The 115,343-nt window shown below is 54.5% G+C and carries 105 protein-coding genes, 1 tRNA gene and 7 pseudogenes (1 of these 113 running past the window's edge); 52 read left to right on the top strand and 61 right to left on the bottom strand.

Going from position 1 to position 115,343, the window contains the following annotated elements:
- The 11 genes from ACMWL8_RS16075 to ACMWL8_RS16025 all read right to left on the bottom strand — a co-directional run.
- Positions 1-272, bottom strand: the 5' end (the start) of a protein-coding gene (locus ACMWL8_RS16075; RefSeq protein ID WP_045260757.1) for an SDR family oxidoreductase. It extends 523 nt beyond the left edge of the window; 272 of the gene's 795 nt are visible here — the first part of the coding sequence; it begins with the start codon at positions 270-272; its stop codon lies beyond the left edge, outside the window.
- A complete protein-coding gene (locus tag ACMWL8_RS16070; RefSeq protein WP_045260758.1) occupies positions 256-1,026 on the bottom strand; it encodes an alpha/beta fold hydrolase in 771 nt (256 codons plus the stop codon). The genes ACMWL8_RS16075 and ACMWL8_RS16070 overlap by 17 nt, the downstream gene beginning before the upstream one ends.
- Positions 1,027-1,035: 9 nt before the next feature.
- The gene (locus ACMWL8_RS16065) at positions 1,036-1,566 is read right to left on the bottom strand and encodes a cupin domain-containing protein (RefSeq protein WP_017382915.1); all 531 of its coding nucleotides are present in this window, start codon (positions 1,564-1,566) and stop codon (positions 1,036-1,038) included.
- A gap of 10 nt (positions 1,567-1,576) precedes the next feature.
- A complete protein-coding gene (locus ACMWL8_RS16060) occupies positions 1,577-2,833 on the bottom strand; it encodes an MFS transporter (protein ID WP_045260759.1) in 1,257 nt (418 codons plus the stop codon).
- A gap of 25 nt (positions 2,834-2,858) precedes the next feature.
- A complete protein-coding gene (locus ACMWL8_RS16055) occupies positions 2,859-4,046 on the bottom strand; it encodes an NAD(P)/FAD-dependent oxidoreductase (RefSeq protein WP_045260760.1) in 1,188 nt (395 codons plus the stop codon).
- Complete coding sequence (locus ACMWL8_RS16050; RefSeq protein WP_045260761.1) at positions 4,043-4,969, bottom strand: VOC family protein; 927 nt, start codon at positions 4,967-4,969, stop codon at positions 4,043-4,045. Before ACMWL8_RS16050 ends, ACMWL8_RS16055 begins: the two co-directional genes overlap by 4 nt.
- Before the next feature lie 78 nt (positions 4,970-5,047).
- Positions 5,048-5,836 carry an IclR family transcriptional regulator gene (locus tag ACMWL8_RS16045; protein WP_028014350.1) on the bottom strand — a complete coding sequence of 263 codons (789 nt, stop codon included), beginning with the start codon at positions 5,834-5,836 and terminating at the stop codon, positions 5,048-5,050.
- Positions 5,837-5,848: 12 nt separating this feature from the next.
- Entirely contained in the window at positions 5,849-6,598 is a 750-nt protein-coding gene (locus ACMWL8_RS16040; protein ID WP_045260762.1) for an SDR family oxidoreductase, read from the bottom strand.
- Complete coding sequence (locus tag ACMWL8_RS16035; protein ID WP_028014352.1) at positions 6,598-7,620, bottom strand: aromatic ring-hydroxylating oxygenase subunit alpha; 1,023 nt, start codon at positions 7,618-7,620, stop codon at positions 6,598-6,600. The genes ACMWL8_RS16040 and ACMWL8_RS16035 overlap by 1 nt, the downstream gene beginning before the upstream one ends.
- A 10-nt stretch (positions 7,621-7,630) precedes the next feature.
- Positions 7,631-7,939 carry a recombinase-like helix-turn-helix domain-containing protein gene (locus ACMWL8_RS16030; protein ID WP_028014353.1) on the bottom strand — a complete coding sequence of 103 codons (309 nt, stop codon included), beginning with the start codon at positions 7,937-7,939 and terminating at the stop codon, positions 7,631-7,633.
- On the bottom strand, positions 7,936-8,259 hold the full coding sequence (locus ACMWL8_RS16025; RefSeq protein ID WP_003860044.1) for a Rieske (2Fe-2S) protein: 324 nt from the start codon (positions 8,257-8,259) through the stop codon (positions 7,936-7,938). Before ACMWL8_RS16025 ends, ACMWL8_RS16030 begins: the two co-directional genes overlap by 4 nt.
- Before the next feature lie 414 nt (positions 8,260-8,673).
- Between ACMWL8_RS16025 and ACMWL8_RS16020 the strand changes: the two genes are divergently transcribed.
- A complete protein-coding gene (locus tag ACMWL8_RS16020) occupies positions 8,674-9,885 on the top strand; it encodes an MFS transporter (protein ID WP_045260763.1) in 1,212 nt (403 codons plus the stop codon).
- A gap of 3 nt (positions 9,886-9,888) precedes the next feature.
- Here ACMWL8_RS16020 and speB read toward each other — a convergent pair whose 3' ends face one another.
- The 3 genes from speB to yqgB form a co-directional block, all read right to left on the bottom strand.
- Positions 9,889-10,809, bottom strand: coding sequence for an agmatinase (speB, locus tag ACMWL8_RS16015; protein WP_017382921.1), 921 nt, complete (start codon positions 10,807-10,809; stop codon positions 9,889-9,891).
- Positions 10,810-11,018: 209 nt separating this feature from the next.
- Positions 11,019-12,995: a biosynthetic arginine decarboxylase gene (gene speA / locus ACMWL8_RS16010; protein ID WP_045629995.1), complete on the bottom strand. Its 1,977-nt coding sequence runs from the start codon at positions 12,993-12,995 to the stop codon at positions 11,019-11,021.
- A gap of 8 nt (positions 12,996-13,003) precedes the next feature.
- Complete coding sequence (gene yqgB, locus ACMWL8_RS16005; RefSeq protein WP_127312443.1) at positions 13,004-13,135, bottom strand: acid stress response protein YqgB; 132 nt, start codon at positions 13,133-13,135, stop codon at positions 13,004-13,006.
- A gap of 189 nt (positions 13,136-13,324) precedes the next feature.
- Between yqgB and ACMWL8_RS16000 the strand changes: the two genes are divergently transcribed.
- The 5 genes from ACMWL8_RS16000 to gmtX all read left to right on the top strand — a co-directional run bounded on the left by ACMWL8_RS16000 (position 13,325) and on the right by gmtX (position 19,888).
- Positions 13,325-13,612, top strand: a complete 288-nt coding sequence (locus tag ACMWL8_RS16000) for a hypothetical protein (protein ID WP_045260764.1) — start codon at positions 13,325-13,327, stop codon at positions 13,610-13,612.
- A gap of 186 nt (positions 13,613-13,798) precedes the next feature.
- A complete protein-coding gene (gene metK / locus ACMWL8_RS15995) occupies positions 13,799-14,953 on the top strand; it encodes a methionine adenosyltransferase (protein ID WP_041908329.1) in 1,155 nt (384 codons plus the stop codon).
- 161 nt (positions 14,954-15,114) lie between these two features.
- Positions 15,115-16,572 (top strand): gamma-mobile-trio recombinase GmtY, encoded by a 1,458-nt coding sequence (gene gmtY, locus ACMWL8_RS15990; RefSeq protein ID WP_414751604.1) that lies wholly within the window; start codon positions 15,115-15,117, stop codon positions 16,570-16,572.
- Positions 16,572-19,211 (top strand): integrase family protein, encoded by a 2,640-nt coding sequence (locus ACMWL8_RS15985; RefSeq protein ID WP_063614131.1) that lies wholly within the window; start codon positions 16,572-16,574, stop codon positions 19,209-19,211. The genes gmtY and ACMWL8_RS15985 overlap by 1 nt, the downstream gene beginning before the upstream one ends.
- On the top strand, positions 19,211-19,888 hold the full coding sequence (gene gmtX, locus ACMWL8_RS15980; protein WP_014833216.1) for a gamma-mobile-trio protein GmtX: 678 nt from the start codon (positions 19,211-19,213) through the stop codon (positions 19,886-19,888). The genes ACMWL8_RS15985 and gmtX overlap by 1 nt, the downstream gene beginning before the upstream one ends.
- A 34-nt stretch (positions 19,889-19,922) precedes the next feature.
- Here the strand turns inward: gmtX and ACMWL8_RS15975 are convergent, their stop codons facing one another.
- The 10 genes and pseudogenes from ACMWL8_RS15975 to ACMWL8_RS15930 all read right to left on the bottom strand — a co-directional run bounded on the left by ACMWL8_RS15975 (position 19,923) and on the right by ACMWL8_RS15930 (position 34,077).
- Positions 19,923-20,219: a helix-turn-helix domain-containing protein gene (locus ACMWL8_RS15975; protein WP_071891924.1), complete on the bottom strand. Its 297-nt coding sequence runs from the start codon at positions 20,217-20,219 to the stop codon at positions 19,923-19,925.
- A gap of 731 nt (positions 20,220-20,950) precedes the next feature.
- Positions 20,951-21,292 carry a DUF6527 family protein gene (locus ACMWL8_RS15970; protein ID WP_028018537.1) on the bottom strand — a complete coding sequence of 114 codons (342 nt, stop codon included), beginning with the start codon at positions 21,290-21,292 and terminating at the stop codon, positions 20,951-20,953.
- Positions 21,292-22,662 (bottom strand): ThiF family adenylyltransferase, encoded by a 1,371-nt coding sequence (locus ACMWL8_RS15965; protein WP_028018536.1) that lies wholly within the window; start codon positions 22,660-22,662, stop codon positions 21,292-21,294. Before ACMWL8_RS15965 ends, ACMWL8_RS15970 begins: the two co-directional genes overlap by 1 nt.
- Complete coding sequence (locus ACMWL8_RS15960; RefSeq protein ID WP_028018535.1) at positions 22,659-23,747, bottom strand: multiubiquitin domain-containing protein; 1,089 nt, start codon at positions 23,745-23,747, stop codon at positions 22,659-22,661. The genes ACMWL8_RS15965 and ACMWL8_RS15960 overlap by 4 nt, the downstream gene beginning before the upstream one ends.
- A gap of 131 nt (positions 23,748-23,878) precedes the next feature.
- Positions 23,879-24,427 carry a winged helix-turn-helix domain-containing protein gene (locus ACMWL8_RS15955; RefSeq protein WP_001567865.1) on the bottom strand — a complete coding sequence of 183 codons (549 nt, stop codon included), beginning with the start codon at positions 24,425-24,427 and terminating at the stop codon, positions 23,879-23,881.
- 38 nt (positions 24,428-24,465) lie between these two features.
- Positions 24,466-25,572 (bottom strand): hypothetical protein, encoded by a 1,107-nt coding sequence (locus ACMWL8_RS15950; RefSeq protein WP_001567866.1) that lies wholly within the window; start codon positions 25,570-25,572, stop codon positions 24,466-24,468.
- A gap of 645 nt (positions 25,573-26,217) precedes the next feature.
- Positions 26,218-27,486, bottom strand: a complete 1,269-nt coding sequence (locus ACMWL8_RS15945) for an ISL3-like element ISKpn25 family transposase (RefSeq protein ID WP_028018533.1) — start codon at positions 27,484-27,486, stop codon at positions 26,218-26,220.
- A 4-nt stretch (positions 27,487-27,490) separates the two neighbouring features.
- Complete coding sequence (locus ACMWL8_RS15940) at positions 27,491-30,748, bottom strand: type I restriction endonuclease subunit R (RefSeq protein ID WP_028018532.1); 3,258 nt, start codon at positions 30,746-30,748, stop codon at positions 27,491-27,493.
- Positions 30,749-31,564, bottom strand: a pseudogene (locus tag ACMWL8_RS15935) (restriction endonuclease subunit S); the annotation flags it as partial.
- A 485-nt stretch (positions 31,565-32,049) separates the two neighbouring features.
- Entirely contained in the window at positions 32,050-34,077 is a 2,028-nt protein-coding gene (locus ACMWL8_RS15930; RefSeq protein WP_028018376.1) for a type I restriction-modification system subunit M, read from the bottom strand.
- A 593-nt stretch (positions 34,078-34,670) separates the two neighbouring features.
- Between ACMWL8_RS15930 and galP the strand changes: the two genes are divergently transcribed.
- The 7 genes from galP (at position 34,671) to ruvX (ending at position 40,227) form a co-directional block, all read left to right on the top strand.
- Complete coding sequence (gene galP, locus ACMWL8_RS15925; protein WP_045260765.1) at positions 34,671-36,068, top strand: galactose/proton symporter; 1,398 nt, start codon at positions 34,671-34,673, stop codon at positions 36,066-36,068.
- A 58-nt stretch (positions 36,069-36,126) separates the two neighbouring features.
- Positions 36,127-36,624, top strand: a complete 498-nt coding sequence (locus ACMWL8_RS15920) for a SprT family zinc-dependent metalloprotease (protein WP_045260766.1) — start codon at positions 36,127-36,129, stop codon at positions 36,622-36,624.
- A gap of 94 nt (positions 36,625-36,718) precedes the next feature.
- Positions 36,719-37,426: a deoxyribonuclease I gene (gene endA / locus ACMWL8_RS15915; RefSeq protein ID WP_028014365.1), complete on the top strand. Its 708-nt coding sequence runs from the start codon at positions 36,719-36,721 to the stop codon at positions 37,424-37,426.
- A 51-nt stretch (positions 37,427-37,477) separates the two neighbouring features.
- Complete coding sequence (gene rsmE / locus ACMWL8_RS15910) at positions 37,478-38,209, top strand: 16S rRNA (uracil(1498)-N(3))-methyltransferase (RefSeq protein WP_041908327.1); 732 nt, start codon at positions 37,478-37,480, stop codon at positions 38,207-38,209.
- A 19-nt stretch (positions 38,210-38,228) separates the two neighbouring features.
- Positions 38,229-39,176 (top strand): glutathione synthase, encoded by a 948-nt coding sequence (gene gshB, locus ACMWL8_RS15905; protein WP_033146605.1) that lies wholly within the window; start codon positions 38,229-38,231, stop codon positions 39,174-39,176.
- Between the two features lie 74 nt (positions 39,177-39,250).
- Positions 39,251-39,811 (top strand): YqgE/AlgH family protein, encoded by a 561-nt coding sequence (locus ACMWL8_RS15900; RefSeq protein ID WP_028014368.1) that lies wholly within the window; start codon positions 39,251-39,253, stop codon positions 39,809-39,811.
- Positions 39,811-40,227 carry a Holliday junction resolvase RuvX gene (gene ruvX, locus ACMWL8_RS15895; RefSeq protein ID WP_021242076.1) on the top strand — a complete coding sequence of 139 codons (417 nt, stop codon included), beginning with the start codon at positions 39,811-39,813 and terminating at the stop codon, positions 40,225-40,227. The genes ACMWL8_RS15900 and ruvX overlap by 1 nt, the downstream gene beginning before the upstream one ends.
- Before the next feature lie 9 nt (positions 40,228-40,236).
- Here ruvX and ACMWL8_RS15890 read toward each other — a convergent pair whose 3' ends face one another.
- On the bottom strand, positions 40,237-41,217 hold the full coding sequence (locus tag ACMWL8_RS15890) for a type IV pilus twitching motility protein PilT (RefSeq protein ID WP_045260767.1): 981 nt from the start codon (positions 41,215-41,217) through the stop codon (positions 40,237-40,239).
- Between the two features lie 17 nt (positions 41,218-41,234).
- Here ACMWL8_RS15890 and ACMWL8_RS15885 point away from each other — a divergent pair, with 17 nt between their 5' ends.
- The 6 genes from ACMWL8_RS15885 (at position 41,235) to ACMWL8_RS15860 (ending at position 44,951) form a co-directional block, all read left to right on the top strand.
- Positions 41,235-41,936, top strand: a complete 702-nt coding sequence (locus ACMWL8_RS15885) for a YggS family pyridoxal phosphate-dependent enzyme (RefSeq protein ID WP_028014370.1) — start codon at positions 41,235-41,237, stop codon at positions 41,934-41,936.
- Positions 41,937-41,957: 21 nt separating this feature from the next.
- Positions 41,958-42,524, top strand: coding sequence for a YggT family protein (locus ACMWL8_RS15880; RefSeq protein WP_045260768.1), 567 nt, complete (start codon positions 41,958-41,960; stop codon positions 42,522-42,524).
- The gene (gene yggU, locus ACMWL8_RS15875) at positions 42,521-42,817 is read left to right on the top strand and encodes a DUF167 family protein YggU (protein ID WP_014885193.1); all 297 of its coding nucleotides are present in this window, start codon (positions 42,521-42,523) and stop codon (positions 42,815-42,817) included. The genes ACMWL8_RS15880 and yggU overlap by 4 nt, the downstream gene beginning before the upstream one ends.
- Before the next feature lie 3 nt (positions 42,818-42,820).
- Positions 42,821-43,414: an XTP/dITP diphosphatase gene (locus ACMWL8_RS15870; RefSeq protein ID WP_045260769.1), complete on the top strand. Its 594-nt coding sequence runs from the start codon at positions 42,821-42,823 to the stop codon at positions 43,412-43,414.
- On the top strand, positions 43,407-44,549 hold the full coding sequence (gene hemW, locus ACMWL8_RS15865; protein WP_045260770.1) for a radical SAM family heme chaperone HemW: 1,143 nt from the start codon (positions 43,407-43,409) through the stop codon (positions 44,547-44,549). Before ACMWL8_RS15870 ends, hemW begins: the two co-directional genes overlap by 8 nt.
- A 63-nt stretch (positions 44,550-44,612) precedes the next feature.
- On the top strand, positions 44,613-44,951 hold the full coding sequence (locus ACMWL8_RS15860) for an endonuclease domain-containing protein (RefSeq protein ID WP_028014373.1): 339 nt from the start codon (positions 44,613-44,615) through the stop codon (positions 44,949-44,951).
- An 82-nt stretch (positions 44,952-45,033) separates the two neighbouring features.
- Here the strand turns inward: ACMWL8_RS15860 and ACMWL8_RS15855 are convergent, their stop codons facing one another.
- From ACMWL8_RS15855 to trmB, 3 genes are read right to left on the bottom strand one after another with little or no spacing between them, the layout of a single operon-like run.
- A complete protein-coding gene (locus tag ACMWL8_RS15855) occupies positions 45,034-45,750 on the bottom strand; it encodes a DUF2884 domain-containing protein (protein WP_045260771.1) in 717 nt (238 codons plus the stop codon).
- 57 nt (positions 45,751-45,807) lie between these two features.
- On the bottom strand, positions 45,808-46,134 hold the full coding sequence (locus tag ACMWL8_RS15850; RefSeq protein ID WP_028014375.1) for a YggL family protein: 327 nt from the start codon (positions 46,132-46,134) through the stop codon (positions 45,808-45,810).
- Positions 46,134-46,853: a tRNA (guanosine(46)-N7)-methyltransferase TrmB gene (gene trmB, locus ACMWL8_RS15845; protein WP_028014376.1), complete on the bottom strand. Its 720-nt coding sequence runs from the start codon at positions 46,851-46,853 to the stop codon at positions 46,134-46,136. Before trmB ends, ACMWL8_RS15850 begins: the two co-directional genes overlap by 1 nt.
- 144 nt (positions 46,854-46,997) lie before the next feature.
- On the opposite strand from trmB, the gene mutY reads away from it, so the two are divergent.
- From mutY to ACMWL8_RS15825, 4 genes are all read left to right on the top strand, one after another.
- Complete coding sequence (gene mutY / locus ACMWL8_RS15840; RefSeq protein WP_200891422.1) at positions 46,998-48,050, top strand: A/G-specific adenine glycosylase; 1,053 nt, start codon at positions 46,998-47,000, stop codon at positions 48,048-48,050.
- Between the two features lie 26 nt (positions 48,051-48,076).
- Positions 48,077-48,349: an oxidative damage protection protein gene (locus tag ACMWL8_RS15835; protein WP_003862425.1), complete on the top strand. Its 273-nt coding sequence runs from the start codon at positions 48,077-48,079 to the stop codon at positions 48,347-48,349.
- 56 nt (positions 48,350-48,405) lie between these two features.
- On the top strand, positions 48,406-49,482 hold the full coding sequence (gene mltC, locus ACMWL8_RS15830; RefSeq protein ID WP_045260773.1) for a membrane-bound lytic murein transglycosylase MltC: 1,077 nt from the start codon (positions 48,406-48,408) through the stop codon (positions 49,480-49,482).
- Positions 49,483-49,750: 268 nt separating this feature from the next.
- The gene (locus ACMWL8_RS15825; RefSeq protein WP_041908317.1) at positions 49,751-51,007 is read left to right on the top strand and encodes a nucleoside permease; all 1,257 of its coding nucleotides are present in this window, start codon (positions 49,751-49,753) and stop codon (positions 51,005-51,007) included.
- An 80-nt stretch (positions 51,008-51,087) separates the two neighbouring features.
- Here the strand turns inward: ACMWL8_RS15825 and citG are convergent, their stop codons facing one another.
- From citG to ACMWL8_RS15785, 8 genes are read right to left on the bottom strand one after another with little or no spacing between them, the layout of a single operon-like run.
- Complete coding sequence (citG, locus tag ACMWL8_RS15820; RefSeq protein WP_045260774.1) at positions 51,088-51,891, bottom strand: triphosphoribosyl-dephospho-CoA synthase CitG; 804 nt, start codon at positions 51,889-51,891, stop codon at positions 51,088-51,090.
- Positions 51,869-52,408 carry a citrate lyase holo-[acyl-carrier protein] synthase gene (gene citX, locus ACMWL8_RS15815; protein WP_045260775.1) on the bottom strand — a complete coding sequence of 180 codons (540 nt, stop codon included), beginning with the start codon at positions 52,406-52,408 and terminating at the stop codon, positions 51,869-51,871. Before citX ends, citG begins: the two co-directional genes overlap by 23 nt.
- Positions 52,405-53,928: a citrate lyase subunit alpha gene (gene citF, locus ACMWL8_RS15810; protein WP_241276715.1), complete on the bottom strand. Its 1,524-nt coding sequence runs from the start codon at positions 53,926-53,928 to the stop codon at positions 52,405-52,407. The genes citX and citF overlap by 4 nt, the downstream gene beginning before the upstream one ends.
- 10 nt (positions 53,929-53,938) lie before the next feature.
- On the bottom strand, positions 53,939-54,814 hold the full coding sequence (citE, locus tag ACMWL8_RS15805; protein ID WP_028014383.1) for a citrate (pro-3S)-lyase subunit beta: 876 nt from the start codon (positions 54,812-54,814) through the stop codon (positions 53,939-53,941).
- On the bottom strand, positions 54,811-55,104 hold the full coding sequence (gene citD, locus ACMWL8_RS15800) for a citrate lyase acyl carrier protein (RefSeq protein ID WP_028014384.1): 294 nt from the start codon (positions 55,102-55,104) through the stop codon (positions 54,811-54,813). Before citD ends, citE begins: the two co-directional genes overlap by 4 nt.
- 16 nt (positions 55,105-55,120) lie before the next feature.
- A complete protein-coding gene (gene citC, locus ACMWL8_RS15795; RefSeq protein WP_028014385.1) occupies positions 55,121-56,143 on the bottom strand; it encodes a [citrate (pro-3S)-lyase] ligase in 1,023 nt (340 codons plus the stop codon).
- 10 nt (positions 56,144-56,153) lie between these two features.
- Positions 56,154-57,017, bottom strand: coding sequence for a fumarylacetoacetate hydrolase family protein (locus ACMWL8_RS15790; protein WP_028014386.1), 864 nt, complete (start codon positions 57,015-57,017; stop codon positions 56,154-56,156).
- 17 nt (positions 57,018-57,034) lie between these two features.
- Positions 57,035-58,396 carry a 2-hydroxycarboxylate transporter family protein gene (locus ACMWL8_RS15785; RefSeq protein ID WP_045260777.1) on the bottom strand — a complete coding sequence of 454 codons (1,362 nt, stop codon included), beginning with the start codon at positions 58,394-58,396 and terminating at the stop codon, positions 57,035-57,037.
- Between the two features lie 345 nt (positions 58,397-58,741).
- On the opposite strand from ACMWL8_RS15785, the gene ACMWL8_RS15780 reads away from it, so the two are divergent.
- Together ACMWL8_RS15780 and ACMWL8_RS15775 are read left to right on the top strand one after the other, a co-directional pair.
- Positions 58,742-60,367: a sensor histidine kinase gene (locus tag ACMWL8_RS15780; protein ID WP_045260778.1), complete on the top strand. Its 1,626-nt coding sequence runs from the start codon at positions 58,742-58,744 to the stop codon at positions 60,365-60,367.
- Entirely contained in the window at positions 60,357-61,049 is a 693-nt protein-coding gene (locus ACMWL8_RS15775; RefSeq protein ID WP_045260779.1) for a response regulator, read from the top strand. Before ACMWL8_RS15780 ends, ACMWL8_RS15775 begins: the two co-directional genes overlap by 11 nt.
- A 43-nt stretch (positions 61,050-61,092) precedes the next feature.
- Here the strand turns inward: ACMWL8_RS15775 and ACMWL8_RS15770 are convergent, their stop codons facing one another.
- Complete coding sequence (locus ACMWL8_RS15770) at positions 61,093-63,231, bottom strand: ornithine decarboxylase (protein ID WP_045260798.1); 2,139 nt, start codon at positions 63,229-63,231, stop codon at positions 61,093-61,095.
- Between the two features lie 181 nt (positions 63,232-63,412).
- On the opposite strand from ACMWL8_RS15770, the gene ACMWL8_RS15765 reads away from it, so the two are divergent.
- The 3 genes from ACMWL8_RS15765 to ACMWL8_RS15755 all read left to right on the top strand — a co-directional run bounded on the left by ACMWL8_RS15765 (position 63,413) and on the right by ACMWL8_RS15755 (position 65,636).
- Positions 63,413-64,126, top strand: a complete 714-nt coding sequence (locus tag ACMWL8_RS15765) for a DUF554 domain-containing protein (protein WP_045260780.1) — start codon at positions 63,413-63,415, stop codon at positions 64,124-64,126.
- A gap of 95 nt (positions 64,127-64,221) precedes the next feature.
- Positions 64,222-64,297, top strand: a tRNA-Phe gene (locus ACMWL8_RS15760).
- A gap of 520 nt (positions 64,298-64,817) precedes the next feature.
- Positions 64,818-65,636: a DUF4225 domain-containing protein gene (locus ACMWL8_RS15755; protein ID WP_045260781.1), complete on the top strand. Its 819-nt coding sequence runs from the start codon at positions 64,818-64,820 to the stop codon at positions 65,634-65,636.
- On the opposite strand, the gene ACMWL8_RS15750 is transcribed toward ACMWL8_RS15755, so the two are convergent.
- The 3 genes from ACMWL8_RS15750 to ACMWL8_RS15740 all read right to left on the bottom strand — a co-directional run bounded on the left by ACMWL8_RS15750 (position 65,614) and on the right by ACMWL8_RS15740 (position 68,758).
- Positions 65,614-65,940: a hypothetical protein gene (locus ACMWL8_RS15750; RefSeq protein ID WP_023298582.1), complete on the bottom strand. Its 327-nt coding sequence runs from the start codon at positions 65,938-65,940 to the stop codon at positions 65,614-65,616. The two genes, ACMWL8_RS15755 and ACMWL8_RS15750, sit on opposite strands and share 23 nt — an antisense overlap.
- Positions 65,941-66,341: 401 nt before the next feature.
- On the bottom strand, positions 66,342-68,129 hold the full coding sequence (locus tag ACMWL8_RS15745) for a hybrid sensor histidine kinase/response regulator (protein WP_041908173.1): 1,788 nt from the start codon (positions 68,127-68,129) through the stop codon (positions 66,342-66,344).
- Positions 68,126-68,758 carry a LuxR C-terminal-related transcriptional regulator gene (locus ACMWL8_RS15740; RefSeq protein ID WP_414751603.1) on the bottom strand — a complete coding sequence of 211 codons (633 nt, stop codon included), beginning with the start codon at positions 68,756-68,758 and terminating at the stop codon, positions 68,126-68,128. The genes ACMWL8_RS15745 and ACMWL8_RS15740 overlap by 4 nt, the downstream gene beginning before the upstream one ends.
- Before the next feature lie 175 nt (positions 68,759-68,933).
- Here ACMWL8_RS15740 and ACMWL8_RS15735 point away from each other — a divergent pair, with 175 nt between their 5' ends.
- Positions 68,934-69,248, top strand: coding sequence for a lipoprotein (locus ACMWL8_RS15735; RefSeq protein ID WP_028014394.1), 315 nt, complete (start codon positions 68,934-68,936; stop codon positions 69,246-69,248).
- Positions 69,249-69,362: 114 nt separating this feature from the next.
- The gene (locus tag ACMWL8_RS15730; RefSeq protein WP_045260783.1) at positions 69,363-72,395 is read left to right on the top strand and encodes an autotransporter domain-containing protein; all 3,033 of its coding nucleotides are present in this window, start codon (positions 69,363-69,365) and stop codon (positions 72,393-72,395) included.
- Positions 72,396-72,456: 61 nt separating this feature from the next.
- Here the strand turns inward: ACMWL8_RS15730 and ACMWL8_RS15725 are convergent, their stop codons facing one another.
- A complete protein-coding gene (locus ACMWL8_RS15725; RefSeq protein WP_045260784.1) occupies positions 72,457-72,984 on the bottom strand; it encodes a helix-turn-helix domain-containing protein in 528 nt (175 codons plus the stop codon).
- Between the two features lie 279 nt (positions 72,985-73,263).
- Here ACMWL8_RS15725 and ACMWL8_RS15720 point away from each other — a divergent pair, with 279 nt between their 5' ends.
- The 5 genes from ACMWL8_RS15720 to pgaD all read left to right on the top strand — a co-directional run bounded on the left by ACMWL8_RS15720 (position 73,264) and on the right by pgaD (position 79,797).
- Positions 73,264-73,527 (top strand): hypothetical protein, encoded by a 264-nt coding sequence (locus tag ACMWL8_RS15720; protein WP_131678074.1) that lies wholly within the window; start codon positions 73,264-73,266, stop codon positions 73,525-73,527.
- Positions 73,528-73,657: 130 nt separating this feature from the next.
- Positions 73,658-76,096, top strand: a complete 2,439-nt coding sequence (gene pgaA, locus ACMWL8_RS15715; RefSeq protein ID WP_045260785.1) for a poly-beta-1,6 N-acetyl-D-glucosamine export porin PgaA — start codon at positions 73,658-73,660, stop codon at positions 76,094-76,096.
- An 8-nt stretch (positions 76,097-76,104) separates the two neighbouring features.
- Positions 76,105-78,042, top strand: coding sequence for a poly-beta-1,6-N-acetyl-D-glucosamine N-deacetylase PgaB (gene pgaB, locus ACMWL8_RS15710; RefSeq protein WP_045260786.1), 1,938 nt, complete (start codon positions 76,105-76,107; stop codon positions 78,040-78,042).
- On the top strand, positions 78,035-79,366 hold the full coding sequence (pgaC, locus tag ACMWL8_RS15705; protein WP_028014399.1) for a poly-beta-1,6-N-acetyl-D-glucosamine synthase: 1,332 nt from the start codon (positions 78,035-78,037) through the stop codon (positions 79,364-79,366). The genes pgaB and pgaC overlap by 8 nt, the downstream gene beginning before the upstream one ends.
- The gene (pgaD, locus tag ACMWL8_RS15700; protein WP_045260787.1) at positions 79,363-79,797 is read left to right on the top strand and encodes a poly-beta-1,6-N-acetyl-D-glucosamine biosynthesis protein PgaD; all 435 of its coding nucleotides are present in this window, start codon (positions 79,363-79,365) and stop codon (positions 79,795-79,797) included. Before pgaC ends, pgaD begins: the two co-directional genes overlap by 4 nt.
- A gap of 54 nt (positions 79,798-79,851) precedes the next feature.
- On the opposite strand, the gene gss is transcribed toward pgaD, so the two are convergent.
- From gss to ACMWL8_RS15670, 6 genes are all read right to left on the bottom strand, one after another.
- On the bottom strand, positions 79,852-81,714 hold the full coding sequence (gene gss / locus ACMWL8_RS15695) for a bifunctional glutathionylspermidine amidase/synthase (RefSeq protein ID WP_045260788.1): 1,863 nt from the start codon (positions 81,712-81,714) through the stop codon (positions 79,852-79,854).
- Between the two features lie 116 nt (positions 81,715-81,830).
- Positions 81,831-82,802 (bottom strand): ABC transporter ATP-binding protein, encoded by a 972-nt coding sequence (locus ACMWL8_RS15690; protein WP_045260789.1) that lies wholly within the window; start codon positions 82,800-82,802, stop codon positions 81,831-81,833.
- Positions 82,799-83,773, bottom strand: a complete 975-nt coding sequence (locus tag ACMWL8_RS15685; protein WP_045260790.1) for an ABC transporter ATP-binding protein — start codon at positions 83,771-83,773, stop codon at positions 82,799-82,801. The genes ACMWL8_RS15690 and ACMWL8_RS15685 overlap by 4 nt, the downstream gene beginning before the upstream one ends.
- Positions 83,766-84,611 carry an ABC transporter permease gene (locus ACMWL8_RS15680; protein ID WP_028014404.1) on the bottom strand — a complete coding sequence of 282 codons (846 nt, stop codon included), beginning with the start codon at positions 84,609-84,611 and terminating at the stop codon, positions 83,766-83,768. The genes ACMWL8_RS15685 and ACMWL8_RS15680 overlap by 8 nt, the downstream gene beginning before the upstream one ends.
- A gap of 5 nt (positions 84,612-84,616) precedes the next feature.
- Positions 84,617-85,570 (bottom strand): ABC transporter permease, encoded by a 954-nt coding sequence (locus ACMWL8_RS15675; RefSeq protein ID WP_082071011.1) that lies wholly within the window; start codon positions 85,568-85,570, stop codon positions 84,617-84,619.
- A gap of 44 nt (positions 85,571-85,614) precedes the next feature.
- Positions 85,615-87,204 (bottom strand): ABC transporter substrate-binding protein, encoded by a 1,590-nt coding sequence (locus ACMWL8_RS15670; protein WP_045260792.1) that lies wholly within the window; start codon positions 87,202-87,204, stop codon positions 85,615-85,617.
- 245 nt (positions 87,205-87,449) lie between these two features.
- On the opposite strand from ACMWL8_RS15670, the gene yghU reads away from it, so the two are divergent.
- Positions 87,450-88,316, top strand: a complete 867-nt coding sequence (gene yghU / locus ACMWL8_RS15665) for a glutathione-dependent disulfide-bond oxidoreductase (protein ID WP_028014407.1) — start codon at positions 87,450-87,452, stop codon at positions 88,314-88,316.
- A 158-nt stretch (positions 88,317-88,474) separates the two neighbouring features.
- Positions 88,475-88,807 (top strand): YMGG-like glycine zipper-containing protein, encoded by a 333-nt coding sequence (locus ACMWL8_RS15660; RefSeq protein WP_041908148.1) that lies wholly within the window; start codon positions 88,475-88,477, stop codon positions 88,805-88,807.
- Positions 88,808-88,856: 49 nt separating this feature from the next.
- On the opposite strand, the gene ACMWL8_RS15655 is transcribed toward ACMWL8_RS15660, so the two are convergent.
- Complete coding sequence (locus tag ACMWL8_RS15655) at positions 88,857-90,404, bottom strand: methyl-accepting chemotaxis protein (protein WP_045260793.1); 1,548 nt, start codon at positions 90,402-90,404, stop codon at positions 88,857-88,859.
- A 219-nt stretch (positions 90,405-90,623) separates the two neighbouring features.
- On the opposite strand from ACMWL8_RS15655, the gene ACMWL8_RS15650 reads away from it, so the two are divergent.
- Entirely contained in the window at positions 90,624-91,664 is a 1,041-nt protein-coding gene (locus tag ACMWL8_RS15650; protein WP_028014410.1) for an aldo/keto reductase, read from the top strand.
- Between the two features lie 69 nt (positions 91,665-91,733).
- On the opposite strand, the gene ACMWL8_RS15645 is transcribed toward ACMWL8_RS15650, so the two are convergent.
- Positions 91,734-92,222, bottom strand: a complete 489-nt coding sequence (locus ACMWL8_RS15645; protein ID WP_003862473.1) for a TIGR00645 family protein — start codon at positions 92,220-92,222, stop codon at positions 91,734-91,736.
- A gap of 81 nt (positions 92,223-92,303) precedes the next feature.
- Positions 92,304-92,807 carry an ESA_00282 family adhesion-associated protein gene (locus ACMWL8_RS15640; RefSeq protein WP_041908140.1) on the bottom strand — a complete coding sequence of 168 codons (504 nt, stop codon included), beginning with the start codon at positions 92,805-92,807 and terminating at the stop codon, positions 92,304-92,306.
- 103 nt (positions 92,808-92,910) lie between these two features.
- Here ACMWL8_RS15640 and ACMWL8_RS15635 point away from each other — a divergent pair.
- Together ACMWL8_RS15635 and ACMWL8_RS15630 are read left to right on the top strand one after the other, a co-directional pair.
- Positions 92,911-93,314 (top strand): annotated as a pseudogene (locus tag ACMWL8_RS15635) (hypothetical protein).
- A complete protein-coding gene (locus tag ACMWL8_RS15630; RefSeq protein WP_375151355.1) occupies positions 93,310-93,774 on the top strand; it encodes a cytoplasmic protein in 465 nt (154 codons plus the stop codon). The pseudogene ACMWL8_RS15635 and the gene ACMWL8_RS15630 overlap by 5 nt, the downstream one beginning before the upstream one ends.
- Positions 93,775-93,816: 42 nt before the next feature.
- Here the strand turns inward: ACMWL8_RS15630 and exbD are convergent, their stop codons facing one another.
- Both exbD and exbB read right to left on the bottom strand, forming a co-directional pair.
- Positions 93,817-94,242: a TonB system transport protein ExbD gene (gene exbD / locus ACMWL8_RS15625; RefSeq protein WP_032643392.1), complete on the bottom strand. Its 426-nt coding sequence runs from the start codon at positions 94,240-94,242 to the stop codon at positions 93,817-93,819.
- A gap of 4 nt (positions 94,243-94,246) precedes the next feature.
- Entirely contained in the window at positions 94,247-94,978 is a 732-nt protein-coding gene (exbB, locus tag ACMWL8_RS15620; RefSeq protein WP_028014417.1) for a tol-pal system-associated acyl-CoA thioesterase, read from the bottom strand.
- Positions 94,979-95,229: 251 nt separating this feature from the next.
- Between exbB and metC the strand changes: the two genes are divergently transcribed.
- Positions 95,230-96,417 carry a cystathionine beta-lyase gene (metC, locus tag ACMWL8_RS15615; RefSeq protein ID WP_045260795.1) on the top strand — a complete coding sequence of 396 codons (1,188 nt, stop codon included), beginning with the start codon at positions 95,230-95,232 and terminating at the stop codon, positions 96,415-96,417.
- Between the two features lie 143 nt (positions 96,418-96,560).
- Positions 96,561-97,220 carry a DedA family general envelope maintenance protein YghB gene (yghB, locus tag ACMWL8_RS15610; RefSeq protein ID WP_028014419.1) on the top strand — a complete coding sequence of 220 codons (660 nt, stop codon included), beginning with the start codon at positions 96,561-96,563 and terminating at the stop codon, positions 97,218-97,220.
- 45 nt (positions 97,221-97,265) lie between these two features.
- On the opposite strand, the gene ACMWL8_RS15605 is transcribed toward yghB, so the two are convergent.
- Positions 97,266-98,165, bottom strand: coding sequence for an AraC family transcriptional regulator (locus ACMWL8_RS15605; RefSeq protein WP_045260796.1), 900 nt, complete (start codon positions 98,163-98,165; stop codon positions 97,266-97,268).
- A gap of 195 nt (positions 98,166-98,360) precedes the next feature.
- On the opposite strand from ACMWL8_RS15605, the gene yqhD reads away from it, so the two are divergent.
- Positions 98,361-99,524, top strand: a complete 1,164-nt coding sequence (gene yqhD / locus ACMWL8_RS15600; RefSeq protein ID WP_045260797.1) for an alcohol dehydrogenase — start codon at positions 98,361-98,363, stop codon at positions 99,522-99,524.
- Between the two features lie 105 nt (positions 99,525-99,629).
- The gene (gene dkgA / locus ACMWL8_RS15595; RefSeq protein WP_021242117.1) at positions 99,630-100,457 is read left to right on the top strand and encodes a 2,5-didehydrogluconate reductase DkgA; all 828 of its coding nucleotides are present in this window, start codon (positions 99,630-99,632) and stop codon (positions 100,455-100,457) included.
- A gap of 73 nt (positions 100,458-100,530) precedes the next feature.
- On the opposite strand, the pseudogene ACMWL8_RS15590 reads toward dkgA, so the two are convergent.
- From ACMWL8_RS15590 to ACMWL8_RS15580, 3 genes and pseudogenes are all read right to left on the bottom strand, one after another.
- Positions 100,531-101,538: pseudogene (locus ACMWL8_RS15590) on the bottom strand (radical SAM protein); the annotation flags it as partial.
- 114 nt (positions 101,539-101,652) lie between these two features.
- Positions 101,653-101,982: a hypothetical protein gene (locus ACMWL8_RS15585; RefSeq protein WP_000140246.1), complete on the bottom strand. Its 330-nt coding sequence runs from the start codon at positions 101,980-101,982 to the stop codon at positions 101,653-101,655.
- A gap of 204 nt (positions 101,983-102,186) precedes the next feature.
- Complete coding sequence (locus ACMWL8_RS15580; RefSeq protein ID WP_021242119.1) at positions 102,187-105,462, bottom strand: P-loop NTPase fold protein; 3,276 nt, start codon at positions 105,460-105,462, stop codon at positions 102,187-102,189.
- An 858-nt stretch (positions 105,463-106,320) separates the two neighbouring features.
- On the opposite strand from ACMWL8_RS15580, the gene ACMWL8_RS15575 reads away from it, so the two are divergent.
- The 6 genes from ACMWL8_RS15575 (at position 106,321) to fghA (ending at position 110,727) form a co-directional block, all read left to right on the top strand.
- Positions 106,321-106,617 (top strand): helix-turn-helix transcriptional regulator, encoded by a 297-nt coding sequence (locus ACMWL8_RS15575; RefSeq protein WP_017384073.1) that lies wholly within the window; start codon positions 106,321-106,323, stop codon positions 106,615-106,617.
- A gap of 536 nt (positions 106,618-107,153) precedes the next feature.
- A protein-coding gene (locus tag ACMWL8_RS15570) for an IS1 family transposase (RefSeq protein ID WP_223479951.1) occupies positions 107,154-107,851 on the top strand; the annotation gives its coding sequence in 2 pieces (ribosomal slippage) (positions 107,154-107,403 and positions 107,403-107,851; 699 coding nt in all).
- Positions 107,852-107,964: 113 nt separating this feature from the next.
- Entirely contained in the window at positions 107,965-108,240 is a 276-nt protein-coding gene (frmR, locus tag ACMWL8_RS15565; RefSeq protein ID WP_017384071.1) for a formaldehyde-responsive transcriptional repressor FrmR, read from the top strand.
- 34 nt (positions 108,241-108,274) lie between these two features.
- Positions 108,275-109,384, top strand: coding sequence for an S-(hydroxymethyl)glutathione dehydrogenase (gene frmA / locus ACMWL8_RS15560; RefSeq protein WP_017384070.1), 1,110 nt, complete (start codon positions 108,275-108,277; stop codon positions 109,382-109,384).
- Between the two features lie 43 nt (positions 109,385-109,427).
- On the top strand, positions 109,428-109,826 hold the full coding sequence (locus tag ACMWL8_RS15555; RefSeq protein ID WP_012561111.1) for a VOC family protein: 399 nt from the start codon (positions 109,428-109,430) through the stop codon (positions 109,824-109,826).
- A gap of 64 nt (positions 109,827-109,890) precedes the next feature.
- Positions 109,891-110,727 (top strand): S-formylglutathione hydrolase, encoded by an 837-nt coding sequence (fghA, locus tag ACMWL8_RS15550; protein ID WP_012561110.1) that lies wholly within the window; start codon positions 109,891-109,893, stop codon positions 110,725-110,727.
- A 27-nt stretch (positions 110,728-110,754) separates the two neighbouring features.
- Here the strand turns inward: fghA and ACMWL8_RS15545 are convergent.
- The 5 genes and pseudogenes from ACMWL8_RS15545 to ACMWL8_RS15525 form a co-directional block, all read right to left on the bottom strand.
- Positions 110,755-110,907 (bottom strand): annotated as a pseudogene (locus ACMWL8_RS15545) (resolvase); the annotation flags it as partial.
- A gap of 16 nt (positions 110,908-110,923) precedes the next feature.
- A pseudogene (locus ACMWL8_RS15540) lies at positions 110,924-111,817 on the bottom strand (IS3 family transposase); the annotation flags it as partial.
- 12 nt (positions 111,818-111,829) lie between these two features.
- Positions 111,830-112,981: an IS30 family transposase gene (locus ACMWL8_RS15535; protein WP_045261367.1), complete on the bottom strand. Its 1,152-nt coding sequence runs from the start codon at positions 112,979-112,981 to the stop codon at positions 111,830-111,832.
- A gap of 64 nt (positions 112,982-113,045) precedes the next feature.
- A pseudogene (locus ACMWL8_RS15530) lies at positions 113,046-113,294 on the bottom strand (transposase); the annotation flags it as partial.
- Between the two features lie 62 nt (positions 113,295-113,356).
- A pseudogene (locus ACMWL8_RS15525) lies at positions 113,357-113,494 on the bottom strand (IS5/IS1182 family transposase); the annotation flags it as partial.
- A gap of 153 nt (positions 113,495-113,647) precedes the next feature.
- On the opposite strand from ACMWL8_RS15525, the gene rclA reads away from it, so the two are divergent.
- Positions 113,648-114,973, top strand: coding sequence for a reactive chlorine resistance oxidoreductase RclA (gene rclA / locus ACMWL8_RS15520; RefSeq protein WP_007896426.1), 1,326 nt, complete (start codon positions 113,648-113,650; stop codon positions 114,971-114,973).
- 177 nt (positions 114,974-115,150) lie between these two features.
- The coding region (locus tag ACMWL8_RS15515; RefSeq protein WP_001396889.1) for an IS1 family transposase at positions 115,151-115,343 on the top strand (193 nt) is incomplete at its 3' end.

The following is a 115,343-nucleotide window of genomic DNA, read 5'->3' as shown; positions in this document are numbered from 1 at the left end:
ATCAGCATATCCGCCGCGCCAAAGCGCGCCTGCACAGCATCCGCGAAGGCCTGCACCTCGTCGGCGCTCAGCACATCGCAGCGGTATGAGAAAATTTCCCCGTCAGGATAGTCGTTTTGCAGCGTCGCATGGGCGCTGGCGAGACGGTCAGGATCGCGGCCGCAGAAGGCGACTTTTGCCCCTTCGCCCAGCAGCAGGCGCAGCGTTTCAAAGCCAATGCCGGACGAACCGCCGGTAACGACCGCTACGCGGCCGTCAATGTGTGCATTCATCGCGCACCTCTTCGTTAATGCGTAAAAGCTGTTGATTAAAAAACGCGTCGTTATCGAGATAGCTCGCGTGCCCGGCCTGCGGAATTGCGGTAAACGGCATGCCGTAGCGCAGCGCCAGCCCCTGTACCAGCTCGGGCTGCGTGATCGCGTCCTGCTCGCCGCACCAGACTTCAAATTGTCCGGCGTAACGCTTAAGCCAGCCGTGAATGTCATCATGCGCCAGCATCCACGCGGCAGCGAGGTAGCCTTCGGGGCGCAGCCTGCGCATGCCCGCCGCGACGGTGGCGATATCTTCTGCACGCGCGCCGGGGCGCAGCAGCTTCGCGGCGCGGGTCTGGGCGAGGATGTCGCCACCGAGCGCCATCTGCTGCTCGCGATTACGCCAGACCTGCTCTCGCTGCTCCGGCGCGGCATTACCGTAGCCCTGCGCGGCGTCCGCCAGCACCAGATGAATGACGCGTTCAGGGAACTTCGCCGCAAACGCGCTGGCCACCAGCGCCCCCAGGGAATGGCCCACCAGTACCGCCTGCCAGACGCCTGCGCGGTCGAGCATCGCCGCCAGCGCGTCGGCGTAATCTCCGGCGTTCGCCCGCTCAACCGCCAGCATCGGGCTTTCGCCGTAACCGGGCATGTCCCACGCCAGCACGCGAAAACCGTTCAGCGTCATCTGCTTATGCCAGGACGCAGCGCCAGAGCTGATCCCGTGCAGCAGCATCAGCGGGATGCCGCTTCCCTGTTCACGAAAAGCCGTCATGTCGCCCCCTTAGTTCCGCTTCACTTTTGAGAGCGGATGATCGGAGGGATAGGTCGGGATTTCCGGCTTGTTGGTTCCCAGCATGACGCACATCAGCGCCTCTTCTTCCCCGTGGTTAAACAGGCCGCGATAGATGCCCGGCGGGACGGAGATCAGGTCACGCTCGCGCAGCACGGTTTCGGTGTAGTTGTCGCCGTCCTGGATCATCAGCGTGATCTGCCCTTTGAGCATGAAGAACACCTCCTCCACGTCGTCGTGCAGGTGCAGCGGCCCTTCGCACTTCGACGGCAGCACCATGGTGGAGAAGGTAAAATGGTCCGCCTGCACGGTGTTGGTGTCGTTCGCCACGCCCGTTGCCCCGGTGCCGATGTAGCGCATCTGCGCCCGGCGGTATTTCGGGTCAAAATCGGCCTGGAACTTCAGCGCGTTCCAGTCGTATTTACGGCCTTCGAAGCGCGCGATGCGCGACTCGACCCACTCTTCCATCGTCAGGTGGTCAGGTTTGATGCCTGTTTTGTTGGTTACGGTTGAATCAGTCATGACACTCTCCTCAGTAACGTCTCAGCAGCGGCAGTAACAGGACGCAGCCCACCGCCGCCATCACCGCCAGAAAAATCAGCCCGGAATCCATGCTGTGGGTGAAAGCGATCAGCGCGCCCATCACCGCTGGCGACAGCGCGCCCGCAAAGTTTCCCAGCCCGTTGAAAATGCCGCCCGCCGTGGCGCTCACCCGGGGATGGGTGGCTTTCGCCAGCAGGGCGAAAATGTTGGGGGCGCCGGTGCCCCACATAAAGGTGCTGAAGCTCATCGCCGCGATGATGGCAAGCGGGGTGTCGAGGTGCATCACCGCCGCCAGGCCTACCGCCGCCCCCGCCATCGAGATAAAGCAGGCCGCCGCGCGCTTATCGACCCGGTCAGAGAGCCACGCGCCAATCACCTCTCCCGCCAGCATGGCGATGAACGGCATCGACGACAGCCAGCCCGCGTGCTCCAGGTGGATGCCTTTGCCCTTAATTAAGTAGCCAGGCAGCCAGCCGTTGATGCCCCACAGGTAGGTCAGGAACGCGATGTTAAAGATGCAGATGATCCAGAAGTGCGGGCTAACAAACAGCTCGCGCCGCGCCGCGCGCCGCTCGTCCCGGGACGCCTGCGAGGTGCCGGGTTTTGCTTCCAGACGGATCCCGCGCAGGCCAACGCGCACAAAGATAAGCACCGGCACGGTCAGCATTGCCATCACAAAGAAGGTGCTCTGCCAGCCGAAGGTGTTCAGCAGCCAGAGGGAGAGCGGGAAGCCAATCGCCGCCCCTACCGGCGTGCCCAGCAGCCACAGCATGGTGGCGCGCGCCTGTAAATGCTGCGGGAAGTTGTGGCGCACGATGGCGAAAGCCAGCGGGAACAGCGGCCCTTCCGCCACGCCCAGAAGGATGCGCAGGACGATCATCAGCGTGTAGTTATGGGTAAAACCCATCGCCACCATCAGCACGCACCAGATCGCCATCATCCCGGTGAGCAGGCGCAGCGGCGCGATTTTGTCGCCTAAACCGCTCAAAAATACCGACGAAAAGCCGTAGCTCAGCAGGAAGGCGCTCATCAGAATGCCGAGGCGCGTGGTGTCAAAATCGATGCCCATCGCCTGCTGGAAATGGGTGTCGGAAAAGAGCGCCGCGATGCTGATTTTGTCGAAAAAGGCCAGCAGCACGCAGGCCAGCAGCGACAGCGGGATGGCCCAGCGCACCGCTTTTTCAGGCGTGCGGGTTCCCTCACCGCTCGCCTCGACGGGCGCGGTGTTGGTCTCTAATGTGGTCATGTCTCCCCCTACAGGTGCGGGTTAGCTATCGCAGTGACATCAGTGAAAAAGCCGGATCGGCGAGCGGTACGTCCGACAGGTCCCGCCCAGCCGCCATCCAGCGCTTCGCCAGCTTGACGGTGCGCGCATCGTTGAACGCCACCAGCTGCGTTAGCCGACCGTTGTCGTCCAGCGAGAAGTACAGCGCCTCTTCACGCACTATCGTTCGGCTGCCCGGCTGCGGAATGCCGAGGATCTGGATGTTGTGCTGATATTGATCCGACCACAGCCACGGCGCGTCGTCGTAGCCTGGCGCATCGGGGTTAAGCATCGCTTTCGCCGTCGCCACCGCCTGATTCTGGGCGAAGGCCCAGGACTGAATGCACAGGCCGTAGTGATGGTGCTGCGCCACGTCGCCGGCGGCAAAGATGAACGGATCGGACGTGCGTCCCTGGGCGTCCACCACGATCCCCCGCTCGGTGCGAAGTCCCGCATCGCGCGCCAGCTCCAGATTGAGATCGACGCCGATCCCCACCACCACCGCATCAAAGGTTTCACGCTGACCGTCGCAGTGGATGACCGGCAGGCCATTATTATCCTCCAGCTCCAGCGCGCCGCAGCCGGTACGGATATCTACCCCCTGTTCGCGATGGATGGCTTCTAAGCGCTGCGACACCTCGCCGCTCACCGAGCGCATGCACAGCGCGGGCTGCTGCTCGAACAGCGTGACCGCCACGCCGCTTTTGCGCGCGGAAGCGGCAATCTCAAGGCCGATCCAGCCGCCGCCGACAATCGCCAGTTTTTTACTTTCCGCCAGGCGCGCCTTCAGGCGCTGCGCGTCCTGCCAGTGGCGCAGAGTGTAGACCTGCGGGTCCGCCGCCCACGCCTGCGAAGGCAGGCGCGCCCGCCCGCCGGGGGCCATTAAAAGAATGTTGTAACTAAGATGTTCGCCGTTGCTCAAACGCACGGTTTTCGCTTCGCGATCGACTGATTCAGCACGCAGCGGGCGGTACCAGGTCAGGTTCAACGCCTGCTGTGCTTCTTCGCTAAACAGCCGCGGGAGCGCCGCGTCCGGCTCCAGCAGAGACGCTTTCGACAGCGGCGGACGTTCGTAGAAATCCCACTCCTCTTCCGCCACTACGCAGATCTCGCCGTCGAAGCCCTCGTCGCGCAGGGTTTTCGCCGCCCAGCCGCCCGCCTGACCGCCACCGATAATGACAATGCGCGACGTCATACCGCCTCCGGCTTTTTCTGCTGACGGCGGGTGTCGTGGTCAATCCCACCTTCTACCGCCCATTCGGTAAAGGAGACCAGGGAGTGCTCCAGCTCGCGCGGCTGCCAGTTTTCCGTCAGATAGTCGTCGTTGGTGTAATACTCAAACGCGCCGCCGGTCGGGCTATTGACGTACCAGAAGTACGCCGACGACACCGGATGGCGGCCCGGCCCGATAAAGGTGCTCCATTCATTTTTATTCATCGCGATACCGCCGCCGATCACCTCGTGGATGTCGCGCACGGTGAAGGCCACGTGGTTGAGGCCGCGCTTGCGGTTCGGCAGCTGCAGCAGGAACAGGTTGTGATGTCCGCCGCGCGCCCCGCAGCGCAGGAACACGGCGCGGTTGATGTAGCGGTCCGAAACCTGGAAGCCGAGCACCTCGCGGTAGAATTTCTCCACCGCCGCCAGCTCTTCTACGAAGAACACCACGTGCCCGACGTTGATCGGCTGCGCGCGATCGTAAACCGGGCTGGGCGTGTCGATGCGGCGGGCGTCGCCCCACTGGTTGATCGGCTCAACGTTCAGCTCAACGTCGGTCTGCTGGCTGACCTGCACACGCAGGGCCATGCCGTTCGGATCGAGGCATTCCAGCGCGTCCCCCACTTCGCGGAAGCCGGGCTGCTGCGCAAGCTTCGGGCGCAGCGCGTCAAGATCGGACTGGCTGGCAACCGCCCAGGTCATGCGGCGCAAGGTGTTGCCCGCTTCAAACGCCGGCGGCAGGTCGGGGCTGTCGATGGGGTTCAGCTCCACGCGCGCGCCGCTCAGGGTGGTAAAACGCTGGCCGCTGGCATCGCCCGTCAGGCCAAAATCACGCATAAATTTGGCGCAGTGCGTCAGGTCTTCCACGCCAAATTCCAGCTTTTCAATTCCGGTTACACTCATCGTTCGTTGCCTCATCTGGCCCAAATTGGGCGTAAAACATGCCCGACGCAGTCAAGCGCCTGACGTTAACTCACTGATTTAGCTGGCCTGTGACAAATACCCTAAGAAGCCAGAAATTTTATCCGCCGCGAGGCGAACCTCGTTTTGCAGCCGCTCACGGTCGGTCTGCGGGATCTCTTCCGACGGCACCAGAATGCTGACCACCGCCGCCACGCGTCCGCTTCGGTCATACACCGGGTAGACGATGGAGGAGATGCCGTGGCGGAAGAAGGATTCGCCGATGACAAACCCGCGGGCTTTGTCCTGTTGCACCATCTGCCACAGGGCCTCGCGGTCGTGAAGCTGCCCCGGCGTGTTGCCCGGCAGGCGCTCGTGCGGGAACAACTGTTCGAAATCGGCGCGGGAAATATCGGTCAGCAACATGCGGCCCAGCGAGGTGCAGTGCACCGGCAGGCGGGTGCCAATGCTGACCTGATTGATGCGCGACCCGGCGGCGCTGACGCGGGCGATGTAGATAATGTCGCGCCCGTCGCGGATCGCCAGATGGCTGCTGCACTGGCTCACGTCGCGCAGCTGCTCGATCACCGGCTGGCCGACCTGCGCCACGTCCAGCGAGGCGATGTACTCAAAGCCGAGACGCAGCACGTTCATGCCCAGCGAAAAGGTATTGGTGCGCGCGTTGCGCTCCAGAAAGCCCATGTACTCCAGCGTCTGCACCACGCGATAGGCGGTCGCCTTCGGCATATCCACCAGCCGGTGCAGCTCGGCAAAGGTCAGATCGCGATGCTGCTCGCCAAAGGCCAACAGCAGCTGTAAACCGCGCTCCAGCCCCGGCACCAGATACTTCACTTCCTGATCGTTTGCCATAATCGCTACACCTTAGTTAAAGACAAAACCGCCGTTGACCGGGATCAGCTGCCCGGTGATAAACCGCGACAGATCGCTTAACAGCCAGACCACGCTGCCGGTGACGTCTTCCGCCTGCTGCGCGCCGGTTAACGCGCGGCCATTTTCGTAGAGCTGATGGCGCTCGGCCGGAACATATTCGGTCGCCTCGACGCGGGTTAACCCCGGCGCGATGGCATTAATGCGTATACGCTTTTCACCCAGTTCGCGCGCCATTGAGCGGGTCATGGCAATCACGGCGCCCTTGCTGGCGACGTAGGCCATCAGGCGCGGCGCGCCCCACAGCGCGGTGTCGGACGCAACGTTCACGATACCCGCGCCCTCGCGCAGCAGCGGCACCGCGGCGCGCGTCACCAGCCAGGTGCCTTTGACGTTAACGCTCATCACCCGATCCCAGAGATCCGGATCGTAATCGAGCATATTTTTGCCGCCGACGCCCGTCGCCATCGCCGCGTTGTTCACCAGGCCATCGATCTGACCCCGCTCGCCAATCGCGCTGAACACCTGCTCAATGGACTGTGGATCGGCCAGATCGATAACGTGCGGTTCGATCGCATAGCCCCGCTCGCTCAGGGCGTGGGCGCTTTCGGCCAGCTCGCCCTTGAGGATGTCGCATATCACCACCGCTGCGCCCTGCTCCGCGCAGGCTTTGGCAAAGTGAAAGCCCAGCCCGCGCGCGGCGCCGGTTATAACGATGCGCTTGCCGCTCAGCAGCCCGTTCATCAGGCGGCTCCCTGCTGTTCTTCGCGCATCGCCAGCTGCTCTTTGGCGGCCTTTTGCATCATGCGGCGCAGGCGCGAGAGGCCGACGTCGTGCTGATACAGGTATTCATGGTCGCGGGCGTTTGGCGCCAGGCTTTCCAGCACCACGCGGTCCTGCTCCAGCACTTCCCAGTGCAGTTTTTCCAGACGGTTGCGGTACATGAAGCGCCACATGTCGCGCTGCCAGCCCTGCACCCGGCGAATGCGCCAGAAGAAGACGCGGCAGTTGTCGTTATCTTCCGGCACCACCATGCCGACGATAAAGAAGTGGCCGCCCGGCCCGAAACGCTTCTTGTACGGAATGGAGAGGCGCATCCAGCAGGTGCCGCTGTTGCCCAGCTCCACCCAGTCAAAGTTGACGCCGCTCTGCCCTTTCTTCTCGAAGATAAAGCCGGTTTTGGTCGGCTGGAGCACCATGTCGGCCTTGCGATCCCCTTCCGCCATTGAGTGCGACGAGGAGTGCAGATAGGTGCCGTGCATCGGGTCCATCACGTTTTCCAGCGCGTACTGGTAATTGCATTTCCACGCGGCGGTGCAGAGGAAGTTGCTGAAGCTGTCCGTATCGGCGAGCTCGTCCGGGAAGGTCAGCTCGTCCGGCTGCTGGTCTGCGGTGACGCCAAACCACAGGAAGATTGCGCCGTGCGCCTCCTGCACGTTGTAGCTGCGCACGCACTGCTGGCCGACCAGCGGGCATTTGTCCACGGCGGGCACGTCTTTCACCTCGCCGTTGCCCGCGACCTCCACGCCGTGATACCAGCAGGCAATGCGGTCGCCAAGGTTCCAGCCCATCGACAGGCGTGCGCCGCGGTGCGGACAGCGGTCCTCCAGCGCCTGCACCTGGCCGTCTTTGTTGCGCCAGACCACAATCTGTTCGCCCAGGCGGGTAATGCCCACCGGTGCAGACTGCACCTCCCAGCTCGCCAGCACCGGATACCAGAGGCCGCGCAGACCTTTATCGAGATAGTGTTGTACGGTAGTCGTCATCGTGTTGCCCTCAGTAGCCGTTAACCTGTAAGAATGCCTGGAAGCTGGCCTCGCTCCACGGCTCGCCCTGCTGATCGTGCATGCGCACCGCGTTCAGCCCGTTCACCAGCTCCGGTAAAGTTTCAACTCCCTGCTCGAAGAGATCTTCCAGCGTGGCGATGAGGTTCACTTCCCAGCTTTCCGGCTCGCGGCTGCGGGTCTGCCAGATAAGGTTCTGGTAATCACCCGGCTTATGGATCGCACCGTTACCGCCCTCAGCCGGTGGGGCAAACTGACGGCTTTCCGGCAGCGCCGGGTTGTAGTTCAGGGTGTCGCTCATGCCACGGTCTCCTCGACGAAGGTAATCTGAATCTGGTTTTCAAAAACCCGAACCGGGTAGCGGTTGAGGTTGCGCCCGCCGGGGCCGTGCAGGCACTGACCGGTTTTGACGTCGAATACCGCCTCGTGCAGCGGGCATTCCACCTTGCCGTCTTCCACGAAGCCCTGGCTCAGCAGGGCATAGGCGTGGGGGCATACGTCTTCCAGCGCGTAATATTCACCGTCAATCAAATACACGCCGATCTCTTTACCGTCGACGTTGCCGCTAAAAGGGAAATCTTCCTGTACTTGTTCTGCGTCACATACGCCTATCCAGCTCATCACGATCCTCCAGGCTTTTGTTTCATATATGAAACTCTGTTTCTTATTTAATACGGTCAATATAAAAGCGATGAATGTTTCGTCAAGCCGCAATGTGACGAATTTGTTAATCAAATGGCAATTAATTAACTAAGTGTGCAAAGGATCACGAAAAAATGCAGCGATATGAAATTTTCATTATTTCGGTGTGAAAGAATACGATTTATCGATGACCTTAAATTTCAATAAACAGTGATTGACTTCTTTTCTTTTTGTTCCTTAAAAATAAAAGAAGTGAAAAACATGGTGTTTCACCTGTGAAACTTAATTTTATTTTTTCTTTAATAAACAATGAGTTTCACAGGTGAACCATTTTACCCACGTGACAATCACGCGCATAAAAATAGAAATAAGCGAAAACATAAGGCAGGCGTTATGACGGCAAGATGGCAAGGCACAGTGGCATTGTTATTACTGATTATTATTTCCTACGTTGACCGGGTGAATATTTCTGTAATGATTTTAAACCCGGAATTTGCTCAGCATTTTCAGCTAAATGAAAACAGAATGTTACAGGGAATGCTTATGACCTGTTTTCTGCTGGGTTATGGATTTTCAGCTTTATTATTAACTCCGGTTATTGAAAGCAAACTCCATTATCGACAGGGATTATTGAGCAGCATAGCGATGTGGGCAGCGGTATGCGCCATTTCCCCGCTGCTCGGATCGCTGATGGGCATGCTCGTCACGCGCACGATCCTGGGGATCGCTGAGGGGCCGCTCTTTTCGCTGAAAACGCGCTTCATCAGCGATCACTTTAGCGCGCAGGAGATCGGCAAACCCAACGCCGTGACCGCGCTGGGGGTCTCGCTCGGGCTGGCCGTGGGCTTTCCGCTGGTAACGTGGCTGATGGCGCATCTCGGCTGGGCCGGATCGTTTTATGCCCTGGCGGTACTGAACCTGGTGCTGGGCGGCGGCCTTGTCTGGCGCTTCCTGCCCGCGCCGCGGGGTGCGGAGAAAATCAAAAAACCGGGCTTCGCAGAGACGTTTTCGCTTGCCTGGCAGACGCCGCTGCTCGGGTGGATCCTGCTGGTGGAGATTGCCACCCTGAGCTATCTCTGGGGGAGCAGCGCCTGGCTGCCCGCGTGGCTGCGCGACGAGCATCATTTCTCGCTGCACGCCACGGGCATGCTTGCGGCCATTCCCTTCCTGCTGAGTCTGGGCTCGAAGTTCCTCGGCGGGGTGCTGCTCGACAAAATGCGCCCGGAACAGGCGCCAATGCTGTTTGTGGTGGGCGGCGCGCTGACGGCGCTGTCCGTGGTCGCGCTGATGCTCAGCCATCAGCCTGCCTTGCTGGCGCTGTTTATGCTCTCGGCGAATATCTTCTGGGGGCTACAGGGGGCGGCTATTCCGGCGGTGATCCAGCATCACGCCGCGCGGGAAGCGGTGGGCAGCGCTTACGGTATTATCAACGGGATCGGCAATATCTGCGCGGCGTTTATTCCGCTGCTGATGGGGATGGTAATGAGGTCGGTAGGGTCGGTTAGCTCAGGCTTTTCGGTGCTGGTCGTCTCGCAGGTAATCACCCTGCTTGCCGGGGGAATGTTGCTGCTGCGCATGCGTCGCGCAGCAGCAATCAGCGCGTAAGGCTTATTCGCCTTTTTTCGCGGCCTGGATGTAGAGCATTTCCAGCGCCAGGGTCGCCGCGGCAAGCGCGGTGATTTCGGACTGGTCATAGGCTGGCGCCACTTCTACCACGTCCATCCCAACGATGTTCAGATCCTTCAGGCCACGCACCAGCTTGATGGCGCGGTCTGACGTCAGGCCGCCAATCACCGGCGTACCAGTACCCGGTGCAAACGCCGGATCCAGGCAGTCGATATCGAAGGTCAGGTATACAGGCATATCGCCGACGATCTGCTTAACCTGAGCCAGAATATCGTCCACGCCGCGATCGTTCACCTGGCCGGCGTCCAGCACGGTGAAACCGTTGTCTTTGTCGAACTCGGTACGGATGCCGATCTGCACGGAGTGGTTCGGATCGATCAGGCCTTCTTTCGGCGCGGTGTAGAACATGGTGCCGTGGTCGAACTCGCAGCCGTTCGCGTAAGTGTCGGTATGCGCATCGAAGTGCACCAGCGCCATTTTACCGAAGTGCTTCGCGTGGGCGCGCAGCAGCGGCAGAGTGACGAAGTGGTCACCGCCGAAGGAGAGCATGCGCTTGCCGGCCGCCAGCAGCTTCTCGGCGTGCGCCTGCAGCTTTTCGCTCATCTCACGCGCGTCGCCGAAGGCGTACACCAGGTCACCGCAGTCCACCACGTTCAGGCGCTCGCGCATGTCGAAGTTCCACGGGAAGCGGTTGTGCTCCCAGGCCAGGTTGGTGGAAACCTGACGGATTGCCGCCGGGCCGTGACGTCCACCCGCACGACCGGAGGTTGCCATGTCGAACGGCACGCCGGTGATCACCCAGTCCGCATCGCTGTCGTACGGCTGGAAGTTCATTGGAAGGCGTAAAAAACCAAACGCGTTAGATACCAGAGAGTTATCGTACTGATGACCTAAAGTGCTCATGTCCTGACCTCTTTTAACGTCGATACATTAAAAACAGATGAAAAAAATCCCCTCCGCGTCGTTAAACCCGACGAGGAAGGGATTGATTCGTAAATCGCATATTGGGGCGAATTATCGCCGGTAATTCATACGGGTTCAAGTGAGTATAGGGCATTGTGCGGTCTGATGCCCTCACCCCAACCCTCTCCCACCGGGAGAGGGAGGATTTACTACTCGTCTTCCAGGTAGGTGTACCCGTACAGACCCGCTTCAAACTCTTCCAGGAACTGCTGCTGCAAGGCATCGTCCAGACCGGTGTTTTTCACCTGGTCGCGGAACTGGGTGAGCAGTTTTTTCGGATCCAGCTGCACGTATTCCAGCATATCCGCCACGGTGTCCCCTTCATCGGACAGCTCAACCTCGACGCTGCCGTCAGGGAAGACAAACACGTCAACCGCTTCGGTATCGCCGAACAGGTTGTGCATGTTGCCGAGGATCTCCTGATACGCACCCACCATAAAGAAGCCCAGCATTGGCGGGTTCTCCGGGTCGTATTCCGGCATTGGCATCGTCGTTGCGATACCGTCACCGTCAACGTAGTGGTCAATCGCGCCGTCAGAATCACAGGTGATGTCCAGCAGCACCGCGCGACGTTCCGGGGCGTGGTTCAGCCCTTCCAGCGGCAGAACCGGGAACAGCTGGTCGATACCCCAGGCATCCGGCATCGACTGGAACAGGGAGAAGTTGACGTACATTTTGTCCGCCATACGCTCCTGCAACTCGTCAATAATCGGACGATGTGCGCGGTTGCTCGGGTCGAGCTGTTTCTGCACTTCATGGCACATGTTCAGATAGAGCTGCTCGGCCCACGCGCGCTCCTGCAGGCTGAAGGTGCCTGACGAGTAGCCGACGTGAATATCGTGCAGGTCCATCTGGCTGTCGTGCAGCCATTCGCGCAGGGAACGGCGCGTGCCCGGCTCGTGCATTTCCTGCCAGGTTTCCCACATACTTTGCAGAGAGCGTGGAGCATCGTCTGCCGGAGGCGTCGCTTCGGTGATTTCGCTGCGCTCAACGCCGATGATGTTAGAGACCAGCACCGTGTGGTGCGCGGTAACCGCGCGGCCAGATTCGGTAATCACCGTCGGGTGCGGCAGGCCATGCTCTTCACAGGCATCGCCAATCGCCCAGATGATGTTGTTGGCGTATTCGTTCAGGCCGTAGTTCACCGAGCAGTCGGACTGCGAGCGGGTTCCTTCGTAGTCCACGCCCAGGCCACCGCCCACGTCGAAGCACTGAATATTCACGCCAAGCTTGTGCAGCTCAACGTAGAAACGCGCGGACTCACGCACGCCGGTGGCGATGTCGCGAATATTGGCCATCTGCGAGCCGAGGTGGAAGTGCAGCAGCTGAATGCTGTCCAGACGACCGCGCTCGCGCAGGATCTCCACCAACTGCAGCACCTGGTTCGCCGCCAGGCCGAACTTGGATTTTTCACCGCCGGAGGACTGCCATTTACCGGACCCCTGCGACGCCAGACGCGCACGTACGCCGAGGCGTGGGATCACATTCAGACGCTCGGCCTCTTCCAGCACGATGGCAATTTCGGTCATCTTCTCGATAACCAGATAGACCTTGTGGCCCATCTTCTCGCCAATCAGCGCCAGACGAATGTATTCGCGGTCTTTATAGCCGTTACAGACGATCACCGACCGGGTCATGCCCGCGTGCGCCAGAACCGCCATCAGCTCCGCTTTGGAGCCTGCTTCCAGTCCCAGCGGTTCGCCGGAGTGGATCAGGGATTCGATTACGCGGCGGTGCTGGTTCACCTTGATCGGGTAAACCAGGAAGTAGTCGCCGTTATAGCCGTAGGATTCACGCGCGCGCTTGAACGCGGCGTTAATGGAACGCAGGCGATGTTGCAGGATCTGCGGGAAGCAGAACAGTGCAGGCAAACGCTGGCCCTGCGCTTCACGGGCTTTCACCAGCTTAGCGAGATCCACGCGCGCTTCAGGGACGTCCGGGTCCGGGCAGACGCTGATGTGGCCCAGCTCGTTGACGTCGTAGTAGTTATTGCCCCACCAGGCAATATTGTAAGTGCGCAGCATCTTGCTGGCTTCCTGGGAGCTCATCGCAACCTCCTGCATAGAACGTAGTACACCCTGTTCGCCCGCTGACGAAGGCGAAAAAGAAGACATGTCGTCAGACATAGCGAACCTCAACTCTTTGTATTAAGTGTAAAACAGTTGACTACTATCGCAGCGTTATACGGCGATAACAACCCATAAACGGCTCCGTTTCCCAGCAGAGTATGCTGAAATCCAGACCGTGCGACCGGTTTCTTATTCATATCATTGTAAAACACGTATCCGAACTCTGTATGACAAGGTTCGGCGAAACCACGAGAAAACTCTTGTATTAACAAGAGCGCCCTTGTTCAGTTTTCACAGAGCGTAACCGGCCCTTGAATCCTGAGAAGCGCCGAGATGGGTATAACATCGGCAGGTTTGCAGACTAGAAATGCGGGTTGCGGGAATCAATGGCGCGCCAGAACGGCAGCGCTGAATTAGCGGAAAACGATGGTTCATTATCTCGTATCACCTCCACGGCCGCCTCTGATGAAACGGACCCCAAGCCAAAGCTAAAAGTTCACTGCTTAACCCGGCTGGAAGTGGCGACACGATGTATTCATCGAGCGCTGATTTTATATGAGCCGCGCGCCGCGTTTTATACCGAGAAGGGGGCTAAAAAGCAAAACAAAAATACGCGTGTTGCCAGCAGCGTCAGGAAAAATTTCCAGCAGCCATTTCAACGCAGTGAGAGATGAATCAAAAAAAACTGGAAATCGGGCGAAGAAGTGACCTAAAATAGCCATCCAGATGTTAATCCATCTATACTGATTAACACTCATACTGCCAGTGTCAAAAACCTGCAGGCCTTGGTAGAATTATCTCCTTTGGCTATTCCACACAGCAGCTTGAGCTAACCAAATTCCTCTTAGGTGAAATAAAACATGGCAAAACACCTGTTTACGTCCGAGTCCGTATCAGAAGGACATCCTGATAAAATTGCTGACCAAATCTCCGATGCGGTGCTGGATGCGATCCTGGCGCAGGATCCTAAAGCGCGCGTAGCGTGTGAAACCTATGTCAAAACCGGCATGGTTCTGGTTGGCGGTGAGATCACCACCAGCGCATGGGTTGATATCGAAGAGATCACCCGTAACACGGTGCGTGAGATCGGCTATGTGCATTCTGATATGGGCTTTGATGCCAACTCCTGCGCGGTGCTGAGCGCGATTGGCAAACAGTCTCCGGACATCAACCAGGGCGTTGACCGTGCCGATCCGCTGGAACAGGGCGCGGGCGACCAGGGCCTGATGTTCGGTTATGCAACCAACGAAACCGACGTGCTGATGCCAGCACCTGTGACCTACGCACACCGTCTGGTGCAGCGTCAGGCTGAAGTGCGTAAAAACGGCACCCTGCCGTGGCTGCGCCCGGATGCGAAAAGCCAGGTCACCTTCCAGTACGACGACGGCAAAATCGTCGGTATTGACGCTGTGGTGCTGTCTACCCAGCATGCCGAAGAGATCGATCAGAAATCCCTGCAGGAAGCAGTGATGGAAGAGATCATCAAGCCGGTTCTGCCAACCGAATGGCTGAGCTCAGCAACCAAATTCTTCATCAACCCAACCGGACGCTTTGTTATCGGCGGTCCAATGGGCGACTGCGGCCTGACCGGTCGTAAAATCATCGTTGATACCTACGGCGGCATGGCGCGTCACGGTGGCGGCGCGTTCTCCGGTAAAGATCCGTCTAAAGTTGACCGTTCTGCCGCGTACGCTGCACGTTATGTGGCGAAAAACATCGTTGCTGCCGGCCTGGCTGACCGCTGTGAAATTCAGGTTTCCTACGCAATCGGCGTTGCTGAGCCAACCTCCATCATGGTGGAAACCTTCGGTACTGAAAAAGTGCCTTCAGAACAGCTGACCCTGCTGGTGCGCGAGTTCTTCGACCTGCGTCCATACGGCCTGATTCAGATGCTGGATCTGCTGCACCCAATCTACCAGGAAACCGCTGCATACGGTCACTTTGGTCGTGAACATTTCCCATGGGAAAAAACCGACAAAGCCGCTCTGCTGCGTGAGGCTGCCGGTCTGAAGTAATCGACAGCCGAGAGTATTAAACAGGCCAGCCTTTGTTTATATACAGTTAACTTAAACGTGTATAAAGTGTACTAAAGCAGATGGATCTGCTTTTTTTTCACCCAAAAACTAAGCAAAGTATACAGTGTGTATTGTGTATTCTACTTAAAGGAAAACATGATTTGTCATCAGTTAAAGTCAGGGCAACGATTGTAGAAGATAACACTGGTATCAAAAGCCAAATCCCTATCCTTCTGACAGAGCAGGGAGAGTTGAGTGTGGTAACAGATTACCTGCTTAAGTTAGAAGCCGACGATGTAAGCCACTCGGTAATGAATGGGGTCCTCCAGGCTGTGTCCTTATTGCTGGATTACATGCAGGCAAATAGAGGCGACTTTGACGACCCAATGCTGCTCTTCCAGACTTTTTCTAAGCGTTTATATACTGGAACGATTGGCGAGAATGGGATTGACCCTTCAGGTTTGTATTGGGTGCCGGCCTCAACCAGTAACGTGAATAAACATATTCAACGACTGTCTGCCTTCACCGACTGGCTGGCACACAAACAAGGTGTAGAGTCTGTGAATCCGTTGTGTGAAGCGACCCGGCATGAACAGAGGTTAAATTACGCCGCATGGTATCGCAAAAATCAGAACGATTTTTTAGGTCATATTGAAGATAAAACTGTTAACAAAACCATCCGTAAGGCGAGAACGATCAAAGGCCGTACTCCTCTCACAATAGCTGAACATGATGCTATCGCATTTCCCGAAATGCACTGGGAAAAATTCTATATGTGTGGTGTTGGTGGCTCTGGCGATCCACGAGTGGCACTAAGAGATAAATTAATTCTTCTGCTTATGCACGGTGGTGGGGTGCGCGAAAGTGAGGCGTTAACACTTTGGGTGACGGATGTATTTGAAGACCCGTATAACCCAGACAGTGCTGTGGTCAGGATCTATAACGAGACTGATGGTAAGGCCCCTGAAGGTTGGCGTAATCGCTCTGGTGCATCAACCAGAGCGGCATATTTAAAAGAACAATATGCCCGGATACCACGACAGCGAATGAAAGGAACTGCCCGACTTGGCTGGAAGAACCGCGTGGTTGATCATAAAGATAATTACCTACAGGTTCAGTGGTTTCCTGCCGACTATGGAAAAGTGTTTATGTCACTCTGGAAAAACTATCAAAAGTATCGCGCCAGTATCGACTGTCACCACCCTTATGCATTCATTTCTTTTCATCACAGCGCCCTCGGTAACCCTTACACAATTTCCGCTTTTCATGACAACTACATCAATGGATTAAAACGAATTGGTTTAGAACCAAACAAGGCAGAAGGTTTAGGCCCTCACGGACATCGACATAACTACGGAAGACGATTAGAGCGTTCAGGGCTGAGCCCGCTTGTGATCCGCCGTTGCATGCATCACAAGTCTCTGGATTCACAAATCCCATATACAGGCAAAGGTCAGAAAGAAATTTCGGACGAACTCACTAAAGCTACACTGCTGCTGGCAAACCCTGATTCGAAAGTCAAAATTCTTGACTGGAAAGCTCTAACTGAACATGGCTTTAATGACATTGACCCGCAGGGTTATTTCACAGGCCGGAATCCAAAGCTGAGAGGTAAATAATGTTGCCACCAAAAAGCAAAAAAAATGATGGGCGTACATCCGACTTAGCTTTCTTATGGATGCTGACTACGCTTGGCGCAGAATGGCGGCAATGGCAGGAGCTGGCAGCAAAGTGGATGGCAACACAAACCCTCGGTATAAGTGATAAACGCGAGGCCCTGGGACGCTTCTTTGAGTCCTATATTGCTGTGTACGCCCCGTATGCAATAAGTGATTTGTCATTATTTTTTAAAGGCTACCAGGGACATAAGTGCTCCAGTGAAGAGTTTGAGCAAATTATAAGGAGCACTGTTGCCGCATCCGCGAACATTCAAAAAGGCATGAACTATGCTTATGAATTCATTGATTTTGTTGTCAAAGACGTTTTTTCGGAAAAAGATAACTATGGCAATTTAGTTCCATTGGTTTTAAATCCACTCCGAAAAATTAAAAAAGGATATGTTGCTACAGAAACAGTGCGCAACCCCTTACCATATCGCTATATTCAGAACCTGCGCCAGATCCTTTGTCCATTACCGGATAAAACTGAACTCACCATTATCGGTCAGAATCTTAAACAGGAAGAAAAATTACTTCCTGCTTGGCATTACCGTCACTTTAAATACTGGGTTTGGGCGCAGCATGCTGGGAGCGACTGGTTTGAAGTCGGGCCAGAACTGATTGATAAAAATGACCCCGACTGCGTATGGCGTACCAGAGAAGTGACCCGTAAAGGTAAAAAAATCACCCTTTATCAAATCTGGTCGCCTGTAAAAGCAATGATGATTTTCATTAAGCTCCACCTGCCACTTCGTTCCTCGCAGGTTCGTATGCTGGACAGCGGAGAAGCCGATACGTGGCGCTATGAAAATGGTCGATGGATTCTTAACACTCGACATGATTTCGCCCTTGGCAGTGCAAAGCGCCCATTTGGAAAAGGCATATTCCGTCGGATTTACGATACCATGACTGGACTATACTCGACGGGGTTGTACATCAATACCAACAAGACTGCTGACCAGAATAAAAATGAACTGGAACGTGGTTACATCATACCGTGGCAAAACGAAGAAGTGCTGTACTGGCTGGAGAAATTGAGGAACTGGCAAGAAAAATACAATCCGATTGCGAAGCCTACCGAATGTACTTTGCTGCTGAGAAAGCATATACACCACCAGGGATCAGACAGACAACTGAAAAGTATGGGAGAAATCGCTTTTCTGTTCCGTGACGCATCTGCCAGAGGCGAGGATAAACAAAAACCTATTCCTTATAACGCGTCAGATTCATTCTGGTATCAATTGCTGCTTGAATTAGAAAATCAACTCGCAGCCCGCGGGGATACCCTGGATAACGACGAGCGTTTGAAGCTGGTTGTGGATTATCCCGAGGGAAGAATGAAAGGTACAGCCACGCTGTTTCCTCTTCACAGCCTGCGTGTCTCTCTGATCACTGCGTACACAATGGACACACAACTGCCATTACCTGTGATTTCAAAACTCCTGGCAGGCCATACTCGCCTGTTGATGACCATCTATTACAACAAAATCACACCTTCTGTCATGGCAGATAAAATGAGCGAGGCACATGACACTCTGGATGTTAAATCCAGGCTGTCGGTTCGCAACTTTCTCAAAGATGCTTCAATGGAGCAGATTCAGTGCAGGATGGCATATCACAGCGAGGGGAGTATCCAGACAGCTCTGGTTAATCGTAACCCGATTGGCTGGGAAGAGCGTTCGTGTGGGCTGTGCCTGATGGGAGGTAACACCGTGAAGCCTGATGAAATTAATACCCTAGGAGGATGCTGGAATGGTGGGGTATTGATAAAAGACTCAGGCTCCGCTGCCAGCCGTATTTATGAAAGTGTCCCCCATGGCCCTCAAAACTGTATTCGTTGTCGATGGTTTATCACCGAGGCCCGGTTCCTTCCTGCGCTCAATGCCCAATTTAACCAGCTGAGTTACAGGGCACACCAGGCTTCTGCCTTATCTGTGGAAATTGAAGGTGAACTGGACATACTTAAAGATGAACAGTTTTTCTTTGAGGAACAAGGAAAACCCTTTATCAGACATGATGAGCTAAAGGCACTACAGCGCCGTTATGAAATACAGCAAGCAGAAGCAGATGAGTATACGAAAGACTGGATTGCGTGTTTTGAACTTATTAACAAAATCATTCGTGTCGAAGAACTCAGGAAGGACGGCGACCTCAAAGATAAATTGATTGCGGTTGGCTCAGAGCAGGACGTTTGTCATGCTCTGAAGTTTATCGAAACTGACTCGGAATTATTGCATCTGTCTTTATTGTGCGAGGATGCTGAGTTCTATCCAGATTTGCTGGATGAACTTCGCAAAACTCCGGTCATTCAAAAGCGTTCGGTGCAGCTGAGTCGGGTATTAATGAAAAAAGGTTTTGAGCCTGTTTTCATGGAAATGGACGATAAACAGCAGCTTATTGCTGCCAACGCAATGCTGCGTCAGATGGCTAAAATAGCTGATCCTGACGATAAACTTGAAGGATACCGCAAGGTGGTCGGTTATATTGAGGCAGGTGAATACCTGACTAATAATAACCTTTTTTCTGAGGGGATTCAGTCCCTTACCAGCAAAGCCATTCACCTTAGTCACATTGCCCTGCCTGACTTACTGGAGAACTAATGGAATTAAATATTGATATCATTCTTGCTGATTTGAAAGAAGGCAAAGTAAAGCGGACTCAGCAGAACCTTGAAAAGCTTAATGACACCTTGAAGAAATATGCTGAATCAGGCCAGCGAGACTTCTCCATCACAAAGATTGGGTTGGTGTCCGCTGCCGATGGCGGTCTTGCTTATGAAGCCCTGCGGGCTACCCGTAACGAGCATTACCGCACACTGATAAAGGCCTGGGCAGCCACTTGTAATACCAGTATCCAAAAGCCATTATCCGGTACCTCCCGGTCTAAATCTGTTCCCGCAGACTATAAACTTTTAGAGCGCATCCCGGACCTGGCGGTACGCGCCTTGTTTGGCCAAATCATTGCCGAGCGTAACCGCTACCGCAATGAAGTAAATCTGCTCAAACAACATGCCAATATCATCATCGACAAACGCCCCGTGCGGCAGTTTCAAACGACACCAGAATCTACGGTGGAGGTATTACCGTCCCTGTCAGGAATTCTCACCCACTCAGAAAAGAAAGCCCTGGCGTATTCCATATCTGAGGAATGCATGGATAAGAACAACTGGCAGATTACCCAGGCCGGGCAAGTAAAAGACACGGACTACAACAGTGAAGTTTTTCCACGAGGTTTTGTCACAGGGCTTCGAAAGTTATTGGATGTGGCAGATGAATAACGGCAAATGGCTATGTAAGCATCCCACATAATTGTCACCATTTTTCCCGTCTGGCGGGAGAAAATTCATATTTGTCTTTCTCTTCTGTTGAGGAAGCTGGAGTTGAAGGTTTGTTCGAAGATAAGGAAAGCTCAATCCCTAAAACAGTAAACACTCTGAATAGCCTTTCAAAACTGGCACTCGATGGATTGGATTCGAAACGTGCATAAGCTTGCTGTGACACTCCTAATCGCTCTGAAATAGCTTTCTGTGTGAGTCCATTAACTTTGCGAAAACCAATCAATATTGGACGTAAATGATCAAGATGCTTTATCGGATAGGCTTTATTCATTTTGAGATAACCACGCGTTGTTGCGTCTGAAACATGCTTCTGGAGTCTCATTTAACAACGTACAGGGTGTTAAAACAAGAATACAAACTACAGATTGTTAAACAAACATGTAGTAGCGCTTAAACCCTTATTGAAAGGGCTTTCTGCATGATGCTCGACTCAGAGAACATTATGAGTATGTTGCAGGATCTCTAAAGGTGAATCGTTCGTTTGCGAGAACTTAAGCTGTATGGAGGAAGAGGTCCTGAAAGAAGGCGTGGAGTGCGATCACTCGTGAAAATGGATAGCGCCTGCGTCCTTGTTGCCTAAGGATGGAGAATCGCGCAAGTCAGCCGCGCCTTGTGTGTATCGCGTGGGCAGTTGTCACTACGAGTTAAACTTTCTGCCGGTTAGCAGGGCAAGCGCTGTGACCGGCGTAACGACGAAGCACTTCCCCCATGGATAGACAGATAAGTTCTCTGATAGAAAGCAATTTATTATATTTAAAACACCATCCAATAATTCACAAAGTAAATATTAAAAGACTCTCTAAATTAAATTCAGAGTCTCGTCATGAGATTTACAAATACATGATTGAAATGAATCTCTTTGAAACTGGCTGTTCAGACCTGATTAAACCTGCAAATTGTTTTTGCTCAGGGTGTCCCTAAGTTAAAAACTACTCACAAGTACATGAACAGGCTCTGTTTTTATTATCTGGATAATTTGCCTTTTCCTTTCAAAAGTTAAAATCAAACCCAAATAACTCTTCCTTTTTTTATCCAGAAATGAGATTGACAACCATCTTTTAACCATACAGAAGGATACAGGGAAGGTAAGCTGTTATCGTCAAGAGCATAATCCCATCTGGGGTTGGCTTCTTCTATAGCCAGTAACTCAATGGTTCGCCCACATCCACAGGGACACTTAAATCCAATACACCAATCCTCCGTGCCCTCTCTGGCGAGAATTATGGAACGAAGGGGCATCTTATCCGGTAATGAATCTGCATTAACGATAATCAGTTGCCTTGCCGGAAGTAAATATTCAAACTTGCGTAGAAAATAATAAAGAACCTTGTTGAAAAAAGACATTACATATCTCCCAGTTCAGGAATACCCAAAAGTGGTTCTTTCCTGCCAGCGGCTATACGGGGATTGGGAGCCCTGGCAATTGCATCTTCATCGATATAGTCCTCTTCAACGCCAGAAAGACTGAACAACGTTCGCGCATATCCCTTGTTAGGGTATTCACGAAAAGGGAAACATCTGGCGATATATTCCAGTACACATGCTGCCGCTGCCCTCATGTTCAGTGTTATTACAGCTGGAGCCTCTTCCTGTAGCCCTGTGATGTAACCTCTTTCGACTTGCTCGTCATACTCTTCTTCGCTCAGGTTTTCACGGTAGATAAGCTCCGGGGTGTATACTTGCCGATCAGATAACGTAGATCCACCGGGTTTTACATAGTCTATCCGTCCCGTGACATCCGTAATTTTTCTTCCATCCTCAGGATCAACATGCGTTGGTATTTTTACACCCACATCAAGCAGTGGGATTAAAAATGACGAAGCAATGCGATCTGCAATCATCCGAGCCTGGAAAGTATCAACACAGCAAAAAATCACATCTGCATTTGCCGCTGACAGAACGGCTTCTCGCGAGAAGATGGTGTCCTGAATGGGTTGGGCAATATCTTTTCCTCGTATATTGCGAATAGCTTGCGCAAACATATCAACCTTCGACCGGCCGCTCAGGGCATCATCAAGAGTCGAGTTCAGGATCCTGTTCAGATTTTTCTTTTCAATATGATCATGATCAATAAGAACTATTTCCCCAAATCCTAGCCGGGCAACCTGTTCGGCCACAATTGAACCTGTGCCAGATACACCAATGATAGCTGCGGTAAGTTTGTTAAAGGTGTCAGTCATACCCGATGTAAAAGCTATCGGTTGCTGGCTTAACTCATAAATACCATCCCACCAGTAGTGAATATCATCACCTGCGACAGTTACTAAATCCACATTCTCAGCGTATTTCCCCTTACGATAGAGCCGTGCACGCATGCTTCCTTCAGAGACCATAATTGCTGAACCATGAACAGTGTCAACGCCCTGATAAAGAGAAAGCATCGTCTGAGCATCACTTGCATCATCCGTATCCGAGAATTCAAGCAAACCGCCGGGATGTGAATGTACAAGAATAACTGTCATTAAAGTTTCTTCAGCGGCATCAATGGCTTTCTCCAGATAGCTACCAGGCCATGATATAAAGTCACTCGTCCTGGATACGCACTCTTCATATGGAACCGGAATTAGCTCCTTTGCCATGAGCTTCAGACGAACTCCTTCATAACGGTTACACACCAGGATTGCAGCCGCCTCTTTTTCGTCTCCTGGAAAAAGATGTTTCTTCAGAGAAGTATGGAGTTCCTGAGTTAAGATTAGACGACTTCCGTGGCTCATTGCTCCACCTCCTTTTGCAGACAACCATCAGCCATGGCCAGTTGAGAAATAACTGAATCGGTCTCAGGATCCCATGAGCGATGGCGAGACCATCGCTGATACGCAACACTATCAATAACCGCCGTAGCTTCCGTAGCCGGAATGTTGACGCCATTGACCCGAGCCAATGGTGGATAGACATAAAACATATCCAACATGTTTACGGGATAGCCAGATGTTATCGACAGTGCCAGATTTACCTGGTGATGATTATATCCTTCCGGCACCTCAAAACCGTGAATAATCAGCCATCGTGCATTGCCGTTCAGGCTGGTCTCCCAAAAATACCCCATTTCGTTAAGATAGCGCTCATCACTGGGCAGAAGACTGAACTCACGGCGCTTGGCAGGCGACTCTTCGCCATTGTTCACATCTTTCGGCGTAAGTCGCAGTTTCTCTATCCCGGGTGTGCGCAAATCGATGACATCATCAATATTCTTCTCAACTTTTGGCTGCCCTTCAACTTTGAGAAAGATATGCCATGCCTGATTGGGATTCAGCCCTGCCCGGATAACAGCATCCCGGATGACAACGGTCGGGGTATCAAAAGTAAATTCCTTACCCTGAACATTCAGCTTCCACGTTGCCTTTTTGCTGATGAAATGCTCAATCCCATCACCATCCAGATCGATAATCTGGTCATTTTGTATTTCAAGATCGGCTTCGTCTTCACGTTCAAGAAGAAGTTTTTTATTGTCGTCAATGTTTCCGAGCTTACGGACGTTATAACCAGTGATTAAGCGGCATGGCCACTCAAGACGTGCCCCGTCAATTGTAAAAAAATACGTGCGATCTGATTCAATAACGATGAAACGGCGAACATCAGAGCCAAGATGGACAACTTCATCAGGACGGATATCTTCCAGTGAACCATTCGGAAGAAACATCAGGACAACAGGCATTTGATCTGGTTTAAAACCTGATGCAGCAGAAATCTGTGAACCGTTTGGTGTACGGTCCTCAAGCGCGACCTGACGGAAAACGAGATGTTCATCTGCCACCTCAATGAAGTGGTCGTGGGGGTGTTGGGAACGAATCTCTTGCATAAATATCTCCAGGAGTTCTTCGGCAGTAGCGCTTCAGAATCTCATTAAATAAAGCTGTTTAACCAGGTGTCAGAAAAAAACTGAACCACTGCGATAACTATACATGCAGCAATCTGGTTAAATCAAGCTGTTTAAGCGGAAATATTTGGACCGGAGTATATAAACTCAATGCCTCCTGTTGGTGAGGACACTTCAGACCTCATGATAACCCCTTCACTGGAAAGTTTTTTAAGCCTTGTGCTCGCATTTTGAACTGATATGTTGAGAGACTTAGCGACATTTGCCGTACTGACGCCATTACGTCCTAACACGACGTCAAGCAACGCCTTTGTCGAGCTTTTCGCTTCAGGACCAATAACCCGCACTCCGCCAGCCAAAACCACTATCATAGACTGTTGCTTTGCAATGGCAGCATAGTCCCAGTTATCGATGAGATCTGTTGAGCTGACATCGGTGATAAAGAAATACTTTTCCCCACAAAGCTGCTTTGCAAGCGCAATGACACTTTCACGTGGAAAAGAGGAATCGGTAGCCACAATTCCTTCAAGAGAGATTTCAAAAGACTTGCAGCCAGGGTTTGAGTCAACAACATTTTGAAGTCGCTTAAACACTTCCCGCCCCAAAACATTTCCAAATGGATGGTTATTGTTTTCAGTGAGTTCCAGCAGTTTGACTTTCATACAATCCTGCTTCTTATGGTTAATTTAAGGAGATGATACTAATCATAGCCCAGGAAAAAATCAAAGCAAACTTGTGTGCCCTTAATCAACGCGAGCCTTTTTTTGCTGGTAATTTCAGTTATAACACCATTCTTGTAGGTAATTCTCAACTCAAAGTCAGGTTGTCGGACAAGAACAACAGCATCATATTTTGCGGCCAGATCCTGAGAACGCTTCAGACCCAGTCCCCGAGCTGCCTCGTCAGGTGCAGACCCAAATTGGCTCAACCCACCATTTTTAAGCGCATGGGTAACCAAGAATAAATCAGCATCTTCGCCTGATGACTCCAGTTCCTCGAAAATTTCAGGATAATGTTTTTTAAGATTACGTTTCAATGTCGTGGCAATACCCAAACCACTATCTGAAATGACGGTCTGAATGTGGCGCCGCTTACCTTTATATAACTGTAACGCTGCAAACCCAGGAATCGGGCTCTCACTGTGATCCCGGACATTACCAATCAGCTCTGAAAATATGGTGAACACCGCCATGTAGTACTTTTGGCCGGCATGGACTACAAACTTCTTAGTTAACTTTACAGGGATAGAGTTATCAAAATCATCAAGGTCTATAGAGGCTATCTCAACCAGATTGTCACTGTTTCCCTGATAGCGTTGTGCCCTTGAATTCGTTGGTCTCTCAGGCTTGACTAACACATCAGGATGCAAATGATCAAAAAAACCTAACCGGTTCAGGTAGTTTTTCGCAGAAGGGCATTTGCTAAAATCGAGTTCTATGGATTTTCCAGAATATGCAGCCTGATTTGCCAATGCAATTATCCTTGCTCCAGCTGCCAATAAAATAGAGCAACTTTCCGGGAAGCTTATGCTGCATCTGCGCGCAGAGGCGCTCAACAGACATCCCGAAGCTGATAAGTTAGCTTCAAAAATATTTTCATCGATCCAAGCGTCGCCATCCAGAACCAGAACATATTCATCGTCAACATACCATTTCCATTCGACCCGTTTGAGTCCCTCTGCATGGCTATATAAAAATGAATTCAGGGCTGACTTGTCAGCATATCCGAGAGTTTTAGCTATCTGTTTGCCTGTCAGGCCGGGAGATTCCCGAAGCAGCTCTTTGATTTTCTCTGTATCGAACAGCATTCGATAAAATCCTTAAAGAGAAATTATTCCTTTCTCTATCCGGCAACTACCGGCCCCCTGTAAAAATTCACAGGCTGAGAAAGAGCAGAGGGGTGCATCTGATGTAACAAAGCGATAATTATATGTGGTGCTCCGGTTCGAGGTAAACAGCCGACAGGATAAAAATGCAGATCCTGCGAGTCCTTTACATCTCAGCGCCTGGAGTATCTGTCGAAACACTTCATATCAATATCAACTGATGGGTAGACGAGGGATGCCTGTTTAGTGACCTGAGTGCATTTTACGCATGGGATCTGAATAAATGTGATGAAGAATTGCGAGCAATAGAGCAGAAAAGTTGAGGGAGATATGCATATAAAAAATCATTATTAGGCAACACGTCGGACTGAGTTATTGTCGCCTAATGATATTCATTTAGCTTGAATGTGAATAGTTACATTATTAAGACACAATAGTAAGGTGTATGAGGCAGCAGGACCGCCACCTTTGAAATTTTGGCTATTTGCATTCTAGGATTGGAATTCATCCATTCTAATCCTTGATTCTTAGTCGGAAAAAAAGCTGCTTCTGGTTGGATTTTTCTGTTTTTCACCACCCAGCGAAAATCTAACATTGGTTGGATTCTCAGACGCGCCATCTCTCGCGTTAATCCAACTCTCCACCTTCTGCCTGCTTCAACAATGTCGGAATGTGCGGTCCATACTCGACCTTGCCTCGTCCTGCTCGAATACCACTGCCAACCTTGCGGGCTTCTTTGGAGTACAACGTCTTTGCACGGATGATCTCATAGCTATAACCCCGACCTAACCGATTGGACATCTTGATCAAGCCGTTGAGCCCTTCGGTATAGCCATTGGTGATTGAGAACGGCGCATCCCAGTAGGCAAAGATGTCGTCGTAATGGTTGTGTACCGTTTTTACCAGTGTTTTGAAAGGCTCCATGCCATAAGGTGGAAGGCTGTTCTCCCAAGCCTCAAAGGCGTTCTGAGCGCTCTGCTTGTCGGGTTCGTCGTAGATGCAGAAGAAGGCTTCCTTGAAGTCATAGGCCATGGCAAGTGCTGGGATCGCCTGCTTTACAACCTCCAGCGCCTTTTGCTCTGCGGGTGTCAAGTTGCCGGGTCGCTTCAGGGTGAGCCAGCGAATCGACTTTTTGACGTAAATGCGATCTTCTTTGCTTAACTGTGCCTGATAGTTCTTGCGCTCCACTTCCAAGGCTTCAGAAGCCATCTTGACGACATGGAACTTGTCGATTACCAGTTTGGCGTTGGGCAGATACTGAGCAAAGGAACGCTTGAAGGGTCGCCACATATCCGTACAGACCCATTCCACCTTGTCAGCATCCGGCAAATCCTTGAAGAAGGGCTTCAAATGCTCTTGAGTTCGATGCTCCAACATATCAAAGACGTTGTTGGTTGCCAGATTGGTGATTACACAGCGATACCCTCCGGCCAGGTTCACTTCGTCAATGCCCATGATGACTGGGGTTTCGTAACGAACGGTTTGGGAGAGTTCCTCAATGAGATCGTGAGCGATGTTCTTGACGGTGTTCACCGCCACACCGGTTTGCTCGGCTAAAGCATGGAAGGTGGTTCCCAGGCACTGTTGCCGAATAACATCGACCAGCCGTTTGGTGGCTCGGCGTTTGTCATCCAGAAAACTCAACTCCGGCATGGACATTTTTCCGCACGACTCACAGCGAAAGCGCGGGCGCTGAACTTCAAGGCGGACGGGCTCCATGTACAACGGCGTGTCCATGAACTTGTTTTTGCGCGTACCGTGTCTGTGCATAGGGATGTTGCAGTCCCCACATAACGGCACCTCGACCGTTACCGGCTCAGCAACTATCACAAGGCACTTGCCTTCGTGGCGCATATCGACCGGCTTGATGCCTGGCAGATTCAGCAGGTCAAGCATCTGCTTAATCCATACCTAGATCGATGTCTTTGCCTTCGCGCAGCAGGTCATACACCATATCAACCAATGCGGTCATGCCCTGACGGTCAGACTTGAGCACTTGGGTTGCCAGCTTCTGATGACTGGACAAAGCACGAACAACAGCTTGCTGCACAGCACCGGGGAGGTTGCCTTTCATAGCCTGCTCACGGGTGTTGCTTTCCACCTGAGCCATGACAACATCGCTTTCACCGGTAATCGCTGAAATCTGATTAACGAAAGCCACCTGATCCTGGATCGGCGTCGCCTCACCAAACAGGCTGTTGAGCCTCTCGATAATCTCTTTGACGAATTTCGGCTTGTCGCCTGCCGCGCCACCACCGCCTGCACCTGCTGGTTGCAATACCGGGATTTTGCCTTCGTCTTCTACGTCATCGGGTCGAGCATTGATGTCAAAGCCAGTAAGCACCAGGCCTGTCAAGTCCACGGTTTCCGGTGCTTCGTGCTGAAGGCGCTTTTGCAGCAGCTTGGCGAAAGCGGCAAAGTTCTCCAACTCCGGGTCGCCAAAATCAATCAGTTGGGCGATATAGGAATAGGTACGGCAGAAGCGCCCCAGGTCCGACTTGAAGCCCATCAGCGCCTTGATTTGCTCGGCATACTCATCCTGGTGGTGATCGGCAGACTTCATGCCCGCCTCATCACCCCTGGCGCGGGCCTTCTCAAACGCTGTTTCCCAGGTTGCCATGCCATCGCGCAACATTTTCATCTTGTCGTTATACAAGGCCGTCGCTCCAGCTGTAGCGGCATAAAGCGCCTTGTGCTGTGGCGATTTAGTATGGGTGATATCGCGGATGGTCTTGAAGCGGGCTTCCTTGAACGCGGCCAAGTCCTTCTCGTCGTACAGGCCGTGCTCGTCCAGTCGCTCCTTGATCTCGTAGACCACATTGAGGTCTTGCACTTCGCCGATGTGAGCGCCCTTGTCATAGGTGGCAAAGGCCTTGCGCACGTTCTCTGGATCGTTCACGAAGTCAATGATAAAGACTTCATCCTTCCCAGGTGCCGTCCGGTTCAGGCGGGCGAAGGTCTGCACAATCTCCACATGGTTGGCGATTTTCTTGTCCACATACATGGCGACCAGTTTGGGCTGGTCAAAGCCGGTCTGGAACTTGTCGGCCACCAACATCACCCGGTATTCCGGGCGGTCAAAGGCAAAGCGCAAATCCTGCCCGTGGACATCCGGGTTCATGCTCTGCTCGGTGAACTCCTCGTTCTCATCGACGATAAACACATCATCCTTGAACTCGCTGTCATCCTGGTGCATCACCTGCTTACCGTTCATCTTGCCCGAGAATGCCACCAGTGAATGAATAAAGCCGTACTCGCTGTGCTGCTCGATATAGCGGTCAAACGCCTTCTTGTAGCGAATGGCAGCGGCACGGGAGCTGGTCACGACCATCGCCTTGGCCTTGCCATCCAGCCGGTGGACGACGTTTTTGGTGAAGTGCTCAACGATAAACTGTACCTTCTGGGTCACATTGGTGGGATGCAATGACATCCACTGTGCTAGGGCGCGTTTGGCAGCCTTGCCGCTTACCCGCTTGCTGTCTTCAAGCTGCTTGGAAAGGTTGAAGGCCGTTTTGTAGGGCACATAGCCGTTCAACACATCGAGAATGAATTTCTCCTCAATGGCCTGGCGCATGGTGTACAGGTGGAAGGCTTGCGGCGGGTTATCGTCCGAGATCGGTTGGCTTGGATCTGTCGGGCGACCAAACAGCATCAAAGTGGAGTGCTTGGGCGTGCCGGTAAAGGCGAAGTAGCTGATATTGTCCGGGCGGGCGCGAGACTTTTGCAGTTGCTCCAGTAGTTCATCCACCGTCATGGTGGACATCTTGCCTTGTCCGCTCATCCCCAGCGCGGCTTGCAGCTTAGCGGCGGTAGAGCCTGTCTGCGAGTTATGCGCCTCATCAATGATCACAGCAAAGTTTTTCCCTTTCAGAGCCTTGTCAGTGATGATGGCTTCCATCGCGTAGGGGAAGGTCTGGATCGTGACTACCACAATCGGCGTACCAGACAACAAGGCATCCGAGAGCTGCTTGCTTTTGGACTTGGATGACTTCTGCCGGTCAATGGCGGCGATCACCCCAAACTGATGGTCAATCTGCTTCACCGCGTCCTGAAGCTGGCCGTCCAGCACATTACGGTCGGTGACAATGATCACGCTGTTAAATACCGCGTCGCCGTTATCTTCGCGCAGTTTCACCAAGTCATGGGCCGTCCAGGAAATGGTGCTGGTCTTGCCGGAACCGGCGCTGTGGTCACACAGGTAGGTCATGCCTGCGCCGTTTTCGCGGGCATCGGCCAGCATCTGGTTAACTGCCGTCCATTGGTGAAAGCGCGGGAAAATCAGAGTTTCTTTCTTCGACCAGTTGCCCTGAATATCCACCACGTCCTTTTTCTCGACGTAGACAAAGCTATGGAAAATCCGCAGCCAGGCATCCGGCTGGCAGACCGCCTCCCAGAAGTAGGCTACCGGGTATTCCTGGGTACCATCGGCCTTAATTTCACCTGGCGGGTTACCCGAATGTACCGTGCCGCTTTCGTCCTTTCGCCCCTTATTGAACGGCAGGAAAAAGGTGTTTTCTCCATCCAGCTTGGTCGCCATCATGATTTCAGAGTCGGACATGGCGAAATGCACCACCGCCCCGCGCTTGAAGGTCAGCAATGGCTCCCGGCGTTTGGTCTTGGCGTCATACGGCAGGCGATCATTGCGGTACTGATCCATGGCCGCTTCGCAGGACTGGGTGAAGTCGGTCTTCAGTTCGACGGTTGCCACCGGCAGACCGTTGATAAACAGCACCAAATCAATGGCAAATTCACGGGCCGGCTGATACTTCAGCTCCGGCACCACGCGCAGGATATTGGCCTGGTAACGCTCAATGACTGCTGCATTGCGCTTGTCTTCCGGTGCAGCCTCGGTCATCTCAATCAGGCCGCAACCGGCAATGGAAAAACCCTGGCGCAACACCTGCATGGTGCCTTGTTTCTCCAGTGCTTTATCCAGGCGATCCATCAGCACTTCAAGGGTTTTGGCCCCGTTGAGCCGTTCCAGCTTGTCCCATTTTTCCTGCTGGCCGCTGGTTTTGATCCAGCTTTCCAAGTCTTCGGGATACACCGCCCGCTCGGTGTCGTAGAACTTGGAATCACCCAGCTTCCAGCCCTGATCTACCAACCGGTCGATGATGTATTGCTGGAAGTGTTTTTCCTGATGTGCTGCTGATTGCATTTATTGTTTTCCTCGCAAATCAATCTGGCCGGTGACAGCGGCGGTGATAAAGGCCGAGCGGCGCTCTTTAAGTAGGGTAATACTTTGCTCTGCCTTGCCAATCAACGCATCAATACGGGCGGTTTCGCGGTCGAGTGTGGCCGCGATGGTGGCTTGTTCTTCTCGTTGAGGAACAGGCAGTACCATAGAACTGTATTTTTCAGCGCTAACATTCTGTATTGTGGACTGTATATTGCTTCCGCTAATATATTCCCAATAAGAGTGAGACTGAAGGTAAGCGTAAATATACTTTGGAAGAGCCTTTTCTTCATTACAGCTAGCTTTTATCAAGTATCCTGCAAAGCACGCAGCACCATTAGTCTCTCTGTATAGAAAGCTTTTCCCTACTGTCGCACCGCTTCTTGCGAGCAATATGTCGCCGTCAGACAGTAAATAACTATAAGCTTTATCCCATGGCAGAGTCTTAAATGTATCCTCCCTTAAGGTGCCGTTCTCTGTCAGGTCAGTAATACGGATATACCTTGGATGATTTGGGTCATCACTTTCCGCAGACTCATTAGCCCCATAGGACACAGGAGCAGAAAGGATGTATTTGAACGGCTTCACCTCCCAATGCTCCGGCACCTGCCCAATCCATTCAACGCCGGAATCCTTCATCTTCACGTTGGGGTCTAGCCCCTTGGTGACCGCATGGGTAATCAGCGCCTGTCGCTTTTCCTTCAGTAGCTCGATAAAGCGGGTTTTCTTCTCGACAAGCGCATCAATACGGGCGGTTTCGCGGTCGAGGGTGGTTAGTATTTGCGCTTGCTCAGGCTGATCTGGGTATACAACTTCAATTGAACCGATATGCCCCCAATCTGCACGAGGCATTTTCGCTCCCTCGCATCCTGACTCTATTTGATGCGTTACATCAGGAGTTAAAAGCCATTCTTGCAGCCATCTGGGTTCTGTTTTTTCAGCCCTCAGAACCAAAAATTCTGTTGAGCAGCACCCTGCCATCTCTGAAATAATGGCTTTTCGCAAATATGGACGCAGCTTACCGTACAGGACATCCCCTTCATAAAAGATGCCTACAGTTGAATCTTCTGATTGACGGGAGCTTCCATTCGTTGGCTTGTACTGCCCTGATCCTGCTTCTACATCCTCAAGTCCGATATAAATGGTATCAGTAGATACATCATTTCGTCGTTCATTGCGCAATGACGCCAGTCGCTTGACTCTCGCTACCTTCCAATGCTCCGGCACCTGCCCAATCCACTCAATACCGGAATCCTTATATGCGGGATATGCTCTGTACTGGCTCATTCGCTGGCCACCTCCGCCAGTAGCGCGGCAATCTCGGCTTCTACTTGCTTCAGGTCTTCATCAATATCTTGCAGCTTGCGCGGCGGCTGGTACTGGTAGAAGAAGCGGTTGAAGTTGATCTCATAGCCAACGCGGCCCAATTGACCATCCCTGGCATCGGTAAAGCTCTCATCCATCCAGGCATCCGGCACATGAGGAAGCACTTCGCGAGCAAAGTAGTCGTCGATGTCCTCCAGATAGGGGACGTTCTCGTAATCAGTTAAATCAGTGTCTGGCACCAGCTCGCCGTTGGAATCCGTGACTGGCTCGGCTTTCGGGTCTTTGTGACCAAAGGCGTTGATTAGCGCGGTGATCAATGTCTTGTTGGATTTGACCTTGAGCTGCTTGGCTTCATCGGACTTGATAGAGTTCCTAACAAAGGTTTCTGCCCAGCTATAGGGCTGCGTTTGCCCGATCAGCGGCTTGAGGGCTTCGCGCCAGAATGTCTGATGCGCGTCAGAGAGCTTTTCCCAGGCAGCTTCGGCTTCCAGCCGCTCCATACCCACCTTATCCAGCTCCAGGGTCATGCGCAGCGGGCGCAGGACCCTGATACGGCGGTAGCCAAAGGTACGGTAGTCCATCATCCGGGAAAGCGCTCCGGTTTCGCCTGTGGCGTAGATGTCCAGAATCTGGCGACGCTGCTCATCGCTGACAATACGGCGTTTGTTGCCCTCGTTGCGGATTGAAGTCCACAGGTCGGTGGCGTTAATCAACTGCACCTTGCCTTTGCGCTCCTGCGGCTTCTTGTTGGACAGAATCCACAGGTAGGTGGCGATATTGGTGCGGAAGAACAGATCCGTTGGCAGAGCTACAATGGCTTCAATCAGGTCGTCTTCCAGCAACCAACGGCGTATTTCCGATTCGCCAGACGCGGCACCGCCGTTAAACAGTGGCGAACCGGACAGCACAATAGCGGCGCGGCCACCGCCGTTGATCGGCAGTTCTAGCTTGCTCGCCAGGTGCATCAAAAACAGCATGGAGCCATCGCTAATTTTCGGCAGGCCCGGCCCAAAACGGCCCAACTCACCTTTTTTGTGTTCCGCTTCGACGGCGGTTTTGTCCTTCTCCCATTTCTTGCCGAAAGGCGGATTGGACAGGCAGTAGTGGAAACGCTCACCGGCAAACTGGTCGTTGGACAGCGTGCTACCCTGACGAATGTTCTTCGACAGATCTCGGCCAGGGTCGGACTCCAAACGGCGGATCAGCATACCGGCCACACAAACCGCATGGGTTTCCGGCTCCAACTCCTGCCCGTGCGGCACCAGCACTGGCGGGATCTTGTCGCGGTTACCGTAGTCGCCCACATGGTTCATGGCATCGGTGAGGAAGCCACCCGTGCCACAGGTCGGGTCATACAGAGTACGAATCAAACCGGGGCTGGCCTCAAACAGGGCATCATCCGGGTCAAGTAGCAATGCGGTCGCCAGGTGAACGATGTCGCGCGGCGTCATGAAGTCCTCGGCCCCTTCATTGACCTCGGCACCAAAGCGGCGAATTAGGTGTTCGTAGATGTTACTCATCACCCGATCCGGAACCACGTCCGGGTGCAGGTCGATCTTGGCGAAGTTCTGGCAAATCTTGTACAGCAAGCCCGCTTTCTCCAGCCGGATCACCGTATTGCCAAATTCAAACTCCTCGAAGATAGCGCGGGCGTTATCCGAAAACAGGGCGATGTAGTCTTCCAGATTGCGGCGCGTCTTGGTGCTACCCAGGGTACCGAGGGAGTATTCAGAGGTGTTGTAGAAGGGGTATTCAGCGGTTGAGCGCAGAATGGTATCCAGCTCAACATCGGCATCCTTGAAAGCGTCATGCGCTTCTCTCACCGCCTCGCGGGTCGGGTCCAGCGCACACTCCAGGCGGCGCAGCAGGGTAAACGGCAAAATGATCTTGCCAAAGTCCGTATGCTTGAAGTCCCCCCAAAGGTCTTCCGCATTCTTCCAAATAAAGTCAGCCTGTGAAGCTGCCGATCCCGTAAATTCGCTCATTCTGGACTCCAACCACTTTTTGCACAGAACGGTACTGGAGTCAATCTGCGAATGTCAACCAGATTTTGCACAAAAGGGGATGGATTTAAATTCTTGGCTAAATTTGCGATCCTACCTCAGAATGCAAATAGCCGAAATTTTTAGGAAGAATATCGTACACACCGCTATACACAGTGTGTACATCTTAAGATGTAGGCCAAAACATTAATATGTAATCATTATTTTCAAGTCACAATCAATAAACACCCTATTAACTGTATACTCAAGTATGCTGGCTTTTTTTATGTCGGGTGGCGGCTTAAGCCGCACAACTGAAAGCGATTACACCGCACCGGCACCACTCCGCTTTCAGAATAATCTCTTTGCATGTTCGCCTTTCTTCTGCTGTTACATTTCCTTTCAGTTAAGTCTGAAATTCAAACAAACGCGATGCGCATCACCTCGTTTACCTCTATATTTTCAAAGCTTTAATAATTTTTACGGTTGCACGTTAGTGTAACCGATTACACCATTGTGATTAATCTCACATATTTTTACGGGTCGCTCACCTACCCTTATCATCAATAAAACTGATAACCCAACTGGAGGGCATAATGCCTGACAATAAAAAACAGGGGCGTACGTCCAACAAGGCGATGACTTTCTTCGTCTGCTTCCTCGCCGCCCTGGCAGGATTACTCTTTGGCCTGGATATCGGCGTCATTGCCGGCGCTCTTCCCTTCATCGCAGACGAATTCCAGATTAACGCGCATACCCAGGAATGGGTGGTTAGCTCCATGATGTTCGGTGCGGCCGTTGGGGCCGTCGGCAGCGGCTGGCTCTCCTTCAAGCTCGGACGCAAAAAGAGCCTGATGATCGGTGCGATCCTCTTCGTCGCCGGTTCGCTCTTCTCCGCTGCCGCCCCTAACGTTGAAGTGCTAATTCTTTCCCGCGTGCTGCTGGGCCTTGCGGTGGGCGTGGCGTCTTACACCGCCCCGCTTTACCTCTCCGAAATTGCGCCGGAGAAAATCCGCGGCAGCATGATTTCCATGTACCAGCTGATGATCACCATCGGTATTCTCGGCGCTTACCTGTCCGATACCGCGTTCAGCTACAGCGGCGCATGGCGCTGGATGCTCGGCGTGATCATCATCCCGGCCATTCTGCTGCTGATTGGCGTCTTCTTCCTGCCGGACAGCCCGCGCTGGTTTGCCGCCAAGCGCCGCTTCGTTGATGCCGAACGCGTGCTGCTCCGCCTGCGCGATACCAGCGCGGAAGCGAAAAACGAGCTGGAAGAGATCCGCGAAAGCCTGAAGGTAAAACAGTCCGGCTGGGCGCTGTTTAAAGAGAACAGCAACTTCCGTCGGGCGGTGTTCCTCGGCGTGCTGCTGCAGGTGATGCAGCAGTTCACCGGGATGAACGTCATCATGTACTACGCGCCAAAAATCTTTGAACTGGCGGGCTACACCAACACCACCGAGCAGATGTGGGGCACCGTTATTGTGGGCCTGACCAACGTGCTGGCGACCTTTATCGCCATCGGCCTGGTGGACCGCTGGGGTCGTAAGCCAACCCTGACCCTGGGCTTCCTGGTGATGGCGACAGGTATGGGCGTTCTCGGTACGATGATGCATGTGGGCATCCACTCCCCAACCGCCCAGTACTTCGCGGTGGGCATGCTGCTAATGTTTATCGTCGGGTTTGCGATGAGCGCCGGTCCGCTGATTTGGGTACTGTGCTCTGAAATCCAGCCGCTGAAAGGGCGTGATTTTGGTATCACCTGCTCTACCGCAACCAACTGGATTGCCAACATGATCGTCGGCGCAACGTTCCTGACCATGCTCAACACCCTGGGCAATGCCACCACCTTCTGGGTCTACGCCGGTCTGAACATCTTCTTTATTGTGCTGACCGTCTGGCTGGTTCCAGAAACCAAACATGTTTCTCTGGAACATATTGAACGTAACCTGATGAAAGGTCGTCCGCTGCGCGAAATCGGCGCCCACGACTGATCCTCTTGCGGGAGGCGCCTCTTGCGCCTCCCCGCTTCCCGCTTTATGCTCTGCCCCTATGAAAGCTCCCCGTCTCCCCATCGCCATTCAGCAAGCCGTTATGCGCAGCCTGCGGGAAAAACTTGCCCAGGCGAATCTGAAACTCGGCCGTAATTACCCTGAACCGAAGCTGGTCTATCAGCAGCGCGGCACCGCAGCCGGCACCGCCTGGCTGGAATCGTACGAGATCCGCCTGAACCCGGTGCTGATGATGGAAAACCAGCAGGCGTTTATTGAAGAAGTGGTGCCGCACGAGCTGGCGCACCTGCTGGTGTGGAAACACTTCGGACGCGTCGCGCCGCATGGAAAAGAGTGGAAGTGGATGATGGAAGCGGTGCTCGACGTTCCGGCGCGCCGTACCCATCAGTTTGAGCTGGAATCGGTGCGCCGCAACACCTTCCCCTACCGCTGCCAGTGCCAGCAGCACCAGCTTACCGTCCGCCGCCATAACCGCGTGGTGCGCGGCGAGGCGACCTACCGCTGCGTCAAATGCGGCGAACCGCTGATTGCGGAGTAATCGCCTGAACTTTCAGGAACTTTTCTGATCTGACTGATTGCATACAGGAACAACATTCGTTACGTTGCGGGCTCGTTTTGACACGGAGTGTAAGATGTCCCGTAATGTTTCTCTCGCGGTCGCTTTTCTGGCGACGGCGCTTTCCGGTCAGGCCCTGGCCGACGGTATCAACAGTTTTTCCCAGGCCAAGGCAGCAGGCGTGAAGGTGAACGCCGATGTGCCGGGCGATTTCTACTGCGGCTGCAAAATTAACTGGCAGGGCAAAAAAGGGGTCGTTGACCTCGAATCCTGCGGCTATAAGGTGCGTAAAAACGAAAACCGCGCCAGCCGCATCGAGTGGGAGCATGTCGTTCCGGCCTGGCAGTTTGGTCACCAGCGCCAGTGCTGGCAGGACGGCGGACGTAAAAACTGCGCCAAAGATCCGGTTTATCGCCAGATGGAAAGCGACATGCATAACCTGCAGCCTGCGGTAGGTGAAGTGAACGGCGATCGCGGCAATTTCATGTACAGCCAGTGGAACGGTGGCGAAGGCCAGTACGGCCAGTGCGGTATGAAGGTAGATTTCAAAGAGAAAGTCGCCGAGCCCCCTGCCCGCGCGCGCGGCAGTATCGCCCGCACCTACTTCTACATGCGTGACCGTTATGACCTCAACCTTTCACGCCAGCAGACGCAGCTGTTCAATGCCTGGGATAAGCAGTATCCGGTGACGGAATGGGAATGCCAGCGCGACGAACGTATCGCCAGAGTCCAGGGGAATCATAACCCTTACGTCCAGCGGGCTTGCCAGGCGCAAAAGAGCTAACCTACACTACGGCAATTCGCTTATACCGCATGACATATGGAATTTTTGACTATGCGCATTCCCCGCATTTACCACCCTGAACTGATTACCGCAGGCCGCGAAATCGCCCTGTCTGACGACGCCGCTAACCACGTTGGCCGCGTGCTGCGCATGGGGGCTGGCCAGGCAATACAGCTGTTCGACGGCTCTAATCAGGTTTTCGACGCGGAAATCACGCGGGCGGATAAAAAAAGCGTGCATGTGAATGTCTTGCGCGGCGAAGTGGACGACCGTGAATCGCCGCTGCACATCCACCTTGGGCAGGTGATGTCGCGCGGAGAAAAGATGGAGTTCACCATTCAAAAATCCATTGAGCTGGGTGTAAGCCTCATTACGCCACTTTTTTCCGAGCGCTGTGGCGTTAAACTGGATGCGGAACGTCTGAACAAAAAGATCCAGCAGTGGCAGAAAATCGCCATTGCGGCCTGCGAACAGAGCGGCCGCAACCGTATTCCGGAGATCCGCCCGGCGATGGATCTGGAGGACTGGTGTGCAGAAGAGGATAGCGGGCTGAAGCTCAATCTTCATCCGCGCGCCAGCGCCAGCATCAATACGCTGCCGCTGCCCGTTGAGCGCGTACGCCTGCTGATTGGCCCCGAAGGCGGCCTGTCGGCTGACGAAATTGCGATGACGGCGCGCTACCAGTTTACTGATATTCTGTTGGGACCTCGCGTTCTGCGCACTGAGACAACGGCACTCACGGCCATAACCGCGCTACAGGTACGGTTTGGCGATCTGGGTTGAAGTATAAACGGAGAAGAACATGATAAAGCTCGGCATCGTGATGGATCCCATCGCAAACATTAACATCAAGAAAGACTCCAGCTTCGCCATGCTGCTGGAAGCGCAGCGTCGTGGCTATGAGCTCCACTATATGGAGATGAACGATCTTTATCTGATCAACGGTGAAGCCCGCGCACGCACCCGCATCGTTAACGTCGAGCAGAACTACGACAAATGGTACGAATTCGGCACCGAGCAGGACATTGCCCTGGCCGACCTCAACGTCATCCTGATGCGTAAAGACCCGCCGTTTGACACCGAATACATCTATAGCACCTACATCCTTGAGCGTGCCGAAGAGAAAGGGACGCTGATCGTCAACAAGCCGCAGAGCCTGCGCGACTGCAACGAGAAGCTTTACACCGCCTGGTTCTCTGACCTGACGCCGGAAACGCTGGTCACCCGCAGCAAAGCGCAGCTGAAAGAATTCTGGCAGAAGCACGGCGACATCATCATGAAGCCGCTGGACGGCATGGGCGGCGCGTCTATTTTCCGCGTGAAGGAAGGCGACCCGAACATTGGCGTGATTGCCGAAACGCTGACCGAGCTGGGCACGCGTTACTGCATGGCGCAAAACTATATTCCAGCGATCAAAGATGGCGATAAGCGCGTGCTGGTCGTGGACGGTGAGCCGGTGCCTTACTGCCTGGCGCGTATCCCACAGGGTGGCGAAACCCGCGGTAACCTGGCGGCAGGTGGCCGCGGCGAGCCGCGCCCGCTAACCGAAAGCGACTGGGAAATTGCCCGCCGCGTTGGCCCAACGCTGAAAGCCAAAGGCCTGATCTTCGTTGGCCTGGATATCATCGGCGATCGCCTGACCGAAGTTAACGTCACCAGCCCAACCTGCATTCGCGAAATCGAAGCGGAGTTCCCGATCTCGATCACCGGAATGCTGATGGACGCTATCGAAAAACGTTTACAGAAATAAACTGTGACAGCGCCTGGGTTTATCCCCATACTGGGCGCTGTCGCTTTTTAAACCAGGAAACAGTACCTCTGACAATGAATTTACAGCATCACTTTCTTATTGCCATGCCTGCTCTCCAGGATCCGATTTTTCGCCGCGCCGTGGTTTATATTTGTGAATACAATGAAGACGGCGCGATGGGTATTATCATCAACAAACCGCTGGAAAACCTGCAGGTTGAAGGGATTCTGGACAAGCTGAAAATCTCGGCTGAAGCGCGCCTGCCGGAAATCCGGCTTGATAAACCGGTGATGCTGGGTGGACCTCTTGCCGAAGATCGCGGCTTTATCCTGCATACCCCGCCGGTATTCTCTTCCAGCATTCGCATCTCCGATAACACCGTGATCACCACCTCGCGCGACGTGCTTGAAACGCTGGGCACCGCTGAACAGCCTTCCGAAGTGCTGGTGGCGCTGGGCTATTCGTCGTGGGAAAAAGGCCAGCTTGAGCAAGAGATCCTCGATAACGCCTGGCTTACCGCACCTGCGGACATGAATATTCTGTTTAAAACCCCTATTGCCGATCGCTGGCGTGACGCGGCAAAGCTGATTGGCATCGATATTCTGACCATGCCTGGCGTAGCGGGGCACGCGTAATGAGCGGCACCCTTCTCGCCTTCGACTTCGGCACCAAAAGCATCGGCGTCGCCGTGGGTCAACGGATCACCGGCACCGCCCGCCCGCTCACGGCGCTGAAAGCAAACGACGGCACGCCGGACTGGAACCTTATTGAGCGCCTGCTCAAAGAGTGGCAGCCGGACGACGTGATTGTCGGCCTGCCGCTGAACATGGACGGCACCGAGCAACCGCTTACCGCCCGCGCGCGTAAATTCGCCAATAAAATCCATGGCCGCTTTGGCGTCTCCGTGAAGCTTCACGACGAGCGTCTCAGCACCGTCGAAGCGCGTGCAGGCCTGTTTGAACACGGTGGCTTCCGGGCGCTAAACAAAGGCAGCGTAGACTCCGCTTCAGCCGTTATCATCCTCGAAAGCTACTTCGAACAGGGCTTTTAACGCAGGGGCCTACAGCCGCCCCTGTGCCCGTCTCTCCGCCAGGCTCTGGTCAAAGTTCTGCATTCCCGCCTGCTGGCCGGTTTGAATGATGCCGGGCAACTGCCACGTCTTCCCCTCACGAATCAGATTCGCCGCCGCCGCGGTGTTTACCAGCAGCTCGTACAGCGCGACGCGCCCGCCCTGAAGATCTGGAAGCAGCTTTTGTGCCAGCACTGCCCGCAGGCTGCCGGCCAGCTGGTTACGCACCGGATCTTTCTCCTGCGCCGGGAACGTATCGACCAGCCGTTCAATCGCCTGTGCTGCCCCGCGCGTGTGCAACGTCGCCAGCACCAGATGCCCGGTCTCCGCCGCCGTCAGCGCCAGGCGCATCGTTTCGCTGTCGCGCAGCTCCCCCAGCAAAATAACGTCCGGGTCCTCGCGTAACGCACTGCGCAGCGCCTCTGCAAATGACGGGCTGTGCTGGCCTATCTCCCGCTGCTGAATCAGGCAACGTTCACTCTGGTACATAAACTCCACCGGATCTTCAAGCGTGAGGATATGGCCGTCAGTATGGCGGTTGAGGAAGTCGACCATTGCGGCCAGCGTGGTGGATTTACCGCTGCCGGTCGCTCCCGTTACCAGAATCAACCCATTGTCGCTGGACAACAGTTCGGGAATAGCGCGCGGCACCCCAAGCGAAGGGAGCTGCGGACAGGAACGCGGCAACAGCCGCAGGGTAACGGAGATGCCCTTCATCTGCTTAAACGCACTGCCGCGCAGACGCTGGTCTCCTGCGATCGTCACGGCAAAATCGACCTGCCCGTTTGCCCACCATGCGCCCTGCTGTTCGTCGTTGAGCCACGCCTTTAGCAACGCCCCGACATCCGGCGGCGGAAACGGGGCCGGCTCAAGGCGGCCCAATCTGCGCCAGCGCGGTGGTGAATCACTGCACAGGTGTAGATCGGAGACGTTATGCTTTACACTAAGGGCCACAATTTCTTCCACATCCATAGACTACTCCTCGGAAAATGAACGACATTGCGCATAACCTGGCACAGGTCCGGGACAAAATCTCAGCCGCTGCAACGCGTTGCGGCCGTGCTTCAGAAGAAATTACGCTACTTGCAGTCAGCAAAACCAAGCCTGCGAGCGCCATCGCAGAAGCGATTGCTGCAGGTCACCGGGCGTTTGGCGAAAACTACGTGCAGGAAGGTGTGGATAAAATTCGCTACTTCCAGGAGCAGGAGACGTCCGATCTGCAATGGCACTTTATTGGTCCCCTGCAGTCGAACAAAAGCCGTCTGGTAGCAGAGCACTTTGACTGGTGCCATACCATCGACCGTCTGCGTATTGCTTCCCGTCTGAGCGACCAGCGCCCGGCGGAGATGCCTGCGCTTAACGTGCTGATTCAAATCAACATCAGTGATGAAAACAGCAAGTCCGGCATTGCGCTGAGCGAGCTGGATGCGCTGGCCGCAGAGGTGGCCGCCCTGCCGCGCTTAACCCTGCGCGGGCTGATGGCCATTCCGGCACCTGAGTCAAGTTATGAAAGGCAGTTTGCCGTGGCACAGCAAATGGCTGTAGCATTTGAGGCGCTTAAAGCGCGCTATGAAACGGTAGACACGCTTTCACTGGGCATGTCGGATGATATGGAAGCCGCCATCGCGGCAGGCAGCACTATGGTGCGCATCGGCACAGCCATTTTCGGTGCGCGCGACTACACCAAATAATAAGGAAACCTGAGGAACGCCATGAAGACGTTGACTTTCCTGCTCTCAACGGTCATTGAGCTGTACACGATGGCGCTTTTGCTGCGCGTCTGGATGCAGTGGGCCCGCTGTGACTTTTACAATCCGTTCTCCCAGTTTGTCGTGAAAATCACGCAACCTGTTGTCGGACCGCTGCGCCGTATTATCCCGGCCATGGGCCCCATCGACAGCGCTTCGCTGCTGGTGGCGTTTATTCTGAGCGTGCTCAAAGCCATCGTGCTGTTTATGGTCATCACCTTCCAGCCGATTATCTGGATTGCCGCCGTCCTGATTCTGATCAAAACCGTCGGTTTGCTGATCTTCTGGGTACTGCTGGTGATGGCGATCATGAGCTGGGTAAGCCAGGGACGTAGCCCGGTAGAGTACGCCTTGATTCAGCTGGCCGAGCCGCTGCTGCGTCCGATCCGTAACCTGCTCCCGTCCATGGGCGGCATCGACTTCTCCCCGATGATCCTGGTGCTGCTGCTCTATGTGATCAACATGGGGATCGCCGAACTGCTCCAGTCTACGGGCGATATGCTGCTGCCGGGGCTGTGGATGGCGCTATGAGTGCAGTAAGCACCTGCGCCGACGGGCTGGTTTTACGGCTGTATATTCAGCCGAAAGCCAGCCGTGACAGTATTGTTGGGCTGCATGGCGACGAGCTAAAGGTCGCCATCACCGCCCCACCGGTCGATGGCCAGGCGAACGCGCATCTGACCAAATATCTGGCAAAACAGTTTCGCGTCGCCAAAAGCCAGGTCATCATTGAAAAAGGTGAACTTGGGCGGCATAAACAGGTAAAAATCCTTAATCCGCAATCTATCCCGACGGAAGTCGCGGCTCTGACAGAACAGGACTAAACCATGCAGAAAGTTGTTCTCGCGACCGGTAACGCCGGTAAAGTGCGCGAGCTGGCCTCGCTATTAAATGATTTTGGGCTGGACGTGGTGGCCCAGACCGAGTTGGGCGTGGAGTCCGCCGAAGAGACGGGCCTGACGTTTATCGAAAACGCCATTCTGAAAGCGCGCCATGCGGCGCAGGTAACCGGCCTGCCCGCGATTGCCGACGACTCCGGTCTGGCCGTGGATTTTCTCGGCGGCGCGCCGGGAATTTACTCCGCGCGCTATTCCGGGGTGGACGCCACCGACCAGCAGAATCTGGAAAAGCTGCTCGTGGCCCTGAAGGACGTTCCCGACGAACAGCGTACCGCGCAGTTCCACTGCGTGCTGGTCTTCATGCGTCATGCAGAAGACCCGACGCCGATTGTCTGTCACGGCAGCTGGCCGGGCGTGATTACCCGTGAAGCGGCTGGCAACGGCGGCTTTGGCTACGACCCGATTTTCTTTGTCCCGACCGAGGGCAAAACCGCTGCGGAACTGACCCGCGAAGAGAAAAGCGCGATTTCCCACCGTGGACGCGCGCTGAAACTGTTACTGGAAGCACTGCGTAATGGCTAATTTGCCGCCTCTGAGTCTTTATATTCATATCCCGTGGTGCGTGCAGAAATGCCCGTACTGCGATTTCAATTCGCACGCGCTGAAGGGCGAAGTGCCGCACGATGACTACGTCGCGCATCTGCTGGCCGACCTGAACGCCGATGTGCCGTACGCGCAGGGACGTGAAGTTAAGACCATTTTCATTGGTGGCGGTACGCCGAGCCTGCTGTCAGGCCCGGCAATGCAGACGCTGCTGGACGGCGTGCGTGCGCGCCTGAACCTGGCGGCGGATGCGGAAATTACGATGGAAGCCAACCCTGGCACCGTTGAGGCCGACCGTTTTGTCGAGTATCAGCGCGCGGGCGTGAACCGCATCTCCATCGGCGTGCAGAGCTTTAGCGAGCCGAAGCTGAAGCGTCTGGGTCGCATTCACGGCCCGGAAGAGGCCAAGCGCGCGGCGAACCTGGCAACGGGGCTTGGGCTGCGCAGCTTTAACCTCGATTTGATGCATGGCCTGCCGGATCAGTCGCTGGAAGAGGCGCTGGACGACCTGCGCCAGGCAATTGAACTGAACCCGCCGCATTTGTCGTGGTATCAGCTCACCATCGAGCCGAACACGCTGTTTGGCTCACGCCCGCCGGTGCTGCCGGATGACGACGCGCTGTGGGATATCTTCGAGCAGGGCCACACGCTTTTGACCGCTGCCGGCTATCAGCAGTATGAAACGTCCGCCTACGCGAAGCCGGGCTTCCAGTGTCAGCACAACCTGAACTACTGGCGTTTTGGTGATTATCTGGGGATTGGCTGCGGCGCCCACGGCAAGGTGACCTTCCCGGATGGTCGCATCCTTCGCACCGCCAAAACCCGCCACCCGCGCGGGTATATGGAAGGCCGCTACCTGGAGCGTCAGCACGACGTTGAGGCGGCGGATAAGCCGTTTGAGTTCTTTATGAACCGTTTCCGCCTGCTGGAAGCCGCGCCGCGCGCGGAGTTTTCGCTGTACACCGGCCTGGCGGAATCGGTGATTCGTCCGCAGATTGACGAAGCGCTGGCAAAGGGGTATCTCACCGAGAGTGAGGAATGCTGGCAGATCACCGAGCACGGCAAGCTGTTCTTAAACTCCCTTCTTGAGCTGTTCCTCGCTGAAGATTCCTGAAGGCTGATTCAGGATTTCGCATCCCGTTCTGCCAGCTAAGGGAAAGGCTGGCAGAGTGTGGGGATGGAAAAATCAAAACAACTCCGTAAACAAATGACGCCCGAAGAGTTACGCCTCTGGTATTTACTCAGGGGACGCCGCTTCTTTGGCTATAAGTTTCGCCGCCAGATGCCGATTGGTGCATATATCGTGGATTTTGCCTGTTTTAAGGCAAAGCTGATTATCGAGCTGGACGGTGGCCAACATCAGAATAACGAAACCTATGATTCACGTCGTACTGAATTTTTGAATGCGAACGGCTGGGAAATACTACGGTTCTGGAATAACGAATTCAGGACAAACGAGGAGGAGGTGTTAATGGCTATCAGGCAACGACTGCGCTGCCTGATGCCCTCACCCTAACCCTCTCCCACAGGGAGAGGGAACAATTACACCCTCTCCCCTGGGGAGAGGGATGGGGTGAGGGGCCCAGCGCTCAGAGAACTTACTTCAGCGTCCCCACCAGCGCCTTCCGGCTGTCTTCCAGCGACACCACGCGTTTACACACGTCTTTGCCGAACTGCTGGAAATCATCTTCCTGGTTCTTCCACTCGTTCTGAATGGAAGTCTGCAAGCCGCCCAGGCTGCCCAGCACGCCCTGCAGCGGGTTACCGCCGCCTTTCAGCACGGCTTTGGCGCCCATCTCGTTGATGCTGTCCTGCAGGATGCCGCCCATCGCCTGGTTCACCAGCTGCTGGCCGTCGGCGCGGACCTGATCGATCGCCTTATAGTGGAACGTCAGGCCATCAGAGCGCTTCTCGATAATGCGGTTCATCTGCTCTTTTAGCTGCTTGTCGAGCTTCGTAAGGCGGGAGCGCATATTACTGCTCTCCCCCACCTCTTTAGTGATGATTTTGTCCAGCGCGACGCGGCTCTTTTCGACGCGCGTCAGGGCGCCTTCATTAATCCATGGCAGCGCGGTACGCAAATCGGCCTGATAATCTTTCGCCTGCTCACGCTGTGCGGCAGTCAGGTTGTACTGTTTGCCGTTAAAGGTGACGTTCCCTTCCGGCGTAATCACCAGATTGCCGTTCTCGCCTTTGACCTGCACGGTTTGCGGGCTTAACACCACGTCATCACGCGGGGTGACGCTACATTGATAATCCGCATGGGCGGTGAATCCGGTTGCCATCAAAGCAACAGCCAGCAACGTTTTGCGCATCTTAAACACTCCCTCAGACAAAATGGGCCAGCTAATGCTGGCCCGCTTACTGCTTTATTAGTCCCACCAAACGTCGAAAAGTTCGCTCACGCGGACATCTTCCAGCTTGTGCTCTTCAAGCCATTTGCGAACCAGGGCCTGATGTTCTTCGGTGCATTTGCCCACTTCCTGGGTGCAGATCAGACCTTCCCATGCCAGGTAGCCGCTACCGTCGAAGGCCAGCTTGTTTGGCTCGATCACCTCGTTGATGAACGCATCAACGTCCTGGTCGATCTGCTCAACGCTGGTTCCTTCCGGGAAACGCCAGGCAACGGAGAAGCCCACTTCCTGGAATTCTTCGATGTGCATCTTTTTACGCAGACGACGGCTACGATTCTTTGCCATTATTTCACCCTCTCGAACATTAAGTCCCATACGCCGTGACCAAGACGATGGCCACGCTGTTCAAATTTTGTCACCGGACGCGATTCCGGACGCGGTACGTAGTCGTTGCTCTCGGACTGATTTTTGTACCCGTCCAGCGACGACATCACTTCCAGCATGTGTTCCGCATAAGGTTCCCAGTCGGTCGCCATGTGGAAAACGCCGCCCAGCTTGAGCTTGCTTTTCACCAGCTCGGCAAACGGTGCCTGAACGATACGGCGTTTATTATGACGCGCTTTGTGCCATGGGTCAGGGAAAAAGAGCTGAACCATGTTCAAAGAATTGTCAGGAATCATTTTGTGCAGCACTTCCACCGCGTCGTGACACATCACGCGCAGGTTCTCAACGCCCTCTTCGTGGGCCGTTGCCAGGCACGCGCCGACGCCCGGCGAGTGTACTTCAATGCCGAGGAAGTTCTGCTCCGGGCGCGCTTTCGCCATAGTGACCAGCGAGGTGCCCATACCAAACCCGATCTCCAGCGTGACGGGCGCGTCGCGGCCAAACAGCTCGGTAAAGTCGAGCGGCTGCTCGCTGAACTCAACGCCCATCACCGGCCAGTAGTTGTCCAGCGCGTGTTGCTGCCCTTTGGTCAGGCGGCCCTGACGGCGGACAAAGCTGCGAATACGGCGCAGCGGGCGACCGTTTTCATCAAATTCCGGTGAAATGACGTCGTTTTTCATAAAAGAGTTGTCTGCTTGTGAGAATGTTCGGGAAACGGGCATTATCCAAAGTTAAGGCTTCTATGCAAGCATGGGAAAGATCCGGTTTACAGCAGATTGACGCTGTGCTGCAATCTGCGTCCCTGATTATGCGAATCGATGACCATGCAAGCCTCTCAATTTTCAGCCCAGGTGCTGGACTGGTACGACAAATACGGGCGTAAAACCCTGCCCTGGCAAATTGAAAAAACGCCCTACAAAGTATGGCTCTCCGAGGTGATGTTGCAACAAACGCAGGTCGCCACCGTAATCCCTTACTTCGAGCGTTTTATGGCACGCTTCCCGACGGTCACCGACCTGGCAAACGCGCCGTTGGACGAAGTGCTGCACCTGTGGACCGGGCTGGGCTATTACGCCCGCGCGCGCAACCTGCACAAGGCCGCGCAGCAGGTCGCCACCCGCCACAAAGGTAAATTCCCGGAAACCTTCGACGAGGTTGCCGATTTACCCGGCGTCGGACGTTCAACCGCAGGCGCGATCCTCTCCCTTTCATTAGGCAAGCATTTCCCGATCCTCGACGGCAACGTGAAGCGCGTGCTCGCACGCTGCTACGCCGTTGACGGCTGGCCGGGTAAGAAAGACGTTGAAAAACGCCTGTGGGAGATCGCTGAAGCGGTCACCCCGGCGAAGGGCGTAGAGCGTTTTAACCAGGCGATGATGGATCTTGGCGCGATGGTCTGCACGCGCTCAAAACCGAAGTGCGAACTCTGCCCGGTGAACAACCTCTGCGTGGCGTATGCCAACCAGTCATGGGCGCAGTATCCGGGTAAGAAACCCAAACAGACGCTGCCGGAGCGCACCGGCTATATGCTGCTGATGCAGCACGGTGACGACGTCTTCCTCGCCCAGCGTCCGCCGAGCGGTCTGTGGGGTGGTCTATACTGCTTCCCACAGTTTGAAGATGAAAACTTGCTGCGTGAATGGCTTAAACAGCGCGGCATTGCGGCAGATACCCTGACGCAGCTGACCGCGTTTCGCCACACCTTCAGCCATTTCCATCTGGATATAGTACCGATGTGGCTTCCCGTGTCCTCATTCACCTCCTGCATGGATGAAGGCACCGCTCTCTGGTATAACTTAGCGCAACCGCCATCAGTCGGGCTGGCGGCTCCCGTGGAGCGCCTGTTACAGCAATTACGTGCCGGTGCAATGGTTTAGCATCGGCAACACAAAGAGGAATACGTATGGCCAGAACCATTTTTTGTACTTTCCTGCAGCGCGACGCTGAAGGCCAGGATTTCCAGCTCTACCCGGGCGACCTGGGCAAGCGCATCTATAACGAGATCTCCAAAGAAGCCTGGGGACAGTGGCAGAAAAAACAGACCATGCTGATCAACGAGAAAAAGCTCAGCATGATGAACCCGGAGCACCGCAAGCTGCTGGAGCAGGAGATGGTGAACTTCCTGTTCGAGGGCAAAGACGTCCACATCGAAGGCTATACGCCGCCGGAAAAATAACAGCGTGCGGGTGAAACCCCGCCGTTAAAGCAAACACAACACGCACTCCCGGAATGATGAAAAAACTTTTAGCGCTAGCCCTTGTTGCGCCGTTGCTGGTCTCGTGCTCGTCCAAAAAAGGCGATGATTACAACGAAGCCTGGGTCAAGGACACCAACGGTTTTGACATTTTGATGGGGCAGTTTGCCCATAACATCGAGAACATATGGGGATTTAACGAAGTTCTTATTGCCGGACCGAAGGACTACGTTAAGTACACCGACGCCTATCTGACCCGTAGCCACATCAACTTTGATGAGGGTACGATCACCATTGAGACCATCGCAGGCACCGACCCTGCGGCACGGCTGCGTCAGGCGATCGTCAAAACCCTGCTGATGGGTGACGATCCGGGATCTATCGATCTCTACTCCGATGCGGACGACATCACCATTTCGAAAGAGCCGTTCCTGTACGGTCAGGTTGTCGACCAGACCGGACAGCCGATCCGCTGGGAAGGTCGCGCCACGAAATTTGCCGACTACCTGCTGCAGACGCGCCTGAAGAGCCGCTCTAACGGCCTGAAGATTATCTACAGCGTTACCATTAACCTTGTCCCGAACCACCTCGACAAGCGTGCGCATAAGTATCTGGGCATGGTGCGTCAGGCGTCGCGTAAGTATGGCGTGGACGAGTCGCTGATCCTGGCGATTATGCAGACCGAATCCTCGTTCAACCCGTACGCGGTCAGCCGTTCCGACGCGCTGGGGCTGATGCAGGTTGTCCAGCACAGCGCCGGTAAAGACGTCTTCCGCTCGCAGGGGAAATCCGGCACGCCGAGCCGCAGCTATCTGTTCGATCCGCAAAGCAACATTGATACCGGCACGGCCTATCTGGCAATGCTGAACAATGTCTATCTCGGCGGAATTGATAACCCGACGTCGCGTCGCTATGCGGTGATCACCGCCTATAACGGCGGTGCGGGCAGCGTGCTGCGCGTCTTCTCGAATGACAAAGTGCAGGCTGCGAACATCATCAACAGCATGGCGCCGGGGGATGTTTACTCCACCCTCACCACCCGCCACCCGTCTGCGGAATCCCGCCGGTACCTGTATAAGGTGAATACGGCGCAGAAAAACTATCGTCGTCGGTGATCGGCCCTCCTTCTCCCACAGGGAGAAGGGGTTCTGCTTCCCCTCTCCCTGTGGGAGAGGGTCAGGGTGAGGGCATCAGGCCGCACCTATCCTCCACCCATACGAAAATGTTATTTGCATCACAATCCAAACTGCAAATTAATGTGGATTGCATTTTTTTGCGGGAGGTAACAAAACATATCGTTGCCAACTGATAGAATTGCATCAAATAACAACCCTGAATGTTCCTATAACAACATATCTCCCGCTCACTTGTGAGGAAAGTAACATGAACCTTAAGCTGCAGCTTAAAATCTTGTCGTTTCTGCAGTTCTGCCTGTGGGGTAGCTGGCTGACTACACTCGGCTCCTATATGTTTGTGACGCTCAAGTTTGATGGTGCGTCAATCGGTGCCGTCTACAGCTCGCTGGGTATTGCGGCTGTTTTCATGCCAACGCTGCTCGGTATCGTGGCGGATAAATGGTTAAGTGCGAAATGGCTGTATATGCTTTGCCATCTGGTGGGTGCGGGGACGCTGTTTATGGCGGCCGAAGTGACCACGCCGGGGGCGATGTTTATGGTGATCCTGCTTAACTCGCTGGCGTATATGCCAACGCTTGGGCTGATCAACTCCATCTCCTACTACCGCCTGAAATCTGCCGGCCTGGATATCGTCACCGATTTCCCGCCAATCCGTATCTGGGGCACCATCGGCTTTATCATGGCGATGTGGGGCGTGAGCTTCGCGGGCTTCGAGCTGAGCCACATGCAGCTGTATATTGGTGCTGCGCTCTCCGTACTGCTGGCGCTGTTCACCCTGACGCTGCCAACCATTCCGGTATCTAATCAGCAGAAAAACCAGAGCTGGAGCACCATGCTTGGCCTGGATGCCTTCGCCCTGTTCAAAAACAAGCGCATGGCGATCTTCTTTATCTTCTCCATGCTGCTGGGCGCGGAGCTGCAAATCACCAACATGTTCGGCAACACCTTCCTGCACAGCTTCGATAACGATCCGCTGTTTGCCGGGAGCTTTATCGTTGAGCACGCGTCGGTGATGATGTCCATCTCGCAGATCTCCGAGACGCTGTTCATCCTGACCATCCCGTTCTTCCTGAGTCGCTACGGCATCAAAAACGTCATGCTGATCAGTATCGCCGCGTGGATGCTGCGCTTCGGCCTGTTCGCCTACGGCGACCCGAGCGCGTTCGGCACCGTGCTGCTGGTGCTGTCGATGATTGTTTATGGCTGCGCCTTCGACTTCTTCAACATTTCCGGTTCGGTGTTTGTGGAAAAAGAGGTGAAGCCTGAAATCCGCGCCAGCGCGCAGGGCATGTTCCTGATGATGACTAACGGCTTCGGCTGTATTCTGGGCGGCGTGGTGAGCGGTAAAGTGGTTGAGATGTACACCACCAACGGCATCACCGACTGGCAGCCCGTGTGGCTGATCTTCGCGGCGTATTCGCTGGTGCTGTTCTTCGCGTTCCTCGCGCTGTTCAAGTACAAGCACGTTCGCACAGCGCACGGTACACAGCCGATTGCGCATTAATTGTTGTGCCCGGTGGCGCTTCGCTTACCGGGCCTACAAAAGCACGGAGAGCAGGCCGGGTAAGCGTTAGCGCCACCCGGCTATTTTATTGCAGAGAGCACCCACCCCACCGACAGCAAATCCGCGCTGCCGCCCGGACTCAGGTTTCGTTCAATCAGTGCCTTATCCATCTTAAGCAACGCCTCGCGATTCCAGCCGTTAGCCAGCAGTTCCCGCGCATAGCCCTGAACGTAGCGCAGCCCCTGAATGCCGCCGCGTGACACGAGATTACTGTCCTGATTGACCGCCATCAGGCGCAACAGCAGGCCGTGAAGCGACTGTCCGTTCCACTGCCCCAGCGCCTTACGCACCGTCGCAAAGCCGCTCTCCGCCTCGCCTCGCGCCCCGGTTAAGCCGTACTGCTGAAACTGCCGCTCGCCTGCCGTCGCCTGCCCGCTGCGCGCTGCCAGTTCCCGCGACACCAGCCCGCTGCAGATGTTACTCACCTCACAACAGAGGCTGTCCGCAGAGACATTTTTCACACGCCCGGCAGCGAAGCACAGCAGGCCGAGAGCAAAAATCCCGCCCTTATGGGTGTTCACGCCGTTCGTCGCGGCGTACATCGCCTGCTCGCAGGCCATCCCCATCGGGCGGATAATCCGCAGCTGTGCGTCAGCGGGTTTATCCGCATGCACGTTACCGAGTTCAGCAAAGCGCGAAAACCACGGCGTAATTGCCGCGATGCTGCGGACAAACAGCGCGTGGTCCATATCGCGATGGGAACCGTTGTTGAGCTTGTCCACCAGCCCCGGCTTGGGCGTCAGCTCCAGCTCCTGCCACAGCGCCGCTTCGGCAAGCGCGGGCACATCAATCGGGCGCGGTTTAGTCGCGAGCAAACCAGTCATCGATCGTCTTCTCCACGCGGGAAACAACCTGCTCAACGGGGTGATTGCGCGAACGGGAGCAGGCATGCGCGGGCTCGTCGCAGATCAGACAGCGCCTGAGGTTTGCCCCCAGCGACTGACGCCCGACGTGGCCGTGCTGAGGGCAGATCACGTCCAGATCCCACAGCCTGCCGAGCGGGTGCGTCTGCTCCAGTTCCGCGCAGTGCGCTTTGATTTCCGCCGCCGCATGGGCGACGCACCACAAGGCTTCCGGTCCGGTGGGCAGCCACAGCACCTGGCGGTCCAGCACCTGCCAGCGGTTCTCCCACAGCAGCTGGTCGCAGATCTGCAGCGCCACGCCCATGGTGTTGCGATAGCGCAGGCTGTCCTTGATTTCCCCTGGCGTGACCAGCGTGAGGGAGATCACCGGCTGTTTATAGTGCTCAAGCATGTCAGCCTGACGGGCTGCGCGACGCTCTTTCGCCGCCAGCAGTTCCTCCAGGCTGACACCCGCCCGCACGGGTGTCGCTAAAATCATACTGACTCCTTCACCTGTCGTACGGTGTCGATCACGCTGCCGTCGCGGTAGCGGATCACCCCGACGATTTTGTCGGTAAATTCAATCGGTTTCGGTACGCCGGTCAGGGAAATCGCCCGCTCATAGAGCGCGCTAATGTCCACTACCTTCAGCCCGACCTCCAGCAGCCGCTCGCGGATCTCCGGGCGCGCCGGGTTGACTGCGATGCCGTGGTCGGTGACCAGCACGTCGATGCTCTCCCCCGGCGTGAGGCGCGTGGTGACGCGCTTGACCACCGTCGGAATGCGGCTGCGCAGCAGCGGCGCGACCACGATGGTCAGGTTGGCTGCCGCCGCCACGTCGCAGTGCCCGCCGGATGCGCCACGCATCACGCCGTCGGAGCCGGTGATGACGTTGACGTTGAAATCAACGTCAATTTCCAGGGCACTGAGGATCACCACGTCGAGCTGGTCGCAGCTTGCCGCCTTGCTGCCGGGGTTGGCGTAGATGTTGGTGGAGATCTCTACGTGGTTCGGGTTGCGCGCCAGCGAAGCCGCCGCCTGGCCGTCAAAGCACTGGGTGTCGAGCAGCTTTTCGATAAGCCCCTTCTCGAGCAGATCCACCAGGCTGCCGGTGATGCCGCCGAGCGCAAAGCGCGCCTTCACGCCGCTGCGCTCCATCTTCTCTTCCATAAAGCGGGTGCAGGCGGTGGCCGCCGCGCCGGAGCCGGTCTGCATCGAGAAGCCCGGTTTGAAATAGCCGGAGTGTTCAATCACGTCCGCCGCATAGCGGGCGATCATCAGCTCGCGCGGGTTGCTGGTGACGCGCGCCGCGCCGACGCTGATTTTCGCCGGATCGCCCACGCTCTCCACCTGCACGATGTAGTCCACCTGGTCCTGCACCAGGCTGGCGGGCATATTCGGGAACGGCACCAGCTCTTCGGTCAGCAGCACCACCTTACGGGCAAAGTGCGCGTCCACCATCGCGTAGCCGAGCGAGCCGCAGCACGATTTACCGTGCGTGCCGTTAGCGTTGCCAAACGCATCGCTGCACGGCACGCCGAGAAACGCCACGTCGATATTCAGCTCGCCGTCCTGGAGCAGCTTCACGCGCCCACCGTGGGAGTGAATGTGTACCGGCTCGTCCATCAGCCCGTGGGAGATGGCGTCCGCCAGCCTGCCGCGCATGCCCGAGGTGTAAATCCGGGTGATGACGCCGCTTTCAATATGCTCGATCAGCGCGTCGTTGCAGGTCATCAGCGAGCTGGAGGCCAGAGTCAAATTTTTAAATCCCATCCGCGCCAGCAGCGCCACAACGGTGTTGATCACCCGGTCGCCTTCGCGAAAGGCATGGTGGAAGGAGATGGTCATCCCGTCCTGCAGGCCGCTGCGCGCTACGGCTTCTTCAAGGGAGGCACAGAGCTTACGGTTGTGCTTCGCGTCACTGTCCGCCAGCCACGGCGTGGCGCTGTGGGCAGTATCAAAGGGTTTCAGGTCCCGCAGATGGGGGAAGTTTACGTGGAGAAGTTCAGTCTGATTCATTGTCTTATCCTTACCGACGCACGCCGGAAGCCGCCGCGCGCTCCAGCACCACCTGCGCGTGGTTAATAATCGGTGCATCCACCATTTTGCCGTTGAGCGACACCACGCCCAGGCCGTTACGCTCGCCCTCTTCTGCCGCTTCAATCACCCTTTTGGCGTGATCCACCTCTTCCTGCGTCGGTGCATAAGCGTTGTGCAGCAGGTCAATCTGGCGCGGGTTAATCAGCGATTTGCCGTTAAAGCCCATCTTGCGGATCAGATCGACCTCGCGAAGGAACCCGGCCTCGTCGTTAACGTCTGACCACACCACGTCGAAGGCGTCGATGCCCGCCGCGCGGGCGGCGTGCAGCACGGCGCAGCGGGCGTAGAACAGCTCGGTGCCGTCGCCGCGCTCGGTCTGCATGTCCATCACGTAGTCAAAGGCGGCCAGCGCGATGCCGATGAGGCGCGGGGAGCTGCGGGCAATCGCCACGGCATTGATGACGCCAATGGCCGACTCAATCGCCGCCATCACGCGGGTGGAACCGACCTCGCGGCCGCACTCGCGTTCAATGCGCTCAAGATGGCCTTCCAGCTCGTAGACGTCGTCCGGGGTGTCGGTTTTTGGCAGGCGGATCACGTCCACGCCCGCGCGCACGGCGGCTTCCAGATCCAGCAGGCCAAACGGCGTGCTGAGCGGGTTAATGCGCACCACGGTTTCGATATCCTGATACATAGGGTGCTGTAGCGCGTGGAAAACCAGCATGCGCGCGGTGTCCTTCTCACGCAGGGCGACGGCGTCCTCAAGGTCAAACATGATGGAGTCGGGGCGGTAGATAAACGCGGTGGAAAGCATGGCGGCGTTAGCGCCCGGCAGGAACAGCATACTGCGGCGGAGTTTGCTCATTTCAGCGCCTCCCAGTTGATGGCCTGTTCATCGGCGGCACGCATCAGCGCGCTTTGCAGGCGGGCGCGAATAACACAGTCCAGCGCCCCTTTGTCTTCAATAATGATGAGCCCCTGGCGCACGTTCATGGCGCGCAGCGTGTCGTTGACCACCTGACGAATTTGCTCGCCAAACTGCTTAATCACTTCACTGTGGATGACAATCTCCAGCTCGCCGTGAGCGGGGGCGATTTTCACCATCAGGTCGCTGGACTCCTGCGTTCCGGCCAGCGCCTCCCTTACAATATTCATGATAAATTCCTGATAGTTATGCGACTTCCGCACTCGCACGATAGTGTGTTTCGAGATGCGCGAAGGTGGAGTCCGGGACGATCTCCCGGATCCGGGAAAACTGCTGTGTCTTGAGTAAACGGCGCACTTCGGACGCCGAAATGGCGTTGCCGGTGGCCTTGATGCGCGGCATCTCCACCACCTCGATATGCGAAGCCAGCAGATCGTGCAGCGTCTGGTTGTACTGGCGGGTGATGTCGCAAAACGGCTCCGAGCCGATGAAGCGGTGCGTGATGCCGAGCGCCGGGGCGATGAAGTCCCGGAAGATCAGCACGTCGATCTCGCTCCACGCCTGCTGCACTTTGCCGGTCTCCTTCAGGAAGTAGGCCGGGAAGGTGGCGCGGGAGATGATGTACTGCGAGCCTTCATGCACCACCACGTTCGGCAGATGGGCCACGCCTGCGCGCACCATCTCGAGACGCGCGCTGAACGGGAAGAACGAGGCGTCTTCACGCACCACGAACAGATGCAGGGCATCGCACCGCTGCGCCGCCTGCTCCACCAGATGGCGGTGGCCGAGGGTGAACGGATTGGCGTTCATCACTATCGCGCCAGTTTTCTCCCCGCCCTTTCGCATCCGGCTTAAGGTACGGCAGTAGCGCGCGATCCCCTGCGGGGTGTTCTCCATCAGCACTGCGTTGTTCCCGCTCTGGGCAATTGGCCAGAAGCCGCTGCGGGCAAAGCGCTCCCGGTTGCACGGACGGGTGCAGAGGAAGAGGTGAAAATGGCCGCGCTCCAGCGCCGCATTTTCCACCTCTGCCAGCAGCCGCGCGCTGAGGTTTTCCCCACGAAGCTGCTCGTTGACCGCCACGCATTTGATGACGTTGCCGGCAAGTCCTGCGCAACCCACCAGCTGCGCGCCGGACCAGGCTTCGACAAACAGCGTGATGTCGTTGTCCAGGCCAAGGCCGCTGTCTGCCAGCAGGTAGCGGATCTGGCTTAAGCGTTCCGGGTGTTTCGCCACCAGCGTCTGGCGAAAATCGATGGGTTGACTGTTCATGCCGCCTTTCTCAGTGTGCCGCCGCAAGCCCGACGGCTGGCGCTTCCACGATCACGTTGCTCAGATGACCGATATGCTCGATCTCCACCTCAATGCGATCGCCCTCTTTCATAAACAGCGGCGGGTTACGCTTTTTACCCACGCCGCCCGGGGAGCCGGTGATGATCACGTCGCCCGGGCTTAAGCGGGTAAAGGTGCTGATGTACTCGATGAGCTCCGCGACCTTGTGGATCATGCTGCTGGTGTTGTCCTCCTGCACCATGCGGCCGTTAAGCCAGGTGCGGATCGCCAGGCTGTGCGGATCCGGGATCTCATCCGCCGTCGCCATCCAGGGGCCAAACGCCCCGGTCTGACGCCAGTTTTTACCGGCGGTGAACCAGGTGTGCTGCCAGTCGCGGGCGGAGCCGTCCATGTAGCAGCTGTAGCCCGCCACGTGGCGCAGGGCGTCATCGCGGCTGATGTTCTCCCCGCCCTTACCGATGATCACCGCCAGCTCGCCTTCGTAGTCGAATTCGCTGGAGTGGCGCGGCTTCAGTACCGGCTCGTTGTGGCCGGTCTGTGAGTCCGGGAAGCGGACAAACAGCGTCGGGGCCGGGTTGTGCTGGTCAAACTCCTTGCGTTTGTCGGCGTAGTTCATGCCCACGCAGAGGATTTTTTCCGGCTGCACGATCACCGGCAAGAAGGTGATGGCGTTCAGCGGTACATCCACCGCGTCGTTCAGGTAACGGGTGGCCAACGCCAGCCCGTTGCCCTGCAGCAGCGCTTTAAGGTCGCCGTAGCGGTCGCCGAGACGGCGGCCTAAATCAATCACGCCCTCGGCCTGAACGATGCCGTAGCTGCGTTTTCCCTGGTATAAAAAGCTTGCGAGTTTCATTGTTCTTTCCTGAAAACTTAAACGAGGAAGTTGCCCAGAATCAGCAGAGAGATGGAGACGTTAATCGCCCCGCCGATACGGGTAGCAATCTGGGCGAACGGCATCAGGCTCATGCGGTTGCCTGCGGTCAGTATCGCCACGTCGCCGGTACCGCCCTGTCCGCTCTGACAGCAGGAGACGATGGCGACATCAATCGGGTGCATACCAATCTTTTTACCGACGAAGAACCCGGTCGCCACCAGCGCAGAAACGGTGCTGATAATCACCAGCAGGTTGGTCAGCGTGAAGGCGGCCACCAGTTCATGCCACGGGGTAATGGCCACGCCAACGGCGAAGAGGATCGGGTAGGTTACGGAGGTCTGGAAGAATTTGTACACCACCTGCGAACCCTCCAGCAGGCGCGGAGAAGCGCCGTTGCAGAGCTTCACCAGCACCGCCATAAACAGCATGCCAACGGGCGCAGGCAGGCCAATCAGCTTGTGGCCGAGCATGCCCAGCATGTACAGCAGCACCGCCAGCAGCGCGCCGGAGGCGATAGTGGTCACGTCCGCTTTACCGGAAAACGCAGGCTGAGAGACGGTGGTATCGGCATTCGCGCGGTTAGGCATCAGCTGGCCTTCACCGGTCAGGTGCGGGTAGCGTTTACCGAGCTGGTTCAGGCAGCCGGAGATGATGATTGCCGTCAGCCCGCCGAGCATGACCATCGGCAGCACGCGGCCGAGCGCTACGCCCTGGTCCATATGCAGCAGGGTGGCATAGCCGATGGAAAGCGGAATCGCCCCTTCCCCGACGCCGCCCGCCATGATCGGCAGAATGATAAAGAAGAAGATCTGGAACGGCTCCAGGCCCAGCGCCAGCCCCACGCCCATGCCAACAATCATGCCGACGATTTCACCGCACAGCATCGGGAAGAAGATGCGCAGGAAACCCTGAATCAGCACCGTGCGGTTCATGCTCATGATGCTGCCGACGATAATGCAGCAGATATAGAGGTAGAGAATGTTGGTGGATTTGTAGAATTTGGTCGTAGATTCCACCACCACGTCCGGCAGCAAACCGTAGTAGACCAGTGCGGAAGGGATAAAGGTGGCGCAAATCGCCGCCGCGCCAAGCTTGCCGACAATCGGCAGGCGTTTGCCGAACTCACCGCAGGCAAAGCCGAAGAAGGCCAGCGTCGCCACCATCACCACGATATCGCTCGGCAGTTTTCCGCCCAGGCAATCAATCGCGATCAGCGCGCCCGCCAGAACGAACAGCGGCAGAGGAATAATCCCGATTTTCCAGGTATCCATAATATGCCACCACCGCTCCTTGAGGGATGGCCGCTGAATTTCAATCGGGTCGTGGGTAACAGAGAAAGAATCGTCAGTTGTGCTCATAATAAGCCCCTTAGTTATTTTGTGCGTTCAGCTTAGAGTCACAAAGGCCTACTTTATGTGAGGAATGGCATATTAAAAGCGAAGTTTTAATGGCAGCTATGGTTTTTATGGTTTCCTTTATTTAATGTGATTTATGCCTTATTTATTATCGTGGTTTTTATGGTTTCTTTTCTGAATTGAACGACCAAATAACATTTAACTTAGCAGCATGAAGATCATAAGCCTTCTGGATAAATCATTTACAGCCCTTGCTGTGCAAGGGATCACAAGTTTCCCGCAAAGCGAACATCCGCATGAAAAAAGATGATATATTGACGATCTTTGCCGCTACTTTGCGTGATAGTTATGAAAGTCTCTTTCCAGATTAAGCTGTTTATTTCGCTGGTTGCCTTTTTCTCAGTGCTTTTTGTGCTGCTGGGCGGATATTATTATGCCGATGTCGGAAAACAGCTTTATCAGGAAATGAGTGCACGCGCCAAAATACAGGCGGAAGAGATCGCGCTTATTCCGTCATTGCGTACTGAAGTTGAACAAAAAGATATCAACGCCATTCATGATTTCATGCAGAAAATGGCCGCGCACAGCGACGCCAGCTTTATTGTCATTGGCGATAATACGGGACGGCATCTTTTTCACTCCGTCTTTGCCGACAGGGTGGGCACGACGCTGGTCGGCGGCGACAATGAAGCCGTATTGCAGGGGAAAAGCACGACAACCATACGTAAAGGCGGGCTAGGCATTTCACTGCGCAGTAAAGCGCCCATTTTCAACGACGCCGGGCAGGTGGTCGGCATTGTTTCAGTTGGCTATCTCACCAGCTACCTGGACACCATTACCGTCAGTAAAGTGGTCAATATCCTGATTGCCGCCGTGCTGCTGCTGATCGCCCTCTTTGTCTTCTCCTGGTTCTTTACCCGTAGTATTAAGAAGCAGATCTTCTCCCTGGAGCCACGAGAGATCGGCCTGCTGGTGCGCCAGCAAAAGGCGATGATGGAGTCCATCTACGAAGGCGTGATCGCCATTGATAACGAACGGCGCATAGAGGTGATCAACCAGGCGGCGCGCAAGCTGCTGGGCCTGAGCCAGCCGGCCCGGGAACTGCGCGGGCAGCTGATAAGCCAGGTGATCGATCCGGTCCCGTTCTTCGACACGCAGACGATGCTGGCGAAAGATACCCATGACGAGATTTGCCGCTTTAACGATCTCACGGTGATTGCCAGCCGGGTACACATCATGCTTGAGGGGTCGCTGCAGGGCTGGGTGATCACCTTCCGCGATCGCAACGAGATCGACTCTCTCAGTAGCCAGCTCAGCCAGGTAAAACGCTACGTCGATAACCTGCGCATTATGCGTCATGAGCAGCTGAACCGGATGACCACCCTCTCCGGCCTGCTGCACATGGGCCGCTATGAGGAGGCGATTGGCTACATTCAGGCGCAGTCTGAACACGCTCAGGAGCTGCTGGACTTTATCTCTTCGCGCTTCAGCTCACCGACCCTGTGCGGCCTGCTGCTGGGGAAAGCCGCCCGCGCGCGGGAGAAAGGCGTCGAGCTGTGCTTCGACCCGGCCTGTCGGCTGGACAAACCGTTCCTGCCGCTGGGAGAGCAAGAGCTGATTTCGATTATTGGCAACCTGCTGGATAACGCCATCGAAGCGACGCAGCGGTCGCCGCTTCCCCACGCGCCGGTGGAGGTGCTGATAAAGCTCAGCGAACAGGAGCTGATTATTGAAGTGGCCGACCAGGGCGTTGGCATCACGCCGGCGATCCGTGACCGGATATTTGAACGCGGCATCACCACCAAAACGCGGGGCGATCACGGGATTGGCCTGTATCTGATTGAAAGCTACGTCACGCAGGCTGGCGGCACAATAGAAGTTGCCGATAACATGCCGCACGGGACCATTTTCTCACTGTTTATCCCGGCCTCGGGAACCGTCCGGCAACTGGAAGATACCGACTATGCAACATGAACTTATCGACGTACTGATTGTTGAAGACGAGAACGAACTGGCACAGCTGCACGCGGAGCTTATCGGTAAACATCCGCGCCTGAGGCTGGTGGGGATTGCCGCGTCATTGGCCGACGCGCAGCGACAGCTGGAGAGCAAACAGCCGAAGCTGATGCTGCTGGATAACTACCTGCCGGACGGCAAAGGCATCACCCTTATCAGCAACCCGATGCTGGCCCGCGCCAACTGCTCGGTGATTTTCATCACCGCCGCCAGCGATATGGACACCTGCAGCCAGGCCATCCGCAACGGCGCGTTCGACTACATCCTCAAACCCGTCTCCTGGAAGCGGCTCAGCCAGTCGCTGGAGCGGTTTGTGCAGTTTGCCGAACAGCAGCGGGTCTGGAAGATTGTCGACCAGCAGAACGTGGATTCACTCTATCAGTTACAGGCGAAAAACTATCGTCTGGACAACGGCAGCAAGGGAATAGAGGAGAACACGCTGGCGCGGGTGCAAACGCTGTTTAACAGCAAGGCGGCGCACTGCTTTACGGTGGATGAGGTGGTGAGCGAGACGGGACTGAGTAAAACCACCACCCGACGCTATCTGGAACATTGCGTGGAGGTGGGTTTTCTGACGACGGAGATGCTGTACGGGAAGATTGGGCATCCGAGGAGGATGTACCGCCGCGCAGAAGCCTGACGAAGTATTATGGCCCGGTAAGCTTGCGCCACCGGGCCTACGTTCAGACATTCAATACGTACCCATACAGTCGCTTAATCCCGTCCGTATCCTTCTCGCTGTAAACGCCCTGCAACTCCGGCGAGAAGCCCGGCAGCATATTAATGCCCTCTTCCAGCGCCAGGAAGTAACGCTGTACCGCCCCGCCCCAGACTTCTCCCGGCACCACGCACAGCACGCCTGGCGGGTACGGCAGCGCACCTTCGGCGGCAATGCGCCCTTCAGCGTCACGAATACGCACCAGCTCCACGTTCCCGCGAATGTACTCCTGGTTTGCATCCTGCGGGTTCATCACTACGGCGGGCAGGCTCTCCCGGCGGAACATCGCCTTCTGTAGATCCTTCACGTTAAAGCTGACGTAGAGATCGTGCATCTCCTGGCACAGTTGACGGATCGTGTAGTCGCGGTAACGCACCGGGTATTTTTGGTAGATGGTCGGCAGCACGTCGGCGAGGGGCGTGTCGTCTTCAATATGCTGCTCAAACTGCCCCAGCATCGCCACCAGCTGCGCCAGCTTCTCGCTGCTTTCGGCAGGCGTCAGCAGGAACAGGATCGAGTTGAGGTCGCACTTCTCCGGCACGATGCCGTTTTCGCGCAGGTAGTGGGCGAGAATGGTCGCCGGAATGCCGAAATCTGTGTAGTGACCTGTTTCTGCATCAATGCCCGGCGTGGTCAGCAGCAGCTTGCACGGGTCGACGAAATACTGCTCGCTCGCATAGCCCTCAAATCCGTGCCATTTGGCCCCCGGCTCAAAGCTAAAGAAGCGACGCTCGCTCGCAATGACCTGCGTGGGGTGATCCTGCCATGGCCGCCCCGCCACCACCGGCGGGATAAACGGTTTGATCATATGGCAGTTGGCGATGATGGCCTTGCGCGCCTCAATGCCCAGCTCGACGCACTCCGCCCACAGCCTGCGCCCGCTCTCGCCCTCGTGAATTTTGGCGTTCACGTCCAGTGCCGCAAACAGCGGATAAAACGGGCTGGTGGAGGCGTGCAGCATAAACGCGTTGTTCAGCCGCTTGTGCGGACAGAAGCGCGCCTGACCGCGGATGTGGTTATCCTTTTTATGGATCTGCGACGTTTGCGAGAACCCGGCCTGCTGCTTGTGCACCGACTGGGTCACGAAAATACCCGGATCGTTCTCGTTAAGCTCCAGCAAGAGCGGAGACGTTTCCGCCATCATCGGAATAAACTGCTCGTAGCCCACCCACGCGGAGTCAAAAAGGATGTAGTCACACAGATGGCCGATCTTGTCGATCACCTGGCGGGCGTTGTAGATCGTCCCGTCGTAGGTGCCAAGCTGAATGATCGCCAGGCGGAACGGGCGGACCTCGTCGGCCTTTTCCGGCGCCGCCTCGCGGATCAGATCCCGCAGATACGCGTCATCAAAGCAGTGCTCGTCAATCCCGCCGATAAAGCCAAACGGATTGCGCGCCGCCTCAAGATACACCGGCGTGGCGCCCGCCTGGATCAGTGCGCCGTGGTGATTAGATTTATGGTTGTTGCGGTCGAACAGCACCAGGTCGCCGCGGGTCAGCAGCGCGTTGGTCACCACCTTGTTGGCCGCCGACGTGCCGTTCAGCACAAAGTAGGTTTTGTCCGCGTTGAATACTTTCGCCGCGAACTTTTGCGCGTGCTTGGCGGAGCCTTCATGGATCAGCAGATCGCCCAGCTTAACGTCGGCGTTGCACATGTCGGCGCGGAACACGTTCTCACCGAAGAAATCATAGAACTGTCGCCCTGCCGGGTGTTTTTTGAAAAAAGCCCCGTGCTGGTGGCCCGGACAGGCGAAGGTGCTGTTGCCCATCTCTACATACTGGCTCAGGGTATCGAAAAAAGGCGGCAGCAATTCCTCTTCGTAACGGCAGGCGGCGCTCTCCAGTTCCAGGAACTCCTGAGCTTTACCCGAGATAATCGCCGTGACGCCATCAGGCACCTCTCCAGGCTCTTGCGAGAACATAAACACCGGTAGCTGAAAGCCCGTACGCTTCAGCAACGCGAGAATGCCGCTGTAGCTTTCAACAACGCTAATGACGACTGCCGCCACATCGGTGAAATCGGTGTTATCCAGCGTCACCTTTTCACGGTGCGTAGAAACTTTGGATACCAGCTCATGGCTGACGGCAATTTTCATGGTTTTCATAAGCGCAAATACCCTCACCGAGCGGTGAGACAGGGAGGAGAAAATTCGCGCAATCATGTCACTTTTTATTTTCACGCGCAAGAAGGAATCAGTATGCACGAAACCACCCAAAGCTAAGGCTCGCGCAGCCCTGACGTGCCATAATAATGCAATATCAATGAGTAAATAACAGGAGTTAACTGTGGTTATCGGGCCATTTATTAACGCCGGAGCCGTATTGCTGGGCGGCGTACTGGGCGCAGTGTTGAGTCAGCGGCTGCCGGAGCGTATCCGTTCATCCATGCCCTCTATATTCGGCCTGGCATCCTTAGGCATCGGCATCCTTTTAGTGATCAAATGCGCCAACCTGCCCGTCATGGTGCTGGCTACACTGCTCGGCGCACTGATTGGCGAATTTTGCTATCTGGAAAAAGGCATCAATAGCGCGGTGGGCAAAGCCAAAAACCTGATTGCCCGACCGGGCAAGGCGAAACACGGCACGCACGAGTCGTTTATTCAGAACTACGTCGCCATCATTATTCTGTTTTGCGCAAGCGGCACCGGGATTTTCGGCTCGATGCAGGAAGGGATGACGGGCGACCCAAGCATATTGATTGCAAAAGCGTTTCTCGATTTCTTCACCGCCACCATTTTCGCCACCACGCTTGGCATTGCCGTTGCGGCGATTTGCGTCCCGATGCTGCTAATCCAGCTGGCGCTTGCCACCTGCGCCACCTTGATTCTCCCGCTGACCACGCCAGCGATGATGGCGGACTTCACCGCCGTCGGCGGCCTGCTGCTGCTGGCGACGGGCCTACGTATTTGCGGGATCAAAATGTTTGCCGTGGTGAATATGCTGCCCGCATTACTGCTCGCCATGCCGCTCTCTGCGCTCTGGACGCACTTTTTCGCTTAAGATTGCGGCGAAATGGCGAGAGATTGCGCAGTCTGTAACGAAAACAACATTTTTCGTTGACGGCAACGGGCAGATCGGGTTTAATGCGCCCCGTTGCCCGGATAGCTCAGTCGGTAGAGCAGGGGATTGAAAATCCCCGTGTCCTTGGTTCGATTCCGAGTCCGGGCACCACTTATTTATAACCCTCGCTTCGGCGGGGGTTTTTGCTTTCTGAGTCAGCAACTTGTAGGTTTACCAGTAGTTACCCTCCTTATCTCTCCTCCGACCCCGCTTCCCGGTGGTACAACTGGCGTGTTTACCGCCTTTACCTCCACACAGAAGCAGAAAAACCTGACCTTCACCGATCTATTTGAGCATTACAAATGCACATATCAATTGGACAGAGCCCGACAGAGCGGCATCACGTATCCGTGATTACACCCCATCGGCTAACTGTTTTATTAGATTGATTGGTGGTAAATCCATCCGGGACATCCTGAAAAGTGACCTGTCGGCGTTCCGTACACTGCTGGAACAGGCCCGGGCTAACCGCAGTAAAGTAGGCCGAGGAACGAAGCTGTAAAAAGCGACTTCTACTTCAGACACCGTAACCACATTGCTACTATATTGTGTGTGCGTTGGCACGCATGGCTGTCAGGGGGGCGTTTATCAGCCTAAGCAGAGGCCGGTAAAGCAATTGAGAGGAACTACAATGGATGCAGCATTACTTAACATGATGCGCTCATGTGGAAGAAATAAAGCCTGGGCGGAAACGATGGTGAATATGGAAGCCAGGAAACTGGTAAATACAGCCAACACTCTGTCGGCTTTTCATCTCAGCGATAGTTTGACTCGAATGAAGTTTGTTCAGGAAATTCGGGACCTCATAGAACATCAGTTTACGTTAGCTCGTCGGGCTAAATCAGATGAAGAATGCATGGAATGCGTTAAGATTCTCAGAGAAGAAAACAGTAACCTGCTGGAACAAGCGCGTTTATTAAGAACGAAGGCAGCGAAGCTTTACGCTAAAGTCGAGTTTATTCGAGAGAATAACAAAATTGTTGGGTATGTGATCTCGGCTGTTAGTGTTGTCCTGGCCGGTGCTGAAATAGCCGCAGGATTTACCCTCATAGGCACTATGACCCCTCTCGGGGTTCTTGCTGGTGCGATTCTGGTTACTGACGGGGCAAACAGCATCAGTAAAGAAGTGGCTCGCTACGCAACTAACAACACTACCAGTGAAGGGCTGGTCGCGAATGCCGCGATGTCTACAGCTGAGTTTATGGGCTTTAGTCGTGAGAATGGGTTAGGTGTCTACAAATCAATTTCACTGGCCGCTAATGCGTACACCATTTTTGGCTTGTTACTGCGACCTGGTACCTGGCGACTGTTTCGTTATCTCCCTGCTGACTATTACCGCAAGGTGAGCACACTGAGCCGCCCGCAGCTTACAATGAAAATAGCGGGTTATGGCGTGAAAGCTAAGATTATTTTTGATCTGTTGTCCGTCAGCGACCCGTCCCAGAATTAGTCAGCATTTTACGATAACGCCAGGATTTGTAGCCAAGTTTTGCTGGCGTTATATACCAGATGAAAGGTAGTACAATCAATAACGTGAGTGCAAGTGTCAAGCTTGTATCCTTGGATGCAAGTAAAAGAGTTAAAGCCAGTATGATGAAGGCAATAATAGTTATCCACTTCATAGCCTTAAAACGATTGGCCAGATCATGAGTTACGCTATCAAACGAACCACCGTAATTTTCAATATTGTTTTTTAGCTTTTGAAGATCTCGTTTGCTAAAACCTGATTTTAAAAGTGCCTCTTCGCTGGTCATTCTGTTATCCGTCCCATAACTCACTGAAACCTTTGACGAAGTTTAACTTAATTTGGCGGATAAATCGCTACCTGACGATATTCGTCAAATTTATATATATCAACGAGTTGAAGATATCTTAGAGTATACGCTCGAAAACTGACATTATTGCCCACTGCGGAACTTCGCTGGTAGCAACTCTAATGACTCCTTCGGGGCCGTTTCCAACATCTCCCGCCCTGCCCTGTAGAAGCAACATGCAGATCACCACAGGAGGCTGAATCATGCACGATGAAATCATTAATCAGGCCCGCGAAATCCTCCCTCAGCGGCTCAACCATACCGACACATTGGCATCACAGCAGGACACCGCGAACTATCTGGCCCTACAGTGAAGCGCAATGCTGCTATTATCTATTCCCCTATCCACGACACCCTGACCACTGCGTCAGCAGCGCATGCAGTTTAGCCGGCTCCAGAGGCTTGCGCAGCACCAGATACCCTTCCTGCTCCGCCTCCAGCAGAACAGGCGAATTAAATTCGCCGCTGACCATCGCGCCGCTCATGTCCGGCAGACGTTCAAAAAGCGCTTTCAGGATGTCGAAGCCGCTTTCGCCGGATCGCAGGCGCTGGTCGCACAGCACGGCGAACGGGGTGAATCCGTCGTCGATGATGGCGAACGCTTCTTCAGCGGAGGCCGCGCAGCGCACGTTGATTCCCCAAACGCTCATCAGGCTCTCCCAGGCTGACGTCACCAGCGGGTCGTCATCGACGACCAGGCAAGAACCGCGAAGCGGCGCATAGCGTACCGGCGCAGAGGCGTTGTTATCGGCGGGCGGGGTGTCCGTCGCGATCTCTTCGCCAGCATATTGAGTGAAGCGCATCCAGAAGCGTGAGCCTTTACCTTCTATGGATTGCATCCCGTACTTCACCTTCATCAGCCTGGCACAGCGGGCAACCACGGCGAGGCCCAGCCCGTGTCCGGCGCTGTCGATCTTCCAGGCCAGTTCGGGGCGGTAATAAGGGGAGAAGATTTTACCTTTCTCGTCATCAGCGATACCGACACCCGTGTCCCACACTTCCACCAGGCACTCGTCACCGCGCGGTCGGATGGCAACCAGCACGCCGCCCTGCTGCGTGTAGCGAAGGGCATTTTGAATCAGGTTAATCAGCGATTGTCGCACCAGCAGCGGGTCGCCCATCACGTGGATGCGGCGTTTGGGTCGACGGGTGGACAGCCTAAGTGCACGGCTGTTGGCCTCTTCGCGAAACAGCGTGATCACCGAGTCGAGCAGAGCGCCGATGTCCACTTTGGTAGGGGCAGTGAGCACTTTTCCGGATTCAATCTTGCTGAGGTCGAGCAGAGAATTGAACATCAAATGCACCGAGCGAACGCTCTGCTGCAGGTCAAGCAGCTGGGGCGTCAGGCTGTCGTCCCGATTTCGGTGGATAATCGCTTCGATCAGAAAGCCCATGGCGTGTACCGGCTGACGCAGGTCGTGGCTGGCTGTCGTCAGGAACTGATTTTTATCCAGCAGCGCCTGCTCCGCTTCCTCTTTGGCCTGACGAAACTGTTCTGCCAGGCGTGAGCTTTTTTCCTCAAGCAGCGCTTGCTGAATAAAGTACGCGTGCGACGTTAATGCATGGCGGTAAATGGCGAAGCCGTACAGCAGGTTCAGCATCAGCACAATGAATATCAGCTCGTCCAGCCGCCAGATGATGCCGATATTCAATACTCCCCAGGAGGCGAAGAAAAAGCACGTAAAAGTGCTGATGACCGGCGTCAGATGCGTCGCATTGGCGGCGACGATGGCGGCAATACTGATATTAAGGAGCAGGAAAAAGTCAAAGTTCTGCGTCTGCGGAGTAATTAAATAGAGAGATGAAATCCCCAGCCCGTGAATAAAAGCGATCTTATTTATGCGCGGAAGCCAGCGGCGCAGGACGTCCTCTTCATCATGCTCTTTCACTTCGCGCTGGTAGCGTCGGTGCAATATGCGGATTGCCACGGCACATAGCAGGTAAATAATTATCCAGATAATGGTTGGGCCAAGTTCATCGCCCAGCAAATAGATCCAGATGGCAAAAGGAATACCGACAAATGGCACCGCGCTAAAGCTGAACACCAGCCGCAAAAAAGTGTTGTTTAGCAAACGGATCTGCGCGGGAGATGAGATACCATCCTTCTGTAAACTCTGGAAAAACCTCATTCTGATGATTCCCGCTTGCCATGCAGAAGCGTGATGGCTTCGACCCGGCTGTTAACGCCTATCTTTTTCAATATATTGCTGATGTGTTCTTTGACCGTGGGCTCAGAAATTGAAAGCTGCGCGGCGATTCGTTTATTTGGCAGGCCGCGCATAATCATATTTAAAACGTCTATTTGTCGCGGCGTTAAGTTAAATTTACTTAACTTCTCATTATTCGATTCAACAGGAAAATCGTTTCTCTCAGGAAACCAGGTCAGATTATCAAGGAGTGCACAAACGGCCCGTGAGAACATTTCAGGCGGTTCGCTTTTCAATACAAATCCGTGTCCCCCGGAGGCGTGAACTTTCTGCCAGATGTCATTATTGTCATCCCCGCTGACCACCAGGAACCGTACCTGTGGGTAATGTTGTTTTACTTCTTTGAGTAATTTCAGTGCCGTTCCGGACGAAAGCCAAAAATCGCTGACCAGCAAACGCGGCGGGCCATTATCCCTAATTTGACGGTAGCAATCTTCCTCATTCGTCACCACGCTCGCCTGCTTAAACTGGCAATGTGAAATCAGAAAATTAGCGATGCCGCTTGCTACCAATGGATGGTCATCAACGACCAACGCATAATTCTGCCCCAAAGGATCCTCCTTTTACCTTCGCATATCTGAGTGTACAGATGAATTATTATCTACCCACCCTACTTTAGGAGGGTTTTTTCGATTAGGAAAGGGAAATATATTATTCGCTGATTTGGGTAATTGAAAACATAAATACAATCAGTGAAATTAACTGATTGGATATCAAGGATAATTTATGAAAAAACCACTCATCTTTTTAAGCGTTACGTTGATGCTCGCCGGTTGTTCCACGCTAAAAACCGATCAGGCTATTCCACTCCTGCAGGCGGAGACCGCTAAAATGCTGGGGTTGGGCTCATCGGATGAAATAACCGTGACCAATGTTAATGGCGCCCAGCCGGACGCACTGGGAGGGCAAAAACTGTCTTATCGCGCTACGACGGAAAAAGGGCGTATTTTCGATTGCTCATCAATGATGATGCCGGGGATTTTAGGATCCGCCCCGACGCTCAGCGCACCAACCTGTACCCCTGTTGTCACGCATAAATAATTAACGGCAAATGAAAAGGCGTACATAAATAACGCCTTTTATATTTTCTGACGTATCTGAGTTTTCATAAAAACGATTTTCCAGACATCACGCTAATGAGTACGGAGATAGCCCGTGAATAACTCTACATCGCATGCTTTAGCGGTTAAGACGCCGCTTTCCAGACTTTACCTCGCTCTATTTTCCGCGCCACTGTTACTGCTTTCACCTGCCGATTTCGCGCGTGCAGCCGATGCCATTTTTGATGGTGAGGCGCGTATAACCGAAACGCTGGGTTACACCGGAGATGTTTACGTTGGACGTAATCAACCCGGAAACCTGCTGATCGATAATGGCAAAATCACCGCCTATAACATCAACATCGGTCGGCTGTTCGACGGCCAAATTTATGAAAGCGTGGTCACGGTCCGTGGGCCAAACGCTGAGCTTAACGCAGTCAACGATCAGTACGTTCTGCGCGGCGATCTGAATCTTGGCCTCGGCACCCTGCGAGTCGAAGAAGGCGCGCTGGCCAGCGCAAAAGAAATTGTTGTCGGCACCACCCGCGGCTACGACAGTCACCTTATCGCCACTGGCGCCGGCTCTCGCGTGACCAGTAATTTTCTCAGCGTAGGTACCGATCTGGGGGCACGCTCCACGCTGGCGATTGAAGACGGCGCGGCGCTCAGCACCGCCTACGATGGGCGCATCGGCAACGGTACCGGGCCGGGTGAAACCGACACGCTAAGCCCGAAAGCCACCGTCACGGGGAGCGGCTCACAGTGGAACGTTGGCCGTACGTTGACGCTTTATGGCGACCTGGACGTGCTGAACGGTGGTGCGGTTAACGTTGGCGGCGTGCAGGTGGCGGGCGTCTCCGGGGCAGGTAAAACCGCCGAGCTGGTTATTGCGGGCAAAGACTCGCGCTTTACCAGCGGCAGCAGCGTGAGCGTGGGCGATTATGGCAATGGCGTGCTGTCGGTGATTGACGGCGGTTCATTTTCCGCTGGCAGCAATACGCTGATCGTGGGGACCTCGGGTTCCGGCTCGAACCGGGGTGCGCTCATTATCGGCAGCCGCGGCAATATGGACACCGGCACGGGTTTAACTGAGCCAACGCTTGGCACAGCGGGCGGCGCGGGTACTCTCGATGCGAATACGGCAATCAGCCTGCGCGGCGGGCTGTTCGGCAGCTATGTCTACTTCAACCATACCGATGAAAATTACGTCTTCAGCAACAAGATGAGTGGCGAAGGTGAGGTGATCAATACTTCCGGGCAGACAACGCTGAATGGCGATCTTTCATCCCTTCAGGCGAACGTGACCGCGCGCGGTGGCAAAGTCATTATCGCCAGCAACATCAACACCCAACCAGAAGACGATATTTTTGATATTCAGACTCTTAGCGCCGAGAACGGCGGGACGCTGATCCTCAACGCGACGGCGGGATCCGACGTTAGCGACGGGCTGGGCTACAGCAGCGCCGCGTCAATCAAGGCCGGCGGAACGCTGGGAGGGAACGGCACGCTGGGCCAGACCGAGATCCTTTCCGGCGGGCATATCTCGCCAGGGGATGGTGATATCGGCACGCTGACGCTGAAACGTTATCTGAATTTTGTGGGCGAATCTTTCTATGATGTCGATATCGCCGGTGATGGCCGCAGCGACCAGCTGCTGGTCGCAGGCAAAACGACCATCAGCGACCGGGCTCAGGTACAGGTCACTGCGCTGGATCCGCAAACCAGCTACAAAACGGGCCAAAGCTACCGCATTTTAACCTCCGACGGGGGAATTGACGGTCAGTTCGCGGGGGCGGTGTCTAAATCCGCCTTCCTGGACGTGGCGCTCAACCAGAGCACCAACGCCGTCGATCTGACCATCGCGCAGAAAGAGACCGGCGGCGAGAATCCTGGAGGCGAAAACCCGGGAGGTGAAAATCCAGGAGGAGGAAACCCAGGCGGTGAGAACCCGGGCGGTGAGAACCCGGGCGGAGAAAACCCGGGCGGAGAAAACCCTGGCAGTGAGAATCCGGGCAGCGGCAAGCCGGGGATTTTCCAGACCGTCGCCAAAAGCAGCAACCAGTGGAATACCGCCGGTGCGCTCTCCACCCTGACGCAAAGCGGCCCGTCGCTGGCGCTGTATAACTCGCTGCTGGTACTCAGCGCGCCGGAAGCGCGCGAGGCGTTCAACCAGCTGTCCGGTGAAGTTTATCCGTCAATGCAGTCCAACCTGATCGCCGGCAGCACGCAGGTGTTTAACGTCTTAAACCAGCGTATGCAGCGTGCGTTTGATAACGACAGCCTGCCGATACCACCATTAGCGATGTCGCTGGTGCAGCAGCCGGAGCCGCAAAACAATGGCGTCTGGGGCCAGACCTTCAGCTCCTGGAGCCGAAACGACGGCGACGGTAACGTGGGCAAGCTGGACGGCAACACCACCGGCTTCCTGCTGGGAGCAGATCGCAAGCTGGCGGATCATAACGTGCGTGTCGGTGGCTACTTCGGCTACAGCCGCGGTGATTACGACGTCGATAGCCGTCGTTCCTCAACGGATACCGATAACTACCACCTTGGCCTGTATGCGGCGGGTCAACAGGATGCGTTCTCCCTTCGCGGCGCGCTGGGTTACACCTGGCACAAGATCGAAGGCGAGCGCAGCGTTGATTTCAGCGGCTTCTCGGATCGGCTGAAGTCGGATTACGACGCCAACTCGCTGCTGGCGTTCACCGAAGCGGGTTACCGCTTCGGCCAGCCTGATATGAATATCGAGCCGTTCGTCAATTTATCGTACATTCGACTGCATACCGACAGCTTCAGGGAAGACGGCGGTACCGCCGCGCTGAGCGTAAGTAACGAAACGATGAACACCTTCTACTCCACCCTCGGGGTGCGCGGTGTGACCGAGCTGCCAAAGAACGTGAACCTCTACGGTTCGTTGGGCTGGCAGCACGCCTATGGCGATAAGAATACCTCTTCGCGTATGGCGTTTGCGGGCAGCGACGCGTTCATTACTCAGGGGCAGGCCGTGGATGAGGACGTGATGGTGGGTGATATCGGCGTGAGCGTACAGCTGTCGCGTGCTGCGACGCTGGATGTGGGTTATCAGGGGCAATATGGTGCGGATACCCGCGTCAACTCGGTTAACGCTAATCTGCGCTGGTCGTTCTGAATTATTTCCAGTAAAAGAACCCGCCCTTGTGGCGGGTTTTTGCTTTTAAGCTCTCAGGAATTCAGGGATCGTTCCCAACCGCATCCAGCAGTTTGTTTTTAAAGATAAACAAACACGCCTCGTTGAAGTTCTCCGCCCCCAGGCGTTCCGACAGCGCCGTCCGTTTGCGATAGAGGCTCTTCACTGACGTGTTCAGTTCATCGGCAATCGCTTCCATCGACATCCCTGCCCTCAACAACCGCAGCATGATCGCTTCGTGCGTGCCAAGCCGTAAGTTAAGCAGCCATTTAGTGGTCAGACGCCTGCCCTTCATATTGAGCACCAGGTTAAATAACGATGCCATATCCGGCGCCGTAAGCGACGTGTTCATAAACAACTTCATACTGAGTAGATTCTCCTCGCGATGTCGCATATCCAGCATAACGCAGCAGATCGTTTTTTTTGTTCTGGCCGGATGGCGTATCAGGTAATCATATAAACGGAGCGGAGAACGGCTATCAATCAACACAGAATATTCATCTGCACCGTTATCAAATATGTTTCTGTCAATCGAGTCGAGCAGGATAATATCCGGGAAAAATAGCCTCATCCCCCTGACAAGATAGCGATCCTGGGTCACTAACACTATTGAAGTTGCCACTAACCATCCCTTTTAGATTAAAGCAAGAACGCACCTTCAGAAAGAAGGCCGCCTTCGTTTTATAGCGCTGTAATATTAACGACAATATGTATTCTGGCGTTGAACATCCCTCAATACAGACATTGATGAGTAAGACTTCCTGTAGACTTTCATTCAATGGCTGGCGTTAATTATAAATAAAAAACAATCGCAGAAAAGTCACTTCGCTGAACATTAAGACTTTTTGTCATGAAACTTCCCAAACATGCACCAGAAAGTACTTTAATTGCTACAATAAAACCTCGCCGGGAATATAAACAAACTCAAAAAGACATAAACAAAACACATCAATATCAAAGAGTTACAAATACACATTCAATTCAAAATAATCACAAAAGACATCTCATTCCAGAATTATCCCAAAACTACCCCTCTGCTTTTCCCCATATTTATCCGGCAACATATCAGGTGTACATTACCTTCCACCCAGTTCCCAAAGAGGAGGTTCCATAATTACCTTAAAGTAAGTACCCCATAACGTTACTGCATTCAGATTTAATGTTCTCATTTATGGCCTTTAACGCAGAGTTAAAAGGCGGCCGTGTTATGCAATGGATTCATGATAAACAAATGGCAAATAGATATGGAAAGATCGCTTCGCTTCAATACGTTATTCTTTTATCGCGCTCCAGGATTATTGTTTCTGCTATTTCTGTTTCCTGTTCTCGTTCAGGCAACGGAATCCGTTTATGAGCAACAGATTCAACAGGCACGTAACGGTAATTACACGCCGTTTCTCAATTATCTTCAGCGGTATCAGCAACAGCATGCTCTGACGCCCGAGCAAGTGGCGGACTGGTTACAGGTGGCTGCGTGGGCAGGTCGTAATGACGAGGTGATTCAGCTCTGGCAGCGCTATGGCATTTATATGCCGCTGCCCGCTCGCGGCGTTGCGGCTGTCGCGCAGGCCAGAAGAGATCAAAAAGCGTGGCAGCCTGCCTTATCGCTGTGGAAAGAGGCGCTTAGCCTTGCGCCACATAATGACGATTATCGTATCGGCTATATCAAAACCCTGGCCGATGCCCGCATGGATACGCTCGCTCTTCAGGAAGCCCGCCAGCTGGTGATGGAGGATCCCTCTCCGGCGCATCTTCAGACGCTCTCGTACGTCTGGTTACGCCAGGGAAAAAGCTGGGATCGGCTTTTAGCGGACACGCGCGCGCTGACCCTCGCGCCGGAGAATAACGCGCTCCTTAGCGAGTTGATTGACGCGCTAACGGATAACCGGGTGAGTACTCCCGCGCTGATGCTGTCACAAAGGGTAACGCTGACCCCCGCGCAGCGCCGCCGTCTGGAGCTTAATGCCGCCGCAGAATGGGTTCGCCTTGCCGACGTGCCTGGCAGAACGGAAAAGGAGCGCCTGCAGCTGGCGCAAACGGCACTGAATCGTTACGACGCCCTGCTCTCACGCTGGCAACACGAACCGCAGGCAGCGGAAGACATCATCCTCGCCCGTATCGACAGGCTGGGTGCGCTGTACGCGCATGGCGATTACCCGCAGGTCATCCGTGAATATCAGGCGCTGACGGAGGCGCAGCATTCGGTGCCGGGCTGGGCCATCGGCTGGGCGATCTCCGCGTATCTGCAGGAGAAAAACGCCACTGCCGCCTTCTCGCTGCTGCAACGCTATCCGCAATACGCCGCCGATCCGCAGGACGAGGAGCATGCGCTTTTCTACGCCTGGCTGGACACGGGGCAGTATCAGGCCGCTCGCCAGTACGTAGAGCGCCAGACCCGCAGCGTTCCGTGGATCCGCTACGATTTCGGCTCGCCCACTCCGCAGCCCAACGATCGGTGGCTTACCGGGCAGTCGCTCAAATTTAACTATTTGCTCTCAACCAACGCCCTGCCGGATGCGGATAAGCTGGCGCACCGTCTGGCCACAACGGCGCCGGGCAATCAGGGGCTGCAGATTGACTATGCCACCCTGCTTCAGGCGCGGGGCCAGCCGCGCGCGGCCGAGCAAACGTTAAAAAGGGCGGAGGCGCTGGAGCCATCTAATCTGGAGCTGGAACAGCAGCAGGCTTACGTCGCCATGGATCTGCAGGAGTGGCACCAGATGGATTTACTGGTCGACGACGTGCTTGCCCGCGCGCCCGTTGCTCGCAGCGCCAGGCGTCTGGACAGGCTCAGAACGGTGCATCACATGTCCGAGCTGCGCCTTAACGCGAGCAAGGGCTTGCACTCCGATAACCCCATCAGCGGGACGCACGACCTGAACGGGGATGCCACGCTCTATGGTCCACCGGTAGCGGATAGCTGGCGGCTGTTTGCGGGTACCCGCTATGCGCAAGGTAATTTCGATGAAGGCAAAGGCACCAGCCGTCACCTCCTGGGCGGCGTCGAGTGGCGTCCTCGCGACCTTCAGCTCGAAGCCGAGGTATCCAGCAACCGCTATCACGGTGAAAACAAGCCAGGTGCTCGCCTCTCAACCATGTACTTTCTAAATGATAACTGGCAGGTCAGCGGCAGCCTTGAACGCTTATCCCGCACCGCGCCGCTACGGGCATTACGCAACGGGATTAGCGCCAACCGGGGTGAAGGCGGGATCCGCTGGTATCAAAACGAGCGCCGTGAGTACCAGTTCAGCGCCGCCGTCAGCCGCTTCTCAGACCATAATCGCCGACAGGAATACACCCTTACGGGTAAGGAGCGTCTCTGGCAGACCCCGACCCTGACGCTGGATCTTGAACCGGGGATCGCCGCCAGTAAAAACAGCCTGCGGGACACGCTCTATTACAACCCGGCGCGGGATCTGTCCGTGACGGCCGCCCTGTCCGTGGACCATGAGATGTACCGCCATTACGACACCCTCTGGAGCCAGCAGTTGGTAGCGGGAGGCGGCAGCTACTGGCAGAAAAACCAGTCCGTTGGCGCCATCGCCCTGCTGGGCTACGGGCAACGCGTCCAGTGGAATAACGTCATTGATACCGGCGTGATGCTGAACTGGGATAAACGCCCTTACGACGGCAAACGCGAGAGCAACCTCTCCGTCACGCTTGACGCGACTTTACGCTTTTAAGGATGAATATGCTGAACACACGTTTTTCCGTGAGCCTGATCCTCATCGGCTGGCTCTGCCTCAGCGCGAGCGTCTGGGCGCAGGCGATCTCGTTCGTTGCGCCCAGCGAGCGGCCGCAGCCGGAGGCGAGCAAACCCTGGCCGCAGAACCAGTTTCTGGTGCTGGCCTACCACGACGTCGAAGACGATGCCGCCGATCAGCGCTACCTCTCCGTGCGCACCAGCGCGCTAAACGAGCAGATTAGCTGGCTTCTGCACAACGGCTATCACGCCATCAGCGTGCAGGACATTCTGGACGCGCATGACGGCAAAAAATCGCTGCCGCCGAAAGCCGTTCTGCTTAGCTTTGACGACGGCTACAGCAGCTTCTACACCCGCGTCTGGCCGCTGCTTAAGGCCTGGAACGTGCCTGCGCTCTGGGCGCCGGTGGGCAGTTGGGTGGATACGCCAGCAAACCAGAAGGTGAACTTTGGCGGCCTGATGACGCCCCGGGATCGCTTCGCAACCTGGGACATGGTGCGCGAGCTCAGCCAGTCTCCGCTGGTTGAGATCGGATCGCATACCTGGGCCTCGCATTACGGCATCGTCGCCAACCCGCAGGGCAGCCGCGAACCGGCCATCGCCAACCGCTTTTATGATAAAGCGACGGGGCGCTATGAAACTGACCAGCAGCTCAGCCAGCGGATCGGCGATGACGTCCGCAAGGTGACGGAGAAAATCGCGCAGGTGACGGGCAAAGCGCCGCGCGCCTGGGTCTGGCCTTACGGTGCCGCCAGCGGTACGTCGCTCGCCATCGCCAGGCAGCAGGGCTACCGGCTGGCCTTTACTCTGGAGGACGGTCTGGGTGACGTGCGCAATCTCGGTAGCATTCCCCGTTTGCTGATCGCCGGCAACCCCTCGCTCAAAGCGTTTGCCAGTTCGGTCAGCCGGGTTCAGGAGCTCGATCCCGTGCGCGTGATGCACGTCGATCTCGACTACGTTTACGATCCCGATCCGGCTCAGCAGACCCAAAACATCAACAGGCTGATCCAGCGGGTCTACGACATGAAAATCAGCCACGTCTTCCTGCAGGCGTTTGCCGACCCGCAGGGCGACGGCAGGATCAGGGCGCTCTATTTCCCCAACCGCCGGCTTCCGGTCCGGGCCGATCTCTTTAACTTCGTATCCTGGCAGCTGCAAACCCGCGCGGGGGTGAAGGTCTACGCGTGGATGCCGGTGCTCTCGTTCGATCTCGATCCTGCCCTGCCGCGCGTGCAGCGCCGGGACGATCGAACCGGCCAGCTGCGCGAGGCCAATGAGCCCTACATCAGGCTTTCACCGTGGGACCCGCAGGTTCGCCTGCAGGTGACGGAAATCTATGAAGATCTGGCCCGCCATGCCAGCTTCAACGGGATCCTGTTCCATGACGATGCGGTACTGACGGACGTTGACGCTGCCGGGCAGGACACGACGCGCCAGAAAAGCCGGAGGCTTATCGGATTTACCCGCGCTCTGAGCCAGGCGGTGAAGTACATCCGCGGCCCGCAGATAAAAACCGCGCGCAATATGTTCGTCCTTCCCATTCTGCAGCCCGAAAGCGAAGCGTGGTTTGCGCAGAATCTCGATGATTTTCTGGCGGCCTATGACTGGACGGTGCCCATGGCAATGCCGCTGATGGAGTCCGTTCCGGCGAACGAGAGCAATGCCTGGCTGACGCGTTTGATCAAGGCCGTCGCCGCGCGGCCCGGCGCGCTGGATAAAACCATTTTCGAGCTGCAGGCCAGAGACTGGGAGCAGAAGCCGCAGCGCGCCGTCTCCGACAGTCAGCTTGCGGCGTGGATGCGCGTCCTCCAGCTGAACGGCATCAAAAACTACGGCTACTACCCTGACGATTTCATCAATAACCAGCCTGATATCTCGCGCATCAGGCCCGTCTTTTCTTCCTACTGGTACCCTGACAATGACTGATCGCATAATCGCCTTTTCAATTTTGTGTCTGGTATTCGGGCTGCCGTTAGGGGTGGCCGCCCTCTTTACCGGCGAGCTGATTCTGGATTTTGTCTTCTTCTGGCCGCTGTTTATGTCCGTGCTCTGGGTCACCGGCGGCCTCTATTTCTGGTTTCAGCTTGAACGCCGATGGTCGTGGGATAAAGACACGCCCGCCCCGACGCTCGCCGGCGAGCCGCTCATCTCAATTCTGATCCCCTGCTTCAATGAGGAAAGAAACGCCAGAGAGACCATCAGCGCCGCGCTGGCTCAGCGATACGAGAATATTGAAGTGATCGCCATCAACGACGGCTCGTCTGATAACACCGCGCAGGTGCTGCAGCAGCTGGCGCTGGAGCAGCCGCGCCTGCGAGTGATTAACCTCGCGGAGAACCAGGGAAAAGCGGTGGCGCTCAAAGCCGGGGCGGCGGCGGCCCGGGGCGATCTGCTGGTCTGCATTGACGGCGACGCCCTGCTCGACCGCGACACCGCGGCCTATCTGGTCGCGCCGCTGATTCAGTATCCCCACGTCGGGGCGGTTACCGGGAACCCGCGCATTCGCACGCGCTCCACGCTGATTGGCCGCATTCAGGTTGGCGAGTTTTCGTCCATCATTGGGCTCATCAAGCGGACGCAGCGGATCTATGGTCGGGTCTTTACCGTCTCCGGCGTCATCGCCGCCTTTCGCCGACAGGCGCTGGCGGACGTCGGGTACTGGAGCCCGGACATGATCACCGAAGACATCGACATCAGCTGGAAGCTCCAGCTGCGCCACTGGGATATCTTTTTCGAGCCGCGGGCGCTGTGCTGGATCCTGATGCCGGAGACGCTGAAGGGCCTGTGGAAACAGCGTCTGCGCTGGGCACAGGGCGGCGCGGAGGTATTTCTGGTGAACCTGCGCAAGATGGTGCGCTGGGAGCATCACCGCATGTGGCCCCTGTTTCTGGAGTACGCGCTGTCAACGCTGTGGGCCTTCGCGTATGCGATAACGGTGCTGCTGTACATCATCAGCCACGTCGCGCCCATTCCCGCCAGGCTGACTGTTGAAACCCTGTTTCCCCCGGCGTTTACCGGGCTGCTGCTGGGCGTGATGTGCCTGCTGCAGTTCCTGGTCAGCTTGTACATCGAGCGGCGCTATGAGCGCAAGGTGGCAAGCTCGCTTTTCTGGGTGATTTGGTTCCCGATGGTCTACTGGATGATTGGTTTGTTCACCACCCTCGTCGCATTTCCAAAAGTCATGCTTAAACGTCAGCGCGCCCGCGCGCGCTGGATCAGTCCGGACAGGGGAAAAGGAAGCCTTCAATGAATGAAAATACCTTAATTTTGACTGAACATAGGTTGCTGCCACGACTTTTTGATGCCGCGTTAACCGTGGTGGCGTGGGGCGGGTTTCTGTTCTTCCTGTATGCCAGGCTGTGGATGCAGTTAACCGAGGAGAGCGACCACCGGTGGAGCGTGATTATTGCCTCCTTTAATACGGTGTTGATCTATTTGCTGTTCGCCGCGCTCAACGGCTGGCTGCTGATTTTGTGGTATCAGTACAACCGCCGCCGCGCGAACGTAAGACGACGTCAGCCGGGCTTGTTGCATCATGACGAACTTGCCCGCAGCTTTAACGTCTCACCGCAGCTCATCTCGGAGATGAGCCAGCACAACCTGCTGACGGTTTATCATGACCAGATTGGACGCATCATCGAATTGAAAACCAGCGCGCAGCAGGACGAGGAAGCGCAGTAACAAAAAGCCCCCACAGAGAATACCCTGCGGGGGCTTTTTTAGCGCAGATGCACGTTACTTATCCTTCAGTACAATCAGCGGCTCGATATCGCTCTCTTTTTTCACCACCAGCGAGTCATCACCGCGCAGGCAGGTACCGCCGTAATTTCCGCCCACGGTAAAGGTACAGACCTGTATGTACTTGCCGTCGACGTTTGGCAGGCACCAGAGCTGCTGGTAGATATTTTTGCGGTCAACAAACTTGCCGCTGGATTTATCCAGCAGTTCGTCCTGGGCGCTGATGAGATCGATATTGCTGCCGCAGCGTCCGGCAATCGGCTTGACGGCGTATCCGGTCTGCTTCAGCAGGTCGTTCACCTCAAAATCAGTGTCAAGCAGGTAACGGTGGTTCGGGAACAGCTGCCACAGTACCGGAAGAATCGCCTTGTTGCCGGGAATAACGGTCCACAGCGGTTCAAAGACCAGCACTTCCGGGCGCAGCAGAACATCAATCAGGCGCACTTCGCCCTCAGGATGCCCGGTGCGGATCGGCACTGCGGCGTATTCGGTTTCGCTTACCTCGCGGATCTGCTCTATCGCCGTCTCCCACGCCCAGGTTTTCCACACGCAGTTGACGTGGCGACCCTCGTCGTCAATCAGCTGCCCGGCAGCATCCCAGCTCAGGGCGCCAAGCCCGTGCAGAATTTTGGTTTCAAACCCGGCCTGCATCAGCGAGCGCTGGATAAAGAGCGCGTGATAGTCCTCTTCGACATCGTTGTCCTGCATGATGTGAACGAACGGCCGCGCGTGGCTGTGCTTCCATGCGCCGGTCAGCTCTTCCAGCAGGCCTTCTGCCGGGTTATGCCCGTTGCCGCGATAGCCGTTTTTCACCCACTCCTCAAGGATAAGCCCGCCCTCGGTATGGCAGGAGGCGGAGTCGGCGTTGTACTCGTAGACCTTAATCCCGCGCTCATCCATGCAGAAATCCATACGACCGGTGATCATATGGTGGCGACGCCACTGCCAGGAGAGGCGCAGGCGCGGCCAGAGGATTTTCGGGATGTCGAAAAGCGCCAGCAGATTGTCGTCTTTCAGCACCTTGTCCGTCGCGTGCAGGTACATCAGGTGCAGTTCGTTGGTGGCCTTGATCAGCTCCTGCTCGGCACTTTCGGTAATGGTGAAGTACTGGCAGGGATCTTTGTTGATCACGTGGCCGTTGGCGCGGACATACGCCTGCTGCAGCGCGTCATTTTCGTTTAGCCATTTTCCGTCGAACTGACGTGTGTTTTTCAGCCGCGCGCCGCGGATTTTCAGCAGTTCACCGTCCGGTTCAGGCTGGGTAATGCTGTGCTCCGTGTCGTCCGTCTGGATCATCCAGCCGAGAATTTCGGTATCGCTGAAGGTGTCATGAAGGGTATAGCAGCCATTCTCCACGGTCATGCGCAGCTCGCGCGTCCACTGCTGCCCGAGCGGCAGCGGCGAGTGAATAACGTTCTGCTCCGCAATACGCACCTTATCGTCCAGAAGCTGGGTGATCACCGCCACGTGGCCGGTGTCATGAAACTCGCCGCCTTTTTGCCAGATAAGCAGCGCCCCGGCGCGCGGCGCGCGCTTCGAGCCGTTGGCAAAAGCCTGAAGGGGCAGAATGTTATCGTTCACCACCTGGCGCAAAAAGCGCAGGGAGAAGATCTCCCACGCCATGCCGACATCGGTAAACACGAAGCCATAGTTGAGGAACAGGAAACGGCGGGCGAACTCAACGCACTGCCACTTGTGGCCCATGTATTCGTTGCCGATATAGCTGCGGAAATCCGCGTCTTCCGGGTATTTTCGCGGATCCAGACTGCCGTAATTCGATGAGTAAATCGCCACGCCACCCGGCGCATAACCTAACAACGTCCCGAATGGCGCATCACTGCTTAACTTTCCTTTACGCATGTATCCAACCTAAAACAGGCAGGCGGCAATTTTTTATGGGTTGTCGTCGTCTGCACGTTGTAATTAACCTGACAGAGGAGCGTTTATCATACACCTGCGCGACGCGTGAATAACATTTAAAACAGCCAGCATGCCGCGAAATGCCCTGGCGCAATCTCCTGCATCGCAGGCTCCTGCGTCTGGCAAACCGGCATGGCGTGCGGGCAGCGGCTGCAGAACTTACAGCCCGGCAGCGCGGACGTGGGGCCTGGAATGTCGCCGCGCAGGGTGGCGTCTTCGAGATTGCGGATGCGCGGATCGGGCTGGGGAACCGCCGCCAGCAGCGCGCGGGTGTAAGGGTGTGCCGGGCGCTGATACAGTTCATTCGCCGGGGCCACCTCTACCAGTTTGCCGAGATACATCACCCCAATGCGGCTGGAGATATGGCGCACCATCGAGAGATCGTGGGCGATAAACAGATAGGTTAGACCCAACTCCTGCTGCAGGTCCTGCAAAATATTCACCACCTGCGCCTGCACCGATACGTCCAGCGCCGAGAGCGGCTCATCGCACAGCACAAATTCAGGATGCACGGACAACGCGCGGGCAATACTGATGCGCTGACGCTGCCCGCCGCTGAACTCATGCGGAAACCGCTCAAGGTGTTCGTGCTTCAATCCCACTTTGTAGAGCAGCGTTTCCGTACGTTCTCGCTGTTCTTCGCGGCTGTAGCCGTGGATCTGCATCGGTTCGGCCACCAGCTGTCGCACCGTCATACCGGGGTTGAGCGAGGAGTAAGGATCCTGAAAAATTGCCTGCATCCGCTTACGCAGCGGCTTGAGCTCTCTTTCGCGGGCGTGGGCGATTGCCTGTCCGGCAAAGTGGATCTCGCCCGCGGTGATATCGAAAAGGCGCAGTATGGCGCGCCCGAGGGTGGATTTTCCGCAGCCGGACTCCCCCACCAGGCCAAACGTCTCGCCGGGCTGGATATCAAAGCTCACGCCATCAACCGCCTTCACGGCCACGCCTTTACGCAGCAAACCGCCGTTGAGCGGATAGTGCTTGCGCAGATCGCGCACGCTCACTAATGGCGCCTGTTGTTCACTCATGCCTGAATCTCCTCGGCCCATAGCCAGCAGGCGGCGCGATGGCCCTCTCCGGCGGTGTAAAATACGGGTTGCCGTTCACACTGGGGCATGCGCTTCGGGCAGCGTTCCGCAAATGGACAGCCCGGCGGCGGGTTAAGCAGGCCGGGCGGCGAACCTTCAATGGGCGATAAACGTTGATTCACCTCATCCGGGCGCGGCAGCGAGGCCAGCAGACCCTGGGTGTAAGGATGCGCAGGGCGATAAAAAATGTCCTCCACGCTCCCCTCCTCCATCACCAGCCCGCCGTACATCACCACCACGCGGCTGCAGACCTGCGCCACCACGCCGAGATCGTGGGTGATCAGCAGAATCGCGGTCCGGGTCTGCTGTTGCAGACTTTTCAGCAGGCGCAGGATCTGCGCCTGAATGGTCACGTCCAGCGCGGTGGTCGGCTCATCGGCAATAAGAAGCTTCGGATTGCAGGAGAGCGCAATAGCGATCATCACGCGCTGGCGCATTCCACCGCTGAACTCGTGGGGATACTGGTCGTATCGGCGTTCCGCTTCAGCAATGCCCACCTGATCCAGCATGGCTATTGCTGCCGCTTTGGCCGCTTTTTTCGACAGTTTTTTATTTCGCACCAGGATCTCAGACATCTGCTTGCCGATAGTGAGCACCGGGTTCAGGGCGGTCATCGGATCCTGAAAAATCATCGCGATCTCGTTGCCGCGAATGGCGCGCATCTGCGCGGGCGTTTTCTGCGCCAGGTCCTCATTCTGGAAGCGAATGCTGCCGCCGGTTATCCGTCCGTTGCTCCCCAGAAGCTGGATAATCGACTTACAGGTGACGCTTTTCCCGCAGCCCGACTCGCCGACAATACCGACGAGTTCCCCCGGCTGCACCTGAAAGCTCACGCCACGCACCGCCTGAACCTCGCCCTCGCGGGTGCGGAACGTGGTTTGCAGGTTCTCAAGCGCTAATAAGTTACTCATCGCGATTTGCTCCCGGCTCAAAGGCGGTACGGAACACATCGCCCAGCACGTTAAAGCTGAACACCGTCAGCAGGATCAGAATGCCGGGGAACATCGCCAGCCACGACGCTTCGCCAATATAAGACTGGGCGTTGTTAAGCATGCTTCCCCACGACGCCGCCGGTGCCTGCACGCCCAGCCCTAAGAAGCTAAGCGTCGACTCCATCAGAATGGCCGAGGCGATATTCAGCGTGGCGGCCACGATAATGGTCGGCAGCACGCCGGGAATGATGTGGCGCACGATAATACGCAGCGGATGCGCTCCCGACGCGCGGGCATAAAGCACGTACTCGCGCTCTTTCACCGATAGGGTTTCAGCGCGCACCAGTCGCGACATGTTCATCCACGTCAGCAGGCTGATGATGAGAATGATGTTATCCACGCCCGGCTTGAGGTAAGCATTCACCACCAGCAGCAGGAAGAAGGCCGGTATGGCCATCAGGATATCCACGGCGCGCATCATCAGGTTATCCAGCCAGCCGCCAAAATAGCCGCTCACCGTTCCTACCACCGTGCCGATAAGCGTGGAAAAGAGCATGGCGAGAAAACCGACCATCAGGGAGATCTGGCCGCCGTACAGCGCGCGGGTAAAGTAGTCGCGCCCGTACTCGTCGGTGCCGAACCAGTGCGCGGCATCCGGCGGCAACGTGCGCGCGCCGAGCGCCATCCGATCCGGATCGTACGGACTTAACCCCGCACAGAGCGCGGCGACAACGAAAATAAAAAGCACAAACAGGGAGAACTGCGCCGGACGGTTGCGGCGCAGCTGGTGACGAACCTGCTGCCAGCGTCTGCTCATCCGGGTTACCTCAGCGTACGAATGCGGGGATCGGCGAAACGATAAAGCAGATCGGCGATCAGGTTGCCGACGATCAGCATCATCGACGAAAGCATGATGATCGCCATGATCAGCGGGTAGTCCAGCGAGGCGATCGACTGGATCCCGAGCAGCCCCATCCCCGGCCACGAGAAAACGCTTTCCGTCACATAGGCCCCCACAATCAGCTCACCGAACGACAATCCGAACAGGGTAATCACCGGCAGCAGCACGTTTTTCAGCACGTGGCGGAACAGAATGCTGGAACGCGTGGCGCCGTAGGCAAGCTGGGTCTGCACGTAGTCGGCGGAGAGCTGCGAGATGGTGTTAGAGCGGATGTAGCGCACGTAGCTGGAGAGGTTATAGAACGTGAGCGCAATACACGGCAGCACGCCGTGGCGCAGCAGATCCAGCCCGTTATCCTCCATGCCGATGGTGCGCATCCCCATGCTGGGGAACCAGTTAAGCTGCACGGCAAAAACGGTGATGAGCAAAATGCCGAACCAGAAAATCGGTACCGAGATGCCGATATAGGCAAACAGGTTCAACAGGTGATCCAGCCAGCGGTGCTTAAATGCCCCCGCCAGCAGCCCCAGCGGGATCGCCAGCACGATAGCCATCAGCAGCGACGCCCCCATCAGCCCCAGCGTGGCCGGAATGCGTTCGCCGATCATCTCCAGCACCGGGCGGTGGTAAATCAACGAATAGCCGAGATCGCCCTGCAGGACGCTTTTCAGCCACAAGACGTACTGCGTGACCAGCGGCTTATCCAGCCCCAGGCTCTGGCGAATTCGCTCAATATCTTCCGGCGCCATACGCGGCGTGATGTACGCGGCCACGGGGTCGCCGGGCGCGAGCTTGACCAGCAAAAACGCCACCAGCGAAATAAAGAAAAGCATCGGCAGCAGCTGCAGCAGCCGACGCGTGAGGAGTGTGTTCACGACGTGCCCTTAAAAGGCCCCGATCTTACGACCGGGGCAACAGCCTATTTTTGATAAATTTTTGACAGATCCTGGAACAGATAAACCGGCTTCGGCTCCGCTTCCTTCGTGCCGCCGAAGCGTTTATCCACGGCGACGGTCGCATTGGTGTAGGCGATCGGGTAGTAGGTCATCTCGTTCGCCACGGTCTGCTGAATTTGCTTGTAGATATCGGCACGTTTCGCGGCGTCGGTTTCCACGGCACCTTTATCCCACAGGGCATCAAACTGCGGATTTTTGTAGTGCGCGTAGTTATAGGCTTCGTTGCTCATGAATAGCGATTTGTAACCGTCCGGCTCTGCTCCCATAATGTAGCCGCCCAGGTTCAGTTCCCACGCGGTGTTGTTCATATCAAGACTGCGCTGAGACATGGCGTTGGAGTCCAGCGGCATCAGCTCAACGTTCACCCCAATGCCCTTCAGCGCCTGCTGAATGTAGAGCGCCATGCTCTCCTGGGTTTTGTTGGTGTTCACATACGCCAGGCGTAGCTTGAGATTATCCGGCGCGCCGGACGTCTTCAGCAGGTCTTTGGCTTTTTGCAGATCGAATTTGTACTGTTCAACGTCATCCGTCTTGTAAAGCGTATCTGGCGTCAGGAACGAGGTTGCCGGTTTAGCGTAGTCCAGCGAGGTAAACGCGGTCTGGGTTAGCTCGTCTTTGTTGATGGCGTACGCGATGGCCTGACGCAGCGCTTTGCTCTTCATCACCGCCACGTTCTGGTTGAACGTCATATAGGCCAGACGGCCTTCCGGATAGACCACGAAGTCAAATTTCCCGGTATTTTTCAGGCGGTTCACATCCTGCGGGTCAACCATCTTGAGGTTGATTTCACCGTTTTGCAGCGCCAGGTTGGCGGCGTTGCTGTCTTTGGCGAAACGGTAGGTGACGGAATCGAGCTTCGGTTTGCCGTTCCAGTAATCGTCGAAGCGCGTAAGGGCGTAATACTGACCGGCGCGATACTCTTTAAATTTGAACGGCCCGGAACCGACCGGCGCATCGTTTTTGGTGCTCTTTTCCAGGTCGCCTTCACCGGCGAACACGTGCTGCGGGATCGGGTAGATCTGCACCAGGGTGCCGGTAAAGGCCGCGCTGACCTGCGGTAAGGTGAACTTAACGGTGCGCTCATCAACCTTGCTCACTTCAACAGGCTTGCCGCCGTAGGTAAACATGCTGCGGAAGAAGCTGTGCTGTTTGGCATCCAGCAGCTTATTGAAGGTGAAGACCACGTCGTCCGCCGTCAGCGGCTGGCCGTCCTGCCATTTTAGGTTGGGTTTTAGCGTCAGGGTATAGCTCAGGTTGTCGGCAGAAGGCGTCAGGCTTTCCGCCAGGCCCCACTCAATGTTGCCGTTATTAAAGCTGTACAGCGGGGCATAAAGCGCCTGCATGATGGTTAATGTTGTGCGGTCGCTGGCGTAGAGCGGATTAACAGCTAACGGGTCGCCGGAGGTAATCCCGATAATGAGCGAACCGCCCTCTTTTGGCGCGTCGCTTTTTGCCGCCGCGGCCGAATTTGTCTCTTTATTTTTCGCATCATCACAGCCCGCCAGGCCTAACGCGAGCGAAACGACCACTGCCGATAACAGAAGCTTGCGCATCTCACTAACTCCTTGCCTTATAAAGTGTTTATTACTGCATCTTTTATTTATGTTGAAGCATCATATTCAGCTTTAGCGGTTTACGCATTAATTATGAAAATGCGATTTTCGATTAAGCTTATGCCGGATTTGATATATATAAGCAGCAGAAGGAATAGCGGTTAATTGCTTGCGCTCACAACGTTAAACGCTTCACAAATCTCCTGCTACACTGCCTCAACACATCACTAAAAAGGCAGGCCAACATGTCAGACAACACGTATCAGCCACCCAAAGTGTGGGAATGGAAAAAGAACGGCGGCGGCGCGTTCGCCAACATCAACCGTCCAATTTCCGGCGCAACGCATGAGAAAGATCTTCCTGTCGGCTCTCACCCGCTGCAGCTCTACTCGCTGGGCACACCGAACGGCCAGAAGGTGACGATCATGCTCGAAGAGCTGCTGGCGCTGGGCGTGACGGGCGCGGAATACGATGCGTGGTTGATCCGCATCGGCGAGGGCGACCAGTTCTCCAGCGGGTTTGTAGACGTGAACCCGAACTCGAAAATACCGGCGCTGCGTGACCACTCCACGAACCCGCCAACGCGCGTATTTGAATCCGGCAATATCCTGCTCTATCTGGCGGAGAAATTCGGCCACTTCCTGCCGAAAGATCCGGCGGGACGCACCGAGACGCTGAACTGGCTGTTTTGGCTCCAGGGCGCGGCACCGTTCCTCGGCGGCGGCTTTGGCCACTTCTACAACTATGCGCCGGTAAAAATCGAGTACGCGATTGACCGCTTCACCATGGAAGCTAAGCGCCTGTTCGACGTGCTGGATAAACAGCTGGCGCGCGGTCGCTACGTGGCAGGTGAGGAGTACACCATCGCGGATATGGCGATTTGGCCATGGTTCGGCTGCGTGGCGCTGGGCAGCGTCTATAACGCCGCCGAGTTTCTGGACGCGGAGAAGTACACCAACGTCCAGCGCTGGGCGAAGGACGTGGCGAACCGCCATGCGGTTAAGCGCGGTCGCATCGTTAACCGCACCAGCGGCGAGCTGAACGAGCAGCTCCACGAACGCCACGCGGCGAGCGACTTCGATACCAATACGGAAGACAAGCGTCAGGCGTAACGTTCCGCCGGGCGGCTCCCCGCCCGGCAGCCGCGATCCTTGCCCAGGGCATGATTAGCCTAAAGGTTGAGTGGCTATTGCTGGCACTATCTGGACGTTTTTCTCACCTCAGAATGAGAAACGCCGTATCAACTGACAGCAGTCACAAAGGATCTGTTATGAAACTTATTAAAACAACGCTGGTTATCAGCGCCCTCATTTTTTCCACCTCGGGAATGGCCATCGACAAAACCGCCGCCGGCGCGGTAGCAGGTGCTGCTATTGGCGCAGCCACGGGCAAAGATCTGAAATCAACCGTGGGCGGTGCCGTGGTTGGCGCAGGCACGGGTGCAATGTTCAAAAACGGCGAAAAAGGCAAAGACGCACGTAAGGGCGGTGCCGTGGGGGCCGTCGTTGGCGCGGGCGCGGCTGCGGTGACGGGCAATAGCGTGCTGAAAGGCGCGGCCGTGGGTGCCGGCACGGGCGCGCTGATCGGTGAAGCGACGCACTAACAGCATCGGGAAAAGAAAGAAGTAAGGCCGCATCAGGCGGCCTGTTGTGTTATGCCGTCAGGCGGAACTTCTGCACCGAGCGTTGAAGCTCTTCGGTCTGGCGCTCCAGCGCCGCGGCTGCCGCGGAAACCTCTTCGACCAACGAGGCGTTCTGCTGGGTGACGCCGTCCATCTGCGTAATGGCAATCCCGACCTGCGAAATGCCCTTACTTTGCTCCTCAGAAGCCGACGCGATTTGCTTCATAATGGTCGTCACCTCCGTCACGTCGCGCAAAATCGCATCCATGGTGGTGCCGGTGTCGCTCACCAGCTGCGCACCCTGCTCTACGCGGGTCACGGAATCGGTAATCAGACCCTCAATTTCTTTTGCCGCATTGGCGCTGCGGCTTGCCAGGTTGCGGACTTCACCCGCCACTACGGCGAATCCACGCCCCTGCTCGCCCGCGCGCGCCGCTTCTACGGCCGCATTGAGCGCCAGAATATTGGTCTGGAAGGCAATGCTGTTGATGACGTTGGTGATTTCAGCAATTTTCTTCGAGCTTTCCGAAATACCGCTCATGGTGGTGACCACCTCTTCCACCAGCGAGCCGCCGCGGCTGGCGGTGGTTGAGGCCACATCGGCAAGCTGGCTGGCCTGACGCGCGCTTTCGGCGTTCAGCTTCACGGTAGCGGTCAGCTGTTCCATGCTGGCAGCCGTCTCTTCCAGCGCGGCAGCCTGCTCTTCGGTACGGGAAGAGAGATCGTTGTTGCCGCTGGAGATCTCCGTCGCGCCGCGCCAGATATTCTCACTGCCGGAGCGAATGGTGCTGACCGCTTCACGCAGGCTGTCCTGCATGGCGCTCAGCAGCGGCACCAGCTGTCCCACGCAGTTGCGGCCGAAAGGCGCAATGGGCTGGCTGAGATCGCCCTGGGCAATCTGGCGGAACTGCTGGCGAATGCGCTCCAGCGGTTTGACCAGCATCGCCACCAGGTAGCGGTCGGTAAAGAGCAGGATCAGCAGGCCGATAATGGTGGCGACGATAATAACCGTGCGGGTCATGCTGGTCAGGCCGTCGACCACCATGCGGGTGCTGTCGAGCGTCTTCGCGGCGGCATTATTGAACTTCTCGGCGGCGGCACCGAACGCACGGCTTAGCGGCGGCGTGACGTTGTTGGCCTGCTGGCGGTAGCCGTCCAGGGTCGCCTGCTTCGCCTGCTCCATTTGCGGCGTCACGCCCTGTTCAAGCAGCGCCTGCCAGGCACCGATCACCTGCGCAGAGACCTGCTCATCCATTGGGCCAGGCGAGATCGCCTTCATTTCGGCCAGTTTCTTACCCATGTTGTCCAGCGCCTGTTGGGCAGAGGACAAATCCGGCGTGCCGCCAGCGGCTTTGACCTCCATGGCGCGGCTCAGACGGGTCACAAAGCGGAAATACTGATCGTTGCCCTGGCTGAGCACCATCATCTGTTTGACCAGTTGGCGATCGACTTCATTGCCGTCTGATACCCGTGACAGGGACCAGGTGCTGTACAGCCCGACGCCCGCCCACATTAAACAAAAAATCCCGAGGATCGTCAGCATGACGAAACGGATCGTGAAATTACGGAGCATATTCATAAGTCTTCCTTGCCGTGAGGGTGAATTCGCCCAGAGGCGAGTGCTACTCTCGTTATCGGCAGGGTGCAGGGAAATTATAACCTTTTGTGATTATTTTTCGTTAGCGTGGCTTCACAGGTCGCACAGCCACCGTTAACCCTTATCTTCGCACGACATGATGTGATAAGTTCAGAATGAAAACGACGTTTCAAAAAATCATCTATAAGAAAAGGAGACATCATGTCCTGGTACCCTGACGCTACCCGCTACGAGAATATGCAGTACCGCTACTGTGGCAAGAGCGGCCTGCGCCTGCCCGCGCTGTCGCTGGGCCTGTGGCATAGCTTCGGCCACGTTCAGCCCCTTGACTCCCAGCGCGCGCTGCTGCGTAAAGCCTTCGACCTCGGTATTACCCATTTCGATCTTGCCAACAACTACGGACCGCCTGCGGGAAGCGCGGAAGAGAACTTTGGCCGCCTGCTGCGTGAGGACTTTGCCCGGTATCGCGACGAGCTGATTATCTCCACTAAAGCCGGTTACGACATGTGGCCAGGCCCGTACGGTTCAGGCGGCTCACGCAAGTATCTGCTCGCCAGTCTCGACCAGAGCCTGAAACGTATGGGCGTCGAATACGTGGATATTTTCTATTCCCACCGCGTGGATGAAAATACGCCAATGGAAGAGACGGCCTCCGCGCTGGCTCATGCTGTTCAGAGTGGGAAAGCGCTGTACGTGGGCATTTCCTCCTACTCTACCGAGCGCACACAAAAAATGGCCGCGCTGCTGCACGAGTGGAAGATCCCGCTGCTGATCCACCAGCCGTCCTATAACCTGCTTAACCGCTGGGTCGATAAGACCGGCTTGCTGGATACGCTGGAAGCAAACGGCACGGGGTGTATTGCCTTTACCCCGCTGGCGCAGGGTCTGCTGACCGGAAAATACCTGAACGGTATTCCGGAAGGTTCTCGCATGCAGCGCGAGGGGAACAAAGTGCGCGGCCTGACGCAGAAAATGCTGACGGAAGCTAACCTGAACAGTCTTCGTCTGCTTAATGAGATGGCGCAGGCGCGCGGGCAGACGATGGCGCAGATGGCGTTGAGCTGGCTGCTGAAAGATGCTCGCGTGACGTCAGTGCTGATTGGCGCGAGCCGCCCGGAACAGCTGGAGGAGAATGTTCAGGCGCTGGGTAATCTGCGCTTTACGGAAGATGAACTGACGCGGATTGACCAGCACGTGGCGGACGGGGAACTGAATTTGTGGCAGGCGTCGTCGGATAAATAGTGTGGTTCGATGCTTTCTCCCCTCACCCTTCCCCGGGAGAGGGTTAGGGTGAGGGGAGAAATGTGTACCTTATTTCTTACTGATCTTATCCAGATACCCCATCACAAACGCCGACAGCACAAACGTCAGGTGGATAATCACATACCACATCAGCTTATTATCCGGGACGTTTTTCGCGTCCATAAACACGCGTAACAGGTGGATAGAGGAGATTGCCACTATAGATGCCGCAACTTTATTCTTCAGCGACGAGGCGTCCATTTTCCCCAGCCAGCTGAGCTTTTCTTTATGCTCGGCGATATCAAGCTGAGAGACGAAGTTCTCATAACCGGAGAACATCACCATCACCAGTAAGCCGCCCACCAGCGTCATATCCACCAGCGACAGCAGAACCAGAATTAAATCGGCTTCCGCCACGGAGAAAATGTTAGGCAATACGTGGAAAATCTCCTGGAAGAACTTGATCGTCAGGGCGACCAGCGCCAGGGAAAGACCGAAATAGACGGGTGCGAGCAGCCAGCGAGAGGCATACATTGCGTTTTCAAAGAAGCGTTCCATAAAATCCTGTCTGCAAACGAAACCAGCGCTCAGTATATCTCAACGGCGCTGACTGTTTGCAAGAACTAACCAGTACGCCACTCAGACGTCGTCCGGGTTAACCTCAGGACGCGCATACTCCGGCCAGACCAGCACCACCAGCTCCGGGTAGGCTTCCAGGCTAAACTCGCGAAAACACTGGCGAAGGTTTAATACGTCCAGGTCGGAATACGAGACCTTCTCACCGTTAAGACAGCGCTTTTTGATGTTGTCGTAATATTTATAAACCGCTGAATTCAGATCGCTACAGCGACGCTGCGCCTCAAACAGGCCGGGCGTGTCATTAATTTCCGACATTTTCATGCGCTTAATTGTCGCGTGTAAGAAGTCGATATATTCATGATTCACCCGCCAGTACCAGACAGGCGTAACGGAGTTCATCAAAACAGAGAAATGATCTTCTCCTTCCTCTTTTGTCATCAGTTCAGGTTGTGGCGGTTCACTGGTGTCTTTCGACACTTTCGTTTTATTGAACTCCTGCATCAATAAAAGCACACCAGCGGTCAGTAATAGTAATGTGATGACCGTAAAAAAGATGCTGTTCATGGGTTGGCTCCATTTTTTTTGATTTTAAAATTGCCTCATGATATTGTCAACGAATCTCACGCCTTTACCAACCCCACCCTGTTGAAATTAAAGGAAATTAAAAATGCTGCCCGACTATCTCGTCCCGGCTAAGTACCACATTACGCCTGTGGAACAGCAACCGACGGAAGAAGAAAAAAAGGCCAGTTTCACTCAGGGGAAAAGAAAGCTCTCTGATTTCGAGCCTGATATATTAATTGGCGTTCTCACACTGGCAAATCCCGTAATATGCTGCTGGAAGAGCACGATCGCCATATAAAAGACCGCTTATTTCGCGCTATAAAAATTGAAGCCTTCGTCCACCTGCTGAATGACCTGCAGGCAGAAGGCGAAATAGATGCCCAGAAACTAAGTCAAATAATGGCTGAAAAAACGAAAGAAATAAATGAGGCCGGCAATGAAATTTGGCTTAATCTAATTACGCGAGAAAAAAACAACCCTATTTTTTATACCCTGGGGGAAGATTAACGTGAAAGAAGTTAAAGTTAAAGACAATAACGTTTATTTGACTTTAGATGATAAAAAAAGTGATGAATTTATCTTAAAGCAAAACATCGAGGCGCTAAGAAATGCAAAAAATTCCGAGATGACGCGTATTACACAAGACCTGGTATCGATCCCGGCAACGCTGGTGCGTCTGAAATGGCAGAATCGCCGCGAGATTTATCCGTTACAGGTCAAAGAAGAAATTTACGGCGCCGTGATGAACGCCATCATCGAACAGCTTCCAGAACTGAAAGAGAAACTGCTGGGACGTCTTGAGGCCAACTACCAGTATCTGCTTGCCAGAGAAATCGCCACCCTGCGCCTGACGCGCAAACTGTCAGCCGGTGAGTACCGTACGTCAAACGTCACCTGCGTTGCGCTCGATGAGGACGCGCTGACCACCCCCCCCTCTACCGCACCGACGGACAACAAAAACGCATAAACCAACAGGCATAAAAAAAGCCGGCTTTCGCCAGCTTCTTTATCACTTCGAGGCCGCTTTCTCTTCCCCGACCAGCCCAATCTTCAGATAACCCGCCTGATGCAGCGTGTCCATTACCTTCATCATGGTTTCGTAGTCGACGGTTTTGTCCGCCCGGAAGAAGACGGTGGTGTCCTTCTTGCCGCCGGTCAGCTGGTCCAGCGCCGGAATAACGGAGGCATCCGTCACAGGGTCGTTCCCCAGGAACATGGATTTATCCGCTTTCACCGACAAATAAATTGGCTTTTCCGGACGCGGCTGCGGCTGGCTGGAGGAGGCAGGCAGATTCACCTTCACGTCGACCGTCGCCAGGGGGGCTGCCACCATGAAGATAATCAGCAGCACCAGCATGACGTCGATAAACGGCGTCACGTTGATTTCGTGCATTTCGCCGTTATCGTCCAGATTTTCGTTTAGACGCATTGCCATACAATCAACCTACGCGCAGTTTAGACGCCGCATGCACCGGCTTCACGGCGCTGGCATTCAGGTCGAGATCGCGGCTTTGCAGCAGCAGAACCTGAGCGGCAACGTCGCCGAGCGTGGCTTTGTAGTTGCCGATCATACGCGCGAAAATGTTGTAGATAACCACCGCCGGAATTGCCGCAACCAGACCGATTGCCGTCGCCAGCAGCGCTTCCGCGATACCCGGGGCCACTACCGCCAGGTTGGTGGTTTGGGTCTGAGCAATGCCGATAAAGCTGTTCATGATGCCCCAGACCGTACCGAAAAGACCGATGAACGGTGAAATCGCGCCGATGGTCGCCAGATACCCATTGCCGCGTCCCATGTGTCGGCCAACGGCCGCAACGCGACGCTCCAGACGGAAACCGGTACGCTCTTTAATACCTTCGTTATCTTCACTGCCGGCGGAGAGTTCCAGCTCGTTCTGAGCTTCATTCACTAACAGGGTGGTCAGGCTTTTCGGGTGGAAGGATGAGGTCATCTCAGAAGCCTGATCCAGAGAGCGGGCTTCTGCCAGCTGCTGCTGTTCCCGCTTGAGGCGACGCTTCTGCGAAAGCAGCTCGGCGCTTTTGCTGAAGAAGATAGCCCAGGTGACAACGGACGCCAGAATCAGGCCGATCATCACAATCTTAACCACGATGTCAGCATGATGATACATGCCCCAAACGGAGAGATCCGTCTGCATCAAATTATTACCCACTCTGTATCTCCAGGACGCAAATCACAAAATCTGAACGTAATAATATCAAAAAGCCGTCGAATTGATAGTCGTTCTCATTAGTATTTACATGGTGCCGTAATTTTCGCTCAGTTTCCTTGCGCTTACGCAGTAAAAATTTCTTATGCCCTTTTTTGCTAATATTTTCTGCTTATTCGATAAGCATGCGGGTGCAGTTTTTTACAATCGTGGTAGTCTGGACGTCCAGACGTATAAAAACAGGGTTAGCGAACATGACGAAGAAGCATCTTGATACCACGCTGGTGCAGGCGGGACGCAGCAAAAAATACACTCAGGGATCGGTCAACAGCGTGATTCAACGCGCCTCCTCGCTGGTGTTTGATACCGTTGAGGAGAAAAAAATCGCCACGCGTAACCGCGCAAAAGGTGGGCTGTTCTATGGTCGCCGCGGCACGCTAACCCATTTTTCGCTGCAGGAAGCGATGTGCGAGCTGGAGGGGGGCGCAGGCTGCGCGTTGTTCCCGTGCGGTGCGGCGGCGGTCGCCAACACCATTCTGGCGTTTGTCGAACAGGGCGACCATATCCTGATGACCAACACCGCCTATGAACCCAGCCAGGATTTCTGCACCAAAATTCTCAGCAAGCTTGGCGTGACCACCTGCTGGTTTGACCCGCTGATTGGCGAAGGCATTGCTGAACTTATCCAGCCAAACACGCGCATTGTGTTCCTGGAATCTCCCGGCTCCATCACCATGGAAGTGCACGACGTTCCGGCTATCGTGAAGGCCGTGCGCAACAAAGCGCCAGAGGCGATTATCATGATCGACAACACCTGGGCGGCAGGTGTGCTGTTTAAGGCGCTGGAATTCGATATTGATATCTCGATTCAGGCGGCAACGAAATACCTGATTGGACACTCTGACGGGATGATTGGCACCGCGGTTTCCAACGCGCGCTGCTGGGACCAGCTGCGGGAAAATGCCTACCTGATGGGCCAGATGGTGGATGCAGACACGGCATACATGACCAGCCGGGGCATTCGTACGCTCGGCGTGCGTCTGCGTCAACATCATGAAAGTAGTCTGAAAATCGCTGAATGGCTGGCGCAGCATCCGCAGGTTGAGCGCGTGAACCATCCGGCGCTGCCGGGTAGTAAAGGCCATGAGTTCTGGCAACGTGACTTTACGGGCAGCAGCGGGCTGTTCTCGTTTGTGCTTAAAAAACGGCTAAGTAATGACGAGCTGGCAAGCTATCTGGATAATTTTACCCTCTTCAGCATGGCCTACTCCTGGGGCGGTTTTGAATCCCTGATCCTGCCGAATCAGCCGGAGCAGATAGCGGCTCTGCGCCCCGGCGGAGAAGTGGACTTCAGCGGCACCCTCATTAGATTGCATATCGGTTTAGAAAATGTGGACGATTTAATTGCGGATTTATCTGCAGGCTTTGAACGTATCGTGTAGAGTGCGGGCTGAAAATGTACTCCCCGGACGCTTTTGTGAACACTGCAAGCAGAAAAGTCTGCATGAGTTGCGCCTGCGATCAATCCCGACAGGTGAAATTGGGAGTACAATAGCGTTATCTCTGCTGTTCCACAGGAAAGTCCATGGCTGTTATTCAAGATATTATCGCGGCGCTCTGGCAACATGATTTTGCCGCCCTGGCGGATCCCCACGTTGTAGGCGTCGTCTATTTCGTGATGTTCGCGACGCTGTTTCTGGAAAATGGATTACTGCCAGCCTCGTTTTTACCCGGTGACAGTTTGCTTTTGCTTGCCGGGGCGCTGATCGGCAAAGGCGTCATGGACTTTACGCCAACGATGGTTATCCTTACCTCCGCCGCGAGCCTGGGCTGCTGGCTGAGCTATCTGCAGGGCCGCTGGCTGGGGAACACGCGCGTGGTGAAGGGCTGGCTGGCGCAGTTACCGCATAAATACCACCAGCGTGCGACCTGCATGTTTGACCGCCACGGCCTGCTGGCGCTGCTCGCCGGGCGTTTCCTGGCGTTTGTTCGCACCCTTCTGCCCACCATGGCGGGTATTTCCGGGCTGTCTAACCGCCGCTTCCAGTTCTTCAACTGGCTGAGCGCCCTGCTGTGGGTTGGCGTGGTCACCACCCTCGGCTACGCGCTGAACATGATCCCCTTTGTGAAGCACCATGAAGATCAGGTGATGACCTTCCTGATGATCCTGCCGATATTCCTGCTGGTTGCTGGGCTGGTGGGCACCATTGCGGTGGTGATTAAGAAAAAGTATTGCAGTGCATAAACAAAAGCCGGGTGGCGCTACCGCTTTCCCGGCCTACGTTTACCCTCAGGCGCCCTGCATCGTTCTTATACGTGACGCATCTTCTCCCGGCGTGACGCCGAAATAGCGCTTAAACTCCCGACTGAACTGCGACGCACTTTCGTAGCCGACGCGCATGGCCGCCGCGCTGGCCTTCATGCCGTCGTGGATCATCAACATCCGTGCCTTATGCAAACGGTAGGTTTTGAGGTACTGCAGCGGCGAGGTGCTGGTCACCGACTTAAAGTTGTGGTGAAACGCCGAAACGCTCATGTTCGCTTCCGCCGCCAGCTGGTCAACGCTGAGGTTCTCCGTGTACTGGCTTTCAATACGCTTGAGCACGCGGCTGATCAGGCTGAAGTGGGTCTGTCGGCTCACCAGCGCAAGTAACGCCCCGCCGCCCGGCCCCAGCAGCACGTGATAAAGAATTTCGCGGATAATCTGCTTGCCGAGAATACGCGCGTCCAGCGGCCTTTCCATGACGTCCAGCAGGCGCTCAATGGCGCAGAGGATCTCTTCCGACAACGTCGCCGAGTTAATCCCGCTGGAGGCCATCGACGGCTGGAAAAGCTTGTCTTCGCCAATCTCCATCAGCAGCTCCTGCAGTTGAAGAATATCGACGTTGACGCGAATACCCGCCAGCGGGACCGACTCTGTCGCGAAGGTTTCACATTCGAAGGGTAAAGGTACCGTCAGGAGCAGATATTCATTGGTGTCGTAGCGGAACACCCGCTCGTTGATATAGCCAATCTTATGGCCTGAAAAGAGAAAAACGATGCCCGGCTGGTACATCACCGGCGTGCGCGTCCCGGGCTGCGTGCCGTAGAGCAGGCGAATGTCCGGCAGCAGGTCGCTAACATTATTTTCTTTATCTATCAGCCTTTTAATCTGCGAGGTAAGCTGAAGGCAGATCGCTTCACGGTTCATTTTACGTTACTCCGGGTACGGTTTCCGACCCTCACAGTCTGCGCATTCTTACGAAGTTTCTCCAGCGCTCTGTAGAAATGGGCAAGACATAGGCAGGAATGTGCATTGAGAGCCTGGCCCCGGACGGCCACAATGAGCAGCATCAGGTAGCCATCAGCGCCACCACGGTTTTTCACCCACTAAAGGGAACGAGCAATGAACAACTTTAATCTTCACACCCCAACCCGCATTCTGTTTGGTAAAGACGCTATCGCCGACCTGCGCGCGCAGATCCCTGCTGACGCCCGCGTGCTGATCACCTACGGTGGCGGCAGCGTGAAAAAAACCGGCGTGCTGGATCAAGTTTACAGCGCTCTGGACGGACTGGACGTGCGTGAGTTCGGCGGCATTGAGCCAAACCCGTCTTACGAAACGCTGATGAACGCGGTGAAAATCGCCCGCGAAGAAAACATCACCTTCCTGCTGGCGGTCGGCGGCGGCTCCGTGCTGGACGGCACTAAATTCATCGCGGCAGCAGCGCACTACGCTGATGGCATCGATCCGTGGCACATCCTGGAAACCCGCGGCAGCGACATTAAAAGCGCGATCCCGATGGGATCCGTATTGACCCTGCCAGCGACGGGTTCTGAATCCAACAAGGGCGCGGTGATCTCCCGCAAAACCACCGGCGACAAGCAGGCCTTTATGAACGAACACGTTCAGCCTGTCTTTGCCATTCTGGATCCGGTTTACACCTACACCCTGCCCGCGCGTCAGGTGGCGAACGGCGTGGTCGACGCCTTTGTACACACCGTCGAGCAGTACGTGACCTACCCTGTTAATGCCAAAATTCAGGATCGCTTCGCGGAAGGCATTCTGCTCACGCTGATTGAAGAAGGCCCGAAAGCGCTGAAAGAGCCGGAAAACTACGACGTGCGTGCCAACGTCATGTGGGCCGCGACGCAGGCGCTGAACGGCCTGATCGGCGCTGGCGTGCCGCAGGACTGGGCAACCCATATGCTGGGCCACGAGCTGACGGCGATGCACGGCCTGGACCACGCCCAGACGCTGGCCGTTGTGCTGCCTGCGCTGTGGAACGAAAAACGGGATACCAAGCGTGCCAAGCTGCTGCAGTACGCCGAGCGCGTGTGGAACATCACCGAGGGTTCTGACGATGCGCGTATTGAGGCCGCCATTGCAGCGACCCGTAACTTCTTTGAAAGCCTGGGCGTACCAACACGTCTGTCCGGCTACGGCCTGGACGGCAGCTCCATCCCTGCCCTGCTGGCAAAACTTGAAGAGCACGGCATGACCCAGCTGGGCGAGCACGGCGACATTACGCTGGACGTCAGCCGTCGAATCTACGAAGCGGCACGCTAAGCGTTTTTGGCATCCTGACTTTCGTTTTTTGACATTTCGTCCAGACTTAATGCACACCCCATCGCCGGAGTCCCCCTCCGGCGATGCGCACCTGAAGGAGGAAAAATGGCAAACCAAACCGTAATCAAGCTGCAGGACGGCAACGTGATGCCCCAGCTGGGGCTAGGTGTATGGAAAGCCGGTAACGACGAGGTCGTCTCCGCCATTCATAAAGCACTCGAAGTCGGCTATCGGTCGATTGATACCGCCGCCGCGTACAAAAACGAGGACGGCGTGGGGACCGCGCTGGCCAGCGCCGGCGTCCCCCGCGATGAGCTGTTCATCACCACTAAACTGTGGAACGACGATCAAAAGCGCCCCCGCGAAGCATTGCAGGAGAGCCTGGAGAAACTCCAGCTTGATTTCGTCGATCTGTACCTGATGCACTGGCCGGTTCCGGCCATCGACCATTACGTTGACGCCTGGAAAGGGATGATTGAACTGCAGAAAGAGGGGCTGGTGAAAAGCATCGGCGTCTGTAATTTCCAGGTGCATCACCTGCAGCGCCTGATTGACGAAACGGGCGTCGCTCCGGTGATTAACCAGATCGAGCTGCACCCGCTGCTGCAGCAGCGCCAGCTTCACGCCTGGAACGCCACCCACAAGATCCAGACCGAGTCCTGGAGCCCGCTGGCGCAGGGCGGTGAAGGCGTGTTCGACCAGAAAATTATCCGCGACCTGGCGGATAAATACGGCAAAACCCCGGCGCAGATCGTCATTCGCTGGCATCTGGACAACGGCCTGGTGGTGATCCCGAAATCGGTCACGCCGTCGCGCATTGCCGAGAACTTCGACGTCTGGGATTTCCGACTGGACAAAGACGAGCTGGGTGAAATTGCGAAGCTGGATAAAGGTAAGCGGCTTGGGCCGGACCCGGATCAGTTTGGCGGTTAATCGCGTTAAAACGCCGGGTGGCGGCTTCGCCTTACCCGACCTACAAAAAACCCCGGCAAGCCGGGGTTTTCTTTTACGCTTTACGCTTCACTGGTTTCTTCACACTGGAATTACCGTTCGAACGCTGATGCACAATCGGCGTATGTTTGGTCAGCGCCGGGCGCGTATTGCGGTTCTGGCGACGCGCTTCGCGCATCTCATCCAGCGTAGGAGCCGGAACCAGGCAGTCGCGGCGCGAGCCAATAAGGTGTTTTTTACCCATCTCTTCCAGCGCCTGGCGGATCAGTGGCCAGTTTTTCGGGTCGTGGTAACGCAGCAGCGCCTTATGCAGACGACGCTGTTTATCCCCTTTCGGCACCACCACCTCTTCACTCTTGTAGCCAATCTTACTCAGCGGGTTTTTGCCGGTGTAATACATGGTCGTCGAGTTGGCGAGCGGTGAAGGATAGAAGTTCTGCACCTGATCCAGACGGAAGCGACGCTGCTTCAGCCACAGCGCCAGGTTCACCATGTCTTCATCGCGCGTGCCAGGGTGCGCGGAGATGAAGTACGGGATCAGATACTGCTCTTTGCCCGCCTGCTTCGAGTAGGTGTCGAACAGCTGCTTAAAGCGATCGTAGCTGCCCATGCCCGGCTTCATCATCTTCGACAGCGGGCCTTCTTCGGTGTGCTCCGGCGCAATCTTCAGATAACCGCCGACGTGGTGCGTCGCCAGCTCCTTGATATAGCGAGGATCTTCCACGGCGATGTCGTAACGCACCCCGGAGGCGATGAGGATCTTTTTGATGCCCTTCAGGTCGCGCGCGCGGCGGTAGAGGTTGATCGTCGGCTCGTGGTTAGTATCCATGTGCTCGCAAATGCTCGGGTAGACGCAGGAGAGACGACGGCAGGTCTGCTCCGCGCGCGGCGACTTGCAGCGCAGCATATACATGTTCGCGGTTGGGCCGCCAAGATCGGAGATCACGCCGGTAAAGCCCGGCACTGTGTCGCGAATGGCTTCGATCTCATTGATGATCGAATCCTCAGAGCGGCTCTGGATAATACGGCCTTCGTGTTCGGTAATGGAGCAGAGCGAGCACCCTATAATTCTGATCATTTAGAAATTTTTTTGCGTTTAAAATCAATGAATTGAAAGATTTCATTTTTCTAAGTCTGATAAAACAGATGAAAACCCAACTGACTATACTCATAAAACTCAATCTTTGCGCTGCTGTACGATACCAGTAATTACAGGTGCCGAGTTTAACATCATGAAAAGTAGCCCAATAATGAATGACGCAACGCCAGCTGCGGTGCCTAACTTCTGACTGAACACCATTGAAACAAAGTACATATTTGGGATAAAAACGGACATAGCAATCACGAAAAGTAACTTATTCAGATAATTATTTATTCGGGTCTTAACCTCAACTCTATCATAAAAAGCCATCGAAACGTAAGCAGTTATCAGTGAATAAAAAGACCATGTCATATAGTTAACCGATTCATTAAATGCCTCTCGCAAAAGCAAAGCACTTTCTGTCATTCCCTACCTCATTAAATCAATAGAAAATAAATCTGAATAATTTATTTTTAAAAGAAAAGAACACAACATAACTTCAGTAGTTATGATTAATCCCTGAATGATTATTTCTTAGCAAGATATAACATGCTTAATGTATATCAGGCAATAAAAAAACTCCCAAAGACCACCGCTGTGGTCTTCAGGTATAGGATTTAAAGAACGAACTCAGTCCGGAAACGTATCACTATCTTCTGTAACGTCCGCTTTCTCTGGTAACATTCTGTTTTTAATATACTGTGAATTCCTGCAGATGAGAGGAAAAATCTCCGAGTTATTCATTATACAACTCGTTGCCGTACGGGCGTCCTCCGGAGACCATGATGAAAATGAAAACGTCTGACGGTCAAGCCATTGAGACAATAATACATTATCAACAGAAGCGCTAAACAGCGCCGCAATAGCCCTGCGTTCAACGGCCTTCTCAGGTTCAATAAACGACAACTCATTATGAAAACGGGTAATAATCGCAATACGGCTGTCAATACGAATATGTCTTTCAAGTAAGACATCGTGCAACTCATCAAGTACAGTCTCTCTCTGGGTATCGTCGAGGCAAGACCACAGAAAATGAATGTTCTCGGCATTTGTGACAACGTCTGGCTCTGCATCACGGAACCATGATGCAAAGATACCCACACTACCTTCCATCCGGATATGCTGCCCCTGAAGTTGCATTTGTTCAAGGATAAAGCGCATGTTCACAGGAAGAACCGTAAAACACTCAATAAGCCTTTCAGAAGAACTAAATACTCCACATGCCAGGGCGTTCAGCTTTTTCTTCAAAATATCAAACTGCTCACCTGACTGATATACGTCATGGAGAAATACTGGACCCATAGCATTCACATCAGACTCAATTATTTTCTCTGACAGTGCTTTTTGACGCTCTCGCACAAATATTAAAAGAGAGGTTGCATTTGTAGCTTCTTTGATGACGTCATACTGACCTTTAACAAAGCTCAGGACAGGTATATTCACCAGAAGACCTAAATCAACAATCCTGCCAACAGCATTTTTGATGTACGGCAGAACATTTTTATCCTTAAGTGCTATAAAGATACTCTCGGCAGTACGTAGATAACGAAGATATGCAGCCAAAGCCAGGTCAAACCGTTCCTCACCAATATGTTCACTGTACGACTCGATACCGGCATAGTTACCATGGAGCACCATGTGAGCAACAGCCTGTGCAGCAAATTCCGCAGGGAAGAGATTCCTCGTCGCCGTATTATTAAGATAATATTGATTTAAAACATTATTATTCCAGTCCGGGCTCAGAACAATTTTTCTGAAATGGATAACGTCCTCAACAACCTGACGATTTTTAAGCGTCATTATTGCAGAGCTAACCTGAGCCCCACCTGTACCATCATTCTTTCCAATTACGTTCTGTACCGCCTTCGATGCAATATTGATATGCCGGATAATTCCCGGATTAAAAAGGTCTATCTGAGGTTGCTCAGCTCCATAGCGTAACATCTCCTCCCGACCGTGATTTCCGATATCTAGTGTGCCAATTTTCAGGTTTGACAAGGTCTCTTCATTATTGACAAGGTATTCCACATAAAATACGCCATCTACAAAATTCTCCATTTTATTCAGTAGTGATTCACCGGCCAGAACAGAGTATGAATCAGCTTCCTGCAGCAACGTCTTCGTGGATTCAGCCTCCAATTTTTCTGAATCCTGAATTTCATCAAGTTTACTCACAATAAACGATATTTGCCTTTCGACGAAAGGCTCTAGGCTTATCCGCCCGTCAGCCATCAGTTTCTGCAGACTCAATACGAAACCTTCATCATTCTTTTCTCTGAGTGAAACAGCATAACTCTGATTCAGCATTTGCACTGCGACTTTGAGTTGCGGTTCGGCGAGAGCCTGACACTTCTCATCCATCCGGCTATAAGAAACCAGCCAGTCTCGCATCTGAATATGTGGTGCCACTCGCTGCCATGCTTCAGCGAAACCCCACAAGGCCGTCAGTTCTTCAAGCCGTGGGATATTTATAGCACCAATCGCGTCTTTAAGAGGCGTATCAAGCAACTCGCTCCTGGCAAGCTCCACCGTGGACTGATAGTGGATGCTCATCAGAAATTCGCTCCATCTTTCTGTATCGTTATTAAAAATTCGGGATATTTGTTGATAAGTTAGCGAGAGCATCTCGTCAAAATCATCCGGAGCAATACCGGGTTCGGTCTGACTAGCTTTGGGATCGCGAAGTAATACTTTAATATCTCGCTCCCCGTATCTGACCACCAGTAAGTAGAGAGCAATAAGAATATGGCGATGATCTTCTGTTGCAGGAACGGTAAGGTTCAGAATATGAATATCATTAACAAACTTCTTCATTAATCGCGGTGTGATACGAGGATACTCAGAGGGTTTCCAGCGCTCAAGCAACACCGTTGCTTCCCGGCACGCTATCCCTGCATCCTCATTTACTGTTTCTTTCCAGTACTGCCTTAACGCTTCCTGCCATCCTGCCGAAATAAGAGGAGGAACCTGAAAACTTACAGGAATCCGCTTTGCAATAAACTCACGCCCGCTGAAACCCGCCACAGAAAGTGAGGCTGAAACCTGTCTTGCCGAATAGGGCACCACTATCCTGAAGTGTTCATGAGTGGCTCCGGCAATAAGCTCCATATCACTCCAGAGCTCTTTCACTTTGTCTGCACTGATTCGGTCCAGATTATCAATGATAAGGATGAAGCGATCTCCATGGGAAATGACCTCTTTGGAGGTAAATCCCTGCAGAGCTTCAGCCAGCTCAATAGCTCCGACCTCCTTATTAACTAGCCAAGTCTCTTCAATCCTGTCAGTACTGTTGCGTTTGAACAAATCACCAATACTCGAATACCCTTTCTTTCTGTACCATTCCATGTTCTGCAGGCATGCCAGTCCTGCGACCATAATGGCAGGAGAAAGAAACGCGGCCACCTCAACATAAAAAAGCCACCCTAATAATGACTCCTTGTTAGTAAAATATTGATTAAGGTCTGTTAGCACATAACGAAGCATCTGCACGGAAAGCAATGACAGTAAAATAAAAACGACGGTCAACCAGCTTAGCCTGCTGCTGACCCTCTTGTCGTATTCAACGATGTTACCCAGAGCCAGATTTTTATACTTATCCAACACATCCCGGGAGCCCGGACATTGTAGGCTGACCCCGTGGTGGATGACATCGATAAGCGCTTTTTTAGTTGAGCCATGATGGTAACGTTCTGCATCAAAGTTAATGAACGTAAAATCATCTTTAAGCTTTTTCTGCAGGAACTTCAATATTGTTGACTTACCTGAACCCAGCTCACCTTCCAGACCAATAATATTGACATCAGGTGTCCTGATGATCTGAGCCACATTCTCTGCAACTTTTTCATGACTGCTGCCTCTAAACATATCCTGGTCAGCGGGTGATTCCGTCTGCAATCGTAGAGTCATTCAGCAATTTCCTTCGTTATAACGTAAGATTCTTTCACTATTAGACACAGTACAGAGCCCACAGCAACCAAATGACTGCAGCCGGGGCAGTTTAGTTTTAAGCATGCATAAGCCGATTTCGATGGAATCCCTTTCACACAATAATATTGAATTGAAGCAATGAAAACATTAATGTGTTTGTTGTGACTAGCTGCAGGGGCCTGGAAGAAATTCCAAAGCCTGACAAACCGGAACAGGGCTTGCTCTGCTCCGGTTTTATCCAGTTCATCTTGAAGCCCTTGTTTTTGTTACATATCCCTGCTCACTCTTTCAGCCATTGTTAAGCTTCTTGTGTGTAATCTGCGAATAATACGGATGCAAAATTGATGCAATGGATTATACATACCTACAGCGCACGTTACGCTGAGCTGAATCGAATTTCAGAGAACGTTCTTCGCTATTACCCTGCCCAGCCAGTTGAACACATTTTATCATCCGGCCCCGAGAGTGACATGTTCTCTGCCTGGTACAGCCTTCATCAGAGTCAAACTAGACGTTATTTACAGGCAAAAGAAGACAGCTACAGAGCTTAAGTCTGACATTATTCGTGGCTGTGTCTGCCTTCGGAGTTTTCAGCTTATCCCGATAACAGCGGTTTTGAAAAATTGACGTTTTTTACACCGGTACATTGCCCGAACGCAATCTCCCCCGTAGCGAAATACCGCCCCGCAGAAAATCGTCCATGCTCGGCATGCCCCTGGAACATCAGCATCTTTTCAATAAAGGTTTTACAGCCTATAGTCTGTATAACACAAAATACACCTTACCTGCTGTATTACAGGGCGGTACTCCCTACTCAGTCTGCGAGGCAGGTCACTTATGAATAATCAGTTCCCGATAAAAACGCTGAACCAGCTCAGACCTGTGCTAATCGGGTTTCGCAAAATCAAGGGCTTCACGCAAAAAGATGTGTCTGAGAGGCTTGGCGTAACGCAGCAAACCTATGCCCGCCTGGAAGCAAACCCTGCTAGCGCCAGTATTGATCGTCTGTACAAGGTATTCAGTATTCTGGGCGTAGAAATAACGCTGTCATCTATTTCCCCTTCACCCTTCATTTCCCACACAGAGATGAGGGGGGCATTTGACAGCACTCCCGCCAGACGGGAGAAATGGTGACTATTAGAAGTTTGCTAGTTTTGTCGAATGACGCCAACTACATGTCCGCATCCATCGAGTAGTGGCTTCAAGCCACGATTGTCACTGCCTCCGCTGCCTTTTTCCAGTAACTCTCTCCTTTTAATTCTAATATTTAGGGGTGTCAACGCAAAGCAGAAACGGCACCTTCTTTGCGAGACAGAAATGACCTGTGATTGCCTGGCCGATTTATGGCAGCTAAGTGCGAGAAGCGGATATAGCGAATTCGCCATTGTACGGGATTAGCAGGTTTACTGAAGCAACCTGCGATGGCGTTATGGCAATAGTCAGTCCCCTGTCCAGTCGGCATAGGTGGCCACCTCGTCACCGCCGGGGATAAACTGATTGAAGCCTCCGCGCAAAATCACTTATTCTTTTCCGTTAATAAAATGCAGGAGCAAAGTCATGACTGGCGAAATTCGTGGGCGAGGCAGGCCACGAAAAACAGAGAGTACCTATACAGGGTAAGGGTGCCAACTTACTGATTTAGTGTATGATGGTGTTTTTGAGGTGCTCCAGTGGCTTCTGTTTCTATCAGCTGTCCCTCCTGTTCAGCTACTGAAGGCGTGGTGCGTAACGGTAAAAGTACTGCCGGACATCAGCGCTATCTCTGCTCTCACTGCCGTAAAACATGGCAGCTACAGTTCACTTACATCGCCTCTCAGCCCGGTACACACCAGAAAATTATTGATATGGCCATGAATGGCGTCGGATGTCGCGCCAGTGCACGCATTATGGGCGTTGGCCTCAACACGATTTTACGACACTTAAAAAACTCAGGCCGCAGTCGGTAAACTCACGCATACAACCGGGCAGTGACGTTATTGTTTGCGCGGAAATGGACGAACAGTGGGGTTACGTCGGCGCTAAATCACGCCAGCGCTGGTTGTTTTACGCGTATGACAGGATACGGAGGACGGTTGTGGCGCACGTATTCGGTGAACGCACGTTGGTCACGCTGGAGCGTCTTCTGGGCCTGCTGTCGGCCTTTGAGGTCGTGGTATGGATGACGGATGGCTGGCCGCTTTATGAATCACGCCTGAAGGGAGAACTGCACGTTATCAGCAAGCGATATACGCAGCGCATTGAGCGGCATAACCTGAATCTGAGGCAGCATCTGGCAAGGCTGGGCAGGAAGTCACTGTCTTTCTCAAAATCGGTGGAGCTGCATGACAAAGTCATCGGGCATTATCTGAACATAAAACACTATCAGTAAGTTGGAGTCATTACCGGTGCTCTGATATATTTATTATACTATAGTGGGGTATGTGTTGATCTTAATGTAATACTCCCCTATAGTATAAGAAATACAGAGCAGTGAGGTAAGCAATGCCCAGTACTCCTGAAGAGAAAAAAAAGGTCCTAACCCGGGTTCGCCGTATCCGGGGTCAGATTGATGCTCTGGAAAGAGCACTTGAAAGTGGCGCTGAATGCCGTTCCGTTCTCCAGCAAATCGCCGCCGTCCGGGGCGCCGCTAACGGACTGATGGCAGAGGTGCTGGAGAGCCACATACGGGAAACCTTTGACCAGAATGACAGCTACAGTCATGAAGTCAGTAAATCAGTTGACGATACGATTGAGCTGGTTCGTGCCTATCTTAAATAGGTGAGGCCATTATTACATTGAGGATATATTACGTATGAAATCACGTGCCGCTGTTGCATTTGCACCAGGGAAGCCCCTGGAGATTGTTGAAATTGATGTTGCTCCGCCTAAAAAAGGCGAGGTGCTGATTAAAAACACCCACACAGGTGTCTGCCATACCGATGCCTTTACCCTCTCAGGGAATGACCCTGAGGGCGTTTTCCCGGTGGTTCTCGGCCACGAGGGAGCCGGTATCGTCGTTGAAGTTGGTGAAGGCGTCACCAGTGTGAAGCCGGGTGACCATGTTATTCCGCTCTACACCGCTGAATGCGGGGAGTGTGAATTCTGCCAGTCCGGTAAAACGAACCTCTGTGTATCGGTTCGCGAGACTCAGGGCAAAGGACTGATGCCTGACGGGACCACTCGCTTTTCATACAACGGTCAGCCTCTTTACCACTACATGGGATGTTCCACATTCAGTGAATACACCGTTGTGGCCGAGGTTTCTCTGGCAAAAATTAACCCGGAGGCGAACCATGAACACGTCTGCCTGTTGGGTTGTGGCGTGACTACCGGTATTGGCGCCGTCCATAACACGGCTAAAGTGCAGCCGGGCGATTCAGTTGCCATTTTTGGTCTGGGGGCAATTGGTCTGGCTGCGGTACAGGGGGCCCGTCAGGCAAAAGCGGGACGTATTATCGCTATCGATACTAATCCGACAAAATTTGACCTGGCCCGTCAGTTCGGGGCCACTGACTGCATTAACCCGAATGATTATGACAAACCGATTAAAGATGTTCTGCTGGATATCAACAAGTGGGGTATTGACCATACCTTTGAATGTATCGGTAACGTTAACGTCATGCGTGCAGCGCTGGAAAGTGCTCACCGTGGGTGGGGGCAGTCCGTTGTCATTGGTGTCGCAGGGGCCGGACAGGAGATTTCCACCCGTCCTTTCCAGCTGGTCACCGGGCGCGTATGGAAAGGTTCCGCGTTTGGCGGAGTAAAAGGCCGCACTCAGCTCCCCGGTATGGTCGAGGATGCCATGAAGGGGGATATTGACCTTGAGCCATTTGTAACCCATACGATGACACTGGATGAAATCAATGACGCCTTCGAGCTTATGCATGAAGGCAAATCTATCCGGACAGTGATTCATTACTGATCCCATCAGAATTTTAATCAACTCAAACTGAAGGAAGTGGAAAATGACAACTCCGGTAATTTCTGGTGACGGCATCTTTTCTCATGTGTTCATTGGCGCAGCCGATGTCGAGAAATCCTCCGCATTTTACGATGTCGTCCTGGGCACGCTTGGTATCAATAACCTCGGCCCGTTTGGCAACGGCTGGGTACTCTATGGCCGCGAAAAGCCGGCATTTATCATTGCCCGTCCGGGCAACGGTGAAGCACCTTCCGCTAACGGGGTGACTGTCGGCTTCGCTGCTGCCACCCCGGAAGAGGTTGATGCTTTCCATGCTGCCGGCCTTGCCGCCGGTGGAGCTGATGAAGGTCAACCTGGCCCGCGTGGTCACCTTCCCGGGGCCTATGCTGCCTACCTGCGGGATCCGGCGGGTAACAAAATCACGGCGTATACGTTTATCTGACGTCCGGATTTAAAGATACTTCCCCTGGCTTCGGTCAGGGGAAATAACCATGAGATAACGGCTGATGGAACTCATTGAGCAGCATGCCAGCTCTGGCGGCTGGCAAAACGTGTACCGGCATTATTCACAATCCCTTAATTGTGAAATGAATTTCGGTGTGTATCTTCCTCCCAAAGCAGTAACAGAAAAACTGCCGGTACTATACTGGTTGTCGGGCCTGACCTGTACTGAGCAGAATTTCATCACCAAATCAGGTATGCAGCATTATGCAGCCCGGCATAACGTCATCGTTGTTGTCCCGGATACCAGTCCCCGGGGTAATAATGTCCCGGATGCCGACAGTTACGATCTTGGCCAGGGGGCCGGTTTTTATCTGAACGCGACGGAACAGCCGTGGAATGTTCATTACAGGATGTATGACTATATTCTCAGAGAGCTTCCGGATGTCGTCATGAATCATTTTCCTGCAACGGCAAGAAAATCTATATCCGGTCATTCTATGGGAGGGCTGGGTGCTCTGGTGCTGGCTCTGCGAAATCCTGGTGAATATGTGAGCGTATCAGCATTTTCCCCGATAGTATCGCCTTCTCAGGTGCCATGGGGGCAACAGGCATTTAGCGCTTACCTGGGTGAAAACAGAAAAACGTGGGAAGCCTACGATCCAGTCAGCCTCATTTTACAGGGTGAAAAATTACCAGAAATCTTCATTGATCAGGGGCTGAGTGACGCCTTTTATGAAGAGCAACTGCGCACCAAAATCCTTGAGAGAGTATGCAATGAGATGAACCTCAATGCGTCGTTCCGATATCATACTGGATACGACCACAGCTATTATTTCATTTCCAGCTTTATTGGTGAGCACATTGCTTACCATGCCAACAGGCTCAGGCTGTCAGCATGAGTTGATTTCCAGCCTCAGAAAATGTGCTTAATTTTCAGGCCTGAACAGGGCCTGAACCCTGCAGACCTGAGATGTACTGTAACTGGTGGCTTCAGCAGTTTCTCTTATGCTCAGTTTCTTGACCTGTCGGTAATACAGAACTTTCTTATGTCGTTCCTGATCGGCCTGTTTGCCCCGGTGAATCGCCACGGATAATCTAGACACTTCCGAGCCGTTGATAATACTGGTTTTCATATTCTGTCGGTGACATCTGTTCGCTAGAACCATGCCGACGCTTACTGTTATAAAACATTTCGATGTAATCAAAAATATCACTGCGGGCTTCTTCCCGCGTTCCGTAGATCTTTTTCTTTATCCGTTCACGTTTCAACAACTGGAAAAAACTTTCTGCAACCGCATTATCATGGCAGTTACCGCGACGGCTCATGCTACCCTCCAGGCCGTGTGATTTCAGGAACGACTGCCACTCATGGCTTGTGTACTGACTGCCCTGATCCGAATGAACCAGCACCTGTTTTTCGGGATTACGCCGCCATACAGCCATCAGCAGTGCGTTCAGGACAATGTCCTTTGTCATCCGGGATTGCATGGACCAGCCGATAATTTTGCGTGAGAACAGATCAACAACAACGGCAAGATACAGCCAGCCTTCGTGGGTCCTGATGTAGGTTATGTCCGTTACCCAACGCTCATCAGGAGCATCCGGATTGAACTGTCGCTGGAGCCTGTTGGGTGACACGATACTGGCCTCGCCTTTACGTGCCCGCGGGCTTCGGTATCCGACCTGAGCCTTTATTCCGACACGTTTCATCAGTCTCCAGACTCTGTTTACTCCGCACTGTTGCCCGCTGTCACGCAGATCCAGATGGATTTTGCGATAACCATAGACGCATCCCGATTCCAGCCAGAACTGTTTAATCTGTCCTGTCAGTCTCAGGTCTGCCTGATGGCGTTGTGAATGCGGCTGCTGAAGCCAGGCGTAAAAACCACTGGGATGAACATCCAGCACCCGACAGAGCAGGCGAACAGGCCAGCAACAGGAGTTGTCACGGATAAAGGCGTACCTCAGTCGGACAGCTTTGCGAAGTACGCCGCTGTAGATTCAACCTGTCAACGCAACACCCTTTTCAATTATCTCTTTCGGTGTTTTGAACTTCAGTGTCTTTCTCGGCCTGGTGTTTAGTTGCGCTGCAACCTGATCCAGCTCCTGCTGTGTGTATTGAGCAAGGCATGTTTTTTTGGGGAAGAACTGTCGTATTAGTCCATTCGTATTTTCGTTGGTGCCTCGTTGCCAGGGACTTTGAGGATCGCAAAAATAAACTTTCACTCCCGTGCTGCTGCTAAATTCCAGATGCCTGGCCAGCTCCATTCCTCTGTCCCACGTCAATGATTGCCTGAGTTCGGGCGGTAAGCTCAGGAATTTTTCAGTAAGAGCCTGATTCACTGAAACAGCATCTTTCCCCTTTAACCTGAGAATAAGCGTATAGCGCGATTTACGATCTACCAGAGTGGCAATATGCGAGTTTTTTGTGCCCGAGACTAAATCCCCCTCCCAGTGTCCAACAGAGCGCCTGTTATCAATATGCCGCGCGCGCTCATGGATTGGCGTGCCATTCACGATATTGATTGTTCCTCTTTCCCCTTTGCGGGTGTGGCGTCGCCCATGCCTCAGGCTGTGCGAACGCCGCAGATGCTGAATATTCAGGTGGTGCAGAGCTTCACGACAACGAAAGTACAGCGTCTTATAAATTGTCTCAGCTGATATTCGCATCGTTTTCTGACGCGGCTTCGTTCGTTTTAACCATCCCGAAATTTGCTCCGGAGACCACTTTAATTCCAGCTTTTCCAGAACAAGGTCCCTCAGCGGCTCATTCTGATCCAGCAAACACGGTTTGGGACGTTTAGCCATCCTGTTGGCGCGATTATTAGCATCAACAGCTTTGTAATAGCGCCTGCCACGATTACGCTGGACTTCTCGCGAGATCGTCGAAGGAGAGCGTCTTAATGCAGTAGCAATCGCCCGAATACTCATTTTGGCTGACAGGCCAGCGCGTATTTCCTCACGTTCAGACAAGGTCAGGTGTGCGACGGCCCGCTTACGCTCATTGGGTTTTATGCCGCCGGTGTCCCTCAACATGGTGAAAATAGTTCCGGGTTTTGAATCCAGAATCTTAGCTATTTCACTAAATCCTGTCCCACTCTTCCACAAGTCGAAAACGAGCGATTTTTCTTTTGCTGTAAATGTACGTTTCATCAAACGATCCTCCGCAACCACATGTTTTCACATGGTTGTTGCGTTGACCAATTGAATCTACAGCGGCTTTTTTTAATATGTCCCGTTCGTCGGTAACCCGTTTCAGCTCTTTCTGGAGACGGCGGATCTCGGCCTGAGCATCTGACTGTTCTTTATTAGTGGAAGAATCCGGACCGTACTTCTTTATCCAGGCATAAAGGCTGTGGGTGGTGATATCGAGACGTGTTGCAACGCTGGCAACAGAATAACCGCGATCAACAACCTGTTTGACTGCTTCAGTTTTAAACTCTTCAGGATAACGCTTACCGCTCATGGGCACCTCTCTTTAAGTCATCTTAAATGACTCTGAGGTGTCTGTTAAACGCGTGGCGATTCATCATCATCCAGCCAGAAAGTTATGGAGCCACGGTTGATGAGGGCTTTATTGTAGGTGGGCCAGTTGGTGATTTTGAACTTTTGCTTTGCCACGGAACGGTCTGCGTTGTCGGGAAGATGCGTGATCTGATCCTTCAACTCAGCAAAAGTTCGATTTATTCAACAAAGCCAAACAGAAGCCACTGGAGCACCTCAAAAACACCATCATACACTAAATCAGTAAGTTGGCAGCATCACCTTTTGCGTCTATAGTCATGATGTCAAATGAACGCGTTTCGACAGGAAATCATCATGAATAAATATCAGGCAGTTATTATTGGTTTTGGCAAGGCTGGAAAAACATTAGCCGTCACGCTGGCAAAAGCAGGTTGGCGTGTGGCTCTCATCGAACAATCAAATGCAATGTATGGCGGGACCTGTATTAATATCGGCTGTATCCCAACCAAAACATTGGTTCATGACGCACAGCAGCACACAGATTTTGTCCGTGCCATACAGCGTAAAAATGAAGTGGTTAATTTTTTACGTAATAAGAATTTTCATAATCTTGCGGATATGCCCAATATCGACGTGATCGACGGCCAGGCGGAGTTTATCAATAATCATAGCCTGCGTGTTCATCGGCCTGAGGGAAATTTGGAGATTCATGGCGAGAAAATTTTTATTAATACCGGTGCACAAGCCGTGGTTCCGCCAATTCCTGGAATTACCACCACGCCTGGTGTATATGACAGCACCGGATTACTTAATCTAAAAGAATTGCCTGGGCATTTAGGTATTTTGGGCGGCGGATATATTGGCGTTGAGTTCGCCTCTATGTTCGCTAATTTTGGCAGCAAAGTAACCATTTTAGAGGCAGCTTCGCTGTTTTTGCCTCGGGAAGATCGGGATATTGCTGATAATATCGCGACGATTTTACGCGATCAGGGCGTCGATATTATCCTCAATGCCCATGTGGAGCGAATCAGTCACCATGAAAATCAAGTGCAAGTGCATAGCGAGCACGCCCAACTGGCGGTGGATGCACTGTTAATAGCTTCCGGTCGTCAACCGGCTACCGCTTCGTTACATCCAGAAAATGCCGGTATCGCAGTAAACGAGCGCGGGGCAATTGTCGTTGACAAGCGATTACATACCACCGCAGACAATATTTGGGCGATGGGAGATGTTACCGGCGGGCTGCAATTTACTTACATATCACTGGATGATTACCGCATTGTACGTGATGAGTTACTGGGTGAAGGCAAACGTAGTACTGATGATCGGAAAAATGTGCCTTATTCCGTATTTATGACACCGCCCCTGTCCAGGGTTGGTATGACAGAAGAACAAGCCAGAGAGAGTGGTGCTGATATTCAGGTGGTGACATTGCCTGTAGCTGCAATTCCGCGCGCCAGAGTGATGAACGATACCCGTGGGGTATTAAAAGCGATTGTTGATAATAAAACCCAACGTATATTAGGAGCATCACTGCTGTGTATTGACTCCCACGAGATGATCAATATAGTGAAAATGGTGATGGATGCCGGGCTGCCTTATAGCATATTACGCGATCAGATATTTACTCATCCGTCGATGAGCGAATCACTCAATGATCTATTTTCATTAGTCAAATAAACTCAAAATCAGACGCCAGAACAAATATTCTGGCGTCTCAGAGAAAAGAATCTTATTAATTCTCTGTTACTCTATAACTTCTTAATCACTTCATTGATGGTATTTTATATGTTTAAAAAATCGGTGATGCTGCCAACTTAATGATTTAGTGTATGATGGTGTTTTTGAGGTGCTCCAGTGGCTTCTGTTTCTATCAGCTGTCCCTCCTGTTCAGCTACTGACGGGGTGGTGCGTAACGGCAAAAGCACCGCCGGACATCAGCGCTATCTCTGCTCTCACTGCCGTAAAACATGGCAACTGCAGTTCACTTACACCGCTTCTCAACCCGGTACGCACCAGAAAATCATTGATATGGCCATGAATGGCGTTG

Origin of the sequence: Enterobacter sp. 04-C-12-SI-ECC (assembly GCF_047530715.1) — a bacterium.
GTDB classification, from domain to species: domain Bacteria; phylum Pseudomonadota; class Gammaproteobacteria; order Enterobacterales; family Enterobacteriaceae; genus Enterobacter; species Enterobacter bugandensis.
This window is presented reverse-complemented; position numbering and strand designations above follow the sequence as displayed.

Coding starts and splice junctions, on each gene's coding strand:
- metK (WP_041908329.1), top strand. CDS start 13,799: ATGGCAAAACACCTGTTTACGTCCGAGTCCGTATCAGAAGGACATCCT.
- ACMWL8_RS15770 (WP_045260798.1), bottom strand. CDS start 63,231: ATGAAAACCATGAAAATTGCCGTCAGCCATGAGCTGGTATCCAAAGTT.
- ACMWL8_RS16055 (WP_045260760.1), bottom strand. CDS start 4,046: ATGACGTCGCGCATTGTCATTATCGGTGGCGGTCAGGCGGGCGGCTGG.
- ACMWL8_RS15885 (WP_028014370.1), top strand. CDS start 41,235: ATGAACGACATTGCGCATAACCTGGCACAGGTCCGGGACAAAATCTCA.
- yqgB (WP_127312443.1), bottom strand. CDS start 13,135: ATGAATAAGAAACCGGTCGCACGGTCTGGATTTCAGCATACTCTGCTG.
- ACMWL8_RS15605 (WP_045260796.1), bottom strand. CDS start 98,165: ATGAACCGTGAAGCGATCTGCCTTCAGCTTACCTCGCAGATTAAAAGG.
- pgaC (WP_028014399.1), top strand. CDS start 78,035: ATGACTGATCGCATAATCGCCTTTTCAATTTTGTGTCTGGTATTCGGG.
- speB (WP_017382921.1), bottom strand. CDS start 10,809: ATGAGCACTTTAGGTCATCAGTACGATAACTCTCTGGTATCTAACGCG.
- ACMWL8_RS15790 (WP_028014386.1), bottom strand. CDS start 57,017: ATGAAACTCGCAAGCTTTTTATACCAGGGAAAACGCAGCTACGGCATC.
- ACMWL8_RS15945 (WP_028018533.1), bottom strand. CDS start 27,486: ATGCTTGACCTGCTGAATCTGCCAGGCATCAAGCCGGTCGATATGCGC.
- ACMWL8_RS16065 (WP_017382915.1), bottom strand. CDS start 1,566: ATGACTGATTCAACCGTAACCAACAAAACAGGCATCAAACCTGACCAC.
- mltC (WP_045260773.1), top strand. CDS start 48,406: ATGAAAAAACTTTTAGCGCTAGCCCTTGTTGCGCCGTTGCTGGTCTCG.
- ACMWL8_RS16050 (WP_045260761.1), bottom strand. CDS start 4,969: ATGAGTGTAACCGGAATTGAAAAGCTGGAATTTGGCGTGGAAGACCTG.
- ACMWL8_RS15645 (WP_003862473.1), bottom strand. CDS start 92,222: ATGGAACGCTTCTTTGAAAACGCAATGTATGCCTCTCGCTGGCTGCTC.
- ACMWL8_RS15735 (WP_028014394.1), top strand. CDS start 68,934: ATGAAAAAACCACTCATCTTTTTAAGCGTTACGTTGATGCTCGCCGGT.
- endA (WP_028014365.1), top strand. CDS start 36,719: ATGTCCCGTAATGTTTCTCTCGCGGTCGCTTTTCTGGCGACGGCGCTT.
- ACMWL8_RS15680 (WP_028014404.1), bottom strand. CDS start 84,611: ATGAGCAGACGCTGGCAGCAGGTTCGTCACCAGCTGCGCCGCAACCGT.
- ACMWL8_RS15640 (WP_041908140.1), bottom strand. CDS start 92,807: ATGAACAGCATCTTTTTTACGGTCATCACATTACTATTACTGACCGCT.
- ACMWL8_RS15940 (WP_028018532.1), bottom strand. CDS start 30,748: ATGCAATCAGCAGCACATCAGGAAAAACACTTCCAGCAATACATCATC.
- ACMWL8_RS15825 (WP_041908317.1), top strand. CDS start 49,751: ATGAACCTTAAGCTGCAGCTTAAAATCTTGTCGTTTCTGCAGTTCTGC.
- ACMWL8_RS15775 (WP_045260779.1), top strand. CDS start 60,357: ATGCAACATGAACTTATCGACGTACTGATTGTTGAAGACGAGAACGAA.
- trmB (WP_028014376.1), bottom strand. CDS start 46,853: ATGAAAAACGACGTCATTTCACCGGAATTTGATGAAAACGGTCGCCCG.
- ACMWL8_RS15960 (WP_028018535.1), bottom strand. CDS start 23,747: ATGCAAGAGATTCGTTCCCAACACCCCCACGACCACTTCATTGAGGTG.
- ACMWL8_RS15750 (WP_023298582.1), bottom strand. CDS start 65,940: ATGACCAGCGAAGAGGCACTTTTAAAATCAGGTTTTAGCAAACGAGAT.
- ACMWL8_RS16040 (WP_045260762.1), bottom strand. CDS start 6,598: ATGAACGGGCTGCTGAGCGGCAAGCGCATCGTTATAACCGGCGCCGCG.
- metC (WP_045260795.1), top strand. CDS start 95,230: ATGACGAAGAAGCATCTTGATACCACGCTGGTGCAGGCGGGACGCAGC.
- ACMWL8_RS15985 (WP_063614131.1), top strand. CDS start 16,572: ATGTTGCCACCAAAAAGCAAAAAAAATGATGGGCGTACATCCGACTTA.
- ACMWL8_RS15725 (WP_045260784.1), bottom strand. CDS start 72,984: ATGAGGCTATTTTTCCCGGATATTATCCTGCTCGACTCGATTGACAGA.
- ACMWL8_RS16060 (WP_045260759.1), bottom strand. CDS start 2,833: ATGACCACATTAGAGACCAACACCGCGCCCGTCGAGGCGAGCGGTGAG.
- ACMWL8_RS15835 (WP_003862425.1), top strand. CDS start 48,077: ATGGCCAGAACCATTTTTTGTACTTTCCTGCAGCGCGACGCTGAAGGC.
- ACMWL8_RS15880 (WP_045260768.1), top strand. CDS start 41,958: ATGAAGACGTTGACTTTCCTGCTCTCAACGGTCATTGAGCTGTACACG.
- ACMWL8_RS16035 (WP_028014352.1), bottom strand. CDS start 7,620: ATGACGACTACCGTACAACACTATCTCGATAAAGGTCTGCGCGGCCTC.
- fghA (WP_012561110.1), top strand. CDS start 109,891: ATGGAACTCATTGAGCAGCATGCCAGCTCTGGCGGCTGGCAAAACGTG.
- gshB (WP_033146605.1), top strand. CDS start 38,229: ATGATAAAGCTCGGCATCGTGATGGATCCCATCGCAAACATTAACATC.
- citX (WP_045260775.1), bottom strand. CDS start 52,408: ATGATTTTAGCGACACCCGTGCGGGCGGGTGTCAGCCTGGAGGAACTG.
- ACMWL8_RS15755 (WP_045260781.1), top strand. CDS start 64,818: ATGGATGCAGCATTACTTAACATGATGCGCTCATGTGGAAGAAATAAA.
- citG (WP_045260774.1), bottom strand. CDS start 51,891: ATGACTGGTTTGCTCGCGACTAAACCGCGCCCGATTGATGTGCCCGCG.
- ACMWL8_RS15870 (WP_045260769.1), top strand. CDS start 42,821: ATGCAGAAAGTTGTTCTCGCGACCGGTAACGCCGGTAAAGTGCGCGAG.
- ACMWL8_RS15970 (WP_028018537.1), bottom strand. CDS start 21,292: ATGTCTTTTTTCAACAAGGTTCTTTATTATTTTCTACGCAAGTTTGAA.
- ACMWL8_RS15650 (WP_028014410.1), top strand. CDS start 90,624: ATGTCCTGGTACCCTGACGCTACCCGCTACGAGAATATGCAGTACCGC.
- exbD (WP_032643392.1), bottom strand. CDS start 94,242: ATGGCAATGCGTCTAAACGAAAATCTGGACGATAACGGCGAAATGCAC.
- ACMWL8_RS15785 (WP_045260777.1), bottom strand. CDS start 58,396: ATGAGCACAACTGACGATTCTTTCTCTGTTACCCACGACCCGATTGAA.
- yghU (WP_028014407.1), top strand. CDS start 87,450: ATGTCAGACAACACGTATCAGCCACCCAAAGTGTGGGAATGGAAAAAG.
- ACMWL8_RS15660 (WP_041908148.1), top strand. CDS start 88,475: ATGAAACTTATTAAAACAACGCTGGTTATCAGCGCCCTCATTTTTTCC.
- ACMWL8_RS15585 (WP_000140246.1), bottom strand. CDS start 101,982: ATGACAGAAAGTGCTTTGCTTTTGCGAGAGGCATTTAATGAATCGGTT.
- ACMWL8_RS15685 (WP_045260790.1), bottom strand. CDS start 83,773: ATGAGTAACTTATTAGCGCTTGAGAACCTGCAAACCACGTTCCGCACC.
- mutY (WP_200891422.1), top strand. CDS start 46,998: ATGCAAGCCTCTCAATTTTCAGCCCAGGTGCTGGACTGGTACGACAAA.
- ACMWL8_RS15745 (WP_041908173.1), bottom strand. CDS start 68,129: ATGAGGTTTTTCCAGAGTTTACAGAAGGATGGTATCTCATCTCCCGCG.
- ACMWL8_RS16025 (WP_003860044.1), bottom strand. CDS start 8,259: ATGAGCTGGATAGGCGTATGTGACGCAGAACAAGTACAGGAAGATTTC.
- ACMWL8_RS15900 (WP_028014368.1), top strand. CDS start 39,251: ATGAATTTACAGCATCACTTTCTTATTGCCATGCCTGCTCTCCAGGAT.
- citE (WP_028014383.1), bottom strand. CDS start 54,814: ATGAGCAAACTCCGCCGCAGTATGCTGTTCCTGCCGGGCGCTAACGCC.
- ACMWL8_RS15780 (WP_045260778.1), top strand. CDS start 58,742: ATGAAAGTCTCTTTCCAGATTAAGCTGTTTATTTCGCTGGTTGCCTTT.
- frmA (WP_017384070.1), top strand. CDS start 108,275: ATGAAATCACGTGCCGCTGTTGCATTTGCACCAGGGAAGCCCCTGGAG.
- rsmE (WP_041908327.1), top strand. CDS start 37,478: ATGCGCATTCCCCGCATTTACCACCCTGAACTGATTACCGCAGGCCGC.
- yqhD (WP_045260797.1), top strand. CDS start 98,361: ATGAACAACTTTAATCTTCACACCCCAACCCGCATTCTGTTTGGTAAA.
- ACMWL8_RS15955 (WP_001567865.1), bottom strand. CDS start 24,427: ATGAAAGTCAAACTGCTGGAACTCACTGAAAACAATAACCATCCATTT.
- ACMWL8_RS15950 (WP_001567866.1), bottom strand. CDS start 25,572: ATGCTGTTCGATACAGAGAAAATCAAAGAGCTGCTTCGGGAATCTCCC.
- ACMWL8_RS16020 (WP_045260763.1), top strand. CDS start 8,674: ATGACGGCAAGATGGCAAGGCACAGTGGCATTGTTATTACTGATTATT.
- frmR (WP_017384071.1), top strand. CDS start 107,965: ATGCCCAGTACTCCTGAAGAGAAAAAAAAGGTCCTAACCCGGGTTCGC.
- pgaA (WP_045260785.1), top strand. CDS start 73,658: ATGGAAAGATCGCTTCGCTTCAATACGTTATTCTTTTATCGCGCTCCA.
- ACMWL8_RS15535 (WP_045261367.1), bottom strand. CDS start 112,981: ATGAAACGTACATTTACAGCAAAAGAAAAATCGCTCGTTTTCGACTTG.
- ACMWL8_RS15690 (WP_045260789.1), bottom strand. CDS start 82,802: ATGAGTGAACAACAGGCGCCATTAGTGAGCGTGCGCGATCTGCGCAAG.
- ACMWL8_RS15975 (WP_071891924.1), bottom strand. CDS start 20,219: ATGAATAAAGCCTATCCGATAAAGCATCTTGATCATTTACGTCCAATA.
- ACMWL8_RS15855 (WP_045260771.1), bottom strand. CDS start 45,750: ATGCGCAAAACGTTGCTGGCTGTTGCTTTGATGGCAACCGGATTCACC.
- speA (WP_045629995.1), bottom strand. CDS start 12,995: ATGTCTGACGACATGTCTTCTTTTTCGCCTTCGTCAGCGGGCGAACAG.
- yggU (WP_014885193.1), top strand. CDS start 42,521: ATGAGTGCAGTAAGCACCTGCGCCGACGGGCTGGTTTTACGGCTGTAT.
- pgaB (WP_045260786.1), top strand. CDS start 76,105: ATGCTGAACACACGTTTTTCCGTGAGCCTGATCCTCATCGGCTGGCTC.
- citC (WP_028014385.1), bottom strand. CDS start 56,143: ATGAACAGTCAACCCATCGATTTTCGCCAGACGCTGGTGGCGAAACAC.
- ACMWL8_RS15890 (WP_045260767.1), bottom strand. CDS start 41,217: ATGGATGTGGAAGAAATTGTGGCCCTTAGTGTAAAGCATAACGTCTCC.
- pgaD (WP_045260787.1), top strand. CDS start 79,363: ATGAATGAAAATACCTTAATTTTGACTGAACATAGGTTGCTGCCACGA.
- ACMWL8_RS15720 (WP_131678074.1), top strand. CDS start 73,264: ATGAAACTTCCCAAACATGCACCAGAAAGTACTTTAATTGCTACAATA.
- ACMWL8_RS15860 (WP_028014373.1), top strand. CDS start 44,613: ATGGAAAAATCAAAACAACTCCGTAAACAAATGACGCCCGAAGAGTTA.
- ACMWL8_RS15575 (WP_017384073.1), top strand. CDS start 106,321: ATGAATAATCAGTTCCCGATAAAAACGCTGAACCAGCTCAGACCTGTG.
- ACMWL8_RS15850 (WP_028014375.1), bottom strand. CDS start 46,134: ATGGCAAAGAATCGTAGCCGTCGTCTGCGTAAAAAGATGCACATCGAA.
- ruvX (WP_021242076.1), top strand. CDS start 39,811: ATGAGCGGCACCCTTCTCGCCTTCGACTTCGGCACCAAAAGCATCGGC.
- ACMWL8_RS15930 (WP_028018376.1), bottom strand. CDS start 34,077: ATGAGCGAATTTACGGGATCGGCAGCTTCACAGGCTGACTTTATTTGG.
- ACMWL8_RS15580 (WP_021242119.1), bottom strand. CDS start 105,462: ATGACTCTACGATTGCAGACGGAATCACCCGCTGACCAGGATATGTTT.
- citD (WP_028014384.1), bottom strand. CDS start 55,104: ATGAATATTGTAAGGGAGGCGCTGGCCGGAACGCAGGAGTCCAGCGAC.
- hemW (WP_045260770.1), top strand. CDS start 43,407: ATGGCTAATTTGCCGCCTCTGAGTCTTTATATTCATATCCCGTGGTGC.
- ACMWL8_RS15965 (WP_028018536.1), bottom strand. CDS start 22,662: ATGAGCCACGGAAGTCGTCTAATCTTAACTCAGGAACTCCATACTTCT.
- ACMWL8_RS15555 (WP_012561111.1), top strand. CDS start 109,428: ATGACAACTCCGGTAATTTCTGGTGACGGCATCTTTTCTCATGTGTTC.
- ACMWL8_RS16030 (WP_028014353.1), bottom strand. CDS start 7,939: ATGAGCGACACCCTGAACTACAACCCGGCGCTGCCGGAAAGCCGTCAG.
- ACMWL8_RS16070 (WP_045260758.1), bottom strand. CDS start 1,026: ATGACGGCTTTTCGTGAACAGGGAAGCGGCATCCCGCTGATGCTGCTG.
- galP (WP_045260765.1), top strand. CDS start 34,671: ATGCCTGACAATAAAAAACAGGGGCGTACGTCCAACAAGGCGATGACT.
- ACMWL8_RS16045 (WP_028014350.1), bottom strand. CDS start 5,836: ATGGCAAACGATCAGGAAGTGAAGTATCTGGTGCCGGGGCTGGAGCGC.
- citF (WP_241276715.1), bottom strand. CDS start 53,928: ATGAATCAGACTGAACTTCTCCACGTAAACTTCCCCCATCTGCGGGAC.
- gss (WP_045260788.1), bottom strand. CDS start 81,714: ATGCGTAAAGGAAAGTTAAGCAGTGATGCGCCATTCGGGACGTTGTTA.
- ACMWL8_RS15670 (WP_045260792.1), bottom strand. CDS start 87,204: ATGCGCAAGCTTCTGTTATCGGCAGTGGTCGTTTCGCTCGCGTTAGGC.
- gmtX (WP_014833216.1), top strand. CDS start 19,211: ATGGAATTAAATATTGATATCATTCTTGCTGATTTGAAAGAAGGCAAA.
- yghB (WP_028014419.1), top strand. CDS start 96,561: ATGGCTGTTATTCAAGATATTATCGCGGCGCTCTGGCAACATGATTTT.
- dkgA (WP_021242117.1), top strand. CDS start 99,630: ATGGCAAACCAAACCGTAATCAAGCTGCAGGACGGCAACGTGATGCCC.
- ACMWL8_RS15920 (WP_045260766.1), top strand. CDS start 36,127: ATGAAAGCTCCCCGTCTCCCCATCGCCATTCAGCAAGCCGTTATGCGC.
- ACMWL8_RS15655 (WP_045260793.1), bottom strand. CDS start 90,404: ATGAATATGCTCCGTAATTTCACGATCCGTTTCGTCATGCTGACGATC.
- rclA (WP_007896426.1), top strand. CDS start 113,648: ATGAATAAATATCAGGCAGTTATTATTGGTTTTGGCAAGGCTGGAAAA.
- ACMWL8_RS16000 (WP_045260764.1), top strand. CDS start 13,325: ATGGCGCGCCAGAACGGCAGCGCTGAATTAGCGGAAAACGATGGTTCA.